113 protein-coding genes, 1 tRNA gene and 1 pseudogene (2 of these 115 only partly in view) are annotated in these 110780 nt (G+C 70.3%); 56 read left to right on the forward strand and 59 right to left on the reverse strand.

All coding sequences use genetic code 11. From position 1 onward, the window contains the following. Positions 1–907 carry the 3' end of a M28 family peptidase gene (locus AB0A63_RS27935; RefSeq protein WP_360396639.1) on the forward strand. It extends 1364 nt beyond the left edge of the window, so 907 of the gene's 2271 nt are visible here — the last part of the coding sequence; its start codon lies beyond the left edge, outside the window; the stop codon is at positions 905–907. Positions 908–988: 81 nt separating this feature from the next. Next, entirely contained in the window at positions 989–1420 is a 432-nt protein-coding gene (locus AB0A63_RS27940; RefSeq protein WP_360396641.1) for a GNAT family N-acetyltransferase, read from the forward strand. Between the two features lie 194 nt (positions 1421–1614). On the opposite strand, the gene AB0A63_RS27945 is transcribed toward AB0A63_RS27940, so the two are convergent. Further along, a complete protein-coding gene (locus tag AB0A63_RS27945) occupies positions 1615–2004 on the reverse strand; it encodes an HPF/RaiA family ribosome-associated protein (RefSeq protein WP_360396643.1) in 390 nt (129 codons plus the stop codon). Positions 2005–2206: 202 nt separating this feature from the next. Here AB0A63_RS27945 and AB0A63_RS27950 point away from each other — a divergent pair, with 202 nt between their 5' ends. Next, positions 2207–2917 (forward strand): ThuA domain-containing protein, encoded by a 711-nt coding sequence (locus tag AB0A63_RS27950; protein ID WP_360396645.1) that lies wholly within the window; start codon positions 2207–2209, stop codon positions 2915–2917. Next, positions 2887–4035, forward strand: coding sequence for a Gfo/Idh/MocA family oxidoreductase (locus tag AB0A63_RS27955; protein WP_360396647.1), 1149 nt, complete (start codon positions 2887–2889; stop codon positions 4033–4035). The genes AB0A63_RS27950 and AB0A63_RS27955 overlap by 31 nt, the downstream gene beginning before the upstream one ends. Here the strand turns inward: AB0A63_RS27955 and AB0A63_RS27960 are convergent. Continuing rightward, positions 3959–5446 (reverse strand): NAD(P)/FAD-dependent oxidoreductase, encoded by a 1488-nt coding sequence (locus AB0A63_RS27960; RefSeq protein ID WP_360396648.1) that lies wholly within the window; start codon positions 5444–5446, stop codon positions 3959–3961. The genes AB0A63_RS27955 and AB0A63_RS27960 overlap by 77 nt on opposite strands. 93 nt (positions 5447–5539) lie before the next feature. Between AB0A63_RS27960 and AB0A63_RS27965 the strand changes: the two genes are divergently transcribed. Next, on the forward strand, positions 5540–6175 hold the full coding sequence (locus AB0A63_RS27965; RefSeq protein ID WP_360396650.1) for a TetR/AcrR family transcriptional regulator: 636 nt from the start codon (positions 5540–5542) through the stop codon (positions 6173–6175). Positions 6176–6361: 186 nt separating this feature from the next. Here the strand turns inward: AB0A63_RS27965 and AB0A63_RS27970 are convergent, their stop codons facing one another. From AB0A63_RS27970 to AB0A63_RS28045, 16 genes and pseudogenes are all read right to left on the reverse strand, one after another. Continuing rightward, positions 6362–7615, reverse strand: coding sequence for a cation:proton antiporter (locus AB0A63_RS27970; RefSeq protein WP_360396652.1), 1254 nt, complete (start codon positions 7613–7615; stop codon positions 6362–6364). A gap of 279 nt (positions 7616–7894) precedes the next feature. Further along, a complete protein-coding gene (locus tag AB0A63_RS27975) occupies positions 7895–8938 on the reverse strand; it encodes an NAD(P)-dependent alcohol dehydrogenase (protein WP_360396884.1) in 1044 nt (347 codons plus the stop codon). 72 nt (positions 8939–9010) lie between these two features. Further along, a pseudogene (locus AB0A63_RS27980) lies at positions 9011–9400 on the reverse strand (SRPBCC family protein); the annotation flags it as partial. Beyond that, positions 9397–10968 carry an aldehyde dehydrogenase gene (locus tag AB0A63_RS27985; RefSeq protein WP_360396654.1) on the reverse strand — a complete coding sequence of 524 codons (1572 nt, stop codon included), beginning with the start codon at positions 10966–10968 and terminating at the stop codon, positions 9397–9399. The gene AB0A63_RS27985 and the pseudogene AB0A63_RS27980, both read right to left, overlap by 4 nt. Continuing rightward, the gene (locus tag AB0A63_RS27990) at positions 10965–12410 is read right to left on the reverse strand and encodes an FAD/NAD(P)-binding protein (RefSeq protein WP_360396656.1); all 1446 of its coding nucleotides are present in this window, start codon (positions 12408–12410) and stop codon (positions 10965–10967) included. The genes AB0A63_RS27985 and AB0A63_RS27990 overlap by 4 nt, the downstream gene beginning before the upstream one ends. Continuing rightward, entirely contained in the window at positions 12403–13686 is a 1284-nt protein-coding gene (locus AB0A63_RS27995) for a GTP-binding protein (RefSeq protein WP_360396657.1), read from the reverse strand. The genes AB0A63_RS27990 and AB0A63_RS27995 overlap by 8 nt, the downstream gene beginning before the upstream one ends. Next, complete coding sequence (cysD, locus tag AB0A63_RS28000; protein WP_360396659.1) at positions 13686–14600, reverse strand: sulfate adenylyltransferase subunit CysD; 915 nt, start codon at positions 14598–14600, stop codon at positions 13686–13688. The genes AB0A63_RS27995 and cysD overlap by 1 nt, the downstream gene beginning before the upstream one ends. After that, positions 14597–15217 (reverse strand): adenylyl-sulfate kinase, encoded by a 621-nt coding sequence (cysC, locus tag AB0A63_RS28005; protein ID WP_360396661.1) that lies wholly within the window; start codon positions 15215–15217, stop codon positions 14597–14599. The genes cysD and cysC overlap by 4 nt, the downstream gene beginning before the upstream one ends. Continuing rightward, a complete protein-coding gene (locus AB0A63_RS28010) occupies positions 15201–16346 on the reverse strand; it encodes an acyl-CoA dehydrogenase family protein (protein WP_360396663.1) in 1146 nt (381 codons plus the stop codon). Before AB0A63_RS28010 ends, cysC begins: the two co-directional genes overlap by 17 nt. Positions 16347–16359: 13 nt before the next feature. Beyond that, positions 16360–17997 carry an AMP-binding protein gene (locus tag AB0A63_RS28015; protein ID WP_360396665.1) on the reverse strand — a complete coding sequence of 546 codons (1638 nt, stop codon included), beginning with the start codon at positions 17995–17997 and terminating at the stop codon, positions 16360–16362. Positions 17998–18025: 28 nt separating this feature from the next. Next, positions 18026–18778, reverse strand: coding sequence for an SDR family oxidoreductase (locus AB0A63_RS28020; RefSeq protein WP_360396667.1), 753 nt, complete (start codon positions 18776–18778; stop codon positions 18026–18028). Beyond that, positions 18778–19695 carry a sulfotransferase gene (locus AB0A63_RS28025; RefSeq protein ID WP_360396669.1) on the reverse strand — a complete coding sequence of 306 codons (918 nt, stop codon included), beginning with the start codon at positions 19693–19695 and terminating at the stop codon, positions 18778–18780. The genes AB0A63_RS28020 and AB0A63_RS28025 overlap by 1 nt, the downstream gene beginning before the upstream one ends. Beyond that, positions 19695–20585 (reverse strand): family 3 encapsulin nanocompartment shell protein, encoded by an 891-nt coding sequence (locus AB0A63_RS28030; RefSeq protein WP_360396671.1) that lies wholly within the window; start codon positions 20583–20585, stop codon positions 19695–19697. The genes AB0A63_RS28025 and AB0A63_RS28030 overlap by 1 nt, the downstream gene beginning before the upstream one ends. A 20-nt stretch (positions 20586–20605) precedes the next feature. Then, positions 20606–21394 (reverse strand): 2-amino-3,7-dideoxy-D-threo-hept-6-ulosonate synthase, encoded by a 789-nt coding sequence (locus AB0A63_RS28035; RefSeq protein WP_360396673.1) that lies wholly within the window; start codon positions 21392–21394, stop codon positions 20606–20608. Positions 21395–21425: 31 nt separating this feature from the next. Beyond that, positions 21426–22679: an aspartate kinase gene (locus AB0A63_RS28040; RefSeq protein WP_360396675.1), complete on the reverse strand. Its 1254-nt coding sequence runs from the start codon at positions 22677–22679 to the stop codon at positions 21426–21428. A gap of 282 nt (positions 22680–22961) precedes the next feature. Beyond that, a complete protein-coding gene (locus AB0A63_RS28045) occupies positions 22962–25787 on the reverse strand; it encodes a LuxR C-terminal-related transcriptional regulator (RefSeq protein WP_360396677.1) in 2826 nt (941 codons plus the stop codon). 304 nt (positions 25788–26091) lie between these two features. On the opposite strand from AB0A63_RS28045, the gene AB0A63_RS28050 reads away from it, so the two are divergent. Together AB0A63_RS28050 and AB0A63_RS28055 are read left to right on the forward strand one after the other, a co-directional pair. Beyond that, positions 26092–27261, forward strand: coding sequence for an MFS transporter (locus AB0A63_RS28050; RefSeq protein WP_360396679.1), 1170 nt, complete (start codon positions 26092–26094; stop codon positions 27259–27261). Between the two features lie 69 nt (positions 27262–27330). Beyond that, the gene (locus AB0A63_RS28055; protein WP_360396681.1) at positions 27331–27960 is read left to right on the forward strand and encodes an HAD-IA family hydrolase; all 630 of its coding nucleotides are present in this window, start codon (positions 27331–27333) and stop codon (positions 27958–27960) included. A gap of 116 nt (positions 27961–28076) precedes the next feature. Here AB0A63_RS28055 and AB0A63_RS28060 read toward each other — a convergent pair whose 3' ends face one another. The 4 genes from AB0A63_RS28060 to AB0A63_RS28075 form a co-directional block, all read right to left on the reverse strand. Continuing rightward, a complete protein-coding gene (locus AB0A63_RS28060) occupies positions 28077–28910 on the reverse strand; it encodes an aldo/keto reductase (protein WP_360396682.1) in 834 nt (277 codons plus the stop codon). 30 nt (positions 28911–28940) lie between these two features. After that, positions 28941–29339: an ASCH domain-containing protein gene (locus AB0A63_RS28065; RefSeq protein ID WP_360396684.1), complete on the reverse strand. Its 399-nt coding sequence runs from the start codon at positions 29337–29339 to the stop codon at positions 28941–28943. 104 nt (positions 29340–29443) lie between these two features. After that, a complete protein-coding gene (locus AB0A63_RS28070) occupies positions 29444–29788 on the reverse strand; it encodes an RNA polymerase-binding protein RbpA (RefSeq protein WP_030466135.1) in 345 nt (114 codons plus the stop codon). A gap of 237 nt (positions 29789–30025) precedes the next feature. Further along, the gene (locus AB0A63_RS28075) at positions 30026–30742 is read right to left on the reverse strand and encodes a thymidine kinase (protein WP_360396686.1); all 717 of its coding nucleotides are present in this window, start codon (positions 30740–30742) and stop codon (positions 30026–30028) included. A 367-nt stretch (positions 30743–31109) separates the two neighbouring features. On the opposite strand from AB0A63_RS28075, the gene AB0A63_RS28080 reads away from it, so the two are divergent. Together AB0A63_RS28080 and AB0A63_RS28085 are read left to right on the forward strand one after the other, a co-directional pair. Further along, positions 31110–31442 (forward strand): PadR family transcriptional regulator, encoded by a 333-nt coding sequence (locus tag AB0A63_RS28080; protein WP_360396688.1) that lies wholly within the window; start codon positions 31110–31112, stop codon positions 31440–31442. Then, entirely contained in the window at positions 31439–32314 is an 876-nt protein-coding gene (locus AB0A63_RS28085; RefSeq protein WP_360396690.1) for a hypothetical protein, read from the forward strand. The genes AB0A63_RS28080 and AB0A63_RS28085 overlap by 4 nt, the downstream gene beginning before the upstream one ends. Positions 32315–32355: 41 nt before the next feature. Here AB0A63_RS28085 and AB0A63_RS28090 read toward each other — a convergent pair whose 3' ends face one another. After that, positions 32356–33765, reverse strand: coding sequence for an MFS transporter (locus AB0A63_RS28090; protein ID WP_360396692.1), 1410 nt, complete (start codon positions 33763–33765; stop codon positions 32356–32358). Positions 33766–33820: 55 nt separating this feature from the next. Beyond that, complete coding sequence (locus AB0A63_RS28095) at positions 33821–34582, reverse strand: glycerophosphodiester phosphodiesterase (protein ID WP_360396694.1); 762 nt, start codon at positions 34580–34582, stop codon at positions 33821–33823. A 281-nt stretch (positions 34583–34863) separates the two neighbouring features. On the opposite strand from AB0A63_RS28095, the gene AB0A63_RS28100 reads away from it, so the two are divergent. The 3 genes from AB0A63_RS28100 to AB0A63_RS28110 all read left to right on the forward strand — a co-directional run bounded on the left by AB0A63_RS28100 (position 34864) and on the right by AB0A63_RS28110 (position 37939). After that, the gene (locus AB0A63_RS28100; RefSeq protein ID WP_030475304.1) at positions 34864–35205 is read left to right on the forward strand and encodes a hypothetical protein; all 342 of its coding nucleotides are present in this window, start codon (positions 34864–34866) and stop codon (positions 35203–35205) included. 72 nt (positions 35206–35277) lie between these two features. Further along, complete coding sequence (locus tag AB0A63_RS28105) at positions 35278–37278, forward strand: EAL domain-containing protein (protein ID WP_360396696.1); 2001 nt, start codon at positions 35278–35280, stop codon at positions 37276–37278. Between the two features lie 52 nt (positions 37279–37330). Next, entirely contained in the window at positions 37331–37939 is a 609-nt protein-coding gene (locus AB0A63_RS28110; protein ID WP_360396698.1) for a hypothetical protein, read from the forward strand. An 18-nt stretch (positions 37940–37957) separates the two neighbouring features. Here AB0A63_RS28110 and AB0A63_RS28115 read toward each other — a convergent pair whose 3' ends face one another. Continuing rightward, positions 37958–38422 carry a PPOX class F420-dependent oxidoreductase gene (locus tag AB0A63_RS28115; protein WP_360396885.1) on the reverse strand — a complete coding sequence of 155 codons (465 nt, stop codon included), beginning with the start codon at positions 38420–38422 and terminating at the stop codon, positions 37958–37960. Positions 38423–38432: 10 nt separating this feature from the next. On the opposite strand from AB0A63_RS28115, the gene AB0A63_RS28120 reads away from it, so the two are divergent. Next, positions 38433–39275 carry an alpha/beta hydrolase gene (locus AB0A63_RS28120; RefSeq protein ID WP_360396700.1) on the forward strand — a complete coding sequence of 281 codons (843 nt, stop codon included), beginning with the start codon at positions 38433–38435 and terminating at the stop codon, positions 39273–39275. Positions 39276–39294: 19 nt separating this feature from the next. Here AB0A63_RS28120 and AB0A63_RS28125 read toward each other — a convergent pair whose 3' ends face one another. After that, entirely contained in the window at positions 39295–40500 is a 1206-nt protein-coding gene (locus AB0A63_RS28125; RefSeq protein WP_360396702.1) for a GGDEF domain-containing protein, read from the reverse strand. Between the two features lie 176 nt (positions 40501–40676). Between AB0A63_RS28125 and AB0A63_RS28130 the strand changes: the two genes are divergently transcribed. Beyond that, positions 40677–40862, forward strand: a complete 186-nt coding sequence (locus AB0A63_RS28130) for a hypothetical protein (protein WP_360396704.1) — start codon at positions 40677–40679, stop codon at positions 40860–40862. Between the two features lie 67 nt (positions 40863–40929). On the opposite strand, the gene AB0A63_RS28135 is transcribed toward AB0A63_RS28130, so the two are convergent. Both AB0A63_RS28135 and AB0A63_RS28140 read right to left on the reverse strand, forming a co-directional pair. Continuing rightward, the gene (locus tag AB0A63_RS28135) at positions 40930–42132 is read right to left on the reverse strand and encodes an MFS transporter (protein WP_360396706.1); all 1203 of its coding nucleotides are present in this window, start codon (positions 42130–42132) and stop codon (positions 40930–40932) included. Between the two features lie 207 nt (positions 42133–42339). Then, the gene (locus tag AB0A63_RS28140) at positions 42340–43866 is read right to left on the reverse strand and encodes a carboxylesterase family protein (protein ID WP_360396708.1); all 1527 of its coding nucleotides are present in this window, start codon (positions 43864–43866) and stop codon (positions 42340–42342) included. Positions 43867–43998: 132 nt separating this feature from the next. On the opposite strand from AB0A63_RS28140, the gene AB0A63_RS28145 reads away from it, so the two are divergent. Genes AB0A63_RS28145 through AB0A63_RS28155 form a run of 3 tightly spaced genes read left to right on the forward strand, consistent with a single transcriptional unit; the run spans position 43999 to position 46938 of the window. Continuing rightward, positions 43999–44655 (forward strand): HAD family phosphatase, encoded by a 657-nt coding sequence (locus AB0A63_RS28145; RefSeq protein WP_360396710.1) that lies wholly within the window; start codon positions 43999–44001, stop codon positions 44653–44655. A 47-nt stretch (positions 44656–44702) separates the two neighbouring features. Then, positions 44703–45725 (forward strand): phosphotransferase family protein, encoded by a 1023-nt coding sequence (locus AB0A63_RS28150; protein WP_360396886.1) that lies wholly within the window; start codon positions 44703–44705, stop codon positions 45723–45725. 1 nt (position 45726) lies between these two features. Then, entirely contained in the window at positions 45727–46938 is a 1212-nt protein-coding gene (locus AB0A63_RS28155; protein WP_360396712.1) for an acyl-CoA dehydrogenase family protein, read from the forward strand. Positions 46939–46981: 43 nt separating this feature from the next. Here AB0A63_RS28155 and AB0A63_RS28160 read toward each other — a convergent pair whose 3' ends face one another. The 3 genes from AB0A63_RS28160 to AB0A63_RS28170 all read right to left on the reverse strand — a co-directional run bounded on the left by AB0A63_RS28160 (position 46982) and on the right by AB0A63_RS28170 (position 48637). Continuing rightward, positions 46982–47335 carry a VOC family protein gene (locus tag AB0A63_RS28160; protein WP_360396714.1) on the reverse strand — a complete coding sequence of 118 codons (354 nt, stop codon included), beginning with the start codon at positions 47333–47335 and terminating at the stop codon, positions 46982–46984. Positions 47336–47400: 65 nt separating this feature from the next. Then, positions 47401–48114, reverse strand: a complete 714-nt coding sequence (locus AB0A63_RS28165) for a poly-gamma-glutamate hydrolase family protein (protein WP_360396716.1) — start codon at positions 48112–48114, stop codon at positions 47401–47403. A gap of 91 nt (positions 48115–48205) precedes the next feature. Beyond that, a complete protein-coding gene (locus AB0A63_RS28170) occupies positions 48206–48637 on the reverse strand; it encodes an Hsp20 family protein (protein WP_360396717.1) in 432 nt (143 codons plus the stop codon). 101 nt (positions 48638–48738) lie between these two features. On the opposite strand from AB0A63_RS28170, the gene AB0A63_RS28175 reads away from it, so the two are divergent. Next, the gene (locus AB0A63_RS28175) at positions 48739–49281 is read left to right on the forward strand and encodes an HSP18 transcriptional regulator (protein WP_360396719.1); all 543 of its coding nucleotides are present in this window, start codon (positions 48739–48741) and stop codon (positions 49279–49281) included. 98 nt (positions 49282–49379) lie between these two features. Here the strand turns inward: AB0A63_RS28175 and AB0A63_RS28180 are convergent, their stop codons facing one another. After that, a complete protein-coding gene (locus tag AB0A63_RS28180; protein WP_360396721.1) occupies positions 49380–50873 on the reverse strand; it encodes a CoA-acylating methylmalonate-semialdehyde dehydrogenase in 1494 nt (497 codons plus the stop codon). Then, positions 50870–51871, reverse strand: coding sequence for a LacI family DNA-binding transcriptional regulator (locus AB0A63_RS28185; RefSeq protein ID WP_360396723.1), 1002 nt, complete (start codon positions 51869–51871; stop codon positions 50870–50872). The genes AB0A63_RS28180 and AB0A63_RS28185 overlap by 4 nt, the downstream gene beginning before the upstream one ends. 133 nt (positions 51872–52004) lie before the next feature. On the opposite strand from AB0A63_RS28185, the gene AB0A63_RS28190 reads away from it, so the two are divergent. The 10 genes from AB0A63_RS28190 to AB0A63_RS28235 all read left to right on the forward strand — a co-directional run bounded on the left by AB0A63_RS28190 (position 52005) and on the right by AB0A63_RS28235 (position 62380). Beyond that, positions 52005–53000: a Gfo/Idh/MocA family oxidoreductase gene (locus tag AB0A63_RS28190; protein WP_360396725.1), complete on the forward strand. Its 996-nt coding sequence runs from the start codon at positions 52005–52007 to the stop codon at positions 52998–53000. A 4-nt stretch (positions 53001–53004) separates the two neighbouring features. Next, positions 53005–53865, forward strand: coding sequence for a TIM barrel protein (locus AB0A63_RS28195; protein ID WP_360396727.1), 861 nt, complete (start codon positions 53005–53007; stop codon positions 53863–53865). A gap of 14 nt (positions 53866–53879) precedes the next feature. After that, complete coding sequence (locus tag AB0A63_RS28200) at positions 53880–54866, forward strand: sugar ABC transporter substrate-binding protein (RefSeq protein WP_360396729.1); 987 nt, start codon at positions 53880–53882, stop codon at positions 54864–54866. 15 nt (positions 54867–54881) lie between these two features. Continuing rightward, positions 54882–55931 carry an ABC transporter permease gene (locus AB0A63_RS28205; protein ID WP_360396731.1) on the forward strand — a complete coding sequence of 350 codons (1050 nt, stop codon included), beginning with the start codon at positions 54882–54884 and terminating at the stop codon, positions 55929–55931. Next, a complete protein-coding gene (locus AB0A63_RS28210) occupies positions 55928–56698 on the forward strand; it encodes an ATP-binding cassette domain-containing protein (RefSeq protein WP_360396733.1) in 771 nt (256 codons plus the stop codon). Before AB0A63_RS28205 ends, AB0A63_RS28210 begins: the two co-directional genes overlap by 4 nt. Then, a complete protein-coding gene (iolC, locus tag AB0A63_RS28215; protein ID WP_360396734.1) occupies positions 56695–57627 on the forward strand; it encodes a 5-dehydro-2-deoxygluconokinase in 933 nt (310 codons plus the stop codon). Before AB0A63_RS28210 ends, iolC begins: the two co-directional genes overlap by 4 nt. After that, the gene (locus AB0A63_RS28220; protein WP_360396736.1) at positions 57624–58529 is read left to right on the forward strand and encodes an aldolase; all 906 of its coding nucleotides are present in this window, start codon (positions 57624–57626) and stop codon (positions 58527–58529) included. Before iolC ends, AB0A63_RS28220 begins: the two co-directional genes overlap by 4 nt. Continuing rightward, positions 58526–59413, forward strand: a complete 888-nt coding sequence (gene iolB, locus AB0A63_RS28225; protein WP_360396738.1) for a 5-deoxy-glucuronate isomerase — start codon at positions 58526–58528, stop codon at positions 59411–59413. The genes AB0A63_RS28220 and iolB overlap by 4 nt, the downstream gene beginning before the upstream one ends. Then, positions 59410–61263, forward strand: coding sequence for a 3D-(3,5/4)-trihydroxycyclohexane-1,2-dione acylhydrolase (decyclizing) (iolD, locus tag AB0A63_RS28230; protein WP_360396740.1), 1854 nt, complete (start codon positions 59410–59412; stop codon positions 61261–61263). The genes iolB and iolD overlap by 4 nt, the downstream gene beginning before the upstream one ends. 121 nt (positions 61264–61384) lie before the next feature. Further along, entirely contained in the window at positions 61385–62380 is a 996-nt protein-coding gene (locus tag AB0A63_RS28235; RefSeq protein ID WP_360396742.1) for an NADH:flavin oxidoreductase/NADH oxidase, read from the forward strand. Positions 62381–62452: 72 nt separating this feature from the next. On the opposite strand, the gene AB0A63_RS28240 is transcribed toward AB0A63_RS28235, so the two are convergent. Continuing rightward, positions 62453–62638, reverse strand: coding sequence for a DUF3073 domain-containing protein (locus tag AB0A63_RS28240; RefSeq protein WP_360396744.1), 186 nt, complete (start codon positions 62636–62638; stop codon positions 62453–62455). Positions 62639–62811: 173 nt separating this feature from the next. On the opposite strand from AB0A63_RS28240, the gene AB0A63_RS28245 reads away from it, so the two are divergent. Further along, a complete protein-coding gene (locus AB0A63_RS28245; RefSeq protein WP_360396746.1) occupies positions 62812–63675 on the forward strand; it encodes a hypothetical protein in 864 nt (287 codons plus the stop codon). On the opposite strand, the gene AB0A63_RS28250 is transcribed toward AB0A63_RS28245, so the two are convergent. The 5 genes from AB0A63_RS28250 to AB0A63_RS28270 are packed head-to-tail and all read right to left on the reverse strand — an operon-like array spanning position 63618 to position 67822. Further along, positions 63618–64799, reverse strand: a complete 1182-nt coding sequence (locus tag AB0A63_RS28250) for an MFS transporter (protein ID WP_360396748.1) — start codon at positions 64797–64799, stop codon at positions 63618–63620. The two genes, AB0A63_RS28245 and AB0A63_RS28250, sit on opposite strands and share 58 nt — an antisense overlap. Positions 64800–64856: 57 nt before the next feature. Next, on the reverse strand, positions 64857–65426 hold the full coding sequence (locus AB0A63_RS28255) for an aerial mycelium formation protein (RefSeq protein WP_360396750.1): 570 nt from the start codon (positions 65424–65426) through the stop codon (positions 64857–64859). 60 nt (positions 65427–65486) lie between these two features. Continuing rightward, complete coding sequence (locus AB0A63_RS28260) at positions 65487–66311, reverse strand: 3-keto-5-aminohexanoate cleavage protein (protein WP_360396751.1); 825 nt, start codon at positions 66309–66311, stop codon at positions 65487–65489. 18 nt (positions 66312–66329) lie between these two features. Continuing rightward, positions 66330–67391 carry a folate-binding protein YgfZ gene (locus AB0A63_RS28265; protein ID WP_360396753.1) on the reverse strand — a complete coding sequence of 354 codons (1062 nt, stop codon included), beginning with the start codon at positions 67389–67391 and terminating at the stop codon, positions 66330–66332. Next, a complete protein-coding gene (locus AB0A63_RS28270) occupies positions 67388–67822 on the reverse strand; it encodes a Fur family transcriptional regulator (RefSeq protein ID WP_360396755.1) in 435 nt (144 codons plus the stop codon). Before AB0A63_RS28270 ends, AB0A63_RS28265 begins: the two co-directional genes overlap by 4 nt. 26 nt (positions 67823–67848) lie before the next feature. Here AB0A63_RS28270 and AB0A63_RS28275 point away from each other — a divergent pair, with 26 nt between their 5' ends. Further along, a complete protein-coding gene (locus AB0A63_RS28275; RefSeq protein ID WP_360396757.1) occupies positions 67849–68691 on the forward strand; it encodes an aminodeoxychorismate lyase in 843 nt (280 codons plus the stop codon). A gap of 1 nt (position 68692) precedes the next feature. Here the strand turns inward: AB0A63_RS28275 and AB0A63_RS28280 are convergent, their stop codons facing one another. From AB0A63_RS28280 to AB0A63_RS28330, 11 genes are all read right to left on the reverse strand, one after another. Then, positions 68693–71227: a glycosyl hydrolase family 18 protein gene (locus AB0A63_RS28280; protein ID WP_360396759.1), complete on the reverse strand. Its 2535-nt coding sequence runs from the start codon at positions 71225–71227 to the stop codon at positions 68693–68695. 85 nt (positions 71228–71312) lie between these two features. Then, the gene (locus AB0A63_RS28285) at positions 71313–72164 is read right to left on the reverse strand and encodes a biotin-dependent carboxyltransferase family protein (RefSeq protein ID WP_360396761.1); all 852 of its coding nucleotides are present in this window, start codon (positions 72162–72164) and stop codon (positions 71313–71315) included. Then, positions 72161–72748, reverse strand: a complete 588-nt coding sequence (gene pxpB / locus AB0A63_RS28290; protein WP_360396763.1) for a 5-oxoprolinase subunit PxpB — start codon at positions 72746–72748, stop codon at positions 72161–72163. The genes AB0A63_RS28285 and pxpB overlap by 4 nt, the downstream gene beginning before the upstream one ends. A 66-nt stretch (positions 72749–72814) precedes the next feature. Continuing rightward, positions 72815–73426 carry an FABP family protein gene (locus AB0A63_RS28295; RefSeq protein WP_360396765.1) on the reverse strand — a complete coding sequence of 204 codons (612 nt, stop codon included), beginning with the start codon at positions 73424–73426 and terminating at the stop codon, positions 72815–72817. Positions 73427–73673: 247 nt separating this feature from the next. Next, complete coding sequence (locus AB0A63_RS28300; RefSeq protein WP_360396767.1) at positions 73674–73973, reverse strand: DUF1416 domain-containing protein; 300 nt, start codon at positions 73971–73973, stop codon at positions 73674–73676. A 5-nt stretch (positions 73974–73978) separates the two neighbouring features. Next, entirely contained in the window at positions 73979–74824 is an 846-nt protein-coding gene (locus tag AB0A63_RS28305) for a sulfurtransferase (RefSeq protein WP_360396769.1), read from the reverse strand. 33 nt (positions 74825–74857) lie between these two features. Further along, positions 74858–75295 carry a DUF4395 domain-containing protein gene (locus tag AB0A63_RS28310; RefSeq protein WP_360396771.1) on the reverse strand — a complete coding sequence of 146 codons (438 nt, stop codon included), beginning with the start codon at positions 75293–75295 and terminating at the stop codon, positions 74858–74860. 73 nt (positions 75296–75368) lie between these two features. Further along, positions 75369–75446 carry a putative leader peptide gene (locus AB0A63_RS28315; protein ID WP_352235731.1) on the reverse strand — a complete coding sequence of 26 codons (78 nt, stop codon included), beginning with the start codon at positions 75444–75446 and terminating at the stop codon, positions 75369–75371. A 79-nt stretch (positions 75447–75525) separates the two neighbouring features. Then, on the reverse strand, positions 75526–75945 hold the full coding sequence (locus AB0A63_RS28320; RefSeq protein ID WP_360396773.1) for a thioredoxin family protein: 420 nt from the start codon (positions 75943–75945) through the stop codon (positions 75526–75528). Next, positions 75942–76778 carry a DUF2993 domain-containing protein gene (locus AB0A63_RS28325; protein WP_360396775.1) on the reverse strand — a complete coding sequence of 279 codons (837 nt, stop codon included), beginning with the start codon at positions 76776–76778 and terminating at the stop codon, positions 75942–75944. The genes AB0A63_RS28320 and AB0A63_RS28325 overlap by 4 nt, the downstream gene beginning before the upstream one ends. Next, positions 76775–77431: an alpha/beta fold hydrolase gene (locus tag AB0A63_RS28330; protein WP_360396777.1), complete on the reverse strand. Its 657-nt coding sequence runs from the start codon at positions 77429–77431 to the stop codon at positions 76775–76777. Before AB0A63_RS28330 ends, AB0A63_RS28325 begins: the two co-directional genes overlap by 4 nt. Positions 77432–77671: 240 nt before the next feature. Here AB0A63_RS28330 and AB0A63_RS28335 point away from each other — a divergent pair, with 240 nt between their 5' ends. From AB0A63_RS28335 to AB0A63_RS28365, 7 genes are all read left to right on the forward strand, one after another. Beyond that, a complete protein-coding gene (locus tag AB0A63_RS28335; protein ID WP_360396779.1) occupies positions 77672–78424 on the forward strand; it encodes a response regulator transcription factor in 753 nt (250 codons plus the stop codon). Between the two features lie 37 nt (positions 78425–78461). After that, positions 78462–79310 carry a mycothiol synthase gene (gene mshD / locus AB0A63_RS28340; protein ID WP_360396887.1) on the forward strand — a complete coding sequence of 283 codons (849 nt, stop codon included), beginning with the start codon at positions 78462–78464 and terminating at the stop codon, positions 79308–79310. A 198-nt stretch (positions 79311–79508) separates the two neighbouring features. Next, positions 79509–80615, forward strand: coding sequence for a phosphate ABC transporter substrate-binding protein PstS (gene pstS, locus AB0A63_RS28345; protein WP_360396781.1), 1107 nt, complete (start codon positions 79509–79511; stop codon positions 80613–80615). A gap of 33 nt (positions 80616–80648) precedes the next feature. Further along, a complete protein-coding gene (gene pstC / locus AB0A63_RS28350) occupies positions 80649–81713 on the forward strand; it encodes a phosphate ABC transporter permease subunit PstC (RefSeq protein WP_360396783.1) in 1065 nt (354 codons plus the stop codon). Next, a complete protein-coding gene (gene pstA, locus AB0A63_RS28355; RefSeq protein WP_360396785.1) occupies positions 81710–82624 on the forward strand; it encodes a phosphate ABC transporter permease PstA in 915 nt (304 codons plus the stop codon). Before pstC ends, pstA begins: the two co-directional genes overlap by 4 nt. Before the next feature lie 10 nt (positions 82625–82634). Beyond that, entirely contained in the window at positions 82635–83411 is a 777-nt protein-coding gene (pstB, locus tag AB0A63_RS28360; RefSeq protein WP_360396787.1) for a phosphate ABC transporter ATP-binding protein PstB, read from the forward strand. A 10-nt stretch (positions 83412–83421) separates the two neighbouring features. Beyond that, positions 83422–84615, forward strand: coding sequence for a hypothetical protein (locus AB0A63_RS28365; RefSeq protein WP_360396789.1), 1194 nt, complete (start codon positions 83422–83424; stop codon positions 84613–84615). 16 nt (positions 84616–84631) lie between these two features. On the opposite strand, the gene phoU is transcribed toward AB0A63_RS28365, so the two are convergent. The 5 genes from phoU to dusB form a co-directional block, all read right to left on the reverse strand. After that, a complete protein-coding gene (phoU, locus tag AB0A63_RS28370) occupies positions 84632–85297 on the reverse strand; it encodes a phosphate signaling complex protein PhoU (RefSeq protein WP_360396791.1) in 666 nt (221 codons plus the stop codon). A 72-nt stretch (positions 85298–85369) separates the two neighbouring features. After that, positions 85370–88762 carry an LCP family protein gene (locus AB0A63_RS28375; RefSeq protein WP_360396793.1) on the reverse strand — a complete coding sequence of 1131 codons (3393 nt, stop codon included), beginning with the start codon at positions 88760–88762 and terminating at the stop codon, positions 85370–85372. A gap of 301 nt (positions 88763–89063) precedes the next feature. After that, the gene (locus tag AB0A63_RS28380; protein ID WP_360396795.1) at positions 89064–89909 is read right to left on the reverse strand and encodes a GGDEF domain-containing protein; all 846 of its coding nucleotides are present in this window, start codon (positions 89907–89909) and stop codon (positions 89064–89066) included. Positions 89910–90050: 141 nt separating this feature from the next. Next, a complete protein-coding gene (locus tag AB0A63_RS28385; RefSeq protein ID WP_360396797.1) occupies positions 90051–90503 on the reverse strand; it encodes a hypothetical protein in 453 nt (150 codons plus the stop codon). Then, positions 90496–91623 (reverse strand): tRNA dihydrouridine synthase DusB, encoded by a 1128-nt coding sequence (dusB, locus tag AB0A63_RS28390; protein WP_360396799.1) that lies wholly within the window; start codon positions 91621–91623, stop codon positions 90496–90498. The genes AB0A63_RS28385 and dusB overlap by 8 nt, the downstream gene beginning before the upstream one ends. 167 nt (positions 91624–91790) lie before the next feature. Here dusB and AB0A63_RS28395 point away from each other — a divergent pair, with 167 nt between their 5' ends. Next, entirely contained in the window at positions 91791–92468 is a 678-nt protein-coding gene (locus AB0A63_RS28395; RefSeq protein WP_360396801.1) for a DUF4241 domain-containing protein, read from the forward strand. A gap of 59 nt (positions 92469–92527) precedes the next feature. Then, positions 92528–93010: a DUF6328 family protein gene (locus AB0A63_RS28400; RefSeq protein ID WP_360396803.1), complete on the forward strand. Its 483-nt coding sequence runs from the start codon at positions 92528–92530 to the stop codon at positions 93008–93010. Here AB0A63_RS28400 and AB0A63_RS28405 read toward each other — a convergent pair. After that, on the reverse strand, positions 92975–93679 hold the full coding sequence (locus AB0A63_RS28405; protein ID WP_360396805.1) for a hypothetical protein: 705 nt from the start codon (positions 93677–93679) through the stop codon (positions 92975–92977). The two genes, AB0A63_RS28400 and AB0A63_RS28405, sit on opposite strands and share 36 nt — an antisense overlap. Before the next feature lie 380 nt (positions 93680–94059). Between AB0A63_RS28405 and AB0A63_RS28410 the strand changes: the two genes are divergently transcribed. The 6 genes from AB0A63_RS28410 to AB0A63_RS28435 all read left to right on the forward strand — a co-directional run bounded on the left by AB0A63_RS28410 (position 94060) and on the right by AB0A63_RS28435 (position 100010). Next, positions 94060–95457: an MDR family MFS transporter gene (locus AB0A63_RS28410; RefSeq protein ID WP_360396807.1), complete on the forward strand. Its 1398-nt coding sequence runs from the start codon at positions 94060–94062 to the stop codon at positions 95455–95457. Positions 95458–95540: 83 nt separating this feature from the next. Continuing rightward, complete coding sequence (locus tag AB0A63_RS28415; protein ID WP_360396809.1) at positions 95541–95945, forward strand: hypothetical protein; 405 nt, start codon at positions 95541–95543, stop codon at positions 95943–95945. A gap of 131 nt (positions 95946–96076) precedes the next feature. After that, positions 96077–96766 (forward strand): hypothetical protein, encoded by a 690-nt coding sequence (locus AB0A63_RS28420; RefSeq protein ID WP_360396811.1) that lies wholly within the window; start codon positions 96077–96079, stop codon positions 96764–96766. Between the two features lie 464 nt (positions 96767–97230). After that, positions 97231–97377 (forward strand): hypothetical protein, encoded by a 147-nt coding sequence (locus AB0A63_RS28425; RefSeq protein ID WP_360396813.1) that lies wholly within the window; start codon positions 97231–97233, stop codon positions 97375–97377. Positions 97378–97737: 360 nt separating this feature from the next. Continuing rightward, positions 97738–99147 (forward strand): AAA family ATPase, encoded by a 1410-nt coding sequence (locus tag AB0A63_RS28430; protein WP_360396815.1) that lies wholly within the window; start codon positions 97738–97740, stop codon positions 99145–99147. After that, positions 99147–100010, forward strand: coding sequence for a hypothetical protein (locus AB0A63_RS28435; protein ID WP_360396817.1), 864 nt, complete (start codon positions 99147–99149; stop codon positions 100008–100010). Before AB0A63_RS28430 ends, AB0A63_RS28435 begins: the two co-directional genes overlap by 1 nt. Before the next feature lie 37 nt (positions 100011–100047). On the opposite strand, the gene AB0A63_RS28440 is transcribed toward AB0A63_RS28435, so the two are convergent. Together AB0A63_RS28440 and AB0A63_RS28445 are read right to left on the reverse strand one after the other, a co-directional pair. Continuing rightward, complete coding sequence (locus tag AB0A63_RS28440; protein ID WP_360396819.1) at positions 100048–100518, reverse strand: NUDIX domain-containing protein; 471 nt, start codon at positions 100516–100518, stop codon at positions 100048–100050. Positions 100519–100527: 9 nt separating this feature from the next. Then, a complete protein-coding gene (locus AB0A63_RS28445; RefSeq protein WP_330271191.1) occupies positions 100528–101271 on the reverse strand; it encodes a DUF5919 domain-containing protein in 744 nt (247 codons plus the stop codon). 239 nt (positions 101272–101510) lie between these two features. Between AB0A63_RS28445 and AB0A63_RS28450 the strand changes: the two genes are divergently transcribed. The 8 genes from AB0A63_RS28450 to AB0A63_RS28485 all read left to right on the forward strand — a co-directional run bounded on the left by AB0A63_RS28450 (position 101511) and on the right by AB0A63_RS28485 (position 107278). After that, positions 101511–101894 (forward strand): plasmid replication, integration and excision activator, encoded by a 384-nt coding sequence (locus AB0A63_RS28450; RefSeq protein WP_329788693.1) that lies wholly within the window; start codon positions 101511–101513, stop codon positions 101892–101894. Beyond that, the gene (locus AB0A63_RS28455) at positions 101894–102139 is read left to right on the forward strand and encodes a hypothetical protein (protein WP_143091657.1); all 246 of its coding nucleotides are present in this window, start codon (positions 101894–101896) and stop codon (positions 102137–102139) included. The genes AB0A63_RS28450 and AB0A63_RS28455 overlap by 1 nt, the downstream gene beginning before the upstream one ends. Before the next feature lie 4 nt (positions 102140–102143). Beyond that, positions 102144–102386 carry an AMED_5909 family protein gene (locus AB0A63_RS28460; RefSeq protein ID WP_360396888.1) on the forward strand — a complete coding sequence of 81 codons (243 nt, stop codon included), beginning with the start codon at positions 102144–102146 and terminating at the stop codon, positions 102384–102386. A gap of 148 nt (positions 102387–102534) precedes the next feature. After that, positions 102535–102828: a hypothetical protein gene (locus AB0A63_RS28465; protein WP_360396821.1), complete on the forward strand. Its 294-nt coding sequence runs from the start codon at positions 102535–102537 to the stop codon at positions 102826–102828. Then, complete coding sequence (locus AB0A63_RS28470) at positions 102807–104288, forward strand: FtsK/SpoIIIE domain-containing protein (protein WP_360396823.1); 1482 nt, start codon at positions 102807–102809, stop codon at positions 104286–104288. Before AB0A63_RS28465 ends, AB0A63_RS28470 begins: the two co-directional genes overlap by 22 nt. Positions 104289–104314: 26 nt before the next feature. Beyond that, the gene (locus tag AB0A63_RS28475; protein WP_360396889.1) at positions 104315–105889 is read left to right on the forward strand and encodes a replication initiator; all 1575 of its coding nucleotides are present in this window, start codon (positions 104315–104317) and stop codon (positions 105887–105889) included. Positions 105890–105905: 16 nt separating this feature from the next. After that, the gene (locus AB0A63_RS28480) at positions 105906–106100 is read left to right on the forward strand and encodes a helix-turn-helix domain-containing protein (RefSeq protein ID WP_065915790.1); all 195 of its coding nucleotides are present in this window, start codon (positions 105906–105908) and stop codon (positions 106098–106100) included. Beyond that, on the forward strand, positions 106100–107278 hold the full coding sequence (locus tag AB0A63_RS28485) for a site-specific integrase (RefSeq protein ID WP_360396825.1): 1179 nt from the start codon (positions 106100–106102) through the stop codon (positions 107276–107278). The genes AB0A63_RS28480 and AB0A63_RS28485 overlap by 1 nt, the downstream gene beginning before the upstream one ends. Before the next feature lie 78 nt (positions 107279–107356). On the opposite strand, the gene AB0A63_RS28490 is transcribed toward AB0A63_RS28485, so the two are convergent. Next, positions 107357–107432, reverse strand: a tRNA-Lys gene (locus AB0A63_RS28490). Between the two features lie 202 nt (positions 107433–107634). Between AB0A63_RS28490 and AB0A63_RS28495 the strand changes: the two genes are divergently transcribed. From AB0A63_RS28495 to AB0A63_RS28505, 3 genes are all read left to right on the forward strand, one after another. Next, complete coding sequence (locus tag AB0A63_RS28495; RefSeq protein ID WP_360396827.1) at positions 107635–108705, forward strand: aldo/keto reductase; 1071 nt, start codon at positions 107635–107637, stop codon at positions 108703–108705. Between the two features lie 97 nt (positions 108706–108802). Then, positions 108803–109915, forward strand: coding sequence for a serine hydrolase domain-containing protein (locus AB0A63_RS28500; protein WP_360396829.1), 1113 nt, complete (start codon positions 108803–108805; stop codon positions 109913–109915). Further along, a protein-coding gene (locus AB0A63_RS28505) for a serine hydrolase domain-containing protein (RefSeq protein ID WP_360396831.1) crosses the window boundary here: on the forward strand, positions 109912–110780 show its 5' portion. Its footprint extends 157 nt past the window's final position; only the first 869 of its 1026 coding nucleotides appear in the window; the start codon lies at positions 109912–109914; the stop codon falls past the right edge of the window. The genes AB0A63_RS28500 and AB0A63_RS28505 overlap by 4 nt, the downstream gene beginning before the upstream one ends.

Consider the following 110780-nt stretch of genomic DNA (forward strand, 5'->3'; position numbering starts at 1 on the left):
CCGGTCCGACGACGCGTCGTTCACCAACGCGGGCATCCCGGCCTCCGGCTACGCGATGGGCGCCAGCGCCACCAAGACCTCGGCCCAGGCGACGAAGTGGGGCGGCACCGCGGGCCGCGCGTTCGACCCGTGCTACCACTCCTCCTGCGACACGACGGCCAACATCAGCGACACCCACCTCAACCGCGCGGTCGACGGCATCGCCTACACCCTGTGGAAGTCCGCGGTCGGCAGCAGCACCCCCGGCGCGGACTTCTCCGTCGCCGTGTCGCCGACGTCCGGCTCGGTGGCGGCGGGTTCGCCGGTCTCGGCCACCGTCGCGACCCAGACGGTGAGCGGCAACGCGCAGACCGTGCAGCTGTCGGCCTCCGGCCTGCCCTCGGGCGCGACGGCGTCGTTCAGCCCGGCGTCGGTGAGCACCGGTGGCAGCTCGACGTTGACGATCAACACCACCGCGTCGGTCGCGTCCGGCACCTACTCGGTCACGGTCACCGCGGCCGGTTCGGTGTCGCGCACCGCCACCTACGGCCTCACGGTCACCGGTGGTGGCGGCGGGAGCTGCAACGGCACCAACGGCACCGACCTCGCCATCCCCGACGCGGGCGCGGCCGTGGACAGCGACCTGGTGATCTCCGGCTGCTCGGCCACGCCCTCGGCCACCGCGACGGTCGCCGTGCGGATCGTCCACCCCTACATCGGCGACCTGACGGTGTCCCTGATCGCACCGGACGGCACGGCGTACGTGCTGCACAACCGCAGCGGCGGCAGCGCGGACAACATCGACCGCAGCTACACCGCCGACCTGTCCGCTGAGACCGCGAACGGCACGTGGAAGCTCCGCGTGCGCGACCTGGCCTCGTCCGACACCGGCACCCTCGACACGTGGAGCCTCAACCTGACCCCGTAGTCGCCTCTGGGAAGTGGCCTCTCAGAAATCTTGTGAACTGGGTCTTCTGAGAGGCCACTTCTTGCCGTGATGATCGTCGGCATGACGACGCACACCGTTGCCGAGCTCGACGACGAGAACACCGCCCTGGCATTCGAGGCGATGCGGGAGCTGCGGGCACACCTCGTCTCCGCGGACGAGTTCGTGGCGGCGGTGCGGGTGCAGCGCAAGGAGGGCTACCGGCTGGTCGGTTCGTTCGACGCGGACGGGAAGGTCGTCGCGGTGGCCGGGTTCCGTCCGCTGACGAACCTCTACGTGGGCTACCACCTCTACATCGACGACCTGAGCACCCTGCCCGCCGTGCGCAGGCAGGGCCACGGGGGAGCGCTGCTGCGCTGGGTCGACGAGGAGGCCCGCCGGCTCGGGTGCGGTCAGGTGCACCTGGACTCCGGCACGCACCGGCACGAGGCCCACAGCCGCTACTTCTCCGCCGGGTACGTGATCGCGGCGTTCCACTTCAGCAAGCCGGTCTGAGCACCCGGCCAGAAGCCTTTCCCGCCCCCTCGTTGCTGCCCAGGTGTCTGCAAGTACCACCAACACTTGATCAAATCGCCGCCAACTACCACCAACCTGTTCGCCACCTGTCGAATCAGGTTGATGTTGAGTTGGTGGTACTTGCAGACGCCGGCAAAGGCAGCGGCCCGGATGGGCGGCCGGAGATGCGCCGATCAGCCCTTGGGCTCGTCCTCGATCACGCCGACCAGCTCCGGGTCCTCGGGAGCGGGCATGTGGCGGATGCTGTCACTGCCCTTGTGGTCGCGGGCGCGGGCGTAGCGGGAGTCCAACGCCCTCACCAGCTTCTGCGCCGCGCCCGCGTACGCGTCGTCCACGGTGGTCGCGTGGTGGGTGACCGCGACCGGCTGCTTGCCCTTCGGCCGCGCGTCGATCACGCACTTCTTGTCCTCCGGGGTGGTGCCCCCGTCCTCGCTGAGGTGCACCTCCACCCAGGTCAGCCATTCGCTGAACCGGGACAGGCCGCTCTCCAGGTCGGTGGTCACATAGGCGGCCAGTCCTTCGCCACCGTGGATGTTGTGGTCGGTGTTGACCTGGATCTGCATGAGCACCCTCCATACGGGAAACAAATGGTCTTGGTCGATACCACGGGAGCGGCCGGTTCAAACGCGGCGCCGTTCAGCGCAGGGGAGCTGCCCGGCAGCCGTTCTCGGCGCCGACCGGTGCGGAGGCTGGGAAGTTCTTGACCACCGGTGCCGTTCGAGGCACTGTTCAGCCAGGTGTGGAAAGCGGTTACCGGGGGGTGGCGTGGCACGGCCGAGTGCGTTGGTGGTCCGCGGTGGCTGGGAAGGCCACCAACCGGTGGAGGCCACCGAGTTGTTCATCCCCTTCCTGGAGGACAGCGGTTACGCCGTGCGGGTCGAGGAGTCGACCGAGGTGTACGCCGACGCCGCCGAGATGGCGCGCACCGACCTCGTCGTGCAGTGCATGACGATGTCGGATATCACCGACGAGGAACTGAGCGGGTTGCGCTCGGCGGTCGAGGCCGGCACCGGGTTCACGGGATGGCACGGCGGCATTGCGGACTCGTTCCGCGCGTCGGCGGACTACCTGCACCTGGTGGGTGGGCAGTTCGTCACGCATCCGGGCAAGGAGCCGTGCGAACGCCAGGGTGGGCCGGAGGACAACTTCCTGCCGCACGAGGTGACCATCACCGCGCTCGGCCGGGAGCACCCGATCACCGCGGGCGTCGAGGACTTCGAGCTGGTCACCGAGCAGTACTGGGTGCTGCACGACGACCTGGTCGACGTGCTGGCCACCACCACCCACCCGGTCCGGCCGTGGCACCCGTGGCACCGGCCGGTCACCTGCCCGGCAATCTGGACGCGGCAGTGGGGTGCAGGGCGGATCGTGGTGACGACGCCGGGGCACAGCTTGGACGTCCTGCGGCACCCCGCTGTCCGCACCGTCATCACGAGGGGGATGTCGTGGGCGACCCGCACCGCGTCGGAATCGTAGGGCTCGGGTTCATCTCCGGGCAGTACCTGGACACGCTCCGCGGCCACCCGGCGGTGCGCGTCACCGCGGTCGCCGATCTCGACACCACCCGCGCGGCGGCGGTTGCGGCCGAGTTGCCGGGTGCCGAGGCGGTCAGCGTCGAGGGCCTGCTCGGCAGGGCGGACGTCGACACGGTCCTCAACCTGACCGTGCCCGCGGCCCACGCGGAGATCGCGTTCCGGGCGATCGACGCGGGCAAGAACGTCTTCGGCGAGAAACCGCTCGCCGTCACCTTCGCGGACGGCCGGGCGATCGTCGACCGGGCCGCCGCGGCCGGTGTCCGGGTCGGGTGCGCGCCGGACACCGTTCTCGGCACGGGCACGCAGACCGCGCGGGCCGCGATCGACAGCGGGCTCATCGGGCGCCCGCTCTCCGCGTCGGCCGTGATGGTCACGCCGGGGCACGAGCGCTGGCACCCCAACCCCGATTTCTACTACACCGCGGGGGGCGGTCCGCTGGCGGACATGGGGCCGTACTACCTCACCGCGCTGATCCACCTGCTCGGCCCGGTGCGTGCGGTGGTCGGCGCGGTCAGCCGCCTGCGCAGCGAGCGCGTCATCGGGTCCGGGCCGCGGACCGGTGAGCGGGTCCCGGTCGAGGTAGACACCCACGTCTCCGGCGTGCTCGAACACGTCAGCGGTGCGCTCTCGACCATCACGACCAGTTTCGACGGGGTGACCACCACCGCCGTGCCGATCGAGGTGCACGGTGAGACCGGCACGCTCGCGGTACCCGACCCGAACCACTTCGACGGTGAGACCCGCCTGTTCCCGCTCGACGGCACCGGGTGGCGGACCCTTCCCGCCGCTGCGGGCTACACGGGAGCAGGGCGCGGAGTCGGCCTGCTCGACCTGGTCGCAGCCGACGGGCAGCGGGCGCCGCGCGCCGGCGACGAGCTCGCGCTGCACGTGCTCGAGACGATCACGGCCGTGCTCCGGGCGGGGGAGGAGGGGCGGCGGATCGAGCTGACGACCACGGCGGAGCGGCCGCCGTTGGTGCCCCTCACGCCCGTGGCCGGGCTGACACCGCGAACCGGTAGTGCTCCAAGGGAAAGCGCCCCGCAGCCCGGTGCGCGTTGATCGTCGAGGTCGGTCGCAGCAGCGTCGCCTCGCCGTGCTGGTTGAAGTAGTAGCTGCGCGAGGTGGCGCACTGTCCCAGTGAGAACACGGAGTTCTCCGCGACCCGCGTCCGCATCCGGTGCAGGAACTCGTCGTTGGCCCGCTGGGTCACCTCGAAGACGTCCGCCCCGCGTGACCGCATCGCCGTGAACAACCGGGCCATGTGCTTCATCTGGCTCTCGATCGTCGTGAAGTACGACAGGCCGCTGTAGGAGTAGGGGCTGTTGAGCGACACCAGGTTCGGGAACCCCGGCACGGTCACGCCCTCGTAGGCCTGGAACCGGTTCTCCCGCCACCACGTGCCCAGGTCCCTGCCGTCCCGTCCGAGCACCTCGAACGCGGGGAAGTTGACGTCCCACAGGTTGAAGCCGGTCGCGAGCACGAGCACGTCGATCTCGGTGCGCCCGGCGGCGGTGACGATGCCGGACGAGTCGACCCGCGTGATCGGCGACGTCTCCAGGTGGACGTGGGGACGCGTGAACGTGCGGAAGTAGTCGTTGGAGAACGTCGGCCGCTTGCAGCCGAAGGAGTAGTCCGGGGTGAGCGCGCGGCGCAGCCCGGGGTCGCGGACCTGGCGGTGCAGGTGCGCCCGGCACCACCGCTCTGCCAGCCGGTTGGCGACCCGCAGCTGCCGGTAGTGCACGACACCGGAGATCATCATGAGCTCCAGCACCGAGCTGCCGAGCCGGCGCACGGCCCGTTGGACGACCGGCAGCCGCGCGAACAACCGCCGCACCGGCGGCGGGATGCGGTAGTCCGGTTTGGGACTCACCCAGATCGGGGTCCGCTGGTACACGGTCAGCGCCGCCGCCGTCCTCGCCAGCTCCGGGACCAGCTGGACCGCCGTGGCGCCGGTGCCGATCACCGCCACCCGCTCGCCGGTCAGGTCGACCGGCTCCCACGCGGCGGTGTGGACGACCCGGCCGGCGAAGGTCTCGATGCCGGGGACGTCCGGCGTCCTGGGCATCGACAGGAACCCGGTCGCCGTCACGAGGTACCGCGCCGCCACGACCGAGCCGTCCGCGGTCCGCACCTCCCAGTGGTCGTCCCGCCAGACCGCACCCGTGACGGTCGTGCCGAACCGCATCGACCGGCGCAGGTCGTACTTCGCGGCCACGTGCTCGGCGTAGCGCTTGAGCTCCTCGCCCGGCGCGAAGAGCCGCGACCAGTGCGGGTTCGGCTCGAACGAGTAGGAGTACGTCGGGGAGGGGATGTCGACCGCGAGGCCGGGGTAGCGGTTGACGTGCCAGGTGCCGCCGAGGTCGTCCTCCCGCTCCAGGACCAGCAGGTCGCGCATCCCCAGCCGCCTGAGCTGGATCGCGGCACCCATGCCGCCGAACCCGGCACCGACGACGACCGCGTCGTGGACCATCGGGAACCTCCTCACGGAATCGCGTGTCAGCTTCGGAACCGTATGTCAGTTTTGTGGTGATCACAAGGGATCGCAGGTCATAGACTCGGCGTCATGACGTCCAGCGCCCACCCGGTCAGCCGCGCCGAGCGCAAGAAGCAGGAGCTGCGCCGCGAGATCATCGACGCGGCCTTCGACTGCTTCGCCGAGACCGGCTACCACGCCACCGGCATCGCCGACGTCGCCGCGCGCCTGGGCATCGGGCACGGCACCTTCTACCGCTACTTCCAGAACAAGCGCGACATCGTCGACCACGTCATCGACGACCTCGTCGCCCGCGTCACCGGCGCCCTCACCGCAGAGAACGCCCCGGACGCCGTCTCCACCCTCGACGAGTACCGCGCCCAGTCCGCCCGGATCGGGGAGTCGCTGGCGCGGATCTTCACCGCGGACCCGCGGGTGCCGCGGCTGCTGCTGTTCGAGGCCCCCGGCATCGACCGCGCCATGGCCGACCGCGTCCTCGACCTCTTCGAGCTGGCCGACTCGCTGACCGCCGCCTACCTCTCCCACGGCGTGGAGCTCGGCTACCTGCGCGCGGACCTCGACGTCGCGAACACCGCGCGGGCCGTCAACGGCATGATCCTCGGCTCGGCGATCGCGTCGTTGCGCGCGCCGGGGGAGCAGGAGCAGCGGCGGTTGAGCGAGGCGGTGCGGCGGGTGATGTACGACGGGATCGCGGCACGCGGCTGACCGCGTCCTGATCGAAGCTCAAGCCTTCCCCAAATGAGATGCGCGTCACTCGTGCGGTCCCTAACCTCGGTTCATGAAACTGCTGCTCTGGTTCGCGCTGGCGTGCATCTGCGCGCTCAGCGGTGACCACGCGCTCGCAGCGGTCACCGTGATGCTGCTGGTCGCCTGCGCGACCGACCGGGTGCGTCACTGACCCTTCGACAGGAGCCGGGCCGTCGGCCTGGCCCCGATGCCGTGCACCAGCACGCTGCCGAGCACGCACACGATCGTGATCACCAGGATCGTGTCCGCGGCGTCGCCCTCCGGCAGCTTGTTGAACGCGAGCAACCCGAACACCACCGTGGTCGTCCCGCGCGGCCCGAGCGCGCCCACCAGCACGCGCTCGCGGCCGCGCAGCCGCGACCCGCCCAGCGCCAGCACCACCGGGACGAGCCGCACCACCGTGAGCACCGCGAGGCAGAACAGCAGGACCTGCCACGACACGCCGAGGGAGAAGGTCAGCACCGCGGCGATGCCGACGACGAACCACATGGTCATCGTCAGCAGCCCGGTGACGTCGTCCAGCAGGTGCAGGTCGTTGTTCAGCACGTCGGCCCTGATCTCCGCGCGGTCGGCGGCACCGGCGCGGACCCGGCGCGCCTTGAGCAGCCGGTGCACGTACCGGAAGGCGATGCCGCACACGAACGAGGCGACGAACCCGTTGCCGTCGATCGCGACCGTCGCGGTGTAGGTGAGCAGCGGTGCCAGCAGCACCGCAACGCGCCCGGACTGCGCCGTCACCCAGCCCGCCCGGTGCGCCCGGTCCATCAGCCACCCCAGCAGCAGGCCGAGGACCACGCCGACGACCACGGCCTTGACCGCGAACGGCAGCACCGTGGCCAGCGCCTCGACCGGCGAGCGCTCCTGGGTGTGGTCGCCGGCCAGCACGAGCGCGAACAGGAACAGCGGGGAGACGATGCCGTCGTTGTAGCCGCTCTCGACGTTCAGCGTGCTGCGCACCCGCACCGACAACGCCGGGTCGCGCACCACCCGCTCGGCCGCGGCGAAGTCCGTCGGCACCGTCACGCACGCGACCAGCAGCAGCACCGCCCACGACAGCGACGGGAACAGCAGCCAGCCCAGCACCGCCGCCAGGCCCAGGCTCAGCGGCATCGCGACGAGCAGCACCCGTGCCGCGGCACCGGGGTAGGCGCCCCACAGCCGGCCGGCGCGCACCTCGGTGGCGTCGGCGAACAGCAGCACCGCGAGGATGATCTCGGCGACGTGCTGGGCCGCCTCGGTGTTGAAGACCGCGGCGATGGAGTCCTCGTTGGCGAGCCCGACCGCGACGCCGGCGAGCACCATCACGACCGGTGCGCCGAGGTTCCAGCGGTCCAGCCGGGACGCCGCCAGCGAGCGGACGACCATGGCGAACGCGGCGGCGAGCAACAACGAGTTCATGCCGCCATCTTGACCCAGAAGTCCTAAGAGGACCCTGTTCGGCGCGAAGTGGGACGACCTCGTGTCCACGGTGAAGTCGATGGGCGCCGGAATTCGCCTGGAGCGCGCATCGGATAGTAAATAACCTCTATAACTTCAGTGCTATCTAAAACCAACCCTCTGCTCCGGGTGCCGCAAGTCCAGTCTTGTGCGCCAACAAGACCGCCTGTACGTGGCCGACCAGCGGGTGGTGAGCCCGTTCACCGGACGGTAGATCGCCCGGTGAACGGGCTCACCGGGCTACCTCTGAGCGGTCATGGTGGCCGTGTCGATCACGAACCGGTACCGCACGTCGCCGGCGACCACCCGTTCGAACGCCTCGTTGATCTGCGCGGCGTCGATCACCTCGACCTCCGCGCCGATGCCGTGCTCGGCGCAGAAGTCGAGCATCTCCTGGGTCTCGGCCATGCCGCCGATCTGGGAGCCGGCGAGCGAGGTGCGGCCCTGCAGCAGGGAGAACACGCTGACCTCCATGGACTCCTCGGTGATCCCGAGGCAGACCATGGTGCCGCCGTTGGCCAGCAGCGTCAGGTGGGAGTCTACATCGGACAGTCCGGAGACCGTGCACAGGATCAGGTCGAACGTGCCGGCGAGCTGTTCGAACGTCGCCGGGTCCTCGGTCGCGTGGTAGTGGGCGGCGCCGAGTCGCAGGCCGTCGTCCTTCTTGCGCAACGACCTCGACAGCACGGTCACCTCGGCGCCCATCGCGTGTGCGATCTTCACCGCCAGGTGCCCGAGTCCGCCCAGGCCCACGACCGCGACCTTGCGGCCGGGTCCGGCCTGCCAGTGCTTGAGCGGGGAGTAGGTGGTGATGCCCGCGCACAGCAGTGGTGCGGCCTGTTCCAGCGGCAACGCGTCCGGGATGCGCAGCACGAAGTGCTCGTCGGCCACGATGTGCGTGGAGTAGCCGCCGCGGGTGCGTTCGCCGCCCTGGTAGCTGTCCACGTCGGAGTAGGTCTCGACCGAGTCCGCGCAGTACTGCTCCATCCCGTCGGCGCACTTGTCGCACGACCGGCACGAGTTGACGATCACGCCCACCCCGACCCGGTCTCCGACGGCGTGGCGGGTCACCTCGGGGCCGATCTCGGTGACGACGCCGGCGATCTCGTGGCCGGGCACCATCGGGAACAGTTCCCTGCCCCAGTCGCCGTTGACCTGGTGGACGTCGGAGTGGCACACCCCGCAGTAGCGGATGTCGATCGCGACGTCGTTCGGGCCGAGTGGGCGGCGGGGGATGGTGGTCGGTTGCAGCGGGGCGCCGGCTGAGGGGGCGGCGTAGGCCAGCGCTGTGTGCTCGGACGGTTTCTGGTCGGTCAGGGCGCCGGAGAGGAGCTCCGCCGGACCGGCCAGTGCGTCGACGACGTCGGCGGCGGCGCGCAGCAGCACGCGGGCGAGCACCGGTTCGATCGCGCCGGCCAGGTGCGGCACGCTGGTGCGGAACGCCACCCGGTGCACGACGCGGCTGCCGGTGCCGTCGGGTTCGACCTCCCACGCGCCGCCGAAGTCGACGAAGTCGCCGCTGACCTGTTGGAACCGCACGACTCGCGCGTCGTGGTCGGCTTCGGTGCGCTGTGTCCAGCGGGCCAGTCCGCCGCGGAACCGCAGGGCGTACCGGTCGCCGTCGTCCGACGGTGCCACGGACTCGATGTCGGTGGCGGCGTCGGCGAAGCGGCCGGGGTGCAGCAGTTGGTCGAAGACCTCGTCGGCCGGTCGTGGTGTGCGCAGGACGACGCTGTGCTCGTTCACCGTGCTCCTCCCCGGTTGATGTTCACGCCCTGCAGGTGGGTCGTGCGCAGCATGAGGTAGTTGGCCTCGCCGAACACGCCGCCGGTGAGGCCGGTGCCGCCGTGGGTGGGCAGGAACGGGCGGAACGCGGAGTGCGAGTCGTTGATGTTGACCACGCCGCCGGAGGTCACTCCGGCGGCGACTTCGGCGACCAGTGATTCGTCCTGGACCCAGAAGGAGTTGCGCAGGCCGTAGCGGTTGGCGTTGACGAACCGCACGATCTCGTCGAACAGTCCGTCGTGCTCTTCGGGGACGACGACCGGCAGCAGCGGTGAGAACGTTTCCTCCCGCACCGCGGGCATGTCGCGGGCGCGGTCGAAGCCGTCGACCCGCAGCACGGCGGGTTCCACGAAGAAGCCCGTGTCCGATGGTGTCCCGTCGACTTCGAGTCGTCGTCCGCCGTGCAGCAGTGTCGCGCCTCGGCGCACGGCGTCGGCGATGTCGGCGAAGTAGGCGTCGGCCATCAGCACCGGTGTGAGCACCACTCCGGGTTCGTCGGGGTAGCCGGGTTTCGTGGCGGCTGCGGCGGCCACCAGTTTCTCCAGCAGCGCGTCGGCGATGGCCGGGTGTGCGATGACGTGGTTGGGGATGTTGCAGATCTGCCCGGATTGGCGGAAGTTCTCCGTGATCGCCGCCGCCGCGCTGTCGAGGTCGGCGTCGGCCCACACGACCACGCAGTCGTTGCCGGCGAGCTCCAGCACGGGTTTCTTGCCCGCGGCGATGGCGGCGCGTTCGAACTCCAGGCCCTTGGCGCTGCCGCCGACGTAGACGATGTCGTTGACGTGCGGGCTTGTGAGCCACAGGTCGGTCATCGGTGGTCCGCAGAGGATGTTGAGCACTCCGGTGGGTGCTCCGGCTTCTTCCAGCACGGGTACGACGACCTCGCGCAGTGCGTGGGTGGTGGCCAGTGGGACGCCGCGGGGGGCGCGCACCACCACGGCGTTGCCCGCGAGCAGTGCGGTTGCGCCGAACAGGGCGTTCGGGGTCGAGGCGTTCTGCGGTGGGTTCACGCACACCACGCCGTCGGGTACGCGTCGCACGATCGCCTGTCCGCCGCAGCCGCGGTGCTTGGTGGTCTGCATCTGCGATGCGCACCAGGTCAGCGTCTCGGCGCTGAAGTCGGCCCGCCAGTACTCGTCCAGTGTCGGGCCTGCCAGGTCGCGGGGCTGTCCTTCGGCCACCAGGAGTTCGACGATGTCGTCGCGCTTCTCCCGGAGTCGTTCGCCGATGCGCATCCCGATCTCCAGGCGGTCGCGCAGTGGCACCCGTGCCCACTCCGGTGCCGCTCGCGCTGCTGCTTCCAGTGCGTCGGTCGCCATCCGGTCGTCCGCCAGGGCGCATCCGCCGACCACGGCGGGTCCGGCGGTGCGCGGGTCGGTCAGACCGGCGTCGAGGTCGCGTTTGAGCGCGAGCGCCGGCATCGTGTCTTCCAGCACGGCCCGTGCCGTCACCGTGTGCACGTACCGGCCCTGTGGGTGCTCGACGTCCTTGCCGTCGATGTAGGCCGGGTACATCAGCAGGTCGTTCATGTCATCACCCCTCGTCGCACGTGCGCGGCGATCTCCGCCGCCTGCGCCCGGATCTCCGGTACCGCGGTGCTCTCGAACTCCTCGCCCCGGCGCAGCGCGCCGAGTGTGAACACCCGTCGTGGCGTGCCCCACCGGTCCAGCACGCGGCCGTCGGCGCCGGTCCGCACGCCGAGCCCGACCGGGTCGGGTCGCGCGGTGCCTTCCGCGACCAGCTCCCGCACCAGTGGGCCACCGTCGCGGCGGAAACCGGTCGCGTTGACCAGCCATCCCACCCGCAGCGCCTGTCCGCCGGTCAGGACGACTTCGAACCCGTCCTGCACGGGTGTCAGCGCTTCCACGCGGCCGCGGTGCAGCCGCAAGCGTCCTGAGGCGAGCAAGGCCCGCACCGCGCGGTGGGTGTCGGGTGCGGCTCGGTGCCGGTGCACGTTCCAGTAGTGGTGCACCCGTTCCAGGAACCGCCGTTGTTCTGCCACTCCCAGCTGTCGCCACAGCCGGCGGGTGTGCGGCCGGAGGTGGTCCACGAACTCGCGCCACCGCTCGGGGTCGGCGGACACGCAGCGGCGGGCGAACCGGAGCAGCTCGCCGAGCGAGCCGATCTGTTCCGGCGGGTCCGGGAAGGACGGTGCGCCCGGCTTGCGGCGGTGCGGGCGGGGGAGCAGTCCGTGCCGGGACACGGCGTGCAGCGGCGAGTCCGGTGCCAGGCTCACGGCGATGTCCATCATGGACAGTCCTGTGCCGAGCACCAGCACCGGTGCGCCACCGGTGTCGGGCAACGGTCCGGCCCACGGGTCCGCGACGTAGCGCGGTGACCCGTCGGGCAGCAGGTCGGCGAGCGGGTCGCCGCCGCCCGCGCCCGGTGCGAGGACGGCGAAGTCGGCGTGCACCGGCCCGGTGCGGGCCAGTTCCACGGTGACGCCGTCGTCGCGGGTGGACAGTCCGACGGCGGTGTCGGCGACGTGCCGCACCACGGCCTGGCGGTCTGCCTGCTGGTTCTCGGCCTGCTGTTCCTCGGCGGCCAGGGTCTGGGCCAGGTAGCGCCCGTAGTCCCGGCGGGGCAGGAACGCTCCCGGTTCTGCTCCGCTCCAGCGCACGAAGTGCTCCGGGTCGTCGTCGAACGCGCTCATCTTCTCGGCGACGGTGTTGAGCAGGTGCCCGGGGTCGCCGGTCCGGTACGCCCGGCCCGGCCCGAACTCGCCGCTGCGGTCCACCAGGACCAGCTCGACGGGGACGCCGGAGCGCAGCAGGTGCACCGCGGCCAGCGTGCCGCTCGCGCCCGCGCCGATGACGACGACCCGAACCCGCTCGTCGGTCACGGGGCGGTCCCGGTCGCCGGCGACGACCCGGTCGTGCTGACCCGTCACCGGGCGGCCGCCGGCGCCGTCCTGCTCACCGGCGGCCGCCCGGACGCGTTCTTCCGCGACGCCCCGGTCCCGCTCACCCATCACCGCGCCCGTCGGTCACCGCCGAGAGCGTGTCGCCGACCTGGCCCGCGGCGAGGGTGTTGCCGCCGTTGGGGTCGATGAGCAGGAACGCGCCGGTCGCGACGCAGTCGGTGTAGTCGTCGAACGGCAGGGCGTCGGCGACCTCCAGGCGCACCTGGCCGATCTCGTTGAGCTCCAGGCACTCCGGGTCGCGTTCGAGCACGAGCTCCTGCTCGTCGAACCGGGCGGCCAGGCTCGGGACCCGGCACTTCGTGGTGCGCGTGCCGTGCCTGAGCAGCACCCGCGCACCGGGGCGCAGGGGTTCCTCGGCGAGCCAGCACACGGTGGCGGTGAGCTCGGCGGCCAGCTCCGGCAGGCGGTCGGCGGCGGCGATCAGGTCGCCGCGGCTCACCGGCAGGTCGTCGGCCAGCGTGAGGGCCACCGGCTGCCCGACGGTCGCCTCGTCGACCGGGCCGTCGGGGGTGCCGATCTCGGTCACCGTCGAGCGGGTGCCGGCGGGTAGCACCACGACCTCGTCGCCGGTCCGCACGGCGCCGGCGGCGATCTGCCCGGCGTAGGCGCGGTAGTCGTTGTCGCCGTCGCGCAGCACGTACTGCACCGGCACCCGCAGGCCCACGTCGCAGCCGCGGTCGTCGGGCTGCACGGTCTCCAGGTGTTCCAGCAGTGTCGGTCCGTCGTACCACGGGGTGTTCTCGGAGCGGGTCACGACGTTGTCGCCGGTCAGGGCCGACAGCGGGATGGTGGTGATCTGCTCTGGCCGGAAGCCCAGCGACTGCGCGTGTGCGACGAACTCCTCGCGCACGGAGGTGTAGGTCTCCTCGGAGAAGTCGACCAGGTCGAGCTTGTTGACCGCGAGCGTGATGCCGGGAACGCCCAGCATCGCCATCACGGCCAGGTGCCGGCGCGTCTGGGGGAGCACGCCCTTGCGCGCGTCGGTCAGCAGCACCGCGTGGTCCGCGGTCGACGCACCGGTCACGGTGTTGCGCAGGTAGTGCACGTGACCGGGGGTGTCGGCGAGCACGAAGGTGCGTTTGGCCGTGGCGAAGTAGCGGTAGGCGACGTCGATGGTGATGCCCTGCTCGCGTTCGGCCCGCAGGCCGTCCACCAGCAGCGAGAGGTCGGGGTTGTCGAGCCCGCGTTCCTCGCTGCTGCGCAGCACGGCGTCGATCTGGTCGCTGAGCACGGACTTGGTGTCGTAGAGCAGCCTGCCGACCAGGGTGGACTTGCCGTCGTCCACGCTGCCCGCCGTCACCAGTCGCAACAGGTCGGACGTCATCAGAAGTACCCCTCCCGCTTGCGGTCCTCCATGGCGGCCTCGGACATGCGGTCGTCGGCCCTGCTGGCACCGCGCTCGGTGAGCCGGCTCGCCTTGATCTCCTCGATGATGTCGGTGACCGTGGCCGCGTCGGACTCCACGGCACCGGTGCAGGAACCGTCGCCGACGGTGCGGTAGCGCACGGTCTTCTCGACGGTCTCCTCGTCGTCGGCCGGACCACCCCACTGCCCGGAGGTCAGCCACATGCCGTCGCGCAGGAACACCTTGCGCTGGTGGGCGAAGTACAGCGAGGGCAGCTCGATGTCGCGGGCCTCGACGTAGCGCCACACGTCCAGCTCGGTCCAGTTCGAGATCGGGAACACCCGCACGTGCTCACCGGGGGAGTGCATGCCGTTGTAGAGGTTCCACAGCTCCACGCGCTGGCGGCGCGGGTCCCAGCGGCCGAAGCTGTCGCGGACGCTGAAGATCCGCTCCTTGGCCCGTGAGCGCTCCTCGTCCCGGCGGCCGCCGCCGATCACCGCGTCGAACTTCTGCTCGGTGATCGTGTCGAGCAGCGGCACGGTCTGCAGCGGGTTGCGCATCCCGTCCGCGCGTTCCTGCACCGCGCCCTTGTCGATCCAGTCCTGGACCTCCGCGACGTGCAGCCGCAGCCCGAAGCGGTCCACGATGTCGTCGCGGAACTGCAGCACCTCGGGGAAGTTGTGGCCGGTGTCGACGTGCACCAGGGTGAACGGCGGTGCGATGGGGGCGAACGCGCGCACCGCCAGGTGCACCAGGACCGTGGAGTCCTTGCCGCCGGAGAACAGCAGTGCGGGCCGGTCGAACTCGCCCGCCACCTCCCGCAGCACGTGGATCGCCTCGGCCTCCAGCTGTTCGATGCCGGTGACCGCTTTTTCCTTGGCCGGCGCGCTCATCGCAGCACCACCTCCCGGATGTCCTGTTCACGGCGTTCGGACTCGCAGCGCTCCAGGGCGCGTTCGATCATCTCGATGCTCTCCTGCACGCTCAGCGACGCGGTGTCGACGAGCACGTCGGGGGAGGCGGGTGCCTCGTAGACGTCGCTGACCCCGGTCATCGCCTCGACCTGGCCGGCGTCGGCCTTGGCGTAGAGGCCCTTGACGTCGCGTTCGGCGCACACCTGCACCGGTGCGTCGACGTAGACCTCGACGAACGTCAGCCCCGCCGCCTCGTGCGCGGCGCGGACCTCCTCGCGCACCTCGCGGAACGGTGCGATCACCGACACCACCGACAGCACGCCGTGGGAGGCGAGCATGGCGGCGAGCTTGCCGATGCGGCGGATGTTCTCGGTGCGGTCGTGCTTGCTGAACCCCAGCTCGGGGAAGAAGTCCTTGCGCACGGCGTCACCGTCGAGGTGCTGCACCGCACGGCGGTCGCGCAGCCGCTCGACCAGCTCCCGGCCCAGTGTCGACTTGCCCGAGCTGGGCAGCCCGGTCAGCCACAGCGTGGTGGTCACGTGTTCCTCCTTGTCCAGTCGTGGTTTCGGTCCGGGCCCGTCAGGGCGCGTGCTCACGGCCCAGCAGCTCCCGTGCCACCACGAGCTTGGTGGCGTTCTCGGTGCCGTCGGCGATCTCCTGCCCGATGGCGTCGCGCACCCGCCGGCTCGCCGGGTGCTCGTCGCTCCAGCCGCGGTGGCCGAGCGTGAGCAGCGCCTGGTGCGCGGCGTCGACACCGACGCGCGGTGCCCACCACTTGGCCATGTTCGCCTCGGCGCGGTGCGGCAGCCCTGCGTCGGCGCGCCACAGCGCCTCGAACGCGAGCAGCCGGGCCGCGTGCACCCGTGTGGCGTGTTCGACCAGTGGGAACGCCACGCCCTGGTGCTTGCCGATGACCTGCCCGAACGACTCGCGCTCACGGGCGTAGGCCAGTGCGTCGTCCAGTGCGGCCTGGGCGTTGGCCACGGCCAGCACGGCGATCAGTGCGCGGGAGTGGTCGAAGCCGCGCATCACCCCGCTGAAACCCTCGCCGACACCGCCGACGACCTCGTCGTCCGCGGCGCGCACGCCGTCGAAGTGCAGCGTGGCCCGGCCTCCCGCGCGCACACCGAGGTCGGTGAGCCGTTCGCGGGAGATGCCGTCGCGGTTGAGCGGGACGAAGAACGCGGTCACACCGCGCGCCCCGTCCTCGCCGGTGCGGGCGAACACCAGCCCGTGGGTGGCGTGCATCCCGAGCATGATCGAGGTCTTGGTGCCGGTGAGCAGCCAGCCCTCGCCGTCGCGTTCGGCGCGCAGCTCGATCGCGGCCGCGTCCGTGCCGTGCTCGGGTTCGGTGAGCACCAGTGCCACCACCGAGTCACCCGAGGCGACCGCCGGCAGCCACCGGCTCTGCTGCTGCGCGGTGCCGCTGCGGCCGATGATGCCGCCGATCAGCGCCGCGTTGAGCACCGGGTAGCACGCCGTCGCCTCGGCGCGGGCCAGCTGCTCCACCGCGATGCCGACCTCGACCGCGCCCAGCCCGCGGCCGCCGTGCTCCTCGGAGATCGCCAGACCGGTCAGCCCGGCCCGGCCCAGCTCGGCGAAGAACCCGGACCAGAACGTGCCCTCCCGGTCGTCGAGTGCCGCGTGCCGGGCGATGGTGTCCTGGGCGAACGCGCGGACCTTGTCGGCCAGCGCCTGTTGCTCGTCGGTGAACGAGAAGTCCATCTCCTGCCCTCCCTCAGCCGCTGACCAGCTGCTCGCGCAGCTTGAACTTCTGGACCTTGCCGCTGGGCGTCGTCGGCAGCTCACCGACGTGCTCGACGCGTTCGGGCCAGTACTGCTTGGCCATGCCCAGCCCGTCGAGGTGCTCGCGCAACGCCGGCAGCTGCGGTGGCTCGCCCTGTGCCACGATCACCGCGCACGCCCGCTCACCGAGCCGGTCGTCGGGGTAGGCCACCACCGCGACGTCCTTGATGTCGGGGTGGCGGCGCAACGCCGCCTCGACCTCCACCACGGGCACCTTCTCGCCGCCGCGGGAGATCACGTCCTTCTCCCGCCCGGCGATGCGGATGCCGCCGTGTCCGTCGTCGCGGGCCAGGTCACCGGTGTCGAACCAGCCGTCGGCGGTCACGTTGTCCGCGTAGACCTCCGGGCGTTCGAAGTAGCCCAGGCACTGGGTCGCGCCCCGCACCTGCAGCCTCCCCGTGGCTCCCGGCTCGACCAGGGCACCGTCCTCGTCGACGATGCGGACCTCCATGCCCGGCACCGGGGAGCCGTCGCTCTCGGCGGCCCGCATCTGCGGGTCCTCCGGCCGGGTGATCGTGGGGGCGCCGTTCTCGGTCATGCCCCACAACGCGTACAGCCGGCAGCCCAGCACGTCGCGGGCCTGCTCGACCAGCACTGGTGGGATCGGCGCGCTGCCGGTGGCGAACGTGCGCAGGCTCGACAGGTCGCGCTGCTGCTCGCGCTGGCGGTCGATCAGGTCCACCAGGAACGGTGGCGCGCCCATGAAGAACGTGACCTGCTCGGTTTCGAGGACGCGCAGCATCAGGTCGGCGTCCCAGTTGTCGATGTGCACGCACGTGGCGCCGAGCAGCAGCGGCATCGTGAAGTTCCACGTCCACCCGGCGTTGTGGGTGGTGGGGGAGCCCATCGCGGTGACCTCGTCGTCACGCAGGTGCAGCGCGTCGATCTGCATGCGGTTGGTGGCGTGCAACGTGTTGTGGCTGTGCATCACGCCCTTGGGCTCACCGGTCGTGCCCGAGGTGAACATGACGTAGGCCAGGTCGTCGGGCTTGGCCTCACGGCCCTCGATGTCACCGAAGACCGCGCCCTCGGTGCCGGGTTCGCCCAGCAGCGCGGTGTCGAAGTCCCGGGCGTCACCGAGGTCGGCGTCCGAGCCGGCGGCGCCGACCAGGACACGTTCCCTGATCGACGCCACCTCGCGGGCGACCTCCTCGCTGAGACGGGCGTGCGAGAAACCGCGGTGCTCGACCGGTCCGATGTAGACCGGGCTCTTCGTCAGGGTCGTCATGAACGCCAGCTCGCGGCGGCGCATGATCGGCAGCACCGGTCCGGCGACCGCGCCGATGCGGGCGCACGCCAGCGTCGTCGCGAGCAGCTGCCAGGAGTTCGGCAGCTGCAGCGTCACCACGTCACCGCGTTCGACGCCGAGGCCGGCCAGTCCCGCCGCGATCCGCTCGACTCGGCGTTCCAGTTCGGCGTAGGTCAGCGTCTCGGTGTCGCGGCCGTCGGTGTGCCACACGACGACCGCGCGCCGGTCGGGGTGCTCCCGCGCCGCCCGGCGCAGGTCGTCGACGAGCGTCTCGTCGGTGCGCCACCACCCGTTGGCGCGGTAGGTCTCGGCCAGGTCCATCGTTCTCACTCCTGTCGCGGGGTCGTGGTCACACCGGCGCGCGCGTGTTGCCGCCGTCGACCAGCAGCAGCGCGCCCGTGACGAAGGCGGCCTGCCGGGAGGCGAGGAACGCGGCCAGCGCACCGAAGTCGTCCGGGTCGCCGACGCGGCGCAGCGGTACCTCGGCGGCCGCGGCGGAGGTGTCCTCACCGGACGGTCCGCGCAGCGCCGGGGTGTCGTGGTAGCCGGGTGCGAGGACGTTGACCGTCACACCGCTGTCGCCGAAGGCGTGCACGAGGTTGCGGGCGTAGGACAGCACCCCCTGCCGGGCCACCCCGGACAGCACGTTGTGCGGCATCGGCTGGCGCACCGCCTCCGAGGTGATCATCAGCACCCGCCCGTCGCGGCGCAGGTGCGGTGTCGCCGCCTTCACCAGCGCCACGTGGGGGATGAGCGCGGTGTCGACGGCCCGGCGGTAGTCCTCGGGCCCGAAGTCGGCGACCGGGCCCTGCACGACCCCGCCGGTGTGGCTGACCACGACGTCGATCCCGCCGAACTCGGCCACGGCGCTGTCCACCCAGCGCTGCACCGCGCCGTCGATGCCGACGTCGGCGATCTGGGCGTGCACCCGGCCACCGCCCAGCGCCTCCAGCTTGCCGCGCGCCTCGGTGAGCCGGTCGCGGTCGCGGCCGCAGATCGACACGTCCGCACCCTCGGTCACCAGGGCGCGGGCCACACCGAGCCCGAGGCCGCTGCTGGCGCACGCCACGAGGGCGACCTTGCCGTCCAGTCCGAGGTCCATCAGCCCTCCCTGCCCGCGCGCACCGGGTAGCCGTAGCGCACCAGCTGCGGTGCCGCGGCGGCCGTGGTGAACGCCCTGGGCTTCCACGGCAGGTCGGTGCGCCACCGGCCGTCGGCCTTGATCAGCACCTGACCGTGGTGGAAGCGGTCCGGGTTGCCGGTCACCGTGTGGTTCACGCCCAGCTCGACCGTGCCGCCCGCGGTCACCGGGACGCTGCCCGGGATGCCCGCGAACGCCATCACCTCACCGATCACCTCGTCCGGGCGTGCGGAGAAGTCCTCGTGACGCACCCGCAGGTACCGGTCGTGGCCGGCCAGCGCCAGCAGGTCGGAGGCGGCGTTGACCGCGCTCCAGTAACCGGTGCTGCGGGCCGCGCTCATGCGCGTCACGTAGCTCTTGTCCTTGCGGTAGGAGTGCGCGGTGGCCCGTGCGTCGCGGACCACGTGCAGCACCCGCACGTCCAGGTCGTCACGGCCCAGCAGCGCCGCGGCCTCCGCGGGGTACTTCGAGCTGTCCACGACCACCTCGGCACCGGCGGCGCGTGCGGCGGCGCGGTAGAGCTCGGTGGTCACCCCGGTCACCCACCGCACGTCCGGGGGTGTGCGCAGCGGGCCGAGCGACTCCGCCAGGCGCAGCGGGGTGTGGCGGGCGCGCAACCGGGTGGCCTGCACGGCCTCCACCGCCTCGGCGACGTGCCGGTCGGCGGCCACCTCCTCGGCCAGCACCTGCGACCACACCGGGCAGCCGGTCAGCGGTTCACCGCAGCCGCAGCTGGAGTTCGTGCCCCGCGTGAGGATGCCGTTGCGCCACAGGTAGTGCAGCTCGCCCACGTGGACCGCGTGCGGGGTCTCGTTGAGGACGTTGCCGATCATCGTGCTGCCGCAGCGCATCATGCCGGTGACGTAGAGGACCCGCATCAGCGCGCACCCTCCTGCTCCACGAGCACGAAGTGCTGCGGCAGGTGCACCGCGAGACCCATGCGGCTGCCCGCCTCCAGCAGGTCACCGCCGTCCGGGGCGGCACCGCGGCGCAGCGTCAGGTGCGAGATGCCGGGGTCCAGGAACGTGGTGGCGGCGCGGAAGTCACCGAGCAGCACCTGGTGCTCCGGGATCATCCTGGTCCGCGCGATCCGCACGCCCGCCTCGGCGAGCCGGCCCAGCAGCCCGGACTCCACGGCCTGCCAGTACACGGCGTTGTGCGCCACGATCCCGTCGCACGACCCACCGGTTTCCTCGACCAGTGCCGCCGCCCTGGTGAGCAGGTCCACCGGCCGGCAGTCGACGGTCATGCGGCGGGCCTCCGGCAGCTCCAGCAGACCGGGCACCGCGCCGTCGTCGCTGCCGCGCAGCAGCACCTGGTTCTCCGTGGTGCCGAACCGCACGATCAGCCGGAAGTCGATGAACGCCGCCAGCAGCCGCGGGTGCTCCAGCAGGCCGGCGGGCACCGGCAGCGACACCCCGATGTCGGTGAGCTTCGCCGCGTCCAGCAGCGGCTGGAACCCCGCCTCCGGGGTCGTGTCGAACGTGACGCCCGAGCGTTGCCCGCGGTCGGACTCCGGCTGCGGTTCCCGCACGAACGGCGTGTCGCCGTCGCGGACCGTCGCCATCTTCATCAGCTGCCGCACGGTGAACCGCGGTCGTTCGGCGAACAGCGGGAACGCCGTGGGCAGGTAGCCGCGGTAGGTGACGGTCACGTCCTCCGCGCGGTTGCCGAACGCCGCGGCCTGTGCGAACTCCGAGCCGGGCGAGCTCTCGGTCATCGCCGGGTCGGCCAGCAGCTGCCGCATCTGCTTGATCTGAGCAGTCATGAGTGCCTTTCCTCCCCGGTTCAGGCCGCGATCGCCATGCGGCCGTGCACGACGTCACCGATGTCCCTGGCCAACCGGCCGGGAGTGGGGTGCTGGAAGATGTTGCGGCCCATGGCGAGCCCGGCCGCTCCCGCCCGCATGGTGGCGGCGACGCGCTGCAGCAGCTCCCGCCGGTCGTCCACCGGTGCCCCGCCCGCGACCAGCACGGGGATCGGGCAGGCGCGCACCACGTCCGACAACGCGTCCGCCGTGCCGGGGTAGGTGACCTTCACCAGGTCCGCGCCCAGGTCCGCCGCGAGCGTGGCGGAGTGCCGCACCAGCTCGGTGTCGGTGCCGTCGTCGATCTGCGGGCCGCGGGCGTACATCATGGCCAGCAGCGGCACACCCCAGCGGTCGGTCTCCTCCGCGGTGCGGGCGAGGTCGGCGATCTGCTCGGCCTCCTGCTGCGAGCCCATGTTCACGTGCACGCTCACCGCGTCCGCGCCCAGCCGCAACGCGGCCTCCACGCTGGTGACGAGGTACTTGGCGTCCGGGTCGGGGGCGTGTGCGGTGCTCGCGCTCAGGTGCACGATCAGGGAGGTGTCGACGAACAGCTTCGGGTCGAGGTGGCGGACGGTGCCCTTGTGCAGCACCACCGCGTCGACCTTGGCGGCGACGAGCTGGCCGATCAGGTCGCCCAGGGAGTCGTCGGGGGTCACCGGTCCGTCGGCGACGGAGTGGTCGAGCGGGACGACCAGCAACCGCCCGTCGCCGTTGCGGTCGATGCGGTTCAGGCGCAGCTTCGCGCCGAAGGATTGCGGCTGGTTCACCGGAACTGGCTCCTTTCGCACAGTGGTGGGGTCAGGCGGGCAGTGCGCTGTCGGGGTCGTGCAGCCCGAAGCGCTCGTGCAGCGTCCGCACGGCGTCGTGCACGCGGTCGCGGGCCACCAGGAACGTCGTGCGTTCCTGGCTGCACGACACGCATTCGGCCGGGATGCCCGCTGTTGTCAGGGCGTTGAGGCCCAGCGCGGTGAGGCCGGGCCGGCTGAGCAGGCCGGTGCCGACGGCGCAGACCCGGCCGAGGTCCTGGCGCAGGGTGACCGCGCAGTCGTCGTCGGGCAGCTCACCGCGCACCGCGCCGGCCGCGTCGTCCGCGGCGGTGTCGGTGACGCAGAACCGCATCCGCAGCGGAGCGCCGCGGTGCGACAGCCACTGCACCGAGTCGACCGCGATTCCCAGGCGCGCCACCGCTTCCAGCACGCGCGCACCGCCGTCGGCCGGGTCCCGCCCTGCCTCGACCACGACCTGGGTGACCTTGTCGTCGTGGGTCACCGCCACCACACCGGCGCGTCCTTCCAGGACGTCCGAGTCGAGCATCGCCGCTCTCCCTCCGAAGATCGTGCTTCCCTCGCCGAGCCCGGCCGAGTCGCGCACCACGATGTCCACGCCGTGCGCCGCGGCCAGCTCGACCGACCGCGGGTGCAGCACCCGTGCGCCGGAGAACGCCATCTCGGCCATCACCGCGGCCGGCAGCCGCTGCAACAGCCCGGCACCGGGCACCACCCTGGGATCGGCGCTGGCGACTCCGAGGACGTCGGTGTAGATCTCGCACACCGGCGCGCCGTGGGCGACGGCCAGCGCGACCGCCGAGGTGTCCGACCCGCCGCGGCCCAGCGTCACCACCGCGCCCTCCTCGTCGAGGGCCTGGAAACCGGCCACGACCACGACGTGGCCGCGGTCGAGCCACTGCCGCACCGTGCCGGTGTCGATCGAGGCGATCACCCCGGCACCGGGCGGGCCCACCGCCTTGAGGCCGGCCTCCGGCCCGGACAGCGACACCGCCGGCACGTCCAGCTCGCGCAACGCGATGGCGAGCAACGCCGCGGAGGCCAGCTCACCGGTGGCGAGCAGCTTGTCGGTCTCCCTCGGGTCCGGTGACGTGCTGACCGCCGTGGCCGCCCGGACCAGCTCATCGGTCGTGGCACCCCGTGCGGACACCACGACGACCACCTCGGCGCCGGCCCGGTGGGTCTGCGCCACTCGCCGCGCCACCGCCGCCACCTGGGCGTCGTCGGCCAGCGAGCTGCCCCCGTACTTCTGGATGCTGATCTGCATGCCACTCCGTCCGGAATAAGTCCAGAAGGGAAGTCGAATTCGCTCAGAACCGGTCCGAGCAGCGCCACTCGTGGTGGGCTCGAACTCGTCGCGAATTAGAAGTTCCCCGTGGCGGGGGTCCGTGAAGCTCGCTCAAATCCATGAACCTGCGCGCGGCGAATGCCGAATGCGTGCGGCGCTTCTCACGTGAATGAGTGAGGCCAGATGGCGGCGAAAGAAAAAGAACGCCCGCCGGTGGCACCGGCGGGCGTTCGGAGGTCGGGGGACGGGGGCGGGGGTCGGTCAGGGGGTGCGGCGGGGTGCGCGGTCGCGGTCGTGGGCGATGACCTGCAGCGCCAGCTCGACCCGGTTGGTGACCTGCAGCTTCGTGAACGCGTTGCGCACGTGCGTGCCGATGGTGTTGGGGGAGAGGGTCAGCCGGGTGGCGATCGCCTTGTTCGTCAGGCCCTGGGCGACCAGCCGGGCCACCCTCACCTCGGTCTCGGTGAGGCTCGCCCACAGCTCCAGCGACGGCTCCGGCACCGCCTCCCGCGGCGGGCGGGTCTGCCGGGGGCCGTCGGCGAGGTAGCTGCCGGTGCGGCCGGGGGCCAGCGGGACACCGCACGCCGCCCACGTCTGCCGTGCCTGCTCCAGCAGCTCACGGGCCCGGTCGGGGTCGTCGTGGGCACGGGCCAGCCTGCCCGCGTCGGCCAGTGCGGCCGCGGCGGCCGCCCGCCGGTCGCTCAGCCGGTTCAGCTCCGCGGCGCGGACCACCGCGTCCGGGTCACCGTCGCGCAGGCCCGTGGCGTGCGCGGCCGCGGCGGCCACGCCCAGCACACCGGGGTTGAGCTCGCTGAGCTGCTGCGCGACCCGCACGACCTGGTTGACGCGGTGCTCGTCGGCGCGCCGGCGGGCCAGCCCCACCAGCACCGGTGCGACCGGTGACGGCGCGGTGGCCGTGATCGCCAGCAGGTCCGCGCCGCTGAGCAGCCCCTCGGCGACCTCGGCCGCCTCGTCGTGCCGGTCAGCCGCGCACAGCCACAGCACCCGCCGCCACGCCAGCCGGGCCGCCCCGGCACCGCGGCCGCCGACCTGCTCGGCCTCCTGCAGGTTCGCCTCGGCCGCCCCCAGGTCACCCAGCCCCGTGCGGATCTCCGCGAGCAGCAGCAACGCCCGCCCCAGCAGCGGCGTGAACGGCCGGTCCCTGGCGCTGCGCACCGCCAGCTCGGCATCGGACTCCGCGGTGCGCAGCCGGCCGCTGGCCAGGTGCGCCCTGGCCCGGTGGTACTGCCAGCGCGGCATCGGCCACGCCGTCCCCAGCTGGGCCGACTCACCGGCCACCACGGTCAGCGTCGAGTGCACCTCGTCGAACCGGTCCAGCGCCACCAGCGGCGCGCACAGCCACAACCGGGAGTGGTGCCTGCGCGGGAACGGCCCGGTCCGGTCGGCCTCCCGCACGGCGGCCCTGGCCAGCTCCAGCGACCGGCTCAGCTCACCGCGGCGCAACGCGACCTGCGCCCGTGCCGCGGACCCGAACACCACCGCCTCACCACCGGCTGCCCGCGCCCGTGCCGCGGCGCTCTCCGCAGCGTCGGTGTGCCCGGCGGCCGCGAGCCGGTAGGCCTGCACCGCCGCGAGGTCGGCCCGGTGCTGGTCGTCGAGGTCCGGCCGGGCCAGCGCACGCCGCGCGTACTCCACGACCACGTGGTCGTGACCGGGGTCGCGGCCGTCGGCCAGCTCGCCCAGCGCGCAGACCAGCCGCGTCTGCGTGGCGGGGCCGGGCACCCGGCTCAGCGCCCGCACCGCCAGGTCCCAGGCCTCACCCGTGCGCCCGGCCAGCGCGAGCAGCCGCACCGCCTCCACCACCAGCTCGTCACCGCCGGGGTGGTCGTCACCGACCACGTCCAGCAGCTTCACCGCCAGCTCAGCGGCCTCGACCGGGCCACCGGTGCGTTCCCGCACGGCCTTGCGCAGCGCCTCGACCACCGCGGGCGAACCCCGGCGGCCACCGCGTTCGAGGTGGCGCACGACCTCCGCCGGCGCACCGCCCTCCGCGGCGACGACGTCGGCGGCCTCGCGGTGCAGCGCGACCCGCACCGGCTCGGCCAGCCCCGCGTACACCACCCGGCGCACCAGCTCGCTGCGGAAGGCCAGGCCTCCGGCATCCGGTGCCAGCACCCCGGCCTCGACCAGCTGCGCGGCGGCCTGCAGCAGCTCGGGCACCGGCTTGCGCAACAACGCGGCCGCCTCGTGCACGGTGAACGCCCTGCCCAGCACCGCACCGGCGTGCAGCACGGCGGTGGGTGTCGCGGCCAGGTCACCCAGGGCGGCGCGGACGTCCGCGACCAGCCAGGACGGCAGCGGCTGCCGGTCGGCGTCGGCGGCGAGCACCGCCGTACCACCGCCGACCTGGATGTGCCCGGCCTCGTGCAACGCGCGCAGGACCCGTTCCGCGTCACCGTCGACGTCCGTCGCGATCGCGACCACCGCCGGGTCGGGCTCGGCGCCGAGCACCTGTGCGCACAGGCGCCGCGCGTCGTCCCCGGTCGGCCACCGCGCGGGCAGCAGCCGCGCACCGGCGTCCAGGAGCACGTCGACGACCCCGCGCACGGCGGGGGAGGCCTGCGCCGGGCGCAGCGAGAGCAGCCACAGCACCGGGGTGGTCGCCAGACCGGGGATCAGCACCCGCAGCGCCAGCGCCGTCGCGTCGTCGGCGTGGTGGAAGTCGTCCAGGCACACCAGCACGCCACCGTCACCGGCCAGCCCCACCAGCTGTGCTCTGACCTGCCGCAACGCGGTCAGGTGGTCGACGTCGAAGTCGCGGTGGGCGTCGGGCACCCCGGCGCTGAGCGCCGCTCTGAGCGTGGACAGCGGTGCCACCCGGTCGACGTGGGTCGCGCGCCCGTGCACCACTCTCGTGCCCCTGCGCGCGGCCTCGGCCCGCGCGTGCCCGACCAGCGCTCTGCGCCCCAGCACGCCGTGCTGCTCGGCAACGAGCACGCTGCCCTCGCCGCGTTCGAGTGCGGCGAGGGCAGCGGTGACGAGCTCGGGGCTGCCGGGTGTTCGCGGTGCTCCCGGTGTTCGCGGTGTGGACGGTGCTGTGGCGGGCTGCTCGACGTCCTTGAGCACAGAGGTCCTCCCCGTCGGCGGACGTGGCGCGTCGTCACCCTCAGGCGCCGCGGTACTACTGCACGTACCCACTCGCTCACCCGCTTGAACCGCCCATCCAGGTGCTAATCGGACATCCGTGGCTGGGCTGATCCCGTGACGACTTTGGTTGGTCCTACGTGCGAAAATACGCGCAGATCCACCGGACCCGCGCCGAATGCCTGCGGGACCCCGTAGTCCGTCACGGGGAAATTTGCTTAGCCGTGAAGCGAGCTGAGAACCCTCTGCGCAATTGCGTTGTCAACGCGCACGCCTGGAGGGGGCAGTGAAGAGGATTTGGATATGGGCTTTGTTCAGCGGCGCGTTCGCGGTGGCGTGCACCGAATTCGCCGTCGTCGGACTGCTGCCCCAGATCGCGCGTGACCTGAACGTGTCGGAGGCGGCCGCGGGCCAGCTGGTGACGCTCAACGCCGTCGCGTTCGCCATCAGCGCCCCGGTGCTCGCCGCCGCCTGCCACCGGATGGACCGGCGCAAGGTCCTGTTCGGCGCGCTCATCGTGTTCGCCGTCGGGCACCTCACCGCCGGGCTCGCACCCAACTACGCGGTCCTGCTGGGCTCGCGCATCCTCTCCGGCGCCATGATGGGCCTCTACCTGGCCACCGCCATCGGTGCCGCCGCCCGCCTGGGCGGGGAGGAGAAGCGCGCCTCGAAGATCGCCACGATCCAGGCCGGCGTCAACACCGCCACCGCGCTGGGCGTGCCCATCAGCACCCTGCTCGGCCATCAGATGGGCTGGCGGGTCCCGATGCTCGTCATCGGCGGCATGGCGTTGCTGTCACTGGCGTTCATCGCCATCGCACTGCCGCCCACCGGTGCCGACGACGGCCCGCCGCTCAAGGTCCGCCTGCGCGCCATCCGCACCGCGCCCGTGCTCATCGGCCTCGCCGCGATCACCCTGTTCTGGGGTGCCTCGTTCACCGTCTACACCTACCTCGTGCCACTGCTGGAACAGCGCGCAGGCCTCGACAGCACGATGGTCATCGTCGTGCTCGTCATCGCCGGTGTCTGCGCCGTGGTCGGCAACGTCATCGGCGGCAAGGGAGCCGACACCGACTCCCGCAAGACGCTGCTCATCACCTCCGCCATCACCTCCGTGGCCCTGCTCGCCGTGCTGCCGATGTCCACCAGCGCCCTCCAGACCATCGCGCTCGTCGTGGTGTGGCAGCTGGCCGCCTGGTCGTTCGTCCCGGCGGTGCAGGCCGCGCTGTTCCAGGCGGCGGGGGAGGGCGGCGAGCTCGCGGTCTCGTTCGCCGTCTCGGCGTTCAACATCGGCATCGTCGCGGGCGCAGGCTTCGGCGGCATCGCACTCGACCAGTTCGGCCTGCCCGGCGTGGCCGTGCTCGGCGCGGCACTCAGCCTCGTGGCACTGGGCTTCGTCGTGCTGCTCGTCCGCCAGGTCGCGCGCCGCGAGCTCGCGGACACCACAGCGAAGTAACAGCACCGCGGTGAGGCCAGCCGGTCGTGACCGCCGTGACCCCTGCACCACCGGATCGAAGGGATGACCATGGGACTCGAATTCGACGCCGTCCTGTTCGACATGGACGGCACCCTGATCGACTCCACCGCCGCCGTGCGCAGGGCGTGGCACCGCTGGGCCGAGGAGGAAGGCGTCGACCCGGCCCGCCTCGCCGGCACGGAAGGCAAGCCCGCCAAGGACATCGTCGCCGCCCTGCTGCCACCGGACCGGCACGAGTCGGGCCTCGCCCACTACTCGCACATCGCCACCCACGACCTCGACGGCGTCGTCGTGCTGCCCGGCGCGCTCGACGCGACCACCGCCGTCGGCGACCGCAAGGCCATCGTCACCTCCTGCACCCGTGACGTGACCGACGCCCGCACGACCGCCGCCGGGTTACCCGTGACCGACGTGCTGGTGACCGCCGACGACGTCGACCGCGGCAAACCCGAACCCGTCCCGTACCTCAAGGCCGCCGAACAGCTCCACGTCGACCCGCGCCGCTGCCTGGCCGTGGAGGACACCGCCTCGGGCCTCGCCTCCGGCCGTGCCGCCGGCTGCACCACGCTGGGCGTCGGCACCGACCTGGACGCCGACATCGTCGTGCCCGACCTCTCCCACGTCCGCTTCGAGCTCGCGGGAGACCGCGTGACCCTCCACGTCCGCACCCCGGCCTGAGCATCTGCAAGTACCACCAACCTGTTCGCCACCCGCAGGGGCCGGAGGTGCTGTTGGTGGTGGTTACGAGCCTGTTGATGTCGAGTTGGTGGTACTTGCAGATGCGGGGGGAGCGGTCAGAGGACGTCCAGGGGTTCGGGGCCGTCCGGGGGAGGGAAGGCCGTGTCGAGGTCGGACAGGTCCTGGACGGTGAGGTCGAGGTCCACGGCCGCGGCGTTCTCCCGCACGTGCTCCGGGGAGCTGGACTTGGGGATGGCGGTGACACCGGGCCGGCGCAGCACCCACGCCAGCGCGACCTGCGCGGGGGAGGCGTCGTGGCGGCGGGCGACCTCCGCCAGCACCGGTGAACGCAGCAACCGGCCCTGCTCGACGGGGGAGTAGGCCATGACCGGGATGGACCGCTCCGCCAACCACGGCAGCAGGTCGTGCTCCGGCCCGCGGCGGCTGAGGTTGTAGAGGATCTGGTCGGTCTGGCAGAACCCGGACAACGCCGTCAGCTCACTCATGTCGGCCACGTCGAAGTTGCTGACGCCCCAGTGCCGGATCTTGCCCGCCTCGACGAGCGCGGCGAACCCGTCGAGGGTCTGCTCGAACGGCACCCGCCCCCGCCAGTGCAGCAGGTACAGGTCGATCCGGTCGGTGCCGAGCCGCCGCAGGCTCGCCTCGCACGCCCGCACGGTGCCCGCCGCGCTGGCGTTGCGGGGGAGCACCTTCGACACGAGGAACACCTCGTCCCGCCGCCCCTCGACGGCCTCGCTCACGACCTCCTCGGCGCCACCGTCGGCGTACATCTCGGCGGTGTCGACCAGCGTCATGCCCAGGTCGAGGCCCAGCCGCAGCGCGGTCACCTCGTCCGCGCGCGCCGCCCGCGACTCACCCAGGTGCCACGTGCCCAGGCCGAGGGAGGGGATGGACTCACCGGAGGGCAGCCGCACGTGCGTGGTCGTCATGCGCACAGGATGCCCGCCGCACCGCGCTTGTCACCCGTTGATCAGCCGGAACCACACGCACACGACAGGTGCCCGTCCGCTGGGCCGGCCACCGCCGTGCTCCGCCCAGAACCCGGCGTGCACCTCCCGCCAGTGCTCCACCGAGGTGAACCCCTCGCCCTCCGCCTCGGCGAGCTCCCAGCCGACCAGGTCGAACGGCGTCACGAGCACGGCCGTCACCTCGACCACCGCGAGCCGGTCACCGGCGCTGTCCACGAGCACCAGCCGCTCACCGACGTGCTCGGGCAGCTCACCCTCACCGGTGTAGCCGGCCAGCAGACCGGCGGTGGCCCGCTTCGTCCCGGCGAGCACCAGGGCGGTGAGCCGGTCGCGGTGCTCACCGGGCAGGCCGAGCTCGAGCGTGCGCAGTCCGTCCAGGCGTGGCCACATGATCAAGATCCTAGGCCGCACCCGGTGCGCCGCGTGCGGCTTTCCGGGCACGCAAAAAGCCGCCCCGGAAGGCGACCGGGACGGCTTGAGCGTCTGTGCTCGGATCAGGCCGTGCGGGTGCGGCGTCCGCGCAGCTCTTCGAGGCGCTCGTCGAGCAGCTCCTCGAGCTCGGGGATCGACCGGCGCTCCAGGAGCATGTCCCAGTGCGTGCGCGGCGGCTTGACCTTCTTCACCTCCGGCTCGACACCGTCGATGATCTTCGACTCGGTGCCGTGCAGACGGCACTCCCACGTCGGAGGCAGCTCGGCGTCGTCGGAGAACGGGACCTCGAAGTCGTGTCCCTTGGGGCAGGCGTACCGCGCTGCCCGGCGCGGAGCGAGATCGTGGTTGCGGTCGGTCTCGTAGCTGACTGCTCCGAGCCGGCTTCCACGCAAAACGCGGTCGGCCATGGCGGTGTCCTTTCGCTCGGCTCAGGGCCGGGGCCCAGGCTTCTTGCTCACCGTGTGCAACGCCCGGATTGCTCCGTTTGTTTCCGGTTCGCTCTCATGGTTGCCCACAGTGACGTCGTTCACTCGTCAACGAAGGCTTCCTACTAATGGATGCGATCGCTCAAGGATCGTGACGCGTTATCAAGCTACTGGGCTTATGCGTCACTCTAATGGCCTAGCAGGCCACTGGGAAGTCGATCACGCCAACCGGAGTTGACCACTTTGTGCGACGTCAGGACCCAGATCACCTAGCCGGAAGTGACGCCGACAGAGGACCTGGTAGCGGACAGTAGTTTCCGTGGTATCGGTTACACAGTTGCTGTCCGTACCCGATCGGTGCTGTTCCGTGTCCGGCACCGTGTCGGCCACCAGAACCGTGTCCCCGGCCCGGATCACCCGTCCGGCCCGCACCCGCGCGTTGAACCGTCCCGGCACCCCGCACCAGCACAGGACCTCGACCTGGATCGCCTTCAGCTCGTCCGCGAGCTCGAACAGCCGCTGCGAGCCCGGGAACATCTCCCCGCGGAAGTCGGTGGCGAGCCCGAAGCAGTAGACGTCGACCTGGACGTCGTCCGCGAGCTCGGCCAGCTGCTCCACCTGGACGGGGGTGAGGAACTGCGCCTCGTCCACGATCAGGTAGTCCACCCGGCGGCCCTGCGCCCACTCGGCGCGCACCAGCCGGCGGAGATCGTCGTCGCGGATCTCCGCGGCCTCCCTGGTGATGCCGATGCGGCTGGAGATCTGCGGACGCCCCGACCGGTCGTGCCGCACCAGCAGCAGGCCGCGCCGGCCCTGCCGCGAGTTGTTGTGGTCGATCTGCAGGGCGAGCGTGGACTTGCCGCAGTCCATCGGGCCGAAGAAGAACTTCAGGTGCCCCACCACCGGGGTGGTCCGCCGCGAACCCGCTACGGGCACGGCGGACAGGGCGTCTGTCGGATCGGGTAGGGCGTCCACGGCGGGTCACCCTAGTGCCTGGCCGGTGATCAACAGGAATCGGCTGATCAACGCCGACCGGCACCGCGGCGTCCCCGCGCTGTGTCGTTGTCCATCGTGCTCCTCCTGTTGTGCTCGCCGGCCCCGGTGGGCTGGAGATAGCCGGTGCGCCGGGGGCCGAAACATCACGTTTGAATACACCTCCACCGCCGGTACCAGGTCGGTTCGCTGCGCCATGGGATCGGAACAATTGTTTTCAGAGTCTCGATGGTTTCAGTGTTGACTGAAACAAGCACTTCGCCGATGTCCGGCTTCCCGATATAGCTCGCGTCGCGATATATTCAGGGACATGAGTGGTCGGATCATGTCCGAGCAGGCGTTCCTGGTGCTCACCGCACTGGCCGAGGAGCCGCTGCACGGGTACGCGATCGTGCAGGCGGTGGAGCAGCTGTCGCAGGGCCGGACCGTGCTGCGCGTCGGCACGCTGTACGGGGTGCTGGACCGGTTGGTGGCCGACGGCCTGGCCGAGCGCGACCGCGAGGAGGTTCACCAGGGCCGCCTGCGGCGCTACTACCGGCTCACCGACTCGGGGGTGCGGGCGTTGCAGGCGGAGGTCGCCAGGCTCAGCGCGAACGTGCGCGCGGCGGCGGCGGTGCTGCGGGGGAGGGGGATCGAGGCATGAGCAACCTGGAGCGCCGCTACCGGCGGCTGCTGAAGGTCCTGCCGGGCTGGTACCGGCGTGACCGCGAGGAGGAGATGGTCAGCATCTTCCTCGCCGAGCGGACCGACGAGCTGGACCTGGAGCACAGCTGGCCGGGCTGGGGGGAGACGTGGGCGACGCTGGGCCTGGGGGTGCGCACCCACCTGGCCGCCGGCGCGGCGCTGGTGCACGTGCCGGACCGGGCGCGGTGGCGCGGTGAGGTCGTGCGCGCCCTGGGGGTGCTGGGACTGCTGCTGGGCGTGTTCTACGCCGGTGCCGCCGCCCTGCACCTGGTGCTGACCCGCGGCGGTTCACCGTGGGTGCCGCCGGCCGCGCCCGTGCGGTGGTTCGAGCTCGCGCCGGTCGTGGCGTTCGCGGCGCTGCTGGCGGGCAGGCGCACGGTGGCGAAGGCGGTGGCCGCGCTTGCGGTGGTGCCGGTCGTGGTGGCGCTGTCGGAACCGGGGCCGGTGCTGTTCTCGCTGGCGTTCCAGGTGCCGTCGCTGGTGTTGTTCGCGTGTCTGTGCCTGGGTTTCCACCGGGAGGCACCGACGCCGCCCGCGCGCAGGCCGGCGTGGTGGGGTGGGGGAGCGCTGGTGCTGGGGCTGGGTGCCGGGCTCGCGCCGGGAGTCGGGCTGGTGGTCGTGGCGCTGCTGGCGGTCGCGGTGCGCGTGGTCGCCTACGTGCGCGGGGATGTGGTGCTGGGGAGGGCGCTGTCGGTCTTCGCGGCGTTGCTGCTGGTGCCGGTCGCGGTGTTGCTGGCCGGCGAGGTGACCTGGGTGGTGTGCGCGCTGGCCGTGTCGTTGGTGGGGAGCGTGGTCGCGCCGGTGCGGCGGGCGCGGGTGGCGTTGTCGTGACGGGGAAGGGGCGCTGACCGCGGTCAGCGCCCCTGGGCGGGTCAGACGAGGGTGGGTTCGGGGTTGCCGACGGCCTTGATGGCCCTGCGGACCGGCACGAAGATCAGCAGGACGAAGCCGGCGACGAAGAAGATGATCAGCGCGAGGATCGCGGGCCGCAGGCTGCCGGTGGCCTGGCCGACGCCCGCGAACACCAGCGGGCCGAGCCAGCTGGTGGAGCGCTCGCCGACCTCGTAGAGCGAGAAGTACTGCGCCTCGCGTCCTGGCGGGACCATCTGGCTGAACAGGCTGCGCGACAACGCGTTCGTGCCGCCCAGGACGATGCCGATGCCGGCGGCGACGAGGTAGAACTGCATCTCGTCACCGGCCTGCACGAAGAACGCCGCGGTGATGACGACGATCCACACGAGCAACGAGCCGAGGATCGTCTTCTTCGCGCCGACGCGCTTGGCGACGAAGCCGTGCAGCACGCCGCCGAGGAAGGCGACGAACTGGACGATCAGGATCACGGTGATCAGCGTCTGCTGCTCGAACTTGAGCTCGACGCTGCCGTACTGCGCGGAGACGTTCGCGACGGTGGCGATGCCGTCGGTGTAGATCAGGTAGGTGCCCAGGAACGCGAGGGTGAGCGGGAAGGCCTTGGCCTGGCGCAGGGTCGTGCCGAGCTCCTTGAAGCCGGCGGAGATGACCGAGGTGCCGTGTTCGCGGCCGTGCGGGTTCTGGTGCTCGGTGAGGGCGCGCAGCGGGATGATCGTGAACGCGGCCCACCAGATGCCGGAGATGACGAACGCGATGCGCGCGGCGTCACCGGAGCTGATGCCCAGCGAGTCGGCCGAGAGCGTGATGCCCAGCTGGACCGCGAGCGCCACGCCGCCGCCGAGGTAGCCGAAGGCCCAGCCGCGGCTGGAGACGGCGTCGCGTTCGTCGGGGGTGGCGATCTCGGGCAGGAACGCGTAGTAGACGACGACGCTGGAGCCGTAGCAGATGTTGGCGATGACGAAGAGGAGGACGCCGAGCTTCCAGTTGGTGCCCTCGACGGTGGCGAGGGCGATGGTGGCGGCCGAGCCGGTGAAGGCGAAGGCGCCGAGCATCTTCTTCTTGTTCTGGGTGCGGTCGGCGATGGCGCCCATGACCGGCAGGACGAGGACCTGGACCACCGTGGCGACGGAGAGCAGGTAGCCCCACAGGGACCCGGCGGGGAACTGCAGCCCGAGCAGCGTGACGTCGCAGCGGTCGAAGGCGTTGTCGCCGGCGCACGGGGTGGCGCCGTTGAGCGCGCTGTCGGCCTTGGCGGCGTTCTCGGCGATGCTGGTGAGGTACAGCGAGAGGAAGACGGTGATCACGGACGTGGGGAACACGGAGTTCGCCACGTCGTACCAGACCCAGCCGCGCTGTTCCCTGCGGCGGCCGGCGGTGGTGGCGTCAGTGGGGTCGTCGCCCTTGACCTTCATGTCGGCGGACTGTACTTGTCCGCCGACTCACCCGATCCGGTGACTGTCCAACCTGTTACCAGTCGCCACGTGAGCGCAGGACGTCGCGCAGGACGTCGGGCCGGTCGGTCACCAGGCCGTCGACTCCGAGGTCGAGCAGGGCGCGCATGTCGGCCTCGTCGTCGATCGTCCACACGTGCACCTCGAGGGCCCTTTTGTGGGCTGCGGCGACGAAGCGGCGGTCGACGACGGTGAGGCGGCCCTGGCTGCGGGGGACCTGGGCGACCTGGCCGCGGACGGCGAGCCCGGCGAACGGGACGCGGCGTGCTGCCCACAGCGCGCCGGCGGAGCGGGGGCCCATGGAGGTGAGCAGGCCCGCTCCGCCGAGGCGGCGCAGGCGGGCGAGGCGGTGGTCGGAGAAGCTCGCGAGGCAGACCCGGTGCAGCGCCCCGGTCCTGCGCAGCAGCGTGACGACGGGTTCGACGGCGTTGTCGGCCTTGACGTCGATGTTGAAGAACGTCTCGGGCAGTTCCTCCAGGACGTCGGCGAGGCGGGCGATGGGTTCGCGGCCGCCGACGCGGGCGTCGCGGACCCGGGCCCAGGGGAGTGCGGAGACCACGCCTTCGCCGTCGGTGGTGCGGTCGAGGGTGCGGTCGTGGTGGACGACGACCTCGCCGTCGCTGGTGGCGTGCACGTCGGTCTCGACGTAGCGGTAGCCCTCCCGGGCGGCGCGGCGGAACGAGCTCAGCGAGTTCTCCATGCCGGTGAGGTCGTCGAGGTGCCAGCCGCGGTGGGCGAAGGCCCGCGGGTGCGGGCCGGCGAGGTAGGGGTGGGTCACGGGTGCGAGTGTGCCTGGCGAAGCCGGCCGTGAGGTGGCGGTTGGGTGGCGCACCACTTTCTTGTTCAATTCTATGGTTTCAGTGCAGAGCAAAGTTAACACTCCAAGGTGGTCACGCTCTCAACACACCTCAAGACCGAAAACAACCAGGAAGAAGCCGAGCAGGTCCGTGGCGGAATGGGACCAATCGCGCGACCGGTGCTGTCCGGTTCCCTACGAACGTCGGGGTTTGTGGCGCGTCGCTTACGCCCACCCCAGCTCACCCGCTACCGTCGCGCGCCATGGAGCGCTCCATGGAGGCGGATGAGCCCAGGCACTGCGCGTGGTGCGGGCGGCGGTTGCCGGGGAGTGGGCGGATCGGCCGGCCGCGCAGGTACTGTGCTCAGCCGTGTCGCCAGCGGGCGTACGAGCGGCGGGCGGCGTTGCAGCGCGGTGGGCTCCCCGAGGACGCCGTGGTGCTCAGCACGGCGGAGTTGGCAGACTTGCAGGACCGGCTGTTCCAGCTGCGGTGTGCCGCGGAGGACGTGGTGACGGCGGCGCAGGACGGTGCGGAGAACGAGGAGCTGCGCAAGTTGGCGGCGGAGTTGGTGGAGTCGGCGAAGGGGTTGGAGCGGCTGCGTTAGCCGTTCGCACTCCAGCGAACCAACCGGCGTAGCGGGTTGCTTACGTCCGGTGATCGGACGATCATGACGCGCGTGACCTCCTATTGCCGCACGGTGCTCGACCGGGCGGATGTCGGCTATGCCGTGACGGATGCGCGCGGCAGCCTGTTGTGGTGCAACCGCGCGCTGGGCGCTGTGCTGGGTGTGCCGGTCGAGCAGGCGTACGGGCGGTCGTTGCCCGCGTTGCTGCCGGGGGTGCCGGAGGGGCCGTCGCCCGCGCGGGAGGTGCTGGCGCCGGGGCCGCGGTGGCTCGAGGTGCGGTGCAGCCGTTTGGGTGACGACCTGATGTACGAGGTCGTGGACGTGTCGACGTGGCGTGACCGGGAGCTGACGGTGACGCAGGAGGCGGACGCGCTGCGGCGGGCGCAGGCGCTGGGCCGGATGGGCACGTGGGAGTGGTCGATCTCGGAGGACCGGGTGACGTGGTCGGACACGTTGCTGGAGATGTTCGGGTTCGCGCCGGGCACGGCGTTCGACTTCGAGATGTACGCGCAGCTGGTGCACCCCGACGACCTGCCGATGATCGAGGAGAAGCTGGACACGGCGCTCAAGACGGGGTCGGTGTTCACCTACACGCACCGGATGTTGCGCCCGGACGGTGCGGAGCGGGTGTTCGAGTGCTTCGGTGAGGTCGTGGTCGACGAGACCGGGGCGCCGTTGCGGGCGTTGGGGACGGCGCACGACGTGACGCAGTCGAGCCGGGTGCACGACGAGCTGGTGCGGATGGCCGAGCAGGACCCGTTGACGGGGTTGCCGAACCGGCGTGCGCTGACGCGGGCGTTGGAGAAGGAGCTGGCGAACAACGGGTCCGGTGCGTTGCTGGTGCTGGACCTGGACAACTTCAAGGACGTCAACGACCTGCGCGGGCACGCGGTGGGTGACCGGGTGATGCGGATGCTGGCGTCGGCGCTGCAGTCGCGGCTGGGTGAGCAGTTGATCGCGCGGCTGGGTGGTGACGAGTTCGCGGTGGTGCTGCCGGGGTCCTCTGCGCGGGACGCGGGTGCGGTGGCGGACGGGTTGCGCGACGCGGTGGCGGGTTTTCCGCTGGCGGGGATCGGGACGCCGGCGCGGATCACGGTGAGCACGGGGCTGGCGGAGTACGGGCCGGGTGACTCGTGGGAGCTGGTGCTGGCGAACGCGGACCTGGCGTTGTACGCGTCGAAGGCGGCGGGCCGGGACCGGGTGACGGTGTACGAGCCGAACCACTACGCGGACACGGTGAAGCGGGTGTCGGTGCTGGACCGGTTGCGGCAGGCGCTCGCGGGTGAGGGTCTGGCGTTGTACGGGATGCCGATGGTGGAGCTGCAGTCGGGCAAGACGCTGGGGCACGAGCTGTTGCTGCGGTTGGAGGACGGTCAGGAGCCGTACCTGGGGCCTGCGGACTTCCTGCCGGTGGCGGAGCGGTCGAACCTGATCCTGGAGGTCGACCGGTGGGTGTTGTCGACGGCGATCGACGCGCTGGTGGCGGAGCCGAGCTCGTCGTTGCGGTTCAACGTGAACGTGTCGGGGCGGACGTTGGAGGACCCGGACTTCGCGGGGTTCGTGCTGGACCGGTTGGGGCGTGCGGGGGTGGCGCCGGGCCGGTTGGGGTTGGAGATCACGGAGACGGCGGCGGTGACGAACCTGGACGCGGCGGTGTCGCTGGCGACGCGGCTGCGGCAGTTCGGGTGCCGGATCACGCTGGACGACTTCGGTTCCGGTTTCGGGTCGTTCGTGCACCTGAAGCACCTGCCGATCACGGGGATCAAGATCGACGGTGAGTTCGTGAAGGGGATCGAGACGAACGACGCGGACGCGGTGCTGGTGTCGGGGATCGTGCAGATCGCGAACGGGCTGGGGTTGTCGGCGGTGGCGGAGTGGGTGGAGCGGCCTTCTCAGGTGGAGGCGTTGCGGCGGTTGGGGGTGCGGGTGGGGCAGGGTTTCCACCTGGGCCGGCCGGTGCCGTTGCGTGAGGTGGTGAACGCGGAGCGCATGCCGCCGAATGGTGCATTGTCGTCTCGGGTGGTCGGCGCAGAGGATGGTGCGCGCTCCTGATCACCGCCTTGATGGGATGCCCGTGTCGTCTTGTGGTCTGCGTCGTCTTGAGTTGGGTGTTGCCGAGCCCGAGGTGTCGGTGGACTTCTTCGCCGGTGTGCTGGGGTGGACGGTGATCGCGGAGCCGGGTGGTTCGTTCTCGGGCTGGGTCGGTGACCGGTTGGCTGCGCGGGTGGCGGTGGGGGAGTCGGGCTGGCGCGTGGTGTTCGGTGACGACGGGGCGCGGGAGCTGGGGGACGGGTCCTGTGTGGACGTGGGCCGGGTGTTGCACGGTCCGTGGGCGCCGGCGCCGCGTGCGGGGGAGCCCTGCTGGGTGGAGCTGATGGTGGAGCGGCCCGACGACGCGTTCTGGGCCGGGGCGCTGGGGTGGGACGTGGAGGCGAGGTCGGAGGACTTCGCGGTGTTCCTGGCGGCGCGGCAGGGTGATCGGCGTGCGGTGGCGGGCCGGTTGCGGACGGGGCGGGCGCCGGGGTGGATGACGTACTTCGCCGTGGACAGCGTGGAGGACGCGTGTGCGCGGGTGTCCGAGTTGGACGGTCGGGTGCTGCTGGGGCCGACGACCGTGCCGACCGGACTGGTCGCGTCGATCTCGGGGCCGCACGGTGGTGCGTGTGCGGTGCTGGAGCGGCCCCGCGGCTGGGGCGGTGCCTGGGCGGTCTGAGCCCGGTCCGCGCGGTGCTCAGGCGTCGAGCTCGGGTGGGAAGCCGCCGGTGGCGATGGGGCCCCAGGTGTCGATGGTGACGCGGAGGAGGGCCTTGCCCTGGCGGAGCATGGCGGCGCGGTACTCGTCCCAGTCGGGGTGCTCACCCGCGATGCAGCGGTAGTACTCGACGAAGTCGTCGAGGGCGTGCGGCAGGTCGAGGACCTCGGCGGTGCCGTCGACCTGGACGTAGGGGCCGTCCCAGTCGTCGGAGAGCACGCAGAGGGTGACGGCGGGGTTGCGGCGGGCGTTGCGGACCTTGGCGCGCTGCGGGTAGGTCGCGATGACGATGCGGCCGCTGGTGTCGACGCCGCAGGAGACGGGGGAGACCTGCGGGCCGCCGGTGCTGGAGCGGTGGGTGATGAGGACGCCGTGGTGGCGCGGGCGGAGGAACTCGAGCAGCTGCGGCCGGTCGACGAGGTCGGTCGTGGCGATCTTCGGCATGATGTGCAGCATGGCACGGTTCACCTCGTTCGACGGTACTCGGCTCGCCTACCGGGAGGTGGGGGAGGGTGCTCCCCTGCTGGTGCTGGCGGGTGGTCCCGGCAGGGCGTCGGAGTACCTGGAGACGCTGGGCGGGCTGGACCGGCACCGCAGGCTGGTGGTGCTGGACAACCGGGGTACCGGTGAGTCCGACGAGCCGGTGGAGGCGTTCACCTACCGGCGGGACATGTTGGTGCGGGACGTGGAGGTGCTGCGCAGGCACCTGGGGCTGGAGCGGGTCGACGTGCTGGGGCACTCGGCGGGTGCGGGGATCGCCGTGGGGTACGCGGCGGACTTCCCGGACCGGGTGGGCCGGTTGGTGCTGCTCACGCCGGCGTTGCGGTCGGTGGGGCTGTCGCCGGAGCAGAGCGACTGGGACACCTTCCTCGCCGCTCGCGCCGATCAGCCGTGGTTCGCGGCGGCGCAGGAGGCGCTGGAGCGCAGCGCGGCCGGTGACGACTCGGTGGAGAACCGGGTGGCGGCGTCCCCGTTGCTGTACGCGCGGTGGGACGAGCGGGCGCGGGCGCACGCGGCCGCGGAGTTGGGGCAGTGGAAGTACCCGGTGGCGCTGGGCTACAACGCCGAGGGCGCGTTCGTGCCGGGGGTGCTGCGGCGGGCGTTGGTGGAGTTCGACCACCCGGTGCTGGTGTACGCGTGCGGTGAGGACCCGATCTCGCCGGTGCGGCGGTGCCGGGAGCTGGCGGAGCTGTTCCCGGACGCGGTGCTGACCGTGCACGAGGGTGTGGGGCACTACCCGTGGGTGGAGGAGCCGGACGAGGTGTCGGCGCGGATCGCGGCGTTCCTGGACGCGTGAGGGTTCGCCTGGGGGCCGGTCAGAACGCGGGTGCGGTGGCCACGCGGTCGCGGCCGGAGTTCTTGGCCCGGTAGAGCGCTTCGTCGGCGGCGAGCAGCAGTGGGCTGAGCTCGGTCGCGGTGTCGGGGAACACCGCCGCGCCCACGGAGGCGGTCAGGCCGGTGATGACGCGGGGTTCGCCGCTGCGGTCGACGGCGGGGACCTCGAGGCGGGCGATGTCGAAGCGGATGCGTTCGGCGGTGGCGCGGACCTCGTCGGTGCCGACGCCGGGCAGCAGGACGGCGAACTCCTCGCCGCCGAAGCGGCCGACGAGGTCGTAGGAGCGCACGGCGTGGCGGACGGAGTCGGCGATGGCGCGCAGGACCCGGTCGCCCGCGAGGTGGCCGTAGGTGTCGTTGATGACCTTGAAGTGGTCGATGTCGAGGATGAGGACGCCGACGGTGGAGGTCAGGCGGCGGGCGCGGGCGAGCTCGCGTTCGGCGACGTCGTGCCAGAAGGTGGCGTCGACCAGGCCGGTCTTGGAGTCGGTGCGGGCGGCGACGCGGAACTGCGGCAGCAGCAGGCCCATGTGCAGGGCCAGGACGGTGAGCAGCAGGATCGGCGTGAGCCAGGGCCGTGCGGTGGCGATGATGGCGACGCCGGAGCCGAGGCCGACGGAGGCGGTGACGATGAGGACGTCGGAGGCGTGGCCGAGCGCGGTCTTCACCGGGTTGGCCGGGTTGGTCATGATGATGGCGCCCACGACCAGGGCGTAGTTGACGAACCAGTAGAGGAACCCGGCCACCGCGAGGGCGATCAGCCCACGTGGACCGTCCAGATCAGACGGAGCTGACGCCGAGAACATGTGCAGCACCCATTGCGCTGCGGCACATCCAAGTATGACAGTGGCGGCGGAGAACAGCTTCCGGTACAGGACCGCCCGGCGTTTGTAGACCCGCAGCCACGCGTGCAGGTAGATGGTCACGACCAGCAGGACGACCAGTGGCATCGGGAGTACGAGCACGCCCGCGAACTGCCACACCGACTGCATCTGCGCGTGCGGGGCACCCTCCACGGAGATCTCGCGGATGCGTTCGATGCCGCGTGCCGCTTCCAGGTGGACCAGGGCGGCGACGGCGAGTGCCGCGAACCACGTCCACGAGCGCGCCTCGACAGGGGTAAGCCGTGCGGTTGCGAGCGTGACGAGTGCCGCCGTCACGGAGATCGTCACGACGTAGGTCAGCACGACAGGAGGAAGAGACCATAGCTTCCACCGGCGCGGGTCGAGCCAAGGCACGCTGCCACCCCCACCGAAAACCATCAGGAACCAACCACTGTAGCCACCGGGTCACGCCAAGTCGTGGCTCCATGTGGGGGACCTCACCCTGAGTAGTCCTCGCGTTCTCGCGCACCATTCACCCCTTGCAACTCCCGCATTCCCACAAGGAGACGGTCATCATGATGAACACCGCGCTGTCCACCGACTGGACCTTCGCCGCGTCGACGGACTGGACCTTCCGGTCCTCCACCGACTGGACGTTCACGTCGACGGACTGGACGTTCGCCTCGACCGACTGGACCTTCGCGTCCACCGACTGGACCGTCTGACCACCTGGGACGCAGTGGGAGAGGGGTGCGCCGGCCGGTGTGGACGGCCGGCACCCCGCTCTCTCGTTCACGGCGTGCCGCGGGCAGGCGCTGCCACCGCCTGCCGCCACGACCAGCCCGCCGCACACGCCGCGAGCACGCCCGCGAGGCCCGCGGCGGCGATGACCTGGTGCGCCGCCCACCGTTCGGCCAGCAGCCCGGCCAGGCCGACCCCGACGCCCTGCGACACCCGCAGTGCGGTGACGGCGAGCCCGAAGGCCTGCCCGCGGGCGGCGTCGGGCACCTCGCGCACGAACGTGGTGTTCGCGAGCAGCTGGTAGGCGCTCGCGACCCCGGACAGTGCGATCAGCGCCAATGACCAGCCCAGTCCCGGTCGCAGCAGCACGGGCAGCAGCACCGCGCAGGAGGCGACCGCCAGCCACGGCATGGCGGCGAGCTGCCGGTGGTGCGGGATGCGCGCGACCACGGCCATGCCGGCGACGGCACCGGCGGCGTGCGCGGCGAGGATCAGCCCCACCGCCGACGCGCCCGCTCCCAGCTGTGCCGCGTAGGGAGCGGCCAGTGCCTCGGCGACGATGTAGAACCCGGACACGCAGGCCAGTGCGACCAGGGCCCGCAGCCGGCGGGCCCGCCAGACCAGCCGTGCGCCGCCCAGCAGGTCCGAGGACCAGGCCCGCACGTGCGGGTGCTCCGGGACCGCGCGGCGCAGCACGTGGGCGCTGACCAGCAGGGCGGAGACGGCGAAGGTCACCGAGTCGGCCACCAGCACCGGAGCGGGCCCCCACCACGCCACCAGCGCGCCGCCGGCGACGAACCCCAGCACCTGCGCGGCCTGGGTGACGGTGCTCAGCGCCGCCATCCCCAGCGGGTAGCGCTCGTCGGGCAGCACGTGCGGCAGCAGCGCCGCCCGCGCCGCACCGTGCGGGGCCCCGGCGAGCTGCACCAGCACCAGCACGGCCGCCAGCACCCACAGCGGCAGCCCCGGTACGGCCATGACCAGCAGCAGCACCGCCCGCACCAGGTCGGCGGCCACCATCACGTCCCGGCGCGCGAACCGGTCGGCCAGCCCGGACAGCAGCGGCCCGCCCACCAGGTCGGGCAGGAACGTCAACGCGTAGGTCAGCGCCGTCAGCCCCGCGCTCGCCGTGCGGTCGTAGACGTGCACCGCCAGCGCGACCCGCGCGAACTGGTCCCCGGCCACCGACACCACGTGCGCGGCGAAGAGGGCGCGGAACTCACCGTCACGGGCAAGATCGCGGTAGCCGGGCATGGGCTACAGGATGGCCGACCCGGCCGCGTGCCGGGTGATCACCGGCGAAATCCGCTGTCCGGGTTGCCCCACCTGCCGTCACCGCGCCGCCGAACGCGACGACCCCCGCGGCAGGCACATGCAAATTGCACGCCCACGGCCACCCTGGCCCTTCCGGTGACGCAGCGTCACCAGCAGGGCCGGGGCGGGCCGCGCCCGTTCCCGGTCTCAGAGCTGGGCCCAGAACCCGCACCGGTGGTCGCGGGCGAAGTCGGTGGGGCCGATGGCGCCCGGAGCCAGCGACTGCACCGCGGCCCGCCAGCCGGGCTCGCCGGTGCGGGCGAACCGGCCCCACGCCGTGATCATGTAGTCCGACACCGCGCGTTGGGCCGGGGTGAGCACCACGCCGGGGAAGTCGAACAGCATCAGCAGCTCGGAGGCGTGGTAGGCCCTGTACCCACCGGGGAACGGCGGCAGGTCCGGGAACAGCAGCGGCACGCCCGCGTCCGCGAACTCGTAGCCCGACACCCGCTGGTGGCGGCCCAGCTCCCGGCGCGCGTCGGCCACCGTGCACGCCCACGACTGGTCGGTCATCAGCCGGGCCAGCTCGTCGCGCACGTCGCCGTTGCCGTCGGCGGGGTAGCGGGCCAGCACCCGGTCCACGTCCTCGGCCGCGTACAGCCCGGCCAGCGCCTGCCGGTAGGCTGCGGTCGGGATGGGCTGCGGGAAGAGCAACGCCGCGAACAGCGTCGCCTCGTCGTGCGTGGAGCCCACCAGGGTGGGCACGTGGTGCATCCGGCCCGTGCGCTGCGCCACCACCGGGTCGACCGGCAGCACCGCCGTGCCGTGCGCGGGGGTGCCGAACGCGGTGTGCACACCGAGCAGCGCGGTCACCGGCAACGCCCGCAGGCACGCCACGTCCGCGCACCCCAGCCCCGCGGCGGCCTGCGCGCCGGTCTGCTCGACCGCCGCCCGCTCGCGCCACAGCGTCGAGAACACCCCCGGCTGCCCGCCCGGTGTCGTCAGCCCGCACGGACCGGACTGGATGATCGCCTTGTCGAACAACCCCGCCGCCCGCGGCGATGCCAGCAGCGCACACACGCTCAACCCACCGGCGGACTCGCCGAACACCGTCACGTTGCCCGCGTCGCCGCCGAAGGCCCGCGCGTTGCGCTGCACCCACCGCAGCGCCGCCTGCTGGTCGGCCAGCCCGAACGCACCCGACCCGGCGAGGCCGGGCAGCCCGAAGAACCCGAACACCCCGAGCCGGTAGTTCACCGTCACCACGACCGCGCCGGTGCGGGTCGCGAGCCGGCGCGCGTCGTAGTCCGACGCCGCCCCCGCGGTGAACCCGCCGCCGTGGACCCACACCATCACCGGTCGCGGCCGTGCCGGGCCGGTGGGTGCGGTGACGTTGAGGTACAGGCAGTCCTCGGTCTGCGAGCCCGGCTGGCCCAGCTGCGGCAGCTGAGCGCACTTCGGGCTCGGCACCGTCGCGTCCCGCACCCCGCGCCACGCCGCGGCCGGCTGCGGGTCGCGCCACCGGTTCGCGCCCACCGGCGGCGCCGCGAACGGGATGGCGCCGAACGTCCGGTACCCCTCGGCCACCGTCCCGGCCACCAGGCCCTTGTCGGTGCGCACCACCCGGCCGTCCCCGGCCCCGTTCCCGGCGGCCGCCGGGGCCGTCACCACCGCCGTGGCGAGCACCGCGGTCAGCGTCGCGGACAGCACGGACCTCATCGGCTTGCGTCTCATGGAACCCCCTCAGTCCGCCACCGAACGTAGCGAGGCCGCCACGGGGCCGATACCGCCGGAGGTTGCCGTCCCCGTCATCCGAAGGCGGTCGCCCGGTTGCCGACATACCGACCGGTCGGTACCCTCCGGTCCGTGGGTGACACGACACTTCCCGACAGCCCGTCGGTCGACGCGCTGGTCTTCGACTGGGGCGGGGTCATGACCGTCTCCGTGCCCGAGTTCGTCGGTCAGTGGATGCACGCCGAGGCCGTGGACCGCGACGTCTACGGCCGCATCATGCGCGACTGGCTGGGCCGGGAGGCCCGTCCCGGCAACCCGGTGCACCTGCTGGAGACCGGCGAGCTGACCGTGGCGGAGTTCGAACGGCTGCTGGCCGCCGAGCTCATCACCACCGGCGGTGACCCGATCCCCGGCAAGGGGCTGCTGCGGCGCATGTTCGGCGGCGCCACCCCCGACCCGGCGATGGTCGAGCTGGTCCGCAAGGCCCGCGCCGCCGGCCTGCACACCGCGCTGCTGTCCAACAGCTGGGGCGAGGGCTATCCCGCAGACCTGCTCGTCGAGCTGTTCGAGACCGTCGTCATCAGCGGCCGCGTCGGCCTGCGCAAACCCGACCGGCGCATCTACCACCACACCCTGGAGCAGATCGGCGTGCCCGCCGGGCGTGCCGTGTTCTTCGACGACGCGCCCGTCAACGTCGAGGCCGCCCAGGCGATCGGCATGCACGCCTTCCGCCACACCACCGCCGATGCCACCCGCGCCCACCTCGCCACCCTCGGAGTGACCCTGTGAGTGAACCCGTGACCGACCGCCCTGCCCCGGACCAGCCCGGCTCGGAGCTGCCCGGTTCGGAGTTGCCCGGCCTCGACCTGCGTGCCCTGGCCACCCACCTGGGCACGGGCCCGCTCACCGGTGAGCTGTTCCGCGGCGGCCGTTCCAACCTCACCTACCGCGTCGGCGACGGCACCCGCACCTGGGTCCTGCGCCGCCCGCCGCTGGGTCACGTGCTGGCCACCGCCCACGACATGGCCCGCGAGTTCCGCGTCATCTCCGCCCTGGCCGGCACCGCGGTGCCCGTGCCCGGCACCCACCGACTCGTGGAGGACCCGTCGGTCATCGGCGCGCCCTTCTACCTGATGGACGAGATGCCCGGTGCCGCCCTGCGCGAACGCTCCCAGTGCCCGTGGCTGACCCCCGAGGACGCCCGCGCGTTGTCGCAGCGCCTCGTCGACGTGCTCGCCGACCTGCACGCGGTCGACCCCGCCTCGGTGGGCCTGGCCGGCTTCGGCCGCCCCGACGGGTTCCTCACCCGCCAGGTCACCCGCTGGGGCAAGCAGCTCGACGCCTCCCGCAGCCGCGACCTGCCCGGCATCGACGAGCTGCGCGACAAGCTCGCCGCCACCGTCCCCGCCTCCGGGCGCGCGACGATCATCCACGGCGACTACCGCCTCGACAACGCGCTGGTCACCCGCGACCCGCTCGCCATCAGCGCCGTCCTGGACTGGGAGATGGCCACCCTCGGCGACCCGCTGGCCGACCTCGGCCTGCTCTACGTCTACTGGGCAGGCCTGGGCGCGGACCCCGGCAAGGGCGCCGACCCCATCACCGGCGGCGTCACGTCCCTGCCGGGTTTCCTCACCGCCGACGAGCTCGTCGCCCGCTACACCGCCCGCACCGGCACCGACACCTCCGGCCTGGGCTGGTACATCGCCTTCGGCTACTTCAAGCTCGCCGTCATCGTCGAGGGCATCCACTTCCGCTTCGCCAGCGGCAAGACCGTCGGCGCGGGCTTCGACAAGCTCGGCGCCTTCACCGTCCCCCTCGTCCGCCAAGGACTCGCCGCCGCCCACAAGGAGCTCTGACATGGACTTCGCCTACGACGCCAAGACCGAGGAACTGCGCACCCGGCTCCTCGCGTTCATGGACTCCCACGTCTACCCCGCCGAGGCCGTGCTGGAGCAGCAGCTGCACGACGCCGAGGACCCGTGGCAGCGCCAGCCGGTCCTGGAGGAGCTCAAGGCCGAGGCCCGCCGCCAGGGCCTGTGGAACCTCTTCCTGCCCGACCCCGAGCACGGCGGCGGCCTGACGAACCTGCAGTACGCGCCGCTCGCCGAGATCACCGGCCGCAGCCCCCACCTCGCCCCCGAGGCCCTCAACTGCGCCGCCCCGGACACCGGCAACATGGAAGTCCTCGCCATGTTCGGCACCGACGAGCAGAAGAAGCAGTGGCTGCAACCGCTGCTCGACGGCGAGATCCGCTCCGCGTTCTGCATGACCGAACCCGACGTGGCCTCCTCCGACGCCACCAACATCGCCACCCGCATCGAACGCGACGGCGACGACTACGTCATCAACGGCACCAAGTGGTGGTCGTCAGGGGCGATGAACCCCAACTGCGCGATCTTCATCGTCATGGGCAAGACCGACCCCGACGCCGAACGCCACCGCCAGCAGGCCATGATCCTCGTCCCGCGCGACACCCCCGGCGTCACCGTCAAGCGCGCCCTGCACGTCTTCGGCTACGGCGACCACGCACACGGCGGCCACGCCGAGATCGAGTTCACCGACGTCCGCGTGCCGGCGGCGAACCTGATCGCGGGGGAGGGCGAGGGCTTCGCCATCGCGCAGGCCCGCCTGGGCCCCGGCCGCATCCACCACTGCATGCGCCTGATCGGCATGGCCGAACGCGCCCTGGAGCTGATGTGCCGCCGCGCCGTGTCCCGCGTCGCGTTCGGCCGTCCCATCGCCACCCAGGGCGTGCTGCAGGAGTGGATCGCCGAGTCCCGCGTCCGCATCGAACAGGCCCGCCTGCTCGTGCTCAAGACCGCGTGGCTCATGGACACCGTGGGCAACAAGGGCGCCCACACCGAGATCCAGTCGATCAAGATCGGCGTCCCGGCCATGGCCGAGTGGGTCATCGACAAGGCCATCCAGGCCCACGGTGGCGGTGGTGTCAGCCAGGACTTCCCGCTCGCGGAGCTGTGGGCGGCCACCCGCACGCTGCGCCTGGCCGACGGCCCCGACGAGGTCCACCGCATGTCGCTGGCCAAGCGGGAGCTCAAGAAGTACCTCTAGGACACGACCACGGGGCCGGGCCGCCACCGCCGTGGCGGCCCGCTCAGGTGAACAGGCAGAACGGGTGCCCGTCCGGGTCGAACAGCACCCGCACGCCGGGCTGCGGCTGCACCGGGGCCAGCACCGCCCCGCACGCCAGCGCGTGCCCGGTGGCCGCCTCCAGGTCCTCCACCTCGATGTCGAGGTGCTGCGTCGCGTTCTGCCCCGAGCGCGTGCTCGGCCACACCGGCGGCGTGAACTCGCGCTCCAGCTCGAAGTTCACCGCCAGGCCGTCCGGCGTGCGCACCAGCGCCCACCGCGGTTCCGCCTCCGCCACGTCCGCGCCCAGCAGCCGCGCGTAGAACTCCGCCAGCTCCCGCGGCCGCGCACAGCCGACCGTGACCGAGGTGAGCCGCATGCCGTGAACCTCCCGTGTCGCCTCCACCGACAGGCGGTACCCACCGCGGCCGGCACCGACACCGGTCAGTTGTTCAAGGCCTCGCGGGCCGCGAGAGCCGCGCGGCAGGCGTGCACGAAGTCCCAGAACACCTCGGTCGTGGTGTGCCGGCGGTCGGAGCGGGAGTTCTCGGCGAACATGGCGCCGCGCAGGGGAGTGGTGAGCTCCAGCTGCCCGCCCCGGCGCGACCGGGTGCGGTTGGCGATGTTCGCCCGGTCGCCGCCACCGAGGATCGGGTGGTCGGCGGCGTCGACCGTGTGGAACCCGGCACGGCGCAACCGGGTCAGCAGCTCCGCGCGCAGCAGGGCGTCGCGGCCGCCGACCAGCACCGCCCGGTCGTGGTCCTCCAGGCCCGCCGCCGCCGCGGTGCACCCGTGCAGGCCCAGTGCGTGCGCCGCACCCGACACCAGCGTGCGCGCCACCCGGTCGTCGCAGTGCGACGAGGTCACGTGCAGCTCGTCGTTGGCGACCGAGCGCAGGCCCTCGAACATCCAGTAGTCGTGGGTCTGCCCGATGGGCACCCGCGTCGAGGGGTGGTAGCCGGCGATCGCGAGGCACAGCTCGGACGTGCCGACCTCGATGCCGCCGCCGTGCGGGGCGAGGACGACCGACTGCGTGCGGGGACGGTGCCGCTTGAAACGGCGCCGGTAGTCCACCCGTTCCACCAGTCGGGGATCGGCGTAGAGGTCGGTGTTGGACGCGTAGACGTCCAATGCCGCCCATTGGGGCTGGGGTCTCATGGCGGGCGGAAGCCTACCCGGGATCACCCGGTCGGCCGCCGCCCGCCGTGTGAACCATCACGCGCGGTGAGTCGTCACGCGCTGGGAACGGTCACGCGTCGATCTGCTTCGGGGACTCGTCACCCGAGGTGATCGCGATCTTGCGGGGCTTGGCGCGCTCGGCGATCGGGATCCGCAGCGTCAGCACACCCGCCTCGTAGCCCGCGTCGATGTGGTCGGTGTCGAGCGTGTCGCCCAGGAACAGCTGCCGCGAGAACACGCCCAGCGGCCGCTCCGAGACCTGCATCTCGACGTCCTTGCCGACCGGCCTGCGCTCGGCCTTGACCGTCAGCACGTTGCGCTCGACGTCGAGCTCGATCGCGTCCGGCGAGACACCCGGCAGGTCGAAGCACACGACGAACCGGTCACCGTCGCGGTAGGCGTCCATCGGCATGGCCGAGGGCCGCGACCACGTGCCCTGTCCGCCGAACACCTGCTGCGTCAGCCGGTCGAGCTCGCGGAACGGGTCAGTGCGCATCAACATCTGACACCTCCTGTCACCTCGTGGACTGTCAATGCGCTGCACCACTGTTGTAACATGTCGTCGAGACGATGACAAGCCACCGATGTCATCAGGAGGACGACATGCCGAGTGACTACGAGACGGTCCGCGCGACCGCTGCCCGGCCGGGCAGCGCCACCGAGGTCCTGTCAGCCCTGATGCTGCTGCGCCGGCTGCGCGACGAGCTCTCCGACTACGAACCGCAGCTCATCGAGGCCGCCCGCTCCCTGGGCACCAGCTGGGCCGACCTCGCTCCCGCACTCGGTGTCGCCAGCCGTCAGGCCGCCGAACGCCGCTACCTGCGCGTGCGCCGCACCGATGACACCGGCACCGGCGACGAGCGCGTGCAGGCCGAACGCGACCGCCGCGCCGGTGACAAGGCCGTCACCGCCTGGGCCCGCGAGAACGCCGCCGTCCTGCGGGTGCTCGCCGCTCAGGTCGGCCCGCACGACGCGGGCGTGCAGGACGCCCTCGGCCACACCGACGCCGCCCAGCTCCTCGAACCGCTGACCCAGGCCGGTCCCGGCCTGCGCGACGGCCACCCTGGCCTCGCCGACCAGATCAGCGCCATCGGCCGGCAGACCGACCGGCTGCGCCTCGACGCCCAGCAGCGCCGCACCCTCTGATCACCCACACGCGCCCCACCCGCCACATCCGAGGGCACGCGGGGACCTTTCGTACCCTCCTGGGGTACGAAAGGTCCCCGCGTGCCGTGAAGGCGGGGTCAGCCGTGCGTGGGGAAGCCCAGGTTCACGCCGTGCTGCTGCGGCCATCGGGCCGTGATCGCCTTCGCCCGCGTGTAGAACCGCACGCCCTCGGCGCCGTGCACGTGCGTGTCACCGAACAGCGAGTCCTTCCAGCCGCCGAACGAGTAGTAGGCCATCGGCACGGGGATGGGGACGTTGATCCCGACCATGCCGACCTGCACCCGCCGCTGGTACTCGCGCGCCGCCAGCCCGTCACCGGTGTAGATGGCGGTGCCGTTGCCGTACGGGTTGGCGTTGACCAGCGCGAGCGCGTCCTCGAACGTCTCCGCGCGCACGACGACGAGGACCGGCCCGAAGATCTCGTCGGTGTAGACGCTCATGTCCGGGGTGACGTGGTCGAACAGCGTCGGCGCGAGCCAGAAGCCGTCCTCGTGGCCCTCGGGTGCGTGCCCGCGGCCGTCCACGACCAGGGACGCGCCCGCGACCTCGCCCGCGTCCACGTAGGACCGGACGCGGTCCCGGTGCGCGCCGGTCACCAGCGGGCCCATCTGCGCGGACGGGTCGGTGCCCGGCAGCACGGACGGGTGCAGGTCGCGGGTGCGCGAGGCGATCTTGGCCACGAGCTCGTCACCTGCCGGGCCCACCGCCACGACCACCGAGATCGCCATGCAGCGTTCGCCCGCGGAGCCGTAGCCCGCGGACACGGCGGCGTCGGCGGCCACGTCGAGGTCCGCGTCCGGCAGCACGACCATGTGGTTCTTCGCGCCGCCCAGCGCCTGCACCCGCTTGCCGGCCGCCGTGCCGCGCGCGTACACGTGCCGGGCGATCGGGGTCGAGCCGACGAACGAGGCCGCCGCGACGTCCGGGTGGTCGAGCAGGGCGTTGACCGCGAAGGCGTCGCCCTGCAGCACGTTCAGTACCCCGTCGGGCAGGCCGGCCTCCTGGAACAGCTCGGCCAGGCGCACCGACGCCGACGGGTCGCGCTCGGACGGCTTCAGCACGAAGGTGTTGCCGGTCGCGATGGCGATGGGGAACATCCACATCGGCACCATCACCGGGAAGTTGAACGGCGTGATGCCCGCGACCACGCCCAGCGGCTGCCGCAGCGAGTACGCGTCCACACCGCGCGAGACCTGCTCGGAGTGCTCGCCCTTGAGCAGCTGCGGGATGCCGCACGCGAACTCGACGACCTCCAGCCCGCGCTGCACCTCACCGGCCGCGTCCGACAGCACCTTGCCGTGCTCGGCCGTGATGATCGCCGCGAGCTCGTCGCGCGCCTCGTGCAGCAGGTGCCGGTAGGCGAACAGAATCCTGCTGCGGGTCGACAGCGACGACTCCGACCACGACTGCGCCGCCTTCAGCGACGACGACACCGCCAGGTCGACATCGGCCTGCTCGGCCAGCACGACCTGCGCCGACACCGCACCGGTGGCCGGGTTGAAGACGTCGGAGGTCCGGGACGACACCCCGGTGGTGCGGGCGCCGTCGATCCAGTGGGGGATGGTGCTCAACGCAAGCCTCCTGGTGGGGCGGTCGTGGTCCGGACTACGAGGGAAGGGGTCAGCAGATGGCGCACGGGTTCGGTGCGTCCTTCGCGAACCCGTTGCAGCAGCGCGGAAGCAGCCAACCGGCCGAACTCGGCGCGGGGCTGGTCGATCGTGGTCAGCGAGACGTGCCGCAACGCCGCCAGCGACGTGTTGTCGTACCCCACAACGGAAACGTCAGCAGGCACGCGCAACCCGGCGTCCTCCAGAGCCGAGATCGCGCCGACGGCGTTGAAGTCGTTGCACGACAAGACTGCCGTGGGCAGGGCATCCTCTTCGAGCAGCCCACGGATCGCCCGCGCGCCGGCCGCGTCGGTGTACTCGGACGGCACGACCTGCGGCACCAGCCCGTGCGCCTCCATCGCGGCGACGTACCCGCGCCGGCGGGGCCCCGCCTGGGTGCCCTCGCCACCGTCCAGGTGCGCGATCCGCCTGTGCCCCAACGACACCAGGTGGTCGACGGCCAGCCGGGCGCCCACCTCGCCGTCGTCGTTCACCGTGTCCACAGTGGACGCGCGGGACGAACGGGCCACGAGCACGACCGGGAGTTGTTCGGCCGCCTTGGAGATCGCCGTCGCGGGCACGACCGGCGACAGCAGGACCAGGCCACCGGGGCGGAACGACAGCAGCGACTCCAGCGCCCTGCGCTCGCGGGTGGGTGAGCGGCCGCCGGTGTTGATGATGATGTCGAACCCCTGCTCGCGCGCCACCTCGTCGATGCCGTCCACGACCTCGGCGAAGAACGCGTTGTGCAGGTCGGACACCATCACGCCGAGCACCGTCGAGGTGCGCGAGGCCAGCGAGCGCGCCATGGCGTGCGGGGAGTACCCCAGCTCCTCCGCTGCCTTCAGCACCGCGGTGCGTCGCGCCTCGCTCACCTTGGGTGAATTGCGCATCACCAGTGACACGAGGGCGCGGGACACGCCCGCGCGCAGTGCGACGTCTTCCATCGTCGGCCTGACCACCGGCAACACCTCCCCTCACGTCACGGGCGGGAAACGCACCCTTGACACCCGTGTGACGCAAGCTACAGCATTAGAGCGCTCCAACCAATAGAGCGCTCTAACACATCAGGTCGATGAACAGGGGAAACCTGCGATGCGGATCGGAGTAGCGGGTGTCGGCAGGATCGGCACCATGCATGCGACCAACCTCGCCGCACTGGATCGGGTGGACGAGGTGCTCCTCTTCGACCCGGTGCCCGGCAGGGCAGCGCAGGCGTCGGCGGGCCTCGCCGGGACCACGGCGGTGGACGACCTCGACACGCTCCTGGGCAGCGTCGACGGCGTCCTGCTCGCCACCCCGACGAACACGCACCCCGAGATGCTGCGCGCGGCCATCGCCAAGGGCGTTCCCACGTTGTGCGAGAAGCCGATCGCGAGCGACGTCGCCGAGATGCGCGCGCTGGTCGCGGACGTCGAGAAGTCCGGTGTGGAGGTCCTCGTGGGCTTCCAGCGCCGGTTCGACCCGGCCATCTACGAGCTGCACCGCCGCATCCGCGCGGGTGAGGTGGGTGACGTCTACCTGGTCAGGGCGGTCGGCAACGACGCCACCCCACCTGACTTCTCCTACCTGCCCGCGAGCGGCGGCATCTTCCGCGACCTGCTGATCCACGACCTGGACTGCGTGCCGTGGCTGGTCGGCGAGCCGGTCGTCGAGGTCTACGCGAGCGGGTCTGTCCTGGTGCACCAGGCGTTCGCCGACGCCGACGACGTCGACAACGCGGTCGTGCTGCTGAAGTTCGCCGGTGGTGCGCACGCCACGCTGGCCGGCGGGCGGCACGACCCGGTCGGCTACGACCACCGCATCGAGGTGCTGGGCAGCAAGGACTCGCTGGTCGCGGGTGTCGACCCGCGCACCCCGCTGAACTCGCTGGAGCCCGGCGGCCACGTGGCCGGACCGGACGCCTACCCCGGCTTCCCCGAGCGCTTCCACCGTGCTTATGTCAACGAGATGAAGCTGTTCACGCAGGTCATCAAGGGCGAGGTCGCGAACCCGTCGCCGGCGGGGCAGAGTTTGATCAGCCTTCGCCTGGCCGAAGCGTGTGAGCAGTCGCGCCGCAGCGGCGCACCGGTGCGGATCGAGGGGAACTGAGGACATGGCGAAGATCGCCGGAGCACCGATCTCCTGGGGCGTGTGCGAGGTGCCGGGCTGGGGTGACGTGCTCCCGTCCGGGACCGTGCTGAGCGAGATGCGCTCGCTCGGCCTCACCGCGACCGAGCTCGGCCCGCCCGACTACCTCCCGGCCGACACCGAGCAGCTCAAGACCCTGCTCAAGAGCCACGAGCTCGGCCTCGTCGGCGGCTTCCTGGCCGTCCCGCTGCACACCGGCGCCCAGTCCACCCTGGACGAGACCGACCGGGTCGCCGCGATCCTGGCGGCCGGCGGCGCCGAGGTGCTCGTGCTCGCCGCCGCGACCGGCCTCGACGGCTACGACGAGACGCCGGAGCTCAGCGCCGACGAGTGGGACACGCTCGTCGGCACCTGCGCGAAGATCCGCGAGATCGCCGCCGGGCACGGACTGCGGACCGTGCTGCACCCGCACGTGGGCACCCACGTCGAGCGGGAGGCGGAGGTCGACCGGTTCCTCGCCGACTCCGATCTCCAGCTCTGCCTGGACACCGGCCACCTCCTCATCGGCGGCACGGACCCGGTCGAGCTGGCGCGCCGCTACCCGGACCGGATCGGTCACGTGCACCTCAAGGACGTGCGTGACGAGATCGCGGCGAAGGTGCGCAGCGGCGCGCTCAGTTACACCGATGCCGTGGAACAGGGCATCTACGTGCCGCTCGGGGACGGCGACGTGGACGTGGAAGCACTGGTGAAGTCCGTCCTGGAGGCGGGCTACACCGGTTGGTTCGTGCTTGAGCAGGACACCCGGCTCAAGCACGGAGGTCCCGTGGACAAGCCGCTCCAGGACACCGCGCGCAGCCTCGCGCACCTCAGCAAGATCCTCTGAAGGGACGGGAGACGATGAAGTCTCGTCTGGTCATCCGTGCGGGCGCCGCTCTCGCCGGTGTTGCTCTACTGGCCGCGTGCAGCGGCCCGACGGGGACGCAGTCGCAGAACACGGGCGACAACGCCCCGGCCGCCGCGTCGGGCGACCTCAAGGTCTCCGTCATCACGCACGGCACCGCGGGTGACGCGTTCTGGAGCGTCGTGAAGGTCGGCGCGGAGGACGCGGGCAAGCAGCTCGGCGTCGGCGTCACCTACAACTCCGACGGCGACCCCGGCGCCCAGGCCAAGCTGATCGACAACGCCGTGTCGCAGAAGGTCGGCGGCATCGTCGTGTCGATGGCGAACCCGGACGCGCTCAAGACCTCCGTCGAGAACGCGGTGAAGGCCGGCATCCCGGTCATCACGATCAACTCCGGCAGCGCGAAGAGCACGGAGTTCGGTGCCATGGCGCACGTCGGCCAGGAGGAGACGATCGCGGGTGAGGAAGCCGGCAAGAAGCTCAAGGCCGCCGGCCGGACGAAGCTGCTCTGCGTGATCCACGAGGCCGGCAACTCGGGCCTCAACCAGCGCTGCGACGGTGCCCGCACCGGCTTCGGCGGCGCGGTGGAGAACCTCCAGGTCGACATCTCCAACCCGACCGACGTCGAGGCCCGCATCAAGGCCAAGCTGCAGTCCGACACCACCGTCGACGGCGTGCTCGCGCTCAACCCGCAGGTCGCCGTGAACGCCGCGTCCGCCATCAAGGGCACGAGCTCGAAGGCGCAGGTCGCCACCTTCGACCTCAACGCGGACGTGGTCACCGCGATCAAGGCGGGCGAGGTGCTCTTCGCCGTCGACCAGCAGCAGTACCAGCAGGGCTACCTGCCGGTCGTGATGCTGAAGCTGTTCAAGGACAACGCCAACACCCTCGGTGGCGGCAAGCCCGTGCTCACCGGCCCCGGCTTCGTCGACAAGTCCAACGTGGACAAGGTCGCGGAGTACGCCAAGAACGGCAAGAGGTAAGGAGGAGGCGGGGAGATGACCGTGACAGCCACAGCTCCACCGGCTGCCGACGAACGGCTGGGCAAGCCGAAGCCGATGGACCAGCTGGTCAAGCGGCCGGAGATCGGCGCCATGCTCGGCGCACTGCTCGTGTTCGTGTTCTTCTCCGTGGTCAGCGAGCAGTTCCTGAGCGTCGGCGGTGCCGCCACCTGGCTGGACGACGCGTCCATGCTCGGGATCATGGCGGTCGCGGTGGCGTTGCTGATGATCGGCGGCGAGTTCGACCTGTCCGCCGGCGTCATGACCGCGTCCACCGCGCTGGTCACGGCTCTCCTCGCCACCCAGCTCGGACTGAACGTCTGGCTGGCGCTGCTGGTGTCGCTCGCCTTCGCGCTGGCGGTGGGCGCGCTGAACGGCTGGCTCGTGATGCGCACGGGCCTGCCGAGCTTCATCGTGACGCTGGGCAGCTTCCTCGCGTTGCAGGGCCTCAACCTCGGCGTCACGCGCCTGGTCACGGGCAGCGTGCAGGTGTCGGGCATGCGCTCGGCGGCCGGGTACGAGTCGGCCGGGTTCCTGTTCGCCTCGACGTTCCAGGTCGCGGGCACCGGCTTCTACGTGTCGATCATCTGGTGGGTGCTGTTCACCGTTGTCGCGTCGACCGTGCTGATGCGCACCCGGTTCGGCAACTGGATCTTCGCGGTCGGCGGTGCCGCGCAGAGCTCGCGCGCGGTCGGCGTGCCGGTCGTGCGGTCGAAGATCCTGCTGTTCATGACGACCGCGTTCGCCGCGTGGCTCGTCGGCTCGATCAACATCCTGCGGTACGCGAGCGTGCAGGCCAACCAGGGCATCGGCCTGGAGTTCCAGTACATCATCGCGGCGGTGATCGGCGGCTGCCTGCTGACCGGCGGGTTCGGTTCCGCGGTGGGCGCGGCGATCGGCGCGCTGATCTTCGGCATGGCCCGGCAGGGCATCGTCTACGCCGGCTGGAACAGCGACTGGTTCCAGCTGTTCCTCGGCGTGATGCTGCTGGCCGCCGTGCTGGTGAACAACATGCTGCGCCGCCGAGCGGAGAGGGTCCGGCGATGACGCCACTCATCGAGACCGAGGACATCGGCAAGACCTACGGCAGCGTCATCGCGCTCAGCGACGTGTCCACCGTGGTCAACGCCGGTGAGGTCACCTGCGTGCTCGGCGACAACGGCGCCGGCAAGTCGACGCTGATCAAGATCCTGGCCGGTGTGCACCAGCACGACCGGGGCTCGTTCAAGGTCGAGGGGCAGGAGATCCGCTTCTCCTCGCCCCGAGAGGCGCTGGACCACGGCATCGCGACCGTGTACCAGGACCTCGCGGTCGTGCCGCTGATGTCGGTGTGGCGCAACTTCTTCCTCGGCTCGGAACCGACGACGAAGCTCGGGTTCCTGGACCGGAAGAAGGGCAGGGAGATCACCAGGAAGGCGTTGTCCGACATGGGCATCGACCTCCGCGACGTCGAGCAGCCCGTCGGCACGCTGTCCGGCGGTGAACGGCAGTGCGTCGCCATCGCCCGCGCCGTGCACTTCGGCGCCAAGGTGCTGATCCTCGACGAACCGACCGCGGCACTCGGCGTGAAGCAGGCCGGGGTGGTGCTGAAGTACGTGGCCCAGGCCCGTGACCGCGGCCTCGGCGTCGTGCTGATCACCCACAACCCGCACCACGCCTACCCGGTCGGCAACCGGTTCCTGCTGCTCAAGCGCGGCCGTGCGCTCGGCTCGTACGAGAAGTCCGAGATCGACATCAACGAGCTCACGAAGCAGATGGCCGGTGGTGCCGAGCTGGAGGCCCTGGAGCACGAGCTGCGGGGTGTGGAGGCGTGACGTCGCTGGAGGTGCTGACCGTCGGCCGGGTCGGGGTCGACCTGTACCCCGAGCAGTCGGGCGTGCCGCTGGCCGACGTCAGCACGTTCGCCAAGTCGCTCGGCGGCACGGCGACCAACGTCGCGGTCGCCGCCGCACGGCTCGGCCGCCGGGCCGGTGTGCTGACCAAGGTCGGCCCGGACGGCTTCGGGACCTACGTGCGGCGAGCACTGGAGGGGTTCGGGGTGTCGCCGGCACACGTCGGCACGTCGCCGGACCTGCTGACGCCGGTGGTGTTCTGCGAGCTGAACCCGCCCGCCGACCCGCCGCTGCTGTTCTACCGGCTGCCGACCGCGCCGGACCTGACGCTGACCGACGCCGACGTGCCGTGGGACGTCGTGCGGGACGTGCCGCTGCTGTGGGTGACCGGCACCGGCGTCTCCGCGGAACCGGCCCGCGCGACCCAGCGGAAGATGCTGGAGCACCGCGGCCGGCGCACGCACACCGTGCTCGACCTGGACCACCGGCCGATGTTCTGGCCGGACGTCGAGACCGCGCGCACCGAGATCGGCTGGATGCTCGACCACGTCACGGTCGCCGTGGGCAACCGGACCGAGGTCGAGGTCGCCGTCGGCACGTCCGACCCGGACGGGGCCGCTGACCGGCTGCTGGCCCGCGGGTTGTCGTTGGTGCTGGTCAAGAAGGGTGCCGACGGCGTGCTCGTCGCCACGCCGGAGGGCCGCTGGACGGTCGCGCCGAACCCCGTCGAGGTCGTCTGCGGGCTCGGCGCCGGTGACGCGTTCGGCGGGTCGCTGGCGCACGGCCTGCTGTCCGGTTGGGACCCGGTGCGGATCGCCCGCTACGCCAACGCGGCCGGCGCGTTGGTCGCGTCCCGGCTGGCCTGCGCCGACGCGATGCCGGACGAGAAGGAGATCGAGGAACTGCTGTGATCACTGATGGGCAGTGGCGCGAACTGCTGTGGCGGCGCGCGGAGGACCCCGGTTCGATCCGGCGGGCCTACCAGTCGCGCAGGCGCAGGCAGACGTTGCTGAACGGCAAGTCCACGCTGTTCCTGGTCGCGGCGGACCACCCGGCGCGCGGTGCACTCGGCGTCGGCGGCGACCCGCTGGCGATGGCGGACCGGCGCTCGTTGCTGGCGCGCCTGCTGACGGCGCTGGCCAACCCCGACGTCGACGGCGTGCTCGGCACGCCGGACGTGATCGAGGACCTGCTGCTGCTGGACGGCCTGCACGAACGCGTGGTCATCGGGTCGATGAACCGCGGTGGCCTCGCCGGTGCCGACTGGGAGATCGACGACCGGTTCACCGCGTACTCGGCGGCGTCCATCGCGACGTTCGGCCTGGACGGCGGCAAGATGCTGCTGCGCCTGGTCGACTCGGACCCCGGCACGATCCCGACGCTGGAGGGCTGCGCGCGGGCCGTCACCGAACTGGCCGAGCACGGCCTGATGGCGATGGTGGAACCGTTGCCGTACCAGCGCGACCACAACGACAAGCTGGTGCTGCAGAAGGACGCCGCCGCCCTGTCGCGCGCTTCGGCCGTGGCAGCGGGGCTGGGCTCGACGTCCGCCTACACCTGGCTCAAGCTGCCCGCGCCGGGCGAACCCGAGGTCGTGCTGGACACGACGGCGCTGCCCGCGCTGGTGCTCGGCGGCGTGCCGTCCGCGAACCCCGAGGACGACCTCGCGTCGTGGGGCCGTTCGCTGCGCCACGACGCCGTGCGGGGCCTGGTCGTCGGCCGCGCGCTGCTCTACCCGCCGGACGGTGACGTGGCCGCCGCCGTCGCCGCTGCCGCCGAAGTCCTCCGCGCCGCGAAGGGGATCACCGAATGACCCTGCACCGTCCACACGGGACGCTCTCGACGCCGTCCGACGTCGTCTCGCTCGCGCCTGCGGACGCGGGCTGGACGTACACCGGTCTGCGGGTGCTGCGGATCGAGGCCGGCCACGCCCGCACCGTCGCGACCGGTGAGTTCGAGGCGTTCGTGCTGCCGCTCGCCGGATCGCTCGTGGTCGAGGTGGACGGCGAGCGGTTCGAGCTGCGGGGCCGCGAGTCGGTCTTCACCCGCGTCACGGACTTCGCCTACGTGCCACGCGACGCGACGGTCGTCTTGTCCAGTGTGGACGGATGCGAGGTCGCGCTGCCGATGGCGCGCTGCGAGAACCGGCTGACGCCGAAGTACGGTCCGGCGGAAGGTGTTCCGGTCGAGGTGCGCGGCTCCGGCAACGCCACCCGCCAGGTCACGAACTTCGGCGTGCCGGGCGTGTGGGACCACGCGGACAGGCTGAACGCGTGCGAGCTGATCACCCCGGACGGCAACTGGTCCTCGTACCCGCCGCACAAGCACGACGCCTCCGCGCCGTGCGAGGTGGAGAACGAGGAGGTCTACTACTTCCGCATCGCCGACCGGGACGGCGTCACGCCGTCGCGCACCGGTTTCGGCTTCCACCGCACGTACACCGACGACGGCACGATCGACGAGGACGTGACCGTGCGCGACGGCGACGTGTTCCTGATCCCGCGCGGCTACCACGGCCCGTGCGTGGCCGCGCCCGGTTACCCGATGTACTACCTGAACGTGCTGGCGGGGCCGGGTGCCGAGCGCTCGATGGCGTTCTGCGACGACCCGGCGCACACCTGGGTCCGCGACAGCTGGGCGGCGCAGGAGCTCGACCCGCGCTGCCCGGTCACGACCGCAGAGGGGCGGACCAAGTGAAGCTCACGACCGCACAGGCGCTCGTCCGCTGGATGCTCGCCCAGCAGACAGAGCTCTTCGACGGCACCCGCGCACCGCTGTTCCCCGGCGTGTTCGCGATCTTCGGTCACGGCAACGTCCTCGGCGTCGGCACCGCGCTGGAGGAGGTCCGCGACCGGATTCCGGTGTGGCGCGGCCACACCGAGCAGGGCATGGCGCTGGCCGCCGTGGGCATCGGCAAGGCCACCCACCGCCGTCAGGTCGGCGTCGCCACGTCGTCGATCGGCCCCGGCGCGTTGAACATGGTCACCGCGGCCGGCGTCGCCCACGCCAACCGCCTGCCGCTGCTGTTGCTGCCCGGCGACACCTTCACCGGCCGCGCGCCGGACCCGGTGCTGCAGCAGGTCGAGCACTTCCACGACCCCACGGCCACCGTGAACGACGCGTTCCGCGCCGTCTCCCGCTACTTCGACCGCATCACCAGGCCCGAGCAGCTGCTGTCGACGTTGCCGCAGGTGGCCCGCGTGCTGACCGACCCGGCGGACTGCGGCCCGGTGACCCTGGCGCTGCCGCAGGACGTGCAGGCCGAGTCCTTCGACTTCCCGGAGTCGCTGTTCAAGCCGGTCGTCCACCGCCTGGTGCGCTCCCGCCCCGACCTGCACGCGCTGGCCGACGCCGCTCACCTGGTCCGCTCGTCGGCCCGCCCGCTGCTCGTGCTGGGCGGCGGCGTCCGCTACTCCGGTGCCGCCGGCCGCGCCCTGCGGTTCGCCGAACAGCACGGCATCCCGGTCACCGAGACCACGGCGGGCCGCACGCTGGTCCCGCATGACCACCCCCTGCACGCCGGTCCCCTGGGCATCACCGGCTCGACCTCGGCGAACGTCCTGGCCGGCGAGGCCGACCTGGTGCTCGCGGTGGGCACCCGGCTGCAGGACTTCACGACCGCGTCCTGGACCGTGTTCTCCCCGGACGTGAAGCTGGTGTCGCTCAACACGGCCCGCTTCGACGCCGTGAAGCACGGCTCGTCCGCCCTGGTCGCCGACGCCGACGAGGGCCTGCGCGAGCTGACCGACGTCCTCGGTTCCTGGCAGGCCCCGTCCTCGTGGGCCCAGCGCGCGGCCTCGGAGCGTGCGAAGTGGGACGCCCACATCACCGCGCTGCGCACCCCGTCGGCAGGCCTGCCCACGTACGCCCAGGTCGTCGGCGTGGTGAACGAGGCCAGCGGCCCGACCGACTACGTGCTGGCCGCGTCCGGTGGCCTGCCCGGCGAGCTGATCGGCGGCTGGCGCGCCACCGGCGCGGCCACCATGGACGTCGAGTACGGCTTCTCCTGCATGGGCTACGAGCTGGCCGGCGCCTGGGGAGCCGCGATCGCCCACACCTCCGGTGTCGTCACGACCCTGCTGGGCGACGGCTCGTACCTGATGCTGAACTCGGAGCTGTTCTCCGCGTCCTTCGCCGGCCACGGCTTCGTGGCCGTGGTCTGCGACAACGACGGCTACGCCGTGATCCACCGCCTGCAGACCGGCCAGGGCGGCACCGGCTTCAACAACCTCTACGCCGACTGCCGGTCCACCCACGCCGCACCGCCCCGCACCGACTTCGCGGCACACGCGGCGGCCATGGGCTGCGCGGTGTTCCCGGTCGACTCGCTGGACGAGCTGGACGGCGCCTACCGCAAGGCGCGCGAGGTGGCGGTCGGCGAGCAGCGGCCCGCGGTCGTGGTGATCCGCACGCACCCGTCGTCGTGGACGGAGGCCGGGGCGTGGTGGGAGGTCGGGGTGCCGGAGACCTCGCACCGGGCGGAGATCGCGGCGGCGCGGGAGGACGTGCTGGAGGGCAAGGCCAGGCAGGTCCGCTATCTGACCTGATGACCGGTTCGGTGTCTCAGCGTCACGCCCAGTGACTGAGACGACGCCGCTGCCGGGAACAACACGCCGAGCGGCTCCCTTGAACATTTAGTTAGGTCTACGAACGTTCAAGGGAGCCCCCGTGAGCTTGCTGTTCTCCCCGCTTACCCTGCGGGGCGTCACGCTGCCCAACCGCATCGCGGTCAGCCCGATGTGCCAGTACTCGGTGGACCAGGAGGACGGCGTCCCGACCGACTGGCACCTCGTCCACCTCGGCTCGCGCGCCGTCGGCGGGGCCGGCCTGGTGATCGCCGAGGCCACGGCCGTGGTGCCGGAGGGCCGGATCTCACCGCAGGACACCGGCATCTGGAACGACGAGCAGGTCGCGGCCTGGCGCAGGATCACGAGCTTCATCAAGGCGCAAGGCAGCGTCCCCGGCATCCAGCTCGGGCACGCCGGGCGCAAGGCGATCGGCGACTGGGTGCCGGTGGCGCCCACGACCGAGCCGTTCCCCGGTGGCAACCAGCCGGAGAAGATCACGAACCACACCGGGGTCGTCAAGGCGTTCGTCGAGGGGGCGATCCGGGCGCTCGCGGCCGGGTTCGAGGTGCTCGAGATCCACGCCGCCCACGGCTACCTGCTGCACCAGTACTACTCGCCGCTGACGAACGAGGGCAGCCTGGAAGAACGCATCGCCGTTCCGGTCGAGGTCACCGCCGCCGTGCGGGCAGCCGTCGGCCCGGAGGTGCCGGTGATCGTGCGGATCAGCGGCACCGACTGGGTCGACGACGGCTGGACCGCCGACGACAGCGTGGTGCTGGCGACGGCGCTCAAGGCCGCGGGTGCCGACCTGGTCGACGTGTCCAGTGGTGGCAACACGGCGCAGGCGGAGATCCCGGTCGGGCCCGGCTACCAGGTGCCGCTGGCTGAGGCTGTGCGGCGCAAGGCGGACGTGCCCACGGGTGCGGTCGGCCTGATCACCGAGGCGAAGCAGGCCGAACAGGTGTTGAACGACGGTGCCGCCGACCTGGTGCTGCTCGCACGCGAGCTGCTCCGCGACCCGTACTGGCCACTGCACGCGGCACAGCAGCTGGGTGTGGAGGTTCGAGCACCGAGGCAGTACGCCAGGGCGTTCTGAGCAGGCCTGACGAGGTCAAGGGTTGGGTGGCCTCGATCAGCCACCCAACCCTTGAACCGCGTCAGGCTTGATTCAGCGACGGTAGTCGTCGTAGTCGTCGTACGGGTCGTCATGGCGCTCATCGCCACCACTCCCGTTCGGCGACGTTTCGCCACCAGACAGCTCTCGCTGCAGCGCAGCGAAGTCGGTCTCATGAGAGCTGTATTTGAGCTCCCTGGCGACCTTCGTCTGCTTGGCCTTCGCTCGGCCGCGCCCCATGGCTCGACCCCCTCGCACAGGGACGGGGGCGGCCGGGGGAACGGCGGCCCCACTCGTCTCGACAACTAGTTCCTGGTAACTACCGTACCGTGCCGATGGGGTTCCTCGCGACGCGGTAGGCGTGACACGCACCGCCAAATCTCCCAGCCGCCCCCGCGTGGGAGGATGCACAGGTGCCCAGACCGTTCGTCGCCTACCTCAGGGTGTACGAACCGTTATCGGTTCTGGACGCGCCGCTGGCCGATGAAGTGCGAAAAGCCCTGGACAGGGGCCCTGTCGCCCGCGCGGAGGTCGGTGACCGAGAGCGAGAGCTGTGGTTGCGCTCACAGTTGGCGAAGAAGTTGCTCCCGGGCGGTTCGGACCTCGACGTGATGACCATCAGCCCGGCCGAGGTGCCGACGTCCGACGCCGCGCGTGTCGGGCCGGGACCCCTCGTCTGCCCGCTGGACCTCAGGGCCCGGTCCGCGGCGGCCCTGGTGGGCTTCCTGGCCTCTTCTCCGCCCGTTCTGCAGGACGCGGCGCTCGGCGCGGCACCGGAGACGGTCCGGTCGCGCGCGTCCGCCGTGCTGGCCGAGCTGTCCGCCGGGGCCGTGCACGTGATCTCCACGACGTGGACGGTGCCGCTGCCGTGGTTCGCCCTCGTCGACCCGGCCCAGCGCCGGGTGGTGCTCGCGAGCGCCCAGGACGACCCGGAGCGGCAGGTGTCCTGGCGGGTCGCCATGGCCGACGCCCGCCGGCGGGTCGCGCGGGCGTTGAAGGTCGTGAAGAGCGCGCTGGGTGACGACGGACCGGCCAAGGTCCTCGCCGACACCGGCCGCTGGCTGGAGCACTTCCACCCGCACTCGGCGGTCGAGCTCGACTACGGCGGCCTGGTCCAGCTGCTGAACGACGTGGACCTGATGGAGGACTCCTCCGCGGCCGACGTGAACGCCGTCGTCGACGCGCTGGAGACCGGGGACGCCGAGGAGGTCGCGCTGCGCTACGAGACGCTGCGCGAGTTCTGGGGCGAGCTGGCCCGCCGCGAACGCCACGGCTGAAGCAGCGCCCACCCGGCGGTCGACGCCGCGGCCGCGAGCAGCATCGCCGCGGGCCACCCCACGTGCACCGCGACCCAGGCCGAGACGGCGGGCGTGACCGTCGCGCTGAGGTAGTTCGCGCTGTTCTGCATGCTGATCGCGGTCGCGCTGCGGCCCTCCGGCGCGAGCTCGCCCGCCTCGGTGACGGCGAGCCCGTTCCACGCCAGCGCCACCACGGCGGTCGGCACCAGCACCGCCACGAGCACCGGCACCGGCGCCCGGTCCAGCACGGCGGTCAGCACGAACCCCACCGCCATCGCCACGGCGAGCACCCGCAGCGGCCCGACGCGGCTGCCCACCCGGTCCGACCAGACCCCGGCCGCCAGCCGGCCGGCCCCACCCAGCGCCTGCGCCACGCCGAACACCACGGCGGCGGTCGTGACGGCCAGCCCGCGGTGCTCGTGCAGCAGCGGCACCAGCAGCGTCGCCGCGGTGAACTGGGGGACGACGAGGAGCCCGCTGGCCGCGGTGAGCCGGATCAGCCGCGGGTCCCGGAGCACGAGCCCGTGCGCGCCACCGCCGCGGGTGGCACCCGGTGGTTCGCGGACCAGCAACGCCACCGCGAGCGCCACGAACGCCGTCACCGACGCCAGGACGACGAACGCCACCGGCACGCCGGAGGCGAGCGCGATGCCGGGCAGGAACGCGGCGGTCAGCGCGGCGCCCAGCGGGGTCGCCGTCTGCCGCACCCCCATCGCCAGCCCGCGCCGGCCGCTGGGGAACCAGGACATCACCGCCCGGCCGCTGGCGGCGTTCACGCTGGCACCGAACAGCCCGGCGCCGAGCAGGGCCGCGCCCGCGAGCCACGCGTCGCCGACCGCCACCCCGAGCAGGCAGGCCGCGGCGCCGGCGCCCCCGATGGTCATCGCGAGCCGTTCGCCGCGCTTGTCCGCGAAGAGGCCCCACGGCACCAGCGCGATCATCGTGCCCAGGTTGACCGCGCCGAGCAGCAACCCCACCTGGGGCAACGTCAGGCCGAAGTGGTCGCGCAGCTGGGGGCTGAGGGCCGAGAGGCCGAGGAAGACCGCCGCGTTGGTGCCCTGCGCCAACGCCCCCACGAACAGCACGACCCAGCGGTACCCCATGGGGGCACGCTAGGTCCGCCGCTCAGAAAGTGGAACGACTCTCCCAGATGCTGGGAGTCAGCTCTTCCGCCGGTGGTGACCGCGCTCCGCGGCCAGCAGCTCGTCCACGGACGCGCTCCCGCGCTGGTAGCGGGACGCGATCTCGGCGTTGAGCCGGTCCACGACCACCTGCACCTCGCGCCGCCGCACCGACACGGAGGCCTCTTCGGAGATGAACGTCTCCAACACCTCACCGAGGCGGTCGTCGGACAGCTTGCTCACGTCGGAGAGGTCGACATCGGAAATCAGCGCTTCCACGTGCCGTTGATGCGCATCAGCACGTGAGGGCTCATGGGTCTGGTACCGGCCGAGGCCGGTCGCCGGCCCGACGGCGTTCGTGGAGAGGATCGTGGCCAGTTGGTCGACCACCGCCGAGCCGCCGGAGCTGCGGCGCTGCTGTTCGGCACGCACGATGTCGATCCGCGCGTGCAGCAGCCGCCGCAGGTAGGACAGGTCGGTTTCCTCCTGCGCTGCTTCGTCGCGGAGTTCGCGCACCTCGACGAGCGGGCGTTGCTCGACGCCCTCCGTGTAGTCGGGAGCGAGCACCCGGTCGATTCGGCGGCGCCCGCCAGGACGCACCTCGATCACGTGTCCATCCTGCGGTAGATCCTCCTCAGCCGCCAACAGATCCCTTGCACCGAACTTGTCTCAAATCTGCACGCCCAGCACCTTGCGCGCCTCGTCGGGCGACAGCGGCGGCCGCTGCGCGATCTTCGCGAGACCCGCCGCACGGGCGACGAGCTGTGCGTTGTCCCGCACCGGCACGCCTCGCGAGTAGCTGGTCGTGTCTTCCATACCCACGCGGAGGTGCCCACCCGCGCCCAATGCGGTGAACATCACGGGAAGAGTGGTCCGGCCGATCCCGGTGGCGGAGAACGTCGCCCCGTCCGGCAGGGCGTTCACCGCGGCGACCAGCGTCTGCGCGTCACCGGGCATGCCGCCGGGCACGCCCATGACGAGGTCGACGTGCACGTGCCCGCCCGCGGGCAGGCCGTGCTGGTCGAGCAGCCGCTTCAACGACGCCAGCTGGCCGATGTCGAAGATCTCGTACTCGGGCACGATGCCGCGTTCCTGCATGCCCTTGTGCAGCGCGACGACGAACTCCCAGCGGTTCAGGAACACGTCGTCGCCGAAGTTGACGGTCCCCATCGTGCAGGACGCCGAGTCCGGCATCGCCTCCAGCACGCGCAGCCGGTGCTCCTCCGGGTCGTGCACCGACCCGCCGGTGGACAGCTGGACCACGAGGTTCGTCTGCTCGCGCAACGCGGCGACGGTGGCCTTCAGCAGCCCGAGGTCGAGCGACGGCTTCGCGTCCGCACCGCGGACGTGGACGTGGATCATCGCCGCGCCGACCTGCTCGCAGCTCCGCGCCGTCGAGACCAGCTCCTCCAGGGTCACCGGGAGCTGGGGGACGTCGGTCTTCGCGTGCTCCGCTCCGGTGGGAGCGACAGTGATGAGCGTGCCCAGGGACATAGGCGCGACTGTAGGGGCTCAGCCCCTCAAGTTGCGAACAGCTTCCCTGCCCAGACCGGGCGTGTCCGGCGGCACCGAGTCGGGGTCGATGCGGGCGGCCGCCTGGCGCTCCCCGTCACCGGCGACCAGCTCGGACTCGACCGGTACGGACCGCTTGACCAGCGCCAACGCGATCGGCCCCAGCTCGTGGTGCTGCGCGACGCTGCCCACCCGGCCCACCACGCGGCCGTCCAGGAGGACCGGGTCACCGGTCTCCGGCTGGCCGTCGGCAGAACCATCCAGGTGGAGTAGGAGCATGCGGCGGGGCGGCCGTCCCACGTTGTGGACCTTCGCGACCGTCTCCTGGCCGCGGTAGCAGCCCTTGCTCAGGTGGACCGCCGGCTCGACCAGGTTCACCTCGTGCGGGATCGTGCGCTCGTCGGTGTCGACGCCCAGCCGGGGCCGCAGCGACTCGACCCGCAGCGCCTCGAAGGCGAAGCTGCCGGCCGGGCGGGCGCCCGCGCCGGTGATCCGCTGCCACCACGCGGCCAGCTCGGCGCGCGGCACCAGCAGGTCGAACGCGCCCTTGCCCGGCCACGACGTCCGCCGCACGAAGCCGTCGCCCAGCGCGGCGACGTCCGCGGGCACCGGCACGCCGAGCTTCTCCAGCAGCGCGGCCGCGTCCGGGCCGATGACCGTCAGCAGCGCGAGCTCGGCCGTGGCGTCACGTGGCTCGACCTTCGACCAGAAGACCATCTTCTTCAGGTACGCGAGCAGGTCGTCGACCTTCTCCACGTCCAGGAACACGGTGCCGCCGACGTTCGCGACGACCATGTGGTACTCCAGCCGGCCCTGCGCGTCGAGGATCAGCGCCTCGGTGCCGGCGTTCTCGCCGAGCTGCTCGAAGTGCTGGCTGGTGAGCTGGTGCAGCCAGGTGAGCCGGTCCTCGCCGGGCACGGCGATGATCCCGCGGTGCGAGCGGTCCACGACGACGACCGAGCGCGCGGCCGAGCGTTGTTCCGCGAACGGGTCGCCGTAGTGCCAGGCGACGCCGGCGTCGGTCGACTCGTCGGGCGGAGGAACGGCTCCTGGGAGGCTCACTCGGTCTCCTGCTCCTGCTTCAGGCAGTCGCGGCACGTGCCGGACAGCGCGAGGTGGCTTGCATCAAGTTCGAACCCGTCGCGCTCCCGCAATGTTCCGACCAGCGGGTCGAGCAGCTCACACGGGATCTCGTCGATCCGGCCGCAGGAGTGGCAGACCAGGTGCACGTGCTGGTGCTCGTCGACGGAGTAGCTCGGCGCGCCGTGCCCGAGGTGCGTGTGCCGCACCAGCCCGAGCCGGTCGAGCAGGTCGAGCGTGCGGTAGATCGTCGTGATGTTGACCGTCGGCGCCGTCTCCTGGACGCGCTGGCAGATCTGCTCCGGGGTCGCGTGGCCCAGGACCCTGACGGCGTCCAGCACGAGCTGGCGCTGCGGTGTCATCCGCATGCCGCGGTCGTGCAGCGTTTTGCGCAGGCCTCTTGCGGTCTCCACAGCCCTGATGTTAGTAGGCTCACGCCATGCGCGTGCTGGCACTGCTCGACGGAACCCTTGCCGACCCCGACGCCCCGCAGATCCGTGTCGACGACCTCGGTCTGATGCGCGGCGACGGCGTCTTCGAAACCATCCTCGTCGTCGACGGCAAGCCCCGTGAGCTGTCGCCGCACCTGGACCGCCTGGAGCGGTCGGCGGCCATGCTCGACATGCCGGTCCCGCCGCGGCCCCAGTTCGAGCGCGCGGTCGAGCTCGTCATCGCCAACTGGACCGGTGGCGGCGAGTTCGCGCTCAAGCTCGTCTACACCCGCGGTGTCGAGGGCGGCGACGGCACCGGCACCGGGTTCGCGCTGGGCATGGAGATCGGCGCGAAGGTGCTCAAGCAGCGCGCCGAGGGCCTGTCCGCGGTGACGCTGGACCGCGGCATCGAGGCGGACCTCGCCGACCGCGCGCCGTGGTTGCTGCTGGGCGCCAAGTCGCTGTCGTACGCGATCAACATGGCCGCTGTCCGCGAGGCCGAGCGCCGCGGCGCCGCCGAGGTCATCTTCACGACCTCCGGCGGTTCCGTGCTGGAGGGCCCCACCTCCACCGTGGTCCTGGTGCGCGGCAAGACGCTGGTCACGCCGCCGTCCGAGCTCGGCATCCTGCCCGGCACCACGCAGTACGCGTTGTTCCGCGCCGCCGAGCGCGCCGGCTGGACCGTGCTCGTGGAGCCGGTCCAGACCGGCGAGCTCTACGACGCCGAGGGCGTGTTCCTCGCCTCCAGCGTCCGCAAGATCACGCGGGTGACCACGCTGGACGGCAAGCAGCTGCCCGACTCGTCGGCCCTGCTCACCGAGCTGCAGGGCCTGTACGAGTCGGAGTACTGAGCTACCTCAGCCCGGCGTCGACCGCGGCCAGCAACGGGCCGCGGTCACCGGACATCTCCCAGAACATCGCGCCCAGCAGGTTCTTCGACTTGAGCCACGCGGTCTTCTTCTGGATCGACCACACGTCGTCGAAGGTCCACCACTGGTTGCCGGTGTAGCAGGACGTCGCCACCGCCACCTCGTCGTGGAAGACGGTGCAGTTCGGCACCGACGCGACGAGGTTGGCGTACCCGCGCGTGCCGGACTCCTCCGGGAACTGGCCCGGTGCCGCGCCGCCCGCCTGCTGCCACTCGCCGTTCTTGCCGCCGTTGACCACGTTCTGCCAGCCGCGGCCGTAGAACGCGAGCCCGAGCGTGATCTTGCGCGGCGGCACCCCCGCGTCGAGGTAGGCCTGCACCGTGCTCTCCACGCTGAACTTCGTCGGGTACGGGTCGTCCGGGTCCGGGTACAGGTTGCCCTGGTGACCGGTCCGGTTGGGCTCCCACGAGTTGTCGCTGCCGGAGCCGTGGAAGTCGTAGCCCTGGACGTTGAAGATGTCCATCGACTGCGCGACCCGCCCGAGCTCCCAGCCCGCCTCGATCTTGGCCGGGTCGGCCGGCGTGAACGCGGTAAGCTGGTAGCGCTTGCCGGTCGTGGCGCCGTAGGCGTCGATCTGCCGGCGGAACTCCTCGATCAGCAGGGTGTTGTTGACCTTGTCCTGCGGGCCGAAGTGGTTGCCCGCGTGGCCCTCCGCGCCCGGCCACTCCCAGTCGAGGTCGAAGCCGTCGAAGATGCCCGCCGCCGTGCCGGGACCGCCCGCGCCGTTGTAGACCGGCAGGTTGCCCTTGAGGTAGACGTCGATGCACGACGACACGAACTTCTTGCGCGCCGCGTCGGTGGCCGCGACGTCGGAGAAGTACTTGGAGTACGTCCAGCCGCCGAGCGAGATCAGCACCTTCAGGTCCGGGTGCTTCGCCTTGAGCTTCTTGAGCTGGTTGTAGTTGCCGCGCAACGGTTCCCAGCCGCTGTCCGCCACACCGTCGACGGACTGGGCCGCCGCGAACGGCCTGCTGTAGTCGGCTTCCGCGTCACCGGCGCCGTCACCCTGGTTCGGGTCCTGCGGGTTCGGGCTGGTGCCCTTCGTGACACCGTGCAGGCACGTCAGGTTGACCGGGTCGATGTTGCCGAACGCGTAGTTGACGTGCGTCAGCTTCGCGGCGTCCATGTCCTTCACGAAGTACTGGCGTCCGTAGATGCCCCACTGCACGAAGTACCCGACACGGGCGTAGCCGCCGACGATGTCACTGGTGCGTTCGTTCACCGCATTGCTCGCGGCGGACACGTTGTCGTAGATGTCCCGTGCGCGCACGGTGAACGTGTAGTCCGTGGACGGCGCAAGGCCATTGACGACCGCGGTGGTGCCGGAGACCGTCTGCTTCACGGTCGAGCCGACGTAGACGTCGTAGTTCGCGACGCCGCGGTTGTCGGTGGACGCGGTCCACGCCAGCGTGACGCTGCCCGCGTCCTTCGCCGTGGCGCGCAGGGCGCCCGGTGCGGTCGGCGGGGTCGTGTCGTCGGCGGGGTTGTTGGTGGTGACGGCCACGGCCGTGCTCGGAGCGCTCTGCGTGCCCTTGGTGTCCTTGGCGCGCACGGTGAACGAGTACGCCGTGTTCGGGTTCAGGCCGGTGATGATCGTGGACGTCGTGGTGGAGCTGCCGGCGAGCGTGCTGCCGTTGTAGACGTCGTACCCGGTGATGGGCAGGGAGCCGGGGTTCGACGCGGTCCACTGCAACGTCACCGTGCGCGTGGTCTTCGTCGGCGAGGTGAGGCCCGTCGGGGTGCTCGGCGGGGTGTCCGCGCTGCCGTCGCAGTTCGCGTTGTTGATCCGGCACGTCACCGGGTCGACGTTGGAGCTGATGGCGAACGTCGGGCTGTACGGCTCGGTGCTGCCACCCGCGGCCACGGTCTTGTTGTAGTGCAACGGGGTGATGGTGACCTGGTTGCCGTTCTGGCTGACGGTGCCGTTCTGGCCGTTGCCTGCCGTCACGCCGTTGGGCAGCGTGAGGGAGATCGACCAGTCGCTCACCGCGGCGGTGGTGTGGTTGCGCACGACGAACTTCGCCGTGCCACCGGCCACCGAGTACTCGGCGGTGAGCCCGGTGGGCGTCGGTGCGGGGTCACCGCTGCCGTCGCACGCCATGCCGTTGATCGTGCAGGCGGTCGGGTCGGCCGCGGCGCTCAGCGTGAACGTCGGGCTGTAGGGCTCGGTGGTGCGCCCCGAGGGGAGGTTGGCGAGGTAGAACGCCGGGGTGAGCGTCACCCGCGTGCCGTTCTGGGTGGTGGTGGCGTTCTGGACGCCGCTCACCGTGACACCGGTGGGCAGGTCGAACTTGACCGACCAGCCGTTGAGCGCGGCCGTGGACGCGTTGGCGACCACGAGCTTGGCGCTCGTGCCGGTGCGGGTGAAGGTCGCGGTGATGCCCGTGGCGGCGTGTGCAGGGACCGCCAGGGCTGTTACCGCGACCAGAATCGCTAGGAGGGCAGGGAATCGGCGCATGCGGAACTCCAGTTTGGTGAAGGTTCCGCGGCGGCCTGGTGGATACCGTATTTGGTCTGGACCACTTCCGTCAACGCCGTGGTCCTCAGTCCCGCGGCAGGAACCTCACCGTCGTGCCGGGCCTGGCCTGGCCGAGAAACCGCAGGTGAGCGCTGTCGACGACGCCGATGACGGGGTAGCCGCCGGTCGTCGGGTGGTCGTTGAGGAAGACCACGGGCTGCCCGTCCGGCGGCACCTGGACCGCGCCGGTGATCATGCCCTCGCTGGGTATCTCGCCGTCACGACGATTCAGAACGGTGCCCTGCAGTCGCACACCGACCCGGTTGCCGCGGTCGCTGACGGTCCAGGAACCCCGGCGCAGCTGGGTTTCCGCGTCCTCGAACCAGTCGTCGCGCGGGCCGAGCAGGACGGGAACGGTGATGGTCTGCGGTGCGTGGAACGGCGGCACGACGTCTGCGCCGGTCGCCGGGTTCGGGGCACCGAGCTCCAGGACGTCGTTGTCCCGCAAGGGTTCTGGACCGATTCCGGAGAGCAGGTCGGTCGACCGGCTGCCCAGCTCCGCGCGCGCGTCGATGCCGCCCGAGACGGCGAGGTAGGTGCGCAGGCCGGTCTGCGGGGTGCCGATGACGAGGGTCGCGTTCGCCGGCACGTGCAGCGGCTGGTGCGAGTCGGCGAGCCGGCCGTCGACGCGAACCTCGACCGCGGGACCGGTGACGGCGACCGTGCAGGAGGAGTGCGCTGCGAGGTGGAGACCACCGAGCAGCAGTTCGAGGCCGGCGGCGGTCTCGTCGTTGCCGACCAGCCGGTTGGCGAGCCGCAGCGAGTGCGGGTCGACGGCACCGGACGGCGGCACGCCGAGGTGGGCGTTGCCGGGGCGGCCGAGGTCCTGGACGAGCGCCTGCGGGCCGGTGCGGACGATCGTGACGCGGCGGCTCATGCGACCACGAACCTGACCTCGTCGCCGGGCGCGAGCAGGGCCGGTGTCTCGGCCCCGGGGTCGAACAGCGTGATCCGGGTGCGGCCGATCAGGCGCCAGCCGCCGGGGGTCGCACGCGGGTAGGCGGCGGTGAACTCGCCGGCGATGCCGACCGACCCGGCCGGGACCTTCGTGCGCGGCGAGTCGAGCCGGGGTTGCCGGAGCACCTCCGGCAACCCGGCCAGGTAGCCGAAGCCGGGGGCGAAGCCGCAGAACGCGACCTCGTAGGTGGCGGCGGTGTGCAGCTCGACGACCTCGGCGGTGCCGATGCCGGCGGTCTCGGCGACGAGGTCGAGGTCCGGCCCGTCGTAGGTGACGGGGATGGTGACCTGGCGGGACTCGGTGGCGGGCGCCTTGGTCAGGTCGACGTTCGCGAGCACTTCCCTGACCCGCGGCAGCGCACCCTTGACGAGCACCGTCCTGGCGGCCGGGACGAGCTCCTCGACTCCGGGCAGCCCGTGCAGGGCCGCGCGGACGGCCGCGACCTCGGTCAGCGAGTCGACCTCGACCAGGAGTGCGTCAGTACCGCAGCGCCGCAGCAGCATGGACCCATGCTACGGGGAATCGTGGGATTGTTGAACAATCCTACGACCCCGGCTTCAGCGTGTCGCTCAGCCGACGATGCGCTGGAGCTGCGCCGACGCGTGCGCCTGCATCGGCTGCCCCATCATGGCGCGCTCCTCGACGTAGGCGAGGTCGCCGTTGACGATGCCGTAGAGCCGCTGGGCCGCGGTGACGTCCTTGGCGGTGGCGGTGCGGATCAGCGCGTCGGTCTGGAACTCCCAGGCCGTCTGCTTGATCGGCTTGCCGTAGTACATCTCGATGATGCCCGTGTTGTGCGTGAGCAGCACCTCGATGGTGTCGTCCGGCTGCGGGCGCCAGAACCCGCTCTCCCGCGCCGCCGGCCTGATGACCTCGCCTGCCTCGTTGAGCAGCCACGACCGCGCCTCGTAGACGAGGAACGGCCGGCCGTCGTGGGCGAACGTGATCTGCTGGCCGAAGCGGAACGGGCCGTCGATCGTCGGGTAGACGACCTCGCCCTCACCCCGCCACACACCCACCAGCGGCAGCACCGCGAGCAGGGCGTCGTTCAGGTTCGCGCCCTCGCGCAGGTTCGCCGTGTCGCCCGGGATGGGCATGTCGGTGAACTGCGGCAGGTTGCGGGCACGCGTCGCCTCCGCGCGCTGCTCGGCCAGGCGGATGGCCTCGTCGCCGCTGGTCATCGCTGGTCGGAGTAGAGCCGGTACACGACGTAGGCCGAGAACCAGACGACCGCGATGGTCACGAGCACCAGGAGTCCGGTGAAGATGTGTTCCACCGGGAAAGGATATCCCGGGGCGGCTGACGTGCAGGATTGTGGTGGTGGACGACACGGCTCACGCCCCGCGTGAGCCGTGGCTGTCGCGGCAGGCCTGGACGGCGAAGGGCCCCGGCAGTGGCGTGACTGCCGGGGCCCTCCTGCTCGAAGCGTCAGGCGACCGCGATCTCCAGCGAGTGCACGCCGGGACCCGAGGCCGCCACGTCGGCCTGCCCGTTGCCGGTGCGGTGCAGGGCGCGGACGGTCCAGCTGCCCGGCGCCGCGAAGAACCGGAAGTCGCCCTCCGGGGAGGAGACGACCTCGGCCGTGAACTCGCCGGTCGAGTCCAGCAGGCGGACGAAGGCGCCACCGACGGGGGTGCCGTCGGCCACGACCTTGCCCTGCAGGACGGTCTCCGAGGACGAGACGTCGATCGCGCCGCCCTGGACGGGCGCGCCGCACGAGTCGCTCATGGTGATCAGGCCTCCTTGCCGGAACCGAGCTCGATCGGCACGCCGATGAGCGAGCCGTACTCCGTCCAAGAACCGTCGTAGTTCTTGACGTCTTCGTGGCCGAGCAGCTCGCGCAGGGCGAACCAGGTGTGCGAGGAGCGCTCGCCGATGCGGCAGTACGCGATGGTCTTGCGCGAGCCGTCGAAGCCGGCCTCCTCGTAGAGGGCGCGCAGCTCCTCGTCGGACTTGAAGGTGCCGTCCTCGTTGGCGGCCTTGCTCCACGGCACGTTCACGGCCGAGGGGATGTGGCCGCCGCGCTGGGCCTGCTCCTGGGGGAGGTGGGCCGGGGCGAGGAGCTTGCCGGAGAACTCGTCGGGGGAGCGGACGTCCACGAGGTTCTTGTTGCCGATGGCCTCGACGACCTCGTCGCGGAACGCGCGGATCGAGAGGTCCTGTTCCTGGGCGGAGTAGGAGGTGGCCTCGCGGACGACCTCCTCCTTGTCCAGCGGACGGCCGTCGAGCTCCCACTTCTTGCGGCCACCGTCGAGGAGCTTCACGTCGTTGTGGCCGTAGAGCTTGAAGTACCAGTACGCGTAGGCGGCGAACCAGTTGTTGTTGCCGCCGTAGAGGACGACGGTGTCGTCGTTGGAGATGCCCTTGGCGGACAGCAGCTTCTCGAAGCCCTCGCGGTCGACGAAGTCGCGGCGCACCGGGTCCTGGAGGTCGTTCTTCCAGTCGATCTTGACGGCGCCGGGGATGTGGCCGCCCTCGTACGCGGTGGTGTCCTCGTCGACCTCCGCGAAGACGACGCCGGGCGTCTGGAGGTTCTCCTCGGACCAGGCTGCCGAGACCAGCACGTTCTCACGGCTCATCGAAGTTGCTCCCATTTAAGGTTCAGTGCTTGTTCATTGGGGACGGGCGAGGGCGGGTGCGTACCGGCGCAGCAGCAGGTACATCTCGCACCCGAGGCACAGGCCGAAGGCGGCGTTGAGGAACGCGGCGACCAGGGCGAGGCCGGTGGCGACGGTGCCGAACGTGGGGTAGCCCGCTGCGTAACCGACGGTGCCGAGCAGCGCGAACACGAAACCGACGCCCTGGGCGAAGCGCAGCGGGGCCGCTTCCTCGCGTTCGGTGGTCGGGGTGATGCGCGGCTGGACGGCGTACCGGTAGACGTGGCCCCACGGGTTGAGCTTCAGCGAGATGAACGCGCACATCGCGAAGAGCACGGTCTGGGCGGCTAACAGGCGCCACCAGCCGGTGAGCAGCACGATCGCGAGGACGACGGTGGTCATCCAGGCGGAGAAGCGCGGTCCGCGCGGGTCTACAGGGGCATCTTGGGGCACGACGACCTCCGGACATTCGGACGAGGGGTGATTCAGTCCGTCAGAGGTGGCTGGTGGGCGTCAAGCGGCCCAGTCAGCTCGTCGTGCGACACAGGCTGCTGCGCACGCGGCACAGATCAACCGCGCGTCGCTTCGTGAGCAGCATGGTCATGCCAGCGAGGGTAGTACCCGATCCCTCGGTCCGGGAGATATGTCCATCAGGTGGAACAACGCAGGTTCACTCAACCGGACTAGGCCGATTGCGCGCCCAGATGTGGGCGCAACGCCGCCAGCAACGTGTCCCGTTTCGGCACCCCGCCGACCCGCAGCACCTCGGTCCCGTCGGCGGTCAGCGCCAGCGTCGTGGGCGTGCGCATCACGCCGAGCCGTGCGGCCACGTCCGGCAGGTTCGTCACGTCCAGCTCGGCGTGCGTGAGGCCGTCGGTGCGGTCGGCGAGGTCGCGCAAGATCACCTTGGCGTGCCGGCACGGTGCGCAGAACGTGGTGGAGAGCTGGACCAGCGTCACGCCCGGAGCGAGCAGCGCGCGCACGGGCTCCGGCAGGTCGACGGCCCGCGCCGGCTCCTTGATGCGGCCCTCGCGGACCTTGAGCAGCACGCCGATCGCACTGGCCACGGCCAGCGCGCCCAGCAGCGCCCACACCCCGGTCATCGCCCGGCCAGCGGTACGTCCGTGACGACGCCGCTCAGGGTGAACGCGCCATTCTCCACCTCGACGGCCGTGGGCTTCGCGCCGAACGGCAGCGCGCCGGGGTCGATCTTGATCGCGAGTGCGTTGCGCAGCTGCGGGACGAGCTGCTTGAGCGACGCGTCCTCCAGCTCGATGTCGTCGACGGTGATCTGGATGGCGCCGTCGACGAGCGCGATCTGGCCGTACGCGGCGACCGTGATGGTCTTGCCGGCGAGGTTCGTCTGGCCGGACAGCTTGATCGCGGCGGTCGTCTTCTGCTTGGGCGTCTCCGGTGCCGCGGGCGTCGGCGTGGTGGTGGTCACCCGGTTGTCCGGCTCGATCGACAGCTTGTCGAACGGCGTGACCTGGTTCGCGAGCCGGTTCAGGTCGAGCGCCTTGATCCGCACCTTGCCGTCGACCTGGTCGATCGTGGCCTTGGAGACGTTGCCCGCCAGCAGGTCGCCCAGCTCGACGCGGGTGTGCAGCAGGTCGGCCTCGACGTCGAGGTCGCGCAGCTCGATGTCCTTCTGCTCGTCCTTGATCGGCACGCCGTAGGCGTCGATCTCCACGCGCTGGTAGTCACCGCGGATCGCCTGCAGCACGAACGGGAAGCCGCTGATCCGGACCGACGGGTCCTCCTTGAGCTGCAGCTTCTCCCGCATCCGCTGCGCGATCTGGTACTCCGCCGCCGCGGCCAGTGCGAAGTCGGCGGCCACCAGCAGCACACCGAGCACGAGCACCGCGATCACGAGGAACTTGCCGCGCCGCGACTTCCGCTTCACCTTGCGCGTCTGTCCAGAGTGCCCTGCAGTCATCCCTCGTCCTCGACGTTGCCGGCGGTCCAGGCCGCCATCCGGTCTACCAGGTCAGGAGTCGTCGCCGATTCCGCGTGCCGCATGCCCGGTTCCAACCACAGCCGCGCATGTCCGGAGGACGCGCGGTGCAGCGACTCGGCGTGCTCCGGTCCGAAATAGTGGTCCAGCTCACCGTGCACGAGCAAAAGCGGGGTCGGTGCGATCCGCGAGACCACCTCCAGCGGGCTCTCGGGCACCTGTACCCACGGGTCACCGAGCCGAACCCCCATCGCACGGGCCGCGAGCTTGCCGTGCGGCTGTTCCAGCAGCCAGTGGACCCGCCGCATCGGCGCGGTCTCCCGCGACCACCACCGCGCGGGCCCGCTCACCGCGACCACGGCGTCCGGCTTCGCCTCCCCCAGCGCCGCGTGCCGCACGACGATCGACGCGCCCATCGAGAACCCGACCGTCGCAACGCGGGTGTAACCCAGTTCACGTGCCGTCCGGACGGCCGCCTCCACGTCGTGGACCTCGTCGGCACCGACCGTGCAGCGCCCGCCGGACTTGCCGTGACCCCGGAAGTCGAACGCCACGACACCCCCGTGCCGGGCGAACCGGGCGAGCACCCGTGCCACGTAGGGCTTGGTCACGTTGTTCGTGAACCCGTGTGCCACAACGAAAGCGAGGGGGCCTTCACCCTTGTGGTGGACGCCGTGCAGACGCACGCCGTCGTGTGACATGGATGTAACAGGCGTGACGCTTGTGGAAACAACTGTGAGCACGGCTTCTTGACCTGGGACTTTCTCGGGGTGCACCGGTATTGTCTCCGTCATCCGCAGGCAACGGGGCCCGGTCACCGTACGCCGCTGGTCTGGTCGTGGTGACCGACCACGGCCGACTTGGAGGGCGCCGCGATGAGCATCGACGTGCTTCTGCTGACGACAGACCCCGACCCGGAGGCGGTGCTCCCGGCTCTGGCGCTGCTCCCGCACGCGGTCCGCCCGCTGCGTCCTGAGGTCTCCGCGCTGCTGGAGGCGGGCCCGCACGACATCGTGCTGGTCGACGCCCGCACCGACCTGGTCGGAGCGCGGTCGCTGTGCCGCCTGCTCGACTCGTCCGGCGTGGACGTCCCGGTCGTGGCCGTGGTCACCGAGGGCGGCCTGGTCGCGGTCAACTCCGACTGGTCGGTCGACGAGATCCTGCTCCCGACCTCCGGCCCCGCCGAGGTCGACGCCCGCCTGCGCCTGGTGCGCTCGCGCCGCGGCACCACCCAGCCCGGTGGCGACGGCGCGCTGCAGCTCGGCGACCTGGTGATCGACGAGGCCACCTACACCGCGCGCCTCAAGGGCCGCCCGCTCGACCTCACCTACAAGGAGTTCGAGCTGCTCAAGTACCTCGCGCAGCACGCGGGCCGGGTGTTCACCCGCGCGCAGCTGCTGCAGGAGGTCTGGGGCTACGACTTCTTCGGCGGCACCCGCACGGTCGACGTCCACGTGCGGCGCCTGCGCGCCAAGCTCGGCCCCGAGCACGAGGCGTTGATCGGCACCGTGCGCAACGTCGGCTACAAGTTCGTCCGGCCGCCGCGCCCCGGCTCGTCGCGCCGCGCGTCCGATGTGGAGATCGCCGACTCCGTCCGAGTCCTGGATGACGAGTTGATCGCGCGGTAGGTTCGCCGGTGTGGCGCAACTGAGCTGGTTCGACGAGCTGACGACCGACCAGGCTGCGGAGGTCGCGCAGCTGCTGACCGCCGCGGAGGCGACCGACGGCGTCGCCCCGGTGGGCGAGGCGGTCAGGCTGCGGATGCGGCCGGGCGCCACGGGCAGCAGGCACCTGCTCGCCCGCGTCGACGACCGGCTCGCCGGCTACGCGCACCTCGACCTGCTGGGCGACTCCGGCGGCCACCAGGTCGCCGAGCTCGCCGTGCACCCCGAGCACCGCCACCGCGGCGTCGGCGCCGAGCTGGTGTCCGAGCTGCCCGCGCGGAACCTGCGGATCTGGGCCCACGGCGGCCACCCCGACGCGGACCGCCTCGCGGGGAAGCTCGGTTTCGACAAGGTCCGCGAGCTGCTGCGGATGCGCCTGCGGGTGCAGGACGACCTGCCGGAGCCCCGGCTCCCCGAGGGCGTGGTCATCCGGGCGTTCGTGCCCGGCAAGGACGAGGCCGCGGTCGTCTACGTGAACCACCGCGCGTTCGACTGGCACCCCGAGCAGGGCGCGATGTCCATCGAGGACGTCCGCGCGAAGGAGCAGGAGCCGTGGTTCGACCCGGCCGGGTTCCTGCTGGCGTTCGACGCGGAGGACCGGCTCGTCGGCTTCCACTGGACGAAGGTGCACACCCCCGAGCTCGGCGAGGTCTACGTCGTCGGCGTCGACCCGGACCGGCAGGGCGGCGGTCTGGGCAAGGCGCTGACCCTCGCGGGCCTGCGGCACCTGCGCGACCAGCGGGTCCAGGAGGTCATGCTCTACGTGGAGTCGGACAACACCGCGGCGGTGCGGGTCTACACCAAGCTCGGCTTCACCCTGTGGGATGCCGACGTCCAGTACGCGCGGTAGTCAACGTACCGTCACAAAACGCATACGCGCTGGTCACGCAGTCACTCTTTCGGCCGTGTGACCCGTCACTTCCCGTTCGGTGTTCACCTCCCGTTCACCCGGTCTAGGTGGTCTGTCCACTCTGGCTACCTACCTTCCGAAGCGAGCGGCGACGTCCGTCGCGAAACCGCTAAAGCTTCCGCAAGGTGGAGGACCAAGGTGAAGATCCAGCGGCACGGCGCCGTGCTCGGCCTCGTCGCGGCCAGCGCGCTTCTGCTCGGTGCGTGTGGTTCCGACAACAACACGGGCGCGGGTGGCAGCACGAACACGCCCGCCGCCTCCGGTGTCGAGTGTGGCGGCAAGACCAAGCTGAACGCCGAGGGCTCTTCCGCCCAGAAGAACGCCGTCGACGCGTTCGTGCAGGCGTACCAGGCGGCTTGCCCCGGCACCGACCTCGCCTACAACCCGTCCGGCTCCGGTGCCGGCGTCAAGAACTTCAACGCGGGCCAGGTCGACTTCGGCGGCTCCGACTCCGCGCTGAAGGAGGGCGCCGAGACCGAGGCGGCCGCCAAGCGCTGCCAGAGCAACCCGGCGTGGAACCTCCCGCTGGTGTTCGGCCCGGTCGCGGTCGGCTACAAGGTGTCCGGCGTGGACAGCCTGGTGCTGGACGCCAAGACCACCGCCGCGATCTTCTCCGGCGCGGTCAAGAAGTGGAACGACCCGGCCATCAAGGCGCTGAACGGCTCCGCGAACCTGCCGGACAAGGACATCGCGGTCATCTACCGCTCGGACGAGTCGGGCACGACCGACAACTTCCAGAAGTACCTGAAGGTCGCCGGTGGCTGGACCAAGGGTGACGGCAAGCAGTTCAAGGGCGGTGTCGGCGAGGGCAAGGAGAAGTCCGCCGGTGTCGCGCAGGCCGTCGGCTCCATCGACGGTGCGATCACCTACGTCGAGTGGTCATTCGCGCAGGACAACAAGCTCTCGATCGCCAAGATCGACTCCGGTGCCGGTGCGGTCGAGCTGACCGCCGAGTCGGCCGGCAAGGCCATCGACGGCGCGAAGGTCAAGGGCGAGGGCAACAACCTCGTCCTCGACCTCGACTCGATCTACGGCTCCAAGGCCGCCGGCGCGTACCCGCTGCTGCTCGCGACCTACGAGATCGTCTGCTCGAAGGGCTACGACGCCGACACCGCGAAGGCCGTCAAGGCGTTCCTCACGGTCGCCGCGACCACGGGCCAGCAGCAGCTCGCCGACGCCGGCTACGTGCCGCTGCCCAAGGCGTTCCAGGACAAGCTGCTGACCGCCGTGAAGGCGATCGCCTGAGGTTGATGCGAGACTTCGACCAACGCTGACGCGATGAACGATCCCGTCGTGGCCAAGCGCCCCGCCCGCACCGGTGCCGCCGGTGCGGAGCGGGGCGTTGCGGCTGCTCCCCACGCCTCGGAGGCTCCGATTCCCCCGACACCGGAAGCTCCAGAAACCCCTAAGGCACCGCACGTTCGGCCCGGTGACCGCATCTTCCGCGGCCTGGCGACGGGGTCTGGTGTCTTCATCGTCGTCCTCATCGGCGCGATCGGCCTGTTCCTGATCCTGCAGGCCATCCCGTCGCTCGGGCTGGACAACGTCAACTTCCTGACCAGTCGCGAGTGGAACACCACCGACCCGTCCAACCTGCGGTTCGGCATCCTGGACCTCACGCTCGTCACGGTCGTGGTGGCGGTGCTGGCCCTGCTGATCGCCATGCCGATCGCGCTGGGCATCGCGCTGTTCCTCACCCAGTACGCGCCGCGCAACCTCGCCCGGCCGTTCGCCTACGTCGTGGACCTGCTCGCCGCAGTCCCCTCGATCGTGTTCGGCCTCTGGGGCCTGTTCGTGCTCGGCCCGGTGCTCTTCCCGTTCTCCGAGTGGCTGATCTCCAACCTCGGCTGGATCCCGCTGTTCGCCAAGGGCAACGTGAACGTCCAGCTCGGCGGCACCATCTTCACCGCGGGCATCGTCGTCGCGGTGATGATCCTGCCGATCATCACGGCCGTCACCCGCGAGGTCTTCGAACGCACGCCCACCATGCACGTCGAGGGCGCCATCGCCCTCGGTGCGACCAAGTGGGAGGTCGTGCGCACGACGGTGCTGCCGTTCGGCAAGGCCGGTTACGTCAGCGCCTCCATGCTCGGCCTCGGCCGCGCGCTGGGCGAGACGATCGCCGTCGCGATCATCCTGAGCACGGCCACCCAGTCGTTCGGCTGGTCGCTGTTCGACGGCGGCTCGACCTTCGCCTCGAAGATCGCGCTGGCCGCGCCCGAGTTCAACGACCCGCGCTCGGCAGGCGCCTACATCGCCGCCGGTCTGGTGCTGTTCGTGCTGACCTTCGTCGTCAACGCCATCGCGCGCTCGATCGTCGCCGGCCACAAGGAGTACGAGTGAGCACCAACCTCGCCGACCCCACGCGGCTCGCGACGCCGCCGACGTTCCAGTCGGTCAGCGTCTCCCGCCGGCTCAAGAACGGCCTCGCCACCACGCTCGTGTGGGGCGCGTTCGCGGTCGCGATCATCCCGCTGGTGTGGGTGCTCTACACCGTCGTCCAGCGCGGCTTCCCGGTCATCCTCGACGGTGACTGGTGGCAGAAGTCGATGTCCGGCCTGCTGGCCCGCCAGCAGGGCGGCGGCGCGTACCACGCGATCTACGGCACCCTGGTCCAGGGCCTGATCTGCGCCGTGATCTCGGTGCCGATCGGCATCATGGTCGCGATCTACCTCGTCGAGTACGGCGGCCGTTCGAGGCTGGCCAAGGCCACGACGTTCATGGTCGACATCCTCACCGGTGTCCCGTCGATCGTCGCCGCGCTGTTCGTCTACACGGTCTGGATCACGTACTTCGGCCTCGGCCGCAGCGCGCTCGCCGTGTCGCTCGCACTGGTGCTGCTGATGGTGCCGGTCATCGTGCGCACGACCGAGGAGATGCTCAAGATCGTCCCGGACGAGCTGCGCGAGGCCTCCTACGCGCTCGGCATCCCGAAGTGGAAGACGATCGTCAAGATCGTCATCCCGACGGCGCTCTCCGGCATCCTGACCGGCATCATGCTGGCCCTCGCCCGCGTCATGGGCGAGACAGCACCGGTGCTGGTGCTCGCGGCGTACGCGCCGTTCATCAACTACAACCTGTTCGACGGCCCCATGGCCTCGCTGCCGTTGATGATGGTGAACGAGCGCAACAACCCGACGCAGGCGGGATTCGAGCGCATCTGGGGCGCGGCGATCACGCTCGTCGTCCTCATCACCCTGTTCAACCTCCTGGCGACCGTGATCTCGCGGGCGCTGGCGCCGAAGACGAAGTGAGCGGGCGGACATGGCCAAGCGACTCGACATCAAGGACCTGAACCTCTTCTACGGCAAGTTCCACGCCGTCGAGAACGTCTCGCTCGCGGTGCCGCCGCGCAACGTGACCGCGTTCATCGGTCCCTCCGGTTGCGGCAAGTCCACGGTGCTGCGGTCGCTGAACCGCATGCACGAGGTCGCGCCCGGCGCCCGCGTCGAGGGCAAGGTGCTGCTCGACGGCGAGGACATCTACGCGTCCACTGTGGACCCGGTCGAGGTGCGCCGCACCATCGGCATGGTGTTCCAGCGGCCCAACCCGTTCCCCACGATGTCCATCAAGGACAACGTGGTGGCCGGTCTGCGGCTCGCGGGCGTGAAGAACAAGAAGCAGCTCGACGAGGTGGCGGAGCGCTCGCTGCGCGGCGCCAACCTCTGGAACGAGGTCAAGGACCGCCTCGACCGCCCCGGCGGCGGCCTCTCCGGTGGTCAGCAGCAGCGCCTCTGCATCGCGCGTGCCATCGCGGTGCAGCCGGACCTGCTGCTGATGGACGAGCCCTGCTCGGCCCTGGACCCGATCTCCACGCTGGCGATCGAGGACCTGATCACGGAGCTGAAGAAGGAGTACACGATCGTCATCGTGACCCACAACATGCAGCAGGCGGCGCGCGTGTCGGACCAGACCGCGTTCTTCAACCTGCTCGGTGTGGGCCAGCCCGGTCAGCTCATCGAGGTCGACGACACGGAGAAGATCTTCTCCAACCCCGGCCAGAAGGCGACCGAGGACTACATCTCCGGCCGGTTCGGCTAAATTGCCGGGCGTGAGCCCGCAGAGCAAGTCCCGCAAGAAGAAGCAAGGCAAGGCACCCGGCCGCCGGCCGGAGCAGCAGTCCCCGTACGGGGCGCTGCTCGAGTCGGCGGCCGTGCTGCGTTCCGAGTCCTGGTTGCTCGCGGACGCCTGGGCGAGCGAGGTCGTGGCGTCGCTCTGGCTGGGGTCCTGGCGGTTCCCGGAGCCGGCCGAGGCGTTCGAGTCCGAGCACGGGAAGCTGGTCGCGGGGGTGCTGCGGGCCGGTGGTGAGGCCGCGCTGACCGCGTTGCGCGCGCTGTCCGGTGTGTCGTCCGGCGAAGCAGCCGTCGAGGCGGCGGAAACCCTTGCTGCGCAGGGCGTTGCCGAGCCGTCGTGGTTCGTCGCCGGTGCGGCGCTGGAGTTCCGCGAGGCGTTCCTCGTCACGAACCTGCTCGGTGACGTCGAGGTCGTCGCGGTCACCCAGGAACGCGCGGGTGCCGTGGAGACCGTGCTCTTCATGCGGCAGCCGGTGCTGGGCGCCACCGCGATCGAGCTGTTCGCGACCCCGGACGAGGGCACCACCGCGTTGCTGGAGGACATGATCTCCTCCGCGCCGGGTGCGTTCCGCGACCGGATCACGCCGATGAGCGCCGAGGAGGCGTTCAGCCGGGTGTGGCCCGACATCGAGCTGTTCTGGAACGAGGAACCCGACGAGGAGGCCGAGGCCGGTCTGCTCGACGACGACGAGGAGGCGCGGCACCCGATCCAGCTCATGGCGCTGGCCGAGGCACGGGTGCGGGCGCTGGTCCCCGACGACTACGAGATCCCCGAGCGGCCCGACCGGACCGACGAGGTGGTCGAGGCGTTCCTGGCGTCCGAGCACGCCACCGCGCTGCCGGACGCGGAGCTCGCGAGGGCGCTCGCGCGCGTGCTCGCCGGGGAGGCCACCGACCAGGACCGCGACCCCGTGGCGTACGGGCCCGCGTCGCTGACCGGTGTGCTGATCCTGGCCGTGGCGGCCCGGCTGCACGTCTCGGACGAGGACCTGGCACTGCTGCCGGACGTCGTGCGGGCGTGGGCGTACTTCACCGCGGACGCGCGCGATCTGCCGCGCGAGGAGGCGCGCGCCGCCTGGGACGCGGAACTGCCCACCGTGCTCGCCGAGTTCTCCGAGGCCTACGCCGATCCGGAGCTCGAGGCTGAGCGCGACGGGCAGCTGCGCGGGTAGCCGTACCTGAAGTTTTCTAGAGGTCGTCGTCGCCACCGTAGCCGGGCATCCGGCCGGTGACGACGAAGACGGTGCGCTTGGCGACCGACACGGCGTGGTCGCCGTAGCGCTCGTAGAAGCGGCCCAGCAGGGTCACGTCCACGGCGGCCGCGACACCGTGCTGCCACTCCTTGTCCATGATCACCGAGAAGAGGTGGCGGTGGATGTCGTCCATCGCGTCGTCCTCCTCTTCGAGGGAACGGGCGCGGGCGACGTCCCGCTCGCGGATGACGAGGGCGGCCTCCGTCGCGAGCTTGACCGCGATCCGGCCCATCTCGGTGAAGTACGGCTGGACGTCCTCGGGGATCGCGGACGCGGGGTGGCGGCGGCGCGCGGCCTTCGCCACGTGCAGCGCCAGGTCGCCCATCCGCTCGACGCTCTCGGCCGCGTGGATCACCGCGAGCACGGTGCGCAGGTCGGTCGCGACGGGGGCCTGCAACGCGAGCAGCGCGTAGGACTGCTCCTCGATGCTGGCGCGGACGTCGTCGACCTCCTGGTCACCGCTGATGACCTGCTCCGCCAGACCGAGGTCGGCCTGCAGCAGGGCAGCGGTCGCGTTCTCCATCGCCTCAGCGACCATGCCGGTCATGTCGGCCAGTCGTTCGGCGAGCTGTTCTAGCTGGTCGGTGTAGGCCTCGCGCATGGGGCTCAGCCTACGGTGCGACCATCGCGGCAGCGACATGCCCGAGTGAACCGCGGGTGAACCCCAGGCGAATCACTTCGCGCAGGGGTCCTGGCCCGCGTTCACAATGGACAGATCACCCTGGTTGCCCGCGCTCTGGTTCTGGTTCTGCGCGGGGGCGTTCCCACCCGTCTTCGGGTCGACCACCTTGTCGTCGAAGTCGGAACCGAGGACGAGCATCACCGCGCCGCCCATCTCCGGGGCCTCCACCAGCTCCGCCTTGGGCACCGCGGCCCGCAGCGTCGCCGCCTTGTCCTCGAAACCCCTGGCGTAGCGGATGGTCGTCTTCGCGGCCCGCTCCGTCGCGTCGCCCTTGAAGGACACCTGGAAACCGACGCCCTGCAACGCGTCCGCGGTGCGGCCGGCAACACCGTCGTTGTCCGGGTCGCCGTTGAGCACCTGGATGAGGACGCTCTTCGGGTCGATCACCGTGCCCTGCTTGGGCGCGGAGCTCTGCTCACCCGGCTTCTGCTCGGCCGGCTTCTCCAGCGGCAGCGGCGTTCCGTCGATGATCGACTGGAAGAGCCTCTTGACGCCGTCCTTGTCCAGCCGCTCGATGTTGTCGTCCGGGATGTTGATGAGCTTGTTGTCGTCGGTCCAGTGCGGCATCGTCACGAACGACACCCGACCGGCTTCCAGGCCCTGCAACGACTGCCCGAGCTCCAGCAGCTGCGCGACACCGATGTTGTCGCCGACCGTCGACCTCGTGAAGGCCTTGATGAAGTCGTTGAGCCTGCTGGGGTTCAGCAGCACCTCGCTCGACAGGGCCGTGCGCAGCATCGAGGACATGAACTGCTGCTGCCGCGTGATGCGCGCGAAGTCCGAGGCGTCGTCACCCTGGACGTAGCGGGCGCGCACGTACTGCAGCGCCTGGTCGCCCTTAAGGACGTGCTTGCCCGGCTTGTCGATCACGACGCCGATCTCGTTGTCCTTGATCGGCTTGGACGTGCAGATCTCGACGCCGCCGACGGCCGTGGCCATCTCGCGGAAGCCGTTGAAGTCGATGCTGACGAAGTGGTTGATCTTGAGACCGGTCAGCTGCGTCATCATGTTGGCGACGCACTGCGGTCCGCCCTCGGCGTAGACGCTGTTCGCCATGACGTCCTTGGCCGGTGCCAGCGCGTCGCCGTACTCGCCGTTGTCCGAGTTCCAGCTGCGGCAGTCCGGCCGGTCGACGCGCACGTCCCGCGGCAACGACACCACGACCATCCGCTTCCGGTCGGCCGGGATGTGCGCCAGCATGATCACGTCGGACCGGGCGCCCTTCTCGGTCGCCGTCGTGCCGACGTTGTCGCCCGCCTTCGCGCCCGCCCTGGTGTCCGAGCCGACCAGCAGGAAGTTCTCGTCACCGAGCTGCTTCTCGGCCTGCTGCACGGCCTGCGAGTTGCCGCCGAGCGCGTCGATGTCCCTGAACTGCGAGTCGGCCCACTGCATCGCGCCCCAGCCGATGCCGGTGGACGCGAACACCACGGCCGCCGCGGCGATCGCACCGACCTTCGCCGTGCGCATCAGCTTGCGCTGCTGCGGCGTCCGTCCGGCCGGACCGGCCTTCTGGCCGTCCTCCGCGCCGACGACGACGGGGTCGGCGAACTGGGTCGCCTCCTCGTCCTCGCCGTCACCGTCGTTGAGCCACGGCATGAGCTTCGCGCGGCGTTCCTTGCGCTGGCGCTCCTGTTCGAGCAGCTCGTCGTGGACGGCCGAGAACCGCGCGAGCGTGTGGTCCACCTCGCGGCGCTTCTTGACCTCCTCGCCGATGGCCTCCATCTCGGTGGTCAGGCTCATCGGGTCGATGTCCTCGCGCCGTTCCACCTTGGCCACACCCGCCGGGGCGATCTGGGTGGCCTCGGGGCCCTTGTCCTGCGTCGCGTCGTCCTCGGGGGCACCGGCGGGCCGGTCGGCGACGTCGCCGCCACCGAGCCGGTCGGAGACACCGCCGGGAGCGGGCCGCGGCGCGCTGGACTCCGCACGCGTCGGCATCGGGTGCCGGCCGGTCACGTCCCCGGTCGCGGGCCGCTCACCCGGAACGGGCGGACGCGGGATCCGGTTCGCCGAGGGCGCCTCGCCGGGGAGCAGCCTGCGCGGCGCACCCTCCGGTGCCGGGGGCACCGCGTTCGGGTCGGGGCGCCGGATGCCGTTCGACGACGGCGCGTCGCCGGGGTGCCTGCGCGGGCCGCCCTCGGGAGCGGGCGGGCGCGGGATGCCGTTGGAGGAGGGCACGTCGTGCCGGAGCGCCTCACCGGGAACCGGTGGCCGCGGGATGCCGGTGGACGAGGGCACGTCGTGCCTGCGCGGTCCACCGTCGGGCGCCTCACCGGGAGCCGGCCTGCGGCCGTCCGGTGCGGGCGGGCGCGGGATGCCGTTCGACGACGGCGCGTCGCCGGGAGCGAGCCGCCTGGGCGCACCACCAGGGCCGTCAAGCCGGCGCTGCACGCCCTCGGCGTCCGCGGGAGCACCCGGAACGGGACGCCGCATCGTGCCGCTGGGGGGGCCGTCCTGGCGGCGCGGCGCACCGGTCACGTCACCGGGCCGGGCCGCGGGGTCCGGGCGCCGCTGCGCACCGGTCGCCTCGCCGGGCCGGGGTCCGCGCGGGACGCCGTTCGGGTCTGCCGGGGGCTCCGGTCGCCGGACCGGTCCGCTCACATCACCGGGACGCACGCCCGGTGCGTCGGCCGGCAGAACGGGACGGCGCACCGCGCCGCTCGCCTCGCCAGGCCGCACGCCGGGAGCCGGTCGCCGCGGGGCGCCGTTCGCGTCCGGCCGCGGTCGCATCCCGGTCTGCTCGCCGACGGGCGGCGGGGTCTGCGCGGGCCGCGGTCGCGTTCCGGTCTGTTCGCCGGTGGGCGGTGGGGCCTGGGCAGGTCGCGGTCGCGTTCCGGTCTGTTCGCCGGTGGGCGGTGGGGCCTGGGCAGGTCGCGGTCGCGTTCCGGTCTGCTCACCGGTGGGCGGCGGGGTCTGCGCAGGTCGCGGTCGCGTTCCCGTCTGCTCGCCTGCGGGCGGGGCCTGCGCGGGCCGCGGGCGCGTTCCGGTCTGCTCACCCGGACGGACACCGCTCTGCGGCGGTGCCGGGGGCGCTGCCTGCGGCGGGTTCCGGTCCGGTCGCGGCCGGGCACCGGTCTGCTCGGCACGGCGGTCACCCGGCGCCGGGCGCGCGGGCGCACCGTTCTGCTCGGGTTCGGGCCTGCGCCGCCGACCGGTCTGGTCGGGTGCCTGGCCACCGGTGAAGCCCTGCGGCGGAGCGGGTTGCCGCTGGTCGGCGGGCGGCTCCTGCAGCGAGCGGCGGCCGGTGGCCGCGGGCGGGTTCTCTGGCAGAGCACGCCTGCCGGTAGTGGAAGCGTCGGGCGAGCCGGGCGGGACGGGCCGGGGGATGTCCGTCCTGCTGTGCTGCTCGATGAGGTCCGAGACGCTCAGGCCCCCAGAGCCATCCATCGAGCGACGTCTACGGCCGGTCGGCTGGTCGTGCTGGGGATCCTGATCACCGCGGGAAGAGGGGCCGCCACGTCGGGGGTCGTCGGGCACCCAATCTCCCTTCTGGGTCAGAAGCGCTTTAGCGGTTCGCTATTACGAGTTGACGACGACCGGGACACAAGGGTTGCATCACCGGGCGTGTCAGTTGCGCCCGCGATACTACGGATGTAGCCGTCTTCTGACGACCACTCCGGGTGATACGAGTTCGATCTGTACGCGATTACGCGCAGTCCGCTTGCCCTGAACGGGTGAGCTGGGTCACTCAGCAGTAACCGAGAACACGTGTTTCAGCGACGGCACGCCGCCCGGAAGCGGCACCGGCGAGGCGAACCCGGCCGTCCGAACGGTACGCCACGGCGTTGCGGCCCGACTGCTTGGCCGAGTACAGGAGGCTGTCGGCGCGCAGCAGCTGCTGCTCGGCGCTGACCGGCGGCCGCTGCGGAGCCTCGTCCGCAGGCGGTTCGTAGGCGAGACCCGCCGAGACCGTCACGCGCAGCCCGGGAGCGATCTCGTCCCAGGGGTGACGCTCGACACGTTCTCTGGCCTTCTCGGCCACCTCGACGGCCGCGGCGGCGTCCACCCGCGGCAGCACGAGCACGAACTCCTCACCGCCGTAACGGGCGCAGAACGCACCTTCCGGCAACCCCTGCTGGAGCAGCTCCACCACGCGCTGGAGCACGCGGTCGCCGAGCAGGTGGCCGAAGGTGTCGTTGACCTGCTTGAACCAGTCGAGGTCGATCAGGGCGATGGCGAGCCCGTGCCGGCATGCGCCGTGCTCGGCCAGCAGGTCCATCAGCCGCTGGTCGAGGTAACGGCGGTTGTAGGAGTCGGTGAGGCTGTCGCGCAGGCTCTGCTCGCGCGCCTCCGCGTGCTCCCGGCGCAGCCGGTCGACCTCGCGGCGCAGTTGCTCGGGGACGTGCGGCTCCTCCTCCTGGTCGGCCTGGACGAGGTCGAGCGCCGAGCGCAGGTGCTGGTAGGCCTGGCGCCACTGACCGCGGGAGGCGAGCAACCTCGCGATGGACTCGTGCAGGCCGACCAGTGCGGGCCCCTGCCCGGCAGCGGCGTCGGCCGGCTCGGTCTCTGCGATTTCGGGTCGCAGCGCGGTCATCGCGATCACCTCCTTACTTGCCAGGTGTCGTCTCCGAAGAGGCGGCGCTTGAGCAAGAAGGACGGGTGGGGGCGGGATTTCCCCCGTCCGGTTGACCGGGGCCTGCTCCGATCCAGTGAGCTTGGGAGATCAACAACCCGCTCAGCCACCGGGACAGGGGGCGAACCCGTAGACCTCGTCGTCGAGGAGCACCACGTGCAGTGATCCGATCTGGCTGCCGACGACCGCGTCCTCCTGGCGCAGCGTCACCGTCACGGCGACGACGTACACGTCCCCGCGTGGGTGGGACTTCTCGCCAGGGGGTGCCCAGTCGGCGTCCATCCGAAGCGTCGACCAGGTCGGTTCGACCTTCAGGGTGGCGCCCCGCAGGTTGCAGGTCTTCTGCTTGAAGTCCGGGTGCTGGGTGTCCTTGAACAGCGCGGCCTGCTGCTCGGCACCCTCGTCGCCGGCCTTGTTGACCCGCTCGTAGTACTCGCGGAACTTCGCGCGGTCGCCGTCGGACAACGACACCGGCCGCGCCTTGCCCGCGACGGGACCGCCGCAACCCGCGAGCAGCAGCAGGGAGACCAGGAGAACCGCCGCGCGCTCAGCCACCGGAGTGCATCACGTCCGCACCGGCGGGAACGGTCGCGTCCTCGGGGTCGTCCAGCCACCCCTCCGGCAGCACGACCTTGGCGGCGGACCCCTGCCGCCCGCGCGGCCCCTCGGCGTTGGCCGGGAACGGCACGTCCGCGTCCAGCTGACCGATCAGGTCGTCCAGCTCCTGCAGGCTCGACACCATCGCGAACGCCCGCCGCGTGTCCCCGCCGACCGGGAACCCGTGCCAGTACCAGGCCATGTGCTTGCGCAGGTCGCGCAACCCCTTGTTCTCGCCGTCGTGCGCCGCCAGCAGCCGCGCGTGCGTGCGCAGGACCTCGGCCACCTCGCCGAGCGACGGCCCCGGCGGCACCTCCTCGCCCCGGAACGCCGCCTGCAGGTCGCGGAACAACCACGGCCGCCCGAGGCACCCGCGCCCGACGACCACGCCGTCGCACCCGGTCCGCGCCACCATGTCGAGCGCGTCCTGAGCGCTGAAGATGTCGCCGTTGCCCAGCACCGGAATGCTCGTCACGGCCTCCTTGAGCCGCGCGATCGCACTCCAGTCCGCCTTGCCCGAGTACCGCTGCGACGCGGTGCGCGCGTGCAGCGCCACGGCCTGCGCACCCTCGTCCTGCGCGATCCGCCCCGCGTCGAGGTAGGTCAGGTGATCCTCGTCGATGCCGATGCGGAACTTCACCGTCACCGGCATGTCCCCGGCGTTGCGCACCGCGGCCCGCACGATCTGCCGGAACAGCTCCCGCTTGTACGGCAGCGCCGCCCCGCCGCCCTTGCGCGTCACCTTGGGCACCGGGCAGCCGAAGTTCATGTCCATGTGGTCGGCGAGGTCCTCGTCCACGATCATCTTCGTGGCCTCGCCGACGTTCTTCGGGTCGACGCCGTAGAGCTGCATCGACCGCGGGTTCTCCCCCTCGTCGAAGGTGATCATGTGCATGGTCATCGGGTCCCGCTCGACCAGCGCACGCGCCGTGATCATCTCGCAGACGTAGAGCCCGGCCCCGTACTGACGGCACAGCTGCCGGAACGCGACGTTGGTGATCCCGGCCATCGGCGCGAGCACAACGGGCGGGTCGACGGCGTAGGGGCCGATCTTGAGGGTGGGGGCGGACACGACCACCAGGTTACGGCACTGACCTGGCCGGATCTTCGCCGATGCGCGCCCCCCGCCGCGGAAGTGCCTGCTGAACGCCGATTTCCCGGAGCCCGGCCGGATCGTGGTGGTGGTGCCCCGATCGGGTGGCGTACCCCTTCTGCCAACATGCCACCTGGAAAGGAGACCGAAGCGTGGGGGCGAGTCAGCTGATCAAGACCGGGTTCGAGCTCTTCTTCGAGGAAGGTCCCATCGGCAGACCGACCGGTGGTGACGAGCAGCAGGTCATCAGCGTGCGCGAGGTCGGTTTCCTGGCCATGCCCACCGGCCGGCTGGTCGCGGCCGACCCGTTCGTGCTGTGGCCGGAGGACGCCGAGCCGTTCACCGCGACGTTCGAGCCGGGCAAGTACCCGGTCGCGGTCTCCCTGGTGTCGTGGCTCGACCGCGACGGGTTCCCCGACGTGCGCCAGGGCTACCGGGTCGCCGCCGCCAAGCTGACCGTGCGCGACGAACCCGCCTACGTCTGGGAGCCGGCCCTGGTGCCGGGCGAGCACGTGACGCCGATGCTGCCGGGCCAGCGCTTCGGGTACGAGGTCGAGTCGAGCACCGGCGCGTTCTTCGACCTCTCCGCGGCACCCGCCGTCGACCGGCTCGCCGGCGACGACCAGGGCGGCTGCGAGCTCATCGACGCGCTGAGCGCGGTCGGCGGCGGTCGCGGGCCTGCCAACGTCACCGACGTCGAGTCGGGCCTGAACGTGGTGGCGTTCTCGACCGGCTGGGGCGACGGCGTCTACCCGACGTGGGTGGGCCGCAACGCCGCGGGCGACCCGGTCGCGTTCGTGACGGACTTCTTCGTGATCAACCGGTTCTGAGGGGCTGGTTCGCCCGGTCGCCGCGTTTCGAACGGGGGCGACCGGGTACGCGGGAAGGCGTGAGCGAAGCCGAGGAGTCCGATCAGCACAGGCTCGCGCGCAACGTCAACGAGCTGCTGCAGGAGCTCCGCGTGGCGCAGGCCGGTGTGCAGATCCTGTTCGGCTTCCTGCTCTCCATCGCCTTCACCGACAAGTACTCGACCGTCGGCGCCTACGTCCGCGTCACCCACCTCGTCACCGTCCTGTGCGCCGCCATCGCCGTCGCGTTCCTCACCGCCCCCGCCGCCTGGCACCGCGTGCTGTTCCGCCAGGGCCGCCGCGAGGACGTCGTGTCGTCCGGCAACACGTTCGCGTTGGCCGGCCTGGGTTTCCTCGCACTCGCGATGACCGGCACGGTGCTGCTGCTGGCCGAGGTCGTCGTCGGCGGCTGGCCCGCGATCCTCGTGGGCGCGGTGGCGTTCCTCGTCTTCGCCGGCCTGTGGTTCGCCTGGCCGTTCGCCTCGCGCTCAGCCGAGCGTGCTGACGAACGCGAGCGCCCCTAACCCCACCGCGACCGGCACCGCCAGCACGACCGCCCTGCGGCTCGGCCGCGGCAGCTCGCGCAAGGTCCTGACTCCCAGCGGGACCAGCGCGACGCACAACCCGGCCGTGCCCACGACCGACAGCACCTCCGCACCCTTCAGCACCCCCAGCGGCAACAGCCCCATGGCTGCCAGCGCCACCGCCCTCACCGGCCCGAGCACCCCACCCAGGTAGGCGCCCACCGCCAGCACGCACCAGCCGAACACGATCGTGAACGACAGGTGGCTGAACAGGTGCAGGTCCCCGTACCCGTCCGCGACCAGCCGCGTGGCCTCCTCGACCCCGCGGTGCCGCACCGCGCCGAACGCCGCCTGGTCCACGCCCGCGTGGAACGTCCGGGCGAACAACCCCACCGTGACCAGCACCCCGCCCCAGGCCGCCCACACCGGCCGCCGCCCCGCGACCCGCCGCGCGACCTCGGCCACAGCGGGCCACATCACCACGTGCCCGGCGAGGAACACCGTGTAGGCCGCCGTCATCAGCCCTGGGTGGTCGGCGGCGGCCCTGAGCTGGTCGGGGAAGAAGAAGTGGAACGGCGACCGCAGCAACGTCCCCACCAGCAGCAGCACCGGCCCGAGGACCAGTGCGACACCGGCGGTCCACCCGTTCGGGAACACCTCGTCCGTCATGGTCGGCAACGCTGCCAGCGCGGCCGTTCCCCGTGATCGGACCGTGGTCCGACCGCCCGCCTCGGACCACGGTCCGAGACCGTTGTCCAAAAGACTTTTCGAGCGGTCTGTCGATCGGCGTTACCCCAGTTCGACGTACCGGTGGGCGGACGAGCGCCGGATCTGCCGGAGGCGGAATTCGGGTGAGACGAACGCGGCGATGAGGAACACTCGGACCCACCGATGAGTTCTACCTGATCTGCCGGTCTCAACCGGCGTCGACGACGACGCCGGCGGCCTTGGCCGCGACGCGACTGTGCCAGCCAGCTACCTAGTGAGGGCCTGACATGCCTGCTGCGATCCAAGACCGACCGACCGCGCAAGCGAGTCGAACACCACTCGTGGTGCGCCTGCTGGTGCTGGCGACGTTCGTGGTCATCCTCAACGAGACCCTGATGATCAACGCGATCCCGCGCCTGATGGAGTCGCTGCACGTCAGCGAACAGGCCGCCCAGTGGGTCTCCACCGCGTTCATGCTCACCATGGCCGCCGTCATCCCGATCACCGGCTGGTTCCTGCAGCGCGTCACGACCCGCCAGGGCTACCTGATCGCGATGAGCGTGTTCATGGCGGGAACCGCGATCTCCGCGGCCGCGCCGACGTTCACCGTGCTGCTGATCGGCCGCATCGTCCAGGCCGCCGGCACCGCCGTGATGATGCCGCTGCTGATGACCACGCTGATGACCGTCGTCCCCGAACAGGACCGCGGCCGCGTGATGGGCAACGTGACCCTCGCGATCTCCGTGGCCCCGGCCATGGGCCCGGCGATCTCCGGCCTGATCCTGCAACTCGGCTCGTGGCGCCTGCTCTTCGTCGCGGTCCTCCCGATCGCCGGCGCCGTGACGTACTTCGGCCTGCGCCAGCTCACCAACATCGGCGAACCCAAGGTCAGCACGATTGACTGGCTCAGCGCAGCCCTCGCAACCGTCGGCTTCGGCGGCCTGGTCTACGGCCTCAGCCTGTTCGGCGAGGGCACCGACCACCTCGGCCCGACCATCGGCGTCGTCGTGGCAGGCGCCGCCACCATCACGTTCTTCGTGCTCCGCCAACTCCGCCTGCAGCGCACCGGCGCCCCGCTGATGGACCTCCGCACCCTGAGCCACCGCACGTTCGCCCTGGCCCTGATCCTGATGTGCGTCGCGTTCCTGGCGATGATGGGCTCGATGATCCTGCTGCCCCTCTACCTGCAGAACCTCCGCGGCCTCACCCCACTGGAAACGGGCCTGCTCCTCATGCCCGGCGGCCTCGCCATGGGCCTCCTCGGCCCCACGGTCGGCAAGGTCTACGACCGCCTCGGCAGCCGCCCCCTGGTCCTGCCCGGCTCCATCGGCATCGTGCTTTCGTTGGCCGGCTTCACCCAGATCTCCACCACCATGCCGTACTGGCAGATCCTCGCCCTGCACGCACTGCTGATGGTGAGCCTGGCCGCCACCTTCACCCCGATCTTCACCCTCGGCATGGGCGCCCTGCCCCCCGACATGTACCCGCACGGCAGCTCGATCCTCGGCACCCTCCAACAGGTCGCCGCGGCCCTGGGCACCGCGCTGGTCGTGACCGTGATGTCCGCCCGTGCCAGCTCGCTGGTGGCCGACGGCGTTGCGGCCGGTGCGGCTCAGCTGAGCGGCATGAAGATCGCGTTCGTGGTGGCGACCGTGCTGGCCGCGGCGACCATCGTGGTGGCGGTGCTGCTGCCGAGCCGGGCGTCTGCTTCGGTTGGTGGAGGTGTGGCACACCACTGATCGTGGTGGTTGTTGGAGGCCGACGTGCTGGTTGCACGTCGGCCTCTTTCGTTGGTCTTCGCGCAGTTGCCAAGATCGGCTCCGTGACCTACATCCGCTTCGAGGCGTCCGAGGCAGCTCCCGGCAAGTCCCCGACGGGCATCTTCGGGTTGGCCAACGGCCTCGCCCGAGCAGGTCGGCTGACACCGGAGGACTGGGCGTTCTGGCGCGCCGGCAACGACTGGTACGACGCGGCTTACCCCGATCCCGGAGCCGTGGACCCCAGCCTGTTCGACAAAACCCTCAACCCTGTCGTGTCGTGCTGGTTCCGATTGACCGCAGCCTCGCACCTGCTCGCCAGGGTGCCCGGCTACCTCGACCTGCTCGACCGGTACGGGATCGGGTGGGTGGAGCGCCGGTCAGAAGACCCCGGCGTGATCTTGTACGCAGACGAGGTGCAAGTTGTTGTGCGCCCCTATGACACAACATCTCCCAGGTGCAAGTCGTGAGGTTGTGGACCCTACGACTTGAGCGCCACCAAGTCCAAGGTGGATCGACCTCATCCGAGGGTGAAACTCTTGAGCGGTTGTCGGCGATAGGCCAGCAGTAAGGACCTGCCCCGCTCTGAAAGGTCCGCGCCATGAGTCTTCCTCGTCGTGCAGGCGGCACGTGGTACTTCGTCCTGGTGATCGCGAGCGCCGGCCTTTTCGCTGCTGTCCCCTTCGCGCATGCCGCGCATCGCCTGCGCAGACCATCACTCTGGTGGTGGACTGCGCTCTACGCAGCGGCCGCGATCGTGCTGATGATCATCATGCCGTCCTCCCAGGGCCAGCCTGCGGCTGCCACCACAGACGTGCGCAGCACCATCGGCAGCATCGGTGCCATCGCTCTGATCGTGGCGGCATGCATCCAGCTCAGCGGCATTCGAAGGGACGTCTACGGGCTACCGCACCCCGTCCGGCCGTCTCCTCTGCCACAGCAGCCGTGGGCCGCGGATCCCGCCGTTGCCGCGGCGCTGGCGCTGCGTGCGAAGCGAGAGGAAGCCCGCGCGCTCATCTCGCGAGACCCGGCACTGGCACGCGATCTTCGAATCGGCCGACCGGATTTGCCACGACAGTACGACGACGGCGGACTAGTGGACATCAACACCGCTCCGCTCCCCGTCATAGCTCACTGCTGCGGACTCGACGACCGTGCAGCCAGGCAGATTGACCGGGCTCGCAATCAACGGTCGCTGCCCTTCCAGTCGGTTGACGAACTGCTCGTCTTCGCCGAGCTGGACGTCAGTCTGTGGGATCTAGTCCGCGAGCGTGCGGTTGTATATCCCTGAACACCCTCATGAGTCTCTTCGGCTCCTCAAGATCAGTTCGGCGCTGCTTGGCCCCTGCTGCCCGAGAACACCCGGCTGACTCACAAGACGGCCGACCGCCGGGTTGCAGAGACCGTCAACGGACTGCTCGGAGGCTGAAAGAGGGCCGTGAGGTCGGGTGCCCAACGGTTCTGTGCGGGGAGGATCCACCAAAGCCACACCCAGGCCGCTGACCTCGGATGTGGTGGGCCGCCAAGGACTCGACCCCTGAACCCGAAGAGTAAGAGCTTTCGCTTGGCGTTGTTCGCCGATCTTGCTCGACACTGCTCGCTACCTGCACGGATGCGGTCTTGATCTGAGCACTGTGGACAGTCGCTTTTCGACGTTTATCGACGTTTTACGAGACTAAAGCGCATCATGATCTTGGTCCATCTGGACCGCCCAAACCCTGCCATCATCCCGACACTGAGCCTTGAACGCGGCCGGTGGTGCTGGGTCAAGGTATTCGTTCCAGCCTTGACGCGGCGCTGCCGGCCGGTGTCATGCTCGCGGCGTCGGGGTGGCTCGGCCTGGTGCTCGTCGAGCCTTCCTGCGGCTTCGTCTGGGACCTGATCGGTGGCAAGGCGGCGTAGCCGTCGCGGCAGTCGAGTGCCGTGCCTAGCCAGCCTGGGTGACCATGCTGGCGCTCGTAGGGAGTCGGGGACGAATCAGGCTCGGATCGGGCGGGTTGTCAGCTGGTGCCTGAGGCCCGGTGCGCAGCGCCGCCCGGCCGACCGGTGGAGCGAAGCGGATGCCGGGAGTGCCGGGATGGATGTTGGTGCAGCGCCATACCGCACGCGCCGCCAGCGGCGGCGCCTTGATCCTGTAGAGCCAAATTCTGCAACGTTTCGCTGCCGCCTTGCGATACAACGTGCACGTGTCTGACTGAGGTGAACTGGGTGCCGGAGGTGGCAAGCGATGTACTATCTCCCACTTGAGATAGCGGAGGTGAAATGCCTAACCTGGTGCGCGTCGATGTCATCGAGCTTCTAGGACAGTTCGACCATACTGTCAAGTTTCCAGCTGACTGGGACTTTTGTATCCTGTATGGTCCCAATGGTGTCGGAAAGACAAAGCTGCTTGAGCTGATTCACTCAACTCTGACACAGAAGTTCCATTCGCTCGCAAAGATCCCCTTCAAAAGCGCAGTTTTTCTATTTGAAGGGAATGTTCGACTTACTGTTCATAAGAGTGTTGAGCAAGATGACATTGATGAAGATAGTGATCCATCAGGAAAGCCCGAGTATCTCAAGTTTGAATATCCCGAGCTTACGCTTGAGATTCCAGGTCATAAGCCCGTTGTATGGAATACGTCCAGAGGATCACGCAGAGGTATGAGCGAGCACCTCCATATGCTACGCAGAGCCGTCTCCGCCGATCCCTCCCTTCCGATCCGTGAGCTTTCTTCTGGTCGTTGGGTAGACTCCCGAAGCGGGCGAATATTGTCCATTCGCGAGGCGGTCGAAAGAGGGCTTGAGCTGGGGTTGATGTCCTCGCGAGGTTCTACCAAGCTGCCGACGAAAGAAGTTATCGATTTCTTCGATCGGATATCGGTTAACCTGATCGAGACCCAAAGGCTAATGATCTCCGAGCCGCGTCGCGACGAACGAGGACGCGCTGTAGGGGATAGGGAAGAACCGTCTTACACTGTTCTTGAACTTGCCGTTTCACTCGCTCGCAGCTTGCGGGAAGCGATGGCCGAGAATTCTCGGATTTCCCAGCGGCTTGACAGTAGCTTTGCTCGTCGAGTTCTAGAGGAGGCTAGCGGGGCACTGCCGATGCCGGTCGTGACTGAAGAGGCTATTCGCACTCGGTACATTGAGCAAAACGAGCTACGCGAGGAGCTTGCGCAGATTGCTCTTCTGGACGCGTCTTCTGAAATGTTGCTTCCGCCGCGCGAACTTGAAGATTGGGAGATCATATTCCTGCGTACTTACCTTGACGATACCGATAAGAAGCTTGACTCGTTTCGAGGTCTACTAAACCGCGTGCGACTTTTTCGCGATATTGTAAATTCACGATTTCAGTTCAAGAAGATGTTCATTGATCGTGAAGACGGTTTTTATTTCGAAACAACGACTGGGCAGATAATTAAGGCGAATGATCTTTCGTCCGGCGAGCAGCATGAAGTTGTGATGACCTATAAGCTTCTGTTTCAAACTGCGCCAGGAAGCCTGGTCCTGGTAGACGAGCCGGAGATTTCCCTCCACGTTGCGTGGCAGAAGAAGTTCATTAGTGATATCCGCAGGATCTCTGAGGTCGCAGGACTTCGATTCGTTATCGCAACCCACTCACCTCAGGTTATTAGCCAGTGGTGGGATCGGGCCATTAAGCTTTCTGCCTCGAAGCGAGCTGATGCCTGATGCAGGATGATCTCACAGGCGAAGACGTCTTCTCAGAAATTTTTCTGCTTCGCGGCAATAGCGATAAGACGATTATCGTGGTCGAGGGACCTTCTGATCTTCGTACATTTGAACTTCATGTTGACGAGGATCAAGTAGAGCTTGTGGTGGGACATGATCGACCGCGCGTGCAACGTGCAATCGATATAGTCGATAAGACCGAGGTCCCGAAGGTCGTTGGTGTAGTTGATTCCGACTTAGATAGGTTCTTTGGGGCGGATCCCGATAGTCTGTCCGCTAATCTAATCGCGACCGAGTATTACGATCTGGAATCCGATCTCTTCTTCTGGTCTGACGTGGCTGATCGGGTCATCCGTGCTTACGCTTCTGTGAGTAGCCTGAGGCAGAAGCCTGATGGTTGTGACGCTAATAAGCCGACCGATATGATCGTAAAACTTTGCCTTGTAGTGGGGGCATTGCGGCTGATTTCTCAACTGCACTCGTATAATCTCATGCTAAGAGAACTTCCGCTCGGAGCGTGTATTGATAGGAAGATTCCTTCGTATCGATACACTGAACTTGCTGCTCTAATCAAATCCAAGTCTAAGGCGAGCGTGAAGTCCGATTCGGAAATTGAGATCCTCTTGACAGCGTGCGCTGCGAGTGGATGGAACGATTTGAGGTCTTGTTGTGGGCATGATCTCATTTCTATTTTGACTGGCGCGTTGGATGTCTGGTGGGGAAATCGAGTCTCAAAGGAGAATGTTCGAAACGCGCTCCGGGTGGCGGTTGACTTGAGTCAGTTTAAGAAAATGAAGGTTGGAAGGCTTCTTGCTGAATGGGCTGCCGTCAATAATGCTAAAGTGTGGCGCGATTCAGCGTGAAGTAATCGCGCTTGAAGGAACTGCGTGGTCGGAGATATTAGGAATAGTATGGTTTCTGGGTATCGGCGTATCCGTGGTCGATGCGTAGACGGATCGACGGGTGTATATCGAGTCTGCCAATTTGATCAGGCGACACCCAGCAGACTTCCTTGGATTCCGTGCTGGTGCTCAGTTCGCCCTCAACGGGTTTTCCTCGAAAGCAAATCGAGAATTCTTGTCTAACTTCACCATCGTCGTATGCTATAACGTGTTCCGGATTTGAGTAAAGGCCAACAAGTCCGGTTACCTCTATCTTTATTCCGGTTTCCTCCAGAACTTCCCGGGTTGCTGCCTGCGCAAGGGTTTCGCCGATTTCTTGCTGACCGCCAGGAATCGCATACTTGTCATTGTCGGTACGTCGAATCATCAGCAGTCGGCCAGTTTTGTCTTGGACAAATGCGCTGACAGCAGGGCGGAGGCTGTTGGCCTGTGGGGCGTCAGGGTCTTGAAAGTAATCCACGCGGGCCATGCGACTCCCTCAGAACGTTGCTGGCTTGGACAGGTTCCAGACGTGCTCGAAGCTCTCAGAGTAGGTCTCGAAGAGATCGCCCGCAGCGAGCCGTCGCAGGTGTAGCGCCGGAGCGTGCGCGGCCTGGAAGCCGTAGACGTGCGTGTTGACGACCATCTCGTCGTCGAAGCGGAAGATCGAGTTGTAGAGCGTCGTCTTGTGGAAGCGCATCTCCACACCGTCCACACCCACCAGTGGCCGGTAGAACGCCAGTGCGTTGCGGATGCGGGACCCGAGCGTGCCCTTGCCCAGCTGCTCCTCGTCGCTGCGCTTGGCAACCTCGCGGCTTGCCGGGTCGCCGAAGATCAGCCGGATGCGCGCGCCGTTCGCGGCCTTGTTGGCCAGGTCCCGCATGAACGTTGGTCGCTCCACCAAGAAGATGCCGGCGTGGACCAGCACCTCGACGTGCCGGGTGGCGTTGGTGATGAGGTGGTCCCACAGGTCTGGGGGGATCGAGTTGCGGTGCGGGTAGAGCTTGACCACCTCGGACTCGGTGATCTCTGCCTTCCTCTCTGGCGCGACTGCGTCCGGCCAGAGGTATGTCTCGGTCTCTTTGACCATAGATGCGATGGTGTTGCGGTGGCGCGGGTACGGCGCGCGGCCCTTCGTGATCCAGCGTTCGACGGTCTTCTGGTCGACGCCCGTGGCCTTGGCTACCTGCTCGTATGTGAGTCCGTTGCGTAGCAACGCATCTCGTAGTCGCTCGTTTGCCATGATCGCTCCTCTCGGACGTCCTCGGGGACGCCAGGGACGTCTTACGTTAGTAGGGACGTCTCTAGAAGTCCCGCCATGCGGTGCTCACGTCCCGGTTTTCAGCCGAAAGTCGTAGGTGTCGAGAACTCCGGACAACCGGTCTGGACGACACCTACGACAGGAGAGCCACGATGGCGATCACAGGTGGGAGCAGGCTCCCTGCGGGTCACGACTTCGTGTTTCCCAGGGGCGCGCTCGTGATGGGCGTTGAGCCCGTGCTCAAGTTCCAGTCCGCCGAAGAGCGGGCGAAGGGTCTGCCGCCCGAGCAGGAGAAGGACAAGGAAACCGGTCTCCTCGTGTGGTCTGTGCTGGTCATCGACCAGGCCGCGGAGCGCAAGACGGACGCGGTGGTCACAGTGAAGATCTCCGCGCCTCACCAGCCGGTGCCGCCGGAGGCCATCCCCGGTACGGACGTCCGGCCGGTCGTGTTCGAGGGGCTGACGGTCACACCGTGGATCGATGACAAGGGGTGCCGTGGGGTGCACGCGGGTGAGCGTCACCGCTGCCGCGCGAAGCTCGGCTACAGCCTGCGGGCCTCCGGCATGAAGCCGGTCGTCGGCAAGCCAGCCGCTAAGGCGGCGTGATGCCTGACCTGGTGCGCGTTCACCTCACCGACGGCGTGCCAATGAGGCCCCTTGCGATGCCGTTCGCCGACCGGATCGAGATCCGCTTTGGCAACGCCTTCCCCGCCGTGCTCGTCGTCGATCGGGATGTGGTCCCGCAGCTGCGGGACGTGCTCGACCAGGGGTGGCGCGCTCTCCAGGCTTCGGCCGCTCGGCAGGAGGGGCGTCATGCCCTCGCGGAGGAGGCTTCCGATGCCCGCGACTGAGGCCATGCATTGGGGGCTCGCTGAGCAGGCCCGAACGCTGAGCGAAGCACACGACGTGCTGAGCAAGCTACTGCCCAACCCCAAGGCCGCTCCCGCTGTTCTGCGGGAGTATTACCTCCGCTCCGCCGCGATCTACGCGCGAGTTGCTGAGAGCGACCGCAGCCACCACCACGAGGCCATGTACTGGGCGAACCGTGAGCGCGAGAAGGGGGAAGCGATCAAGGTCACGAAGACCGCGAAGAGCTAGCAAAAGTCCTTATTGGACAGAGCGCGTGGCTTCGTTGGGTCACGTGGCGATGCCGCACGTCTTGTTGCGGTGCAAAGAGAACGTGAGACGCAGGAGCGGAACCCGGCTACCAACCTCGCCGCTCCTGCGTTGTCCACCCAACTCGGGAGTGAACAAGATGAGCGTAGAGCCTGGGCGCATTCCTGCGCCAGACAGCGCCACGAAACAGCTTCTGTGGGATCGGATGATCTCCAGCAAGCAGACCGTCTCCAGCTACGTCGTGATGCTCGACGGCGGCAGCCTGGAGACGTTAGAACTCACGGCCGCGCAGGCTGAGGGCTTCGAGTGCCTGACCTGCAAAACGCAGCACACCACGGAGTCGGGAGCGTTCCAGCCTGTTGGGCACATCCCGAGTGTTGGCAGCGTCTTCCAGTGCCTCAAGTGCGCTGGCGGTGCGCGATGAAGGGCAACCGTTGGGTCGATCCCGCGCCGTTCGAGGGCGCGCGTCCGCAGGTCCCGTGGTGGGTGTGGCTTCCTGGCTGGATCAAGGTTGTGCTTGCGCCGTTCGCGTTGATCTGGCTCGCCGGCCGACTGGCTGTGAAGCTCGTCATGGTGACGGTCCGGTACCCGGTCGCGGTCACGGCGTGTCTCGGCGGCTACATCGGCTACCGCGAGTTCGGGCTGTCGCCGCTCATCCTGGCGCTGCTATCGCTCGTGTGTGCTCTGACGGTCTGGTACGGCCTCGATCGCGGCTCGTTCCTGCGGTACGGCTGGTACCGCGTGCTGACCGAGTGGCGGCGGCTCACGGTGTACGTGCCGCATTGGCGCACCGTGATGCGGCTGGCTGAGCTGGCTAAGGACAGTCGAGGCAGGGAGTACCGCCCGAAGCTGCGCCGCGTCCGGTCGGAGGGCTGGCGGGACAAGGTCCGGGTTCGCATGATCCCGGCGCAGTCTCCGGAACAGTGGGAAGCGCGGCGGGACAACCTGGCGCACTCGTTCAACGCGCGGTCTTGTCGTGTGCGGGTGCTGCGGCCGAGTGTGCTTGAGCTCGACTTCATCCACTCCGATCCGCTGTCTCGTCCGGTCGCCGTGCCGCAGCTCGCCGCTGTCGGGGACGTTGACCTCAAGCGCGTTGTCGTCGGCCGTACCGAGACCGGTAAGCCCTGGCGGCTGAAGCTGCTCGGCTCCCAAGTCTTGGTGGTCGGGGTGCCTGGCGCTGGCAAGGGCTCGGTTCTCTGGTCGATCGTCTGGCAGCTCGCCCCTGCCATCAAGGCGGGCATGGTCCGGCTCGTCGGGATCGACCCCAAGGGCGGGATGGAGCTGGGGCAGTGTCCGGACGCGTTCGAGAAGGTGATCTACGACAACGGGCCGGAAGCTGTTGCGCTGCTTGAAGGAATCGCCGCAGAGGTCAAGGAACGTGCGGCGCGGTACCGGGGCATCCGACGTCTGTGGGCACGCGGTACGGGTGAGCCGTTCACGATTCTGATCGTGGATGAGCTGGCGGACCTGGTCGCCTACCAGCCGGACCGGAACCTCCGGGAACGTGCGACGCGGGCCGTTCAGACGATCACCTCGCAGGGACGTGCTCCCGGCTACGCCGTCGTGGGCCTGGTCCAGGACCCGCGCAAGGAGGTCGTGAGCTTCCGGCACCTGTTCACCACCCGTGTTGCGCTGCGGCTCGATGAGCCGGTCCAAGTGGACATGGTGCTGGGGGATGGCGTTCGGCAACGTGGCGCGGCTGCTCACGAGATCAGCGAGAACACGCCTGGTGTCGCCTGGCTCAAGGAGGACGGACAGCGCGAACCGGAGCGTGCGAGGGCGTTCCACGTCACGGATGCGGACCTGGTCGAGCTGGGCGTTTACCTCGCCCCGGCCACCGTGCACGAGTTCCCGACCAGCGGTGAAGGGAGGGCGGCGGCGTGACCGAGTACCTGACCCGTTCGGAGCGGATGAAGCAGCCGGCCGCGCTCGACATCGCTCGTGCCGTCGCTGAGGAGCACGGCGTCTGCGTCCGGCCGTTGGCCAAGGAACGGATCGATCTCGACACCGGACGCGTCGACATCGTCCCGGTGCCATGCGGCTCGACCGTGGCCAGCGTGTGTCCCACCTGCGCGGAGAAGAACCGGCGTCTGCGGATGGCGCAGTGCCGCGAGGGATGGCACCTCACCGAAGAGCCCGACTTCACGCCAGACGCTCCGAGCGACGATCAGCGGGAGCTGACCGCCTACCGGGCTGATCTCGTGAAGGCCTTCCGCCTGGCCCTCGATGAGGGTGACGAGGTCGGAGCTGAGGAGGTTCGGGAGGAGGTCGCGGAGGTCGACGCCGAACTTCGGCAACTCGGAGTCCGCGGTTCACTTCCCTCCCTGGAAGTGCCGCTCAAGGCAGCTCGTAAGCGGTCCACCAGGCGGCGGCAGGACGCGCCCAACCTGCCTCGGCGGCCGGTCAGCAAGCGCACGGTCGGGAAGGTGTTCGGGGGCAAGTACCAGCCCTCGACGTTCCTCACGCTGACGCTCGACACCTATGGCAAGGTGCGCAGCGACGGCACGCCCGTTGACCCGGCGACCTACAACTACCGGCGTGCGGCTCGGGACGCGGTGCACTTCGCGGCCCTGCTCGATCGGTTCGTCCAGAACCTTCGGCGCTGTGTCGGCTGGGAGGTCCAGTACTTCTCGACCGTCGAGCCGCAGAGGCGGTTGGCTCCGCACTGGCACGCGGCGGTTCGGGGTTCCATCTCGCGGGCAGAGCTGCGGGCGGTCGCTGAAGCCACCTACCACCAGGTCTGGTGGCCCGAGCACGACGAGATCAGGTACGGCGGCGACAACCTGCCGGTCTGGGACGTCCGGGCCAAGGGCTTCGTTGATCCGCAGACGCGGAAGGCCCTGCCGACCTGGGAAGACGCGCTCGATCAGGTGGAGCGGCCCGCGCATGTCGCGCGGTTCGGGGTGCAGGTGCACTCCAAGGGCATCCTCGGCGGAACGGAAGAGGCCGGCCGACACATCGGCTACCTGACGAAATACCTGACCAAAAGCATCAACGAGTGCTTCGAGGCGCAGACCGCGCGCCAAGAGGACCACGCCGAACGGCTGTGCGCTGAGCTCGCGGTCGCGCCCTGCTCGCCGCAGTGCCCGATCTGGCTGCTCTACGGCGTCCAGCCTCGCGGGGCTCGGCTGTCCACTGTGCCGGGCAAGTGCAAGGGGAAGGCGCACAAGCGGACCACGCTCGGTGTCGCTGGGCGGCGGGTGCTCGTGTCGCGGAAGTGGTCCGGGAAGTCGCTCGCTGACCACAAGCACGACCGGAAGACGTTCGTTCGGCAACTGCTCGCGGATGTCGGGATCAAGCCCGAGGACCAGCCGCAACGGGTCGTCTGGAACAACGTCGAGCCCGGCGACCCGAACGTGCCGCCACGGGCGCACCTGCTCTTGAGTGCTGTCGCTGAGCGGCGGAGGTGGAAGGCCGAATACACGGCCGCGCTGCTCGCATCTGCCGGACCTCCGGGGAGTTCGGCAACTCCGCACGCTGCTTGATCAAAGGGGGAACATCATGGAGACACACCAGTTCGAGCCACTGTGGACAGTCAGTGACGTTGCGGCCTACCTGAACGTCCCGGTCCACACGCTCTACGGCTGGAGGACCAAGAACTACGGCCCGCCCGCACGGCGCTTGGGGAAGCACCTGCGGTACTTGCCGTCCGAGGTACGGAGCTGGTTCGAGCACCTGCTTGAGGAGGCGGCCTGATGGCTCGTCCGCCGCTCGACATCGGCACGTACGGCAAGATTCGTTGCAATCAAACGGAAGCAGGCTGGACGGCCGTCGCGAACTACCGCGATTTCGACGGTAAGACTCGGCCGGTGCTTCGGAGAGGGAAGACCAAGCCTGAGGCTGAGCGCAGGCTCAAGAAGGCGCTCGCTGAGCGTAAAGGCCCGTCGGGAGACTCGTTGACGCCAGACAGCCGGTTCAAGGATGCGCTCGAAGCGTGGCAGGTGAAGTTCCAGAAGCTCGTGGACATGGGCAAGCGGTCGCCGAGCAGCCTCGACACCTACCGGAGCATCCTCGGCCGGCATGTCCTTCCGGGCCTCGGTGAGCTGCGGATTCGTGAGATGACGGTCGCCCGGATCGATGCGTTCCTGGGCGCGCTGTGGAGGTCGGTCGGCGTCGACAGTGCCAAGACGGCGCGCTCGGTGATCTCGGGTGCCCTGCGGATCGCTGTGCGGGATCGAGCGCTCGACACGAACCCCGTGAGGGACACGGACCCGCTGGAGAGTGGGCGGAAGAAGAGCCCGAGGGCGCTTACACGGGAGGAGCGTCTGTTGTGGCTGGAGATGCTGGAGTCCGACCCTGCGGCGGTTCGGAAGGACCTGCCTGACCTGTCGCGGTTCATGATGGCCACGGGCGTGCGGATCGGTGAGGCGCTGGCGGTCTACTGGGACGACGTCGACTTCGAGGCCGGAACGGTCGACGTGAACTACACGGTCATCCGGGCCGGTGGGCTCGGGCTGATCAGGAAGTCGACCAAGACGGAGGCAGGTGAACGGACGCTCCCGTTGCCCAGGTGGGCGCTCGACATGTTGCGGCGTCGGCGTGAGGCCACGCTGTTCCCGGACGGGCCGGTCTTCCCGAACAGCCTCGGTGGCCTGCGTGACCCGTCGAACACCCGCAGGGACATTCGGAACGCCCGTGGAGGCGATGAGTTCGCCTGGGTGACCTCGCACGTCTTCCGGAAGACGGCGGCCACGATTCTCGATGAGGCGGGGCTCTCTGCGCGGGTCGTCGCGGACCAGCTCGGGCACGCCCGGCCGTCCATGACTCAGGACACCTACCTGGCTCGGAAGGCGGTCGATCGGAAGGCGGCTGACGCGCTGGAAGGAGCGCTCGACCGGCCTGAGCAGGACGAACCGGGAGAGGCCGCAAGTTGAGAGTCAGGGAGTAAAGCGCATCAAAGGCGTATCAGTGATCTTGAAATGCGAAACCCCCAGGCCTGTGACCTGGGGGTTTGGTGGGCCGCCAGGGACTCGAACCCTGAACCCGAAGATTAAAAGTCTCCTGCTCTGCCAATTGAGCTAGCAGCCCTCGCCGGCACAGCCTACCGATCGTCATCACGCCATGTCGCTCGGGTTACCCACCTCACGGTTGACACTCCCCACCCGCCCGAACGACCAAGGCCAAGCCGAACGAGAGGATCAGGCAAGACCCCAGGAGCATCGTCGTACCGCCGACCACCCCAGCACCGGTTTCATTGGAGCAGCGAAACAGCAGCCCAAGGAGCCAAGAGATGCCACTCGACCACTACGTCACCCTCGGCCGGTCCGGCCTCCGCGTCAGCCCGTTCGCCCTCGGCGCGATGACCTTCGGCGAGGACCCGGGATCTGCCGGCTGCAGTGTCGAGGAAGCGGAGAAGATGCTCGACGCCTACCTCGAACGCGGCGGGAACTTCATCGACACGGCCAACTTCTACACCAACGGGCACTCCGAGAAGATCCTCGGCGACTACTTCAGGACCAAGGACCGGGACCGGGTCGTCCTCGCCTCCAAGTTCTTCTTCAACATGCACCCCGGCGACCCGAACGGTGGTGGGGCGGGGCGGAGTGCCGTCCGCAAGCAGCTCGAAGAGACGTTGCGCAGGCTCGGCACGGACTACCTGGACCTCTACTGGCTGCACAACTGGGATCGGAACACCCCGGTCGAGGAGACCATGCGGGTGCTCGACGATCTGGTGGGATCGGGCAAGGTGCGGTACATCGGGTTCTCCAACACGCCTGCCTGGGTCACGGCGCGGGCGCAGACGATGGCCGAGCTCAACCGGTGGACGCCGCTGATCGCGTTGCAGGCCGAGTACTCGCTGTTGGCGCGGACCGTGGAGGGGGAGGTGGCGCCGATGGCGAGGGACCTGGGCATGGCGCTGGTGCCGTGGAGTCCGCTCAAGAACGGGTTCCTGTCGGGCAAGTACCGGCGGGACGGGCGGGTCGGCGACTCGGAACGGGTGAAGTTCGTGGGTGGGCCCGGTGAGGCGGAGTTCCGGGTCATCGACGTGGTGGTGGAGGTTGCCGAGGAGGTCGGTGCCTCGGCCGCGGCGGTGTCGTTGGCGTGGCTCAGGCAGCGGGCGGGGACGGTGGTGCCGATCATCGGTGCGCGCCGGCTGGAGCACCTGGAGAGCAACCTCGAGGAGGTCGTCCTCAGCGGGGAGCAGCTCCGCAGGCTGGACGAGGTGTGCGCGCCGGAGTTGGGTTACCCGGCGCCGTTGCACGGGGAGTTGCGGGCCATGTTGCAGTTCGCGGGTGCCACGGTCGACGGGGAGGCGTCCACCGTCTACCCGCCGCTGCTCCTGAGCGACGTCCGGTACTAGGTGGAGCAGGCTCTACCTGATCAACGGCAGTGTGCCTGACTGTGTGCGCGGCGCGGAATTGGAATCGTCTTCCTCAAGCCGAACGAGGGGACGAACGATGAAGAAGACGCTGGTAGGAGTGTTGGCGGCGGCCATGCTGTGCAGTGGGACGGCCATGGCCACGCCGGCGGGGCAGGTGCAGAAGCAGCTCGACGGGCTGGCCAAGGAGTTCCCGGCGGCGCTGGCGACGACGACCGACGCGCACGGCAGGGCGACCGCGTACACCGCGGGGACGGCCGAGTTGAACAAGCGGGTGCCGGTGCCGAAGAACGGGCAGGTGCGGGCCGGGTCCAACACCAAGGCGTTCGTCGCCGTCGTGATCATGCAGCTGGTGGCCGAGGGCAAGGTCGAGCTGGACGTGCCGGTCACGAGGTACCTGCCGGGCGCCATCAAGGACGACCGGATCACGGTGCGGCAGCTGCTCAACCACACCAGCGGGCTCGCGAACTACACGGGCTTCCTGGGGCTCGAGAAGTTCGAGGACGTGCGGCACCGGTACTTCGAGCCGTACGAGCTCCTGGCCGTCGCGAACCAGCAGCCGCCGACGCACCAGCCGGGGGAGAAGTTCAAGTACAGCAACACGAACTACGTGCTGCTGGGGCTCATCGCGCAGAAGGTCACCGGGCGGCCGATCGCGGAGAACGTCGACCAGCGGATCGTGCAGAAGCTCAAGCTCAAGGACACCTACTGGCCTGGCCAGGGTGAGCAGGGCATCCGCGGCAAGCACGCCAAGGGGTACGACCGCGTCAAGGGCGTGCCCACCGACGTCACCGAGATGGACCCGTCGTGGGGCTGGGCCGCCGGGCAGATCGTCTCGTCCACCAAGGACCTCAACACCTTCTACCAGGCGCTGCTCAAGGGGGACCTGGTTCCCGCCGCGCAGCTGACGGAGATGCAGAAGACCGTCGACACCGCCGGTGAGATGTGGCCGGGTTCGGCGTACGGGCTGGGCATCGCCAGCACGACGCTGAGCTGTGGTGGCAAGTACTGGGGTCACGGCGGTGACATCCACGGGTACGAGACCCGCGGTGGCGTCACGGAGAAGGGCCGTGCGTTCTCGATCGCGGTCACGGCGCTGCCCGGCACGTTCCAGGACACGCCGGAGAAGGGTGCCAAGGCGCACGACCAGATCCTGGCCACTGTGGACAGTGCACTGTGCGGTGCGAAGTGAAGGTCGTCGCGGCCTTAGCCGCCCTCAGCCTCGTCACGCCGATACCGCAGCAGCTCGACCGGATCGTCGAGGACGGCATGCCCGGCGTCGAGATGCACGTCAACGGCAGCAACCACGCGAAGGGCAACGCACCCGTCAACGGGCGGGTGCGGGTCGGCAGCATCACCAAGTCCTTTGTGGCCGTGACGGTCCTGCAGCTCGTCGGCGAGGGCGAGGTCGCGCTCGACGGGCCCGTCAAGAACTACGTCCCGCGCATCGAGGACGAGCGCATCACGGTCCGGCAGGTCCTGCAGCACACCAGCGGCCTGCCCGAGTTCTCGGTCGCGGTGGGCGTCGCGAAGATCGCGGACGTGCGCGACCGGTACTTCGAGCCGTACGAGCTGCTCGACGCGGGGCTCAAGCAGCCCGTGACCGGTGCGCCCGGTGAGAAGTACAGCTACAGCAACACGAACTACGTCGTCGCGGGGCTGCTGGTGCAGAAGGTGACCGGCCGGCCGGTGGCGGAGGAGGTGCAGCGGCGGGTGCTCGACCGGGCCCAGCTGCGCGACACCTACTGGCCGGCGCAGGGCGAGCGGACCATCCGCGGCCGGCACGCCCGCGGGTACGCGCCGGCGGACCTGTTCGACCCGAGGTCGAAGGCGGTCGACGCGACGGAGCTCGACTCGTCCTGGGCCTGGGCGGCGGGTGCGCTCGTCTCCACGCCGCAGGACATCGCCCGGTTCTACCGCTCGCTGCTGCGGGGCGAGCTCCTCCAGAAACCGCAGCTCGACGAGATGCGCAGGACCATCCCGATCGACGACCGGAACGCGGCCGGACTCGGCCTGGAGAGCACGAAGCTCAGCTGCGGTGGCGTCTACTGGGGTCA

Origin of the sequence: Lentzea sp. NPDC042327, from assembly GCF_040647275.1 — a bacterium.
GTDB lineage: Bacteria > Actinomycetota > Actinomycetes > Mycobacteriales > Pseudonocardiaceae > Lentzea.

Bases quoted from the DNA above. Each gene is read 5' to 3' on its own strand.
- AB0A63_RS27970 (WP_360396652.1), bottom strand. From the start codon at position 7,615: ATGAACTCGTTGTTGCTCGCCGCCGCGTTCGCCATGGTCGTCCGCTCG.
- AB0A63_RS28040 (WP_360396675.1), bottom strand. From the start codon at position 22,679: ATGCAGATCAGCATCCAGAAGTACGGGGGCAGCTCGCTGGCCGACGAC.
- AB0A63_RS28090 (WP_360396692.1), bottom strand. From the start codon at position 33,765: ATGAAGGTCAAGGGCGACGACCCCACTGACGCCACCACCGCCGGCCGC.
- AB0A63_RS28335 (WP_360396779.1), top strand. From the start codon at position 77,672: ATGAGCATCGACGTGCTTCTGCTGACGACAGACCCCGACCCGGAGGCG.
- AB0A63_RS28200 (WP_360396729.1), top strand. From the start codon at position 53,880: ATGAAGTCTCGTCTGGTCATCCGTGCGGGCGCCGCTCTCGCCGGTGTT.
- AB0A63_RS27995 (WP_360396657.1), bottom strand. From the start codon at position 13,686: ATGACGTCCGACCTGTTGCGACTGGTGACGGCGGGCAGCGTGGACGAC.
- AB0A63_RS28165 (WP_360396716.1), bottom strand. From the start codon at position 48,114: ATGAGACCCCAGCCCCAATGGGCGGCATTGGACGTCTACGCGTCCAAC.
- AB0A63_RS28440 (WP_360396819.1), bottom strand. From the start codon at position 100,518: ATGGCCCGCGTGGATTACTTTCAAGACCCTGACGCCCCACAGGCCAAC.
- AB0A63_RS28295 (WP_360396765.1), bottom strand. From the start codon at position 73,426: ATGACCAGCGGCGACGAGGCCATCCGCCTGGCCGAGCAGCGCGCGGAG.
- AB0A63_RS28250 (WP_360396748.1), bottom strand. From the start codon at position 64,799: ATGGGGTACCGCTGGGTCGTGCTGTTCGTGGGGGCGTTGGCGCAGGGC.
- AB0A63_RS28065 (WP_360396684.1), bottom strand. From the start codon at position 29,339: ATGTGGCCACGCCTGGACGGACTGCGCACGCTCGAGCTCGGCCTGCCC.
- AB0A63_RS28010 (WP_360396663.1), bottom strand. From the start codon at position 16,346: ATGGACTTCTCGTTCACCGACGAGCAACAGGCGCTGGCCGACAAGGTC.
- AB0A63_RS28260 (WP_360396751.1), bottom strand. From the start codon at position 66,311: ATGTCCCTGGGCACGCTCATCACTGTCGCTCCCACCGGAGCGGAGCAC.
- AB0A63_RS27990 (WP_360396656.1), bottom strand. From the start codon at position 12,410: ATGGGTGAGCGGGACCGGGGCGTCGCGGAAGAACGCGTCCGGGCGGCC.
- AB0A63_RS28300 (WP_360396767.1), bottom strand. From the start codon at position 73,973: ATGAGCGACTCGTGCGGCGCGCCCGTCCAGGGCGGCGCGATCGACGTC.
- AB0A63_RS28305 (WP_360396769.1), bottom strand. From the start codon at position 74,824: ATGAGCCGTGAGAACGTGCTGGTCTCGGCAGCCTGGTCCGAGGAGAAC.
- AB0A63_RS28210 (WP_360396733.1), top strand. From the start codon at position 55,928: ATGACGCCACTCATCGAGACCGAGGACATCGGCAAGACCTACGGCAGC.
- AB0A63_RS28115 (WP_360396885.1), bottom strand. From the start codon at position 38,422: ATGCCGAAGATCGCCACGACCGACCTCGTCGACCGGCCGCAGCTGCTC.
- AB0A63_RS28120 (WP_360396700.1), top strand. From the start codon at position 38,433: ATGGCACGGTTCACCTCGTTCGACGGTACTCGGCTCGCCTACCGGGAG.
- AB0A63_RS28450 (WP_329788693.1), top strand. From the start codon at position 101,511: ATGGGCGTTGAGCCCGTGCTCAAGTTCCAGTCCGCCGAAGAGCGGGCG.
- AB0A63_RS28475 (WP_360396889.1), top strand. From the start codon at position 104,315: ATGAAGCAGCCGGCCGCGCTCGACATCGCTCGTGCCGTCGCTGAGGAG.
- AB0A63_RS28280 (WP_360396759.1), bottom strand. From the start codon at position 71,227: ATGCGCCGATTCCCTGCCCTCCTAGCGATTCTGGTCGCGGTAACAGCC.
- pstB (WP_360396787.1), top strand. From the start codon at position 82,635: ATGGCCAAGCGACTCGACATCAAGGACCTGAACCTCTTCTACGGCAAG.
- AB0A63_RS28445 (WP_330271191.1), bottom strand. From the start codon at position 101,271: ATGGCAAACGAGCGACTACGAGATGCGTTGCTACGCAACGGACTCACA.
- AB0A63_RS27940 (WP_360396641.1), top strand. From the start codon at position 989: ATGACGACGCACACCGTTGCCGAGCTCGACGACGAGAACACCGCCCTG.
- AB0A63_RS28240 (WP_360396744.1), bottom strand. From the start codon at position 62,638: ATGGGGCGCGGCCGAGCGAAGGCCAAGCAGACGAAGGTCGCCAGGGAG.
- AB0A63_RS28275 (WP_360396757.1), top strand. From the start codon at position 67,849: ATGCGCGTGCTGGCACTGCTCGACGGAACCCTTGCCGACCCCGACGCC.
- AB0A63_RS28380 (WP_360396795.1), bottom strand. From the start codon at position 89,909: ATGACCGCGCTGCGACCCGAAATCGCAGAGACCGAGCCGGCCGACGCC.
- cysD (WP_360396659.1), bottom strand. From the start codon at position 14,600: ATGAGCGCGCCGGCCAAGGAAAAAGCGGTCACCGGCATCGAACAGCTG.
- AB0A63_RS28430 (WP_360396815.1), top strand. From the start codon at position 97,738: ATGCCTAACCTGGTGCGCGTCGATGTCATCGAGCTTCTAGGACAGTTC.
- AB0A63_RS28085 (WP_360396690.1), top strand. From the start codon at position 31,439: ATGAGCAACCTGGAGCGCCGCTACCGGCGGCTGCTGAAGGTCCTGCCG.
- AB0A63_RS28140 (WP_360396708.1), bottom strand. From the start codon at position 43,866: ATGAGACGCAAGCCGATGAGGTCCGTGCTGTCCGCGACGCTGACCGCG.
- AB0A63_RS28325 (WP_360396775.1), bottom strand. From the start codon at position 76,778: ATGACTGCAGGGCACTCTGGACAGACGCGCAAGGTGAAGCGGAAGTCG.
- AB0A63_RS28195 (WP_360396727.1), top strand. From the start codon at position 53,005: ATGGCGAAGATCGCCGGAGCACCGATCTCCTGGGGCGTGTGCGAGGTG.
- AB0A63_RS28030 (WP_360396671.1), bottom strand. From the start codon at position 20,585: ATGACTGCTCAGATCAAGCAGATGCGGCAGCTGCTGGCCGACCCGGCG.
- AB0A63_RS28080 (WP_360396688.1), top strand. From the start codon at position 31,110: ATGAGTGGTCGGATCATGTCCGAGCAGGCGTTCCTGGTGCTCACCGCA.
- AB0A63_RS28405 (WP_360396805.1), bottom strand. From the start codon at position 93,679: ATGACGGACGAGGTGTTCCCGAACGGGTGGACCGCCGGTGTCGCACTG.
- AB0A63_RS28055 (WP_360396681.1), top strand. From the start codon at position 27,331: ATGGGACTCGAATTCGACGCCGTCCTGTTCGACATGGACGGCACCCTG.
- AB0A63_RS28460 (WP_360396888.1), top strand. From the start codon at position 102,144: ATGCATTGGGGGCTCGCTGAGCAGGCCCGAACGCTGAGCGAAGCACAC.
- AB0A63_RS28495 (WP_360396827.1), top strand. From the start codon at position 107,635: ATGCCACTCGACCACTACGTCACCCTCGGCCGGTCCGGCCTCCGCGTC.
- AB0A63_RS27965 (WP_360396650.1), top strand. From the start codon at position 5,540: ATGACGTCCAGCGCCCACCCGGTCAGCCGCGCCGAGCGCAAGAAGCAG.
- AB0A63_RS27960 (WP_360396648.1), bottom strand. From the start codon at position 5,446: ATGGTCCACGACGCGGTCGTCGTCGGTGCCGGGTTCGGCGGCATGGGT.
- AB0A63_RS28070 (WP_030466135.1), bottom strand. From the start codon at position 29,788: ATGGCCGACCGCGTTTTGCGTGGAAGCCGGCTCGGAGCAGTCAGCTAC.
- AB0A63_RS27945 (WP_360396643.1), bottom strand. From the start codon at position 2,004: ATGCAGATCCAGGTCAACACCGACCACAACATCCACGGTGGCGAAGGA.
- AB0A63_RS28170 (WP_360396717.1), bottom strand. From the start codon at position 48,637: ATGTTGATGCGCACTGACCCGTTCCGCGAGCTCGACCGGCTGACGCAG.
- AB0A63_RS28320 (WP_360396773.1), bottom strand. From the start codon at position 75,945: ATGACCGGGGTGTGGGCGCTGCTGGGCGCGCTGGCCGTGGCCAGTGCG.
- AB0A63_RS28020 (WP_360396667.1), bottom strand. From the start codon at position 18,778: ATGGACCTCGGACTGGACGGCAAGGTCGCCCTCGTGGCGTGCGCCAGC.
- AB0A63_RS28155 (WP_360396712.1), top strand. From the start codon at position 45,727: ATGGACTTCGCCTACGACGCCAAGACCGAGGAACTGCGCACCCGGCTC.
- AB0A63_RS28375 (WP_360396793.1), bottom strand. From the start codon at position 88,762: ATGGATGGCTCTGGGGGCCTGAGCGTCTCGGACCTCATCGAGCAGCAC.
- AB0A63_RS28455 (WP_143091657.1), top strand. From the start codon at position 101,894: ATGCCTGACCTGGTGCGCGTTCACCTCACCGACGGCGTGCCAATGAGG.
- AB0A63_RS28420 (WP_360396811.1), top strand. From the start codon at position 96,077: ATGAGTCTTCCTCGTCGTGCAGGCGGCACGTGGTACTTCGTCCTGGTG.
- AB0A63_RS28205 (WP_360396731.1), top strand. From the start codon at position 54,882: ATGACCGTGACAGCCACAGCTCCACCGGCTGCCGACGAACGGCTGGGC.
- AB0A63_RS28480 (WP_065915790.1), top strand. From the start codon at position 105,906: ATGGAGACACACCAGTTCGAGCCACTGTGGACAGTCAGTGACGTTGCG.
- AB0A63_RS28160 (WP_360396714.1), bottom strand. From the start codon at position 47,335: ATGCGGCTCACCTCGGTCACGGTCGGCTGTGCGCGGCCGCGGGAGCTG.
- AB0A63_RS27985 (WP_360396654.1), bottom strand. From the start codon at position 10,968: ATGAACGACCTGCTGATGTACCCGGCCTACATCGACGGCAAGGACGTC.
- AB0A63_RS28500 (WP_360396829.1), top strand. From the start codon at position 108,803: ATGAAGAAGACGCTGGTAGGAGTGTTGGCGGCGGCCATGCTGTGCAGT.
- AB0A63_RS28285 (WP_360396761.1), bottom strand. From the start codon at position 72,164: ATGAGCCGCCGCGTCACGATCGTCCGCACCGGCCCGCAGGCGCTCGTC.
- AB0A63_RS28175 (WP_360396719.1), top strand. From the start codon at position 48,739: ATGCCGAGTGACTACGAGACGGTCCGCGCGACCGCTGCCCGGCCGGGC.
- AB0A63_RS28060 (WP_360396682.1), bottom strand. From the start codon at position 28,910: ATGACGACCACGCACGTGCGGCTGCCCTCCGGTGAGTCCATCCCCTCC.
- AB0A63_RS28190 (WP_360396725.1), top strand. From the start codon at position 52,005: ATGCGGATCGGAGTAGCGGGTGTCGGCAGGATCGGCACCATGCATGCG.
- iolB (WP_360396738.1), top strand. From the start codon at position 58,526: ATGACCCTGCACCGTCCACACGGGACGCTCTCGACGCCGTCCGACGTC.
- AB0A63_RS28015 (WP_360396665.1), bottom strand. From the start codon at position 17,997: ATGGACCTGGCCGAGACCTACCGCGCCAACGGGTGGTGGCGCACCGAC.
- AB0A63_RS28100 (WP_030475304.1), top strand. From the start codon at position 34,864: ATGGAGCGCTCCATGGAGGCGGATGAGCCCAGGCACTGCGCGTGGTGC.
- pxpB (WP_360396763.1), bottom strand. From the start codon at position 72,748: ATGCTGCTGCGGCGCTGCGGTACTGACGCACTCCTGGTCGAGGTCGAC.
- AB0A63_RS28025 (WP_360396669.1), bottom strand. From the start codon at position 19,695: ATGCGGGTCCTCTACGTCACCGGCATGATGCGCTGCGGCAGCACGATG.
- pstC (WP_360396783.1), top strand. From the start codon at position 80,649: ATGAACGATCCCGTCGTGGCCAAGCGCCCCGCCCGCACCGGTGCCGCC.
- AB0A63_RS28435 (WP_360396817.1), top strand. From the start codon at position 99,147: ATGCAGGATGATCTCACAGGCGAAGACGTCTTCTCAGAAATTTTTCTG.
- AB0A63_RS28135 (WP_360396706.1), bottom strand. From the start codon at position 42,132: ATGCCCGGCTACCGCGATCTTGCCCGTGACGGTGAGTTCCGCGCCCTC.
- AB0A63_RS28315 (WP_352235731.1), bottom strand. From the start codon at position 75,446: ATGACCATGCTGCTCACGAAGCGACGCGCGGTTGATCTGTGCCGCGTG.
- phoU (WP_360396791.1), bottom strand. From the start codon at position 85,297: ATGCGCGAGGCCTACACCGACCAGCTAGAACAGCTCGCCGAACGACTG.
- AB0A63_RS28485 (WP_360396825.1), top strand. From the start codon at position 106,100: ATGGCTCGTCCGCCGCTCGACATCGGCACGTACGGCAAGATTCGTTGC.